Source organism: Sphingobium cupriresistens LL01 (genome assembly GCF_001046645.1).
Classification (GTDB): Bacteria; Pseudomonadota; Alphaproteobacteria; order Sphingomonadales; family Sphingomonadaceae; genus Sphingobium; species Sphingobium cupriresistens.
Window position 1 is genome coordinate 2,501 of the sequence record NZ_KQ130436.1, and the last position, 113,933, is coordinate 116,433.

The 113,933-nt window shown below is 62.4% G+C and carries 106 protein-coding genes, 1 tRNA gene, 2 rRNA genes and 1 pseudogene (1 of these 110 cut by a window edge); 57 read left to right on the forward strand and 53 right to left on the reverse strand.

The features are described 5' to 3' along the window. The 7 genes from V473_RS16650 to V473_RS16680 all read left to right on the forward strand — a co-directional run. Positions 1 to 2,690 (forward strand): 23S ribosomal RNA (locus tag V473_RS16650); it begins 131 nt to the left of the window's first position. Positions 2,691 to 2,891: 201 nt separating this feature from the next. Next, positions 2,892 to 3,006, forward strand: a 5S ribosomal RNA gene (gene rrf / locus V473_RS16655). Positions 3,007 to 3,188: 182 nt separating this feature from the next. Then, a tRNA-Met gene (locus tag V473_RS16660) sits at positions 3,189 to 3,265 on the forward strand. 488 nt (positions 3,266 to 3,753) lie between these two features. Beyond that, positions 3,754 to 4,803, forward strand: coding sequence for a bile acid:sodium symporter family protein (locus tag V473_RS16665; protein ID WP_244884456.1), 1,050 nt, complete (start codon positions 3,754 to 3,756; stop codon positions 4,801 to 4,803). Between the two features lie 161 nt (positions 4,804 to 4,964). Next, positions 4,965 to 5,591 carry an HD domain-containing protein gene (locus V473_RS16670; RefSeq protein ID WP_148648436.1) on the forward strand — a complete coding sequence of 209 codons (627 nt, stop codon included), beginning with the start codon at positions 4,965 to 4,967 and terminating at the stop codon, positions 5,589 to 5,591. Positions 5,592 to 5,748: 157 nt separating this feature from the next. Continuing rightward, on the forward strand, positions 5,749 to 6,720 hold the full coding sequence (feaR, locus tag V473_RS16675) for a transcriptional regulator FeaR (RefSeq protein WP_066607595.1): 972 nt from the start codon (positions 5,749 to 5,751) through the stop codon (positions 6,718 to 6,720). A gap of 41 nt (positions 6,721 to 6,761) precedes the next feature. Next, entirely contained in the window at positions 6,762 to 7,361 is a 600-nt protein-coding gene (locus tag V473_RS16680) for a TetR family transcriptional regulator (RefSeq protein WP_082679180.1), read from the forward strand. A 47-nt stretch (positions 7,362 to 7,408) separates the two neighbouring features. Here the strand turns inward: V473_RS16680 and V473_RS16685 are convergent, their stop codons facing one another. Continuing rightward, entirely contained in the window at positions 7,409 to 9,736 is a 2,328-nt protein-coding gene (locus tag V473_RS16685) for a TonB-dependent receptor (protein WP_066607599.1), read from the reverse strand. Between the two features lie 247 nt (positions 9,737 to 9,983). On the opposite strand from V473_RS16685, the gene V473_RS16690 reads away from it, so the two are divergent. Then, a complete protein-coding gene (locus V473_RS16690; protein WP_066607602.1) occupies positions 9,984 to 11,927 on the forward strand; it encodes an MFS transporter in 1,944 nt (647 codons plus the stop codon). Positions 11,928 to 11,938: 11 nt separating this feature from the next. Here V473_RS16690 and V473_RS16695 read toward each other — a convergent pair whose 3' ends face one another. Further along, entirely contained in the window at positions 11,939 to 12,835 is an 897-nt protein-coding gene (locus tag V473_RS16695) for an SMP-30/gluconolactonase/LRE family protein (RefSeq protein ID WP_066607606.1), read from the reverse strand. Between the two features lie 212 nt (positions 12,836 to 13,047). Between V473_RS16695 and V473_RS16700 the strand changes: the two genes are divergently transcribed. Genes V473_RS16700 through V473_RS16725 form a run of 6 tightly spaced genes read left to right on the forward strand, consistent with a single transcriptional unit; the run spans position 13,048 to position 18,074 of the window. Then, positions 13,048 to 14,097 (forward strand): aromatic ring-hydroxylating dioxygenase subunit alpha, encoded by a 1,050-nt coding sequence (locus V473_RS16700; protein WP_066607609.1) that lies wholly within the window; start codon positions 13,048 to 13,050, stop codon positions 14,095 to 14,097. Between the two features lie 11 nt (positions 14,098 to 14,108). After that, positions 14,109 to 14,603, forward strand: a complete 495-nt coding sequence (locus V473_RS16705) for an MFS transporter (protein WP_066607612.1) — start codon at positions 14,109 to 14,111, stop codon at positions 14,601 to 14,603. Further along, positions 14,604 to 15,260 carry an NAD(P)-dependent oxidoreductase gene (locus tag V473_RS16710; RefSeq protein WP_066607615.1) on the forward strand — a complete coding sequence of 219 codons (657 nt, stop codon included), beginning with the start codon at positions 14,604 to 14,606 and terminating at the stop codon, positions 15,258 to 15,260. Positions 15,261 to 15,306: 46 nt separating this feature from the next. Then, positions 15,307 to 15,618 (forward strand): EthD family reductase, encoded by a 312-nt coding sequence (locus V473_RS16715; protein ID WP_066607618.1) that lies wholly within the window; start codon positions 15,307 to 15,309, stop codon positions 15,616 to 15,618. Further along, complete coding sequence (locus V473_RS16720) at positions 15,615 to 16,451, forward strand: isocitrate lyase/PEP mutase family protein (RefSeq protein ID WP_066607621.1); 837 nt, start codon at positions 15,615 to 15,617, stop codon at positions 16,449 to 16,451. The genes V473_RS16715 and V473_RS16720 overlap by 4 nt, the downstream gene beginning before the upstream one ends. Positions 16,452 to 16,460: 9 nt before the next feature. Further along, on the forward strand, positions 16,461 to 18,074 hold the full coding sequence (locus V473_RS16725; protein ID WP_066607622.1) for a GMC family oxidoreductase: 1,614 nt from the start codon (positions 16,461 to 16,463) through the stop codon (positions 18,072 to 18,074). A 145-nt stretch (positions 18,075 to 18,219) separates the two neighbouring features. Here V473_RS16725 and V473_RS24570 read toward each other — a convergent pair. Both V473_RS24570 and V473_RS16730 read right to left on the reverse strand, forming a co-directional pair. Continuing rightward, positions 18,220 to 18,306 (reverse strand): annotated as a pseudogene (locus V473_RS24570) (hypothetical protein); the annotation flags it as partial. 159 nt (positions 18,307 to 18,465) lie between these two features. Next, complete coding sequence (locus tag V473_RS16730) at positions 18,466 to 20,805, reverse strand: TonB-dependent receptor (protein ID WP_148648437.1); 2,340 nt, start codon at positions 20,803 to 20,805, stop codon at positions 18,466 to 18,468. Between the two features lie 226 nt (positions 20,806 to 21,031). On the opposite strand from V473_RS16730, the gene V473_RS16735 reads away from it, so the two are divergent. Continuing rightward, entirely contained in the window at positions 21,032 to 21,457 is a 426-nt protein-coding gene (locus V473_RS16735) for a nuclear transport factor 2 family protein (protein ID WP_066607626.1), read from the forward strand. A gap of 46 nt (positions 21,458 to 21,503) precedes the next feature. After that, positions 21,504 to 22,331 (forward strand): SDR family NAD(P)-dependent oxidoreductase, encoded by an 828-nt coding sequence (locus V473_RS16740; RefSeq protein ID WP_066607628.1) that lies wholly within the window; start codon positions 21,504 to 21,506, stop codon positions 22,329 to 22,331. A gap of 96 nt (positions 22,332 to 22,427) precedes the next feature. On the opposite strand, the gene V473_RS16745 is transcribed toward V473_RS16740, so the two are convergent. The 6 genes from V473_RS16745 to V473_RS16770 are packed head-to-tail and all read right to left on the reverse strand — an operon-like array spanning position 22,428 to position 29,759. Further along, positions 22,428 to 23,534, reverse strand: coding sequence for a phosphotransferase (locus V473_RS16745; protein ID WP_066607629.1), 1,107 nt, complete (start codon positions 23,532 to 23,534; stop codon positions 22,428 to 22,430). A 37-nt stretch (positions 23,535 to 23,571) separates the two neighbouring features. After that, positions 23,572 to 24,339 (reverse strand): SDR family NAD(P)-dependent oxidoreductase, encoded by a 768-nt coding sequence (locus V473_RS16750; RefSeq protein WP_244884458.1) that lies wholly within the window; start codon positions 24,337 to 24,339, stop codon positions 23,572 to 23,574. Further along, positions 24,321 to 25,454: a hypothetical protein gene (locus tag V473_RS16755; protein WP_066607632.1), complete on the reverse strand. Its 1,134-nt coding sequence runs from the start codon at positions 25,452 to 25,454 to the stop codon at positions 24,321 to 24,323. The genes V473_RS16750 and V473_RS16755 overlap by 19 nt, the downstream gene beginning before the upstream one ends. Before the next feature lie 31 nt (positions 25,455 to 25,485). Beyond that, the gene (locus V473_RS16760; RefSeq protein WP_066607635.1) at positions 25,486 to 26,646 is read right to left on the reverse strand and encodes a sulfotransferase family protein; all 1,161 of its coding nucleotides are present in this window, start codon (positions 26,644 to 26,646) and stop codon (positions 25,486 to 25,488) included. Between the two features lie 3 nt (positions 26,647 to 26,649). Next, positions 26,650 to 28,140, reverse strand: a complete 1,491-nt coding sequence (locus V473_RS16765) for an aldehyde dehydrogenase family protein (RefSeq protein WP_066607638.1) — start codon at positions 28,138 to 28,140, stop codon at positions 26,650 to 26,652. Further along, the gene (locus V473_RS16770; RefSeq protein WP_066607639.1) at positions 28,137 to 29,759 is read right to left on the reverse strand and encodes a GMC family oxidoreductase; all 1,623 of its coding nucleotides are present in this window, start codon (positions 29,757 to 29,759) and stop codon (positions 28,137 to 28,139) included. Before V473_RS16770 ends, V473_RS16765 begins: the two co-directional genes overlap by 4 nt. Positions 29,760 to 29,906: 147 nt before the next feature. On the opposite strand from V473_RS16770, the gene V473_RS16775 reads away from it, so the two are divergent. The 5 genes from V473_RS16775 (at position 29,907) to V473_RS16795 (ending at position 35,224) form a co-directional block, all read left to right on the forward strand. Continuing rightward, entirely contained in the window at positions 29,907 to 30,590 is a 684-nt protein-coding gene (locus V473_RS16775) for a TetR/AcrR family transcriptional regulator (RefSeq protein WP_165363583.1), read from the forward strand. A gap of 95 nt (positions 30,591 to 30,685) precedes the next feature. Further along, on the forward strand, positions 30,686 to 31,711 hold the full coding sequence (locus V473_RS16780; RefSeq protein ID WP_066607643.1) for an LLM class flavin-dependent oxidoreductase: 1,026 nt from the start codon (positions 30,686 to 30,688) through the stop codon (positions 31,709 to 31,711). Then, a complete protein-coding gene (locus V473_RS16785; RefSeq protein WP_066607646.1) occupies positions 31,704 to 32,762 on the forward strand; it encodes a class I SAM-dependent methyltransferase in 1,059 nt (352 codons plus the stop codon). The genes V473_RS16780 and V473_RS16785 overlap by 8 nt, the downstream gene beginning before the upstream one ends. Before the next feature lie 39 nt (positions 32,763 to 32,801). After that, positions 32,802 to 34,448, forward strand: coding sequence for an FAD-dependent oxidoreductase (locus tag V473_RS16790; protein ID WP_066607650.1), 1,647 nt, complete (start codon positions 32,802 to 32,804; stop codon positions 34,446 to 34,448). Next, positions 34,445 to 35,224, forward strand: coding sequence for an SDR family NAD(P)-dependent oxidoreductase (locus V473_RS16795; RefSeq protein ID WP_066607651.1), 780 nt, complete (start codon positions 34,445 to 34,447; stop codon positions 35,222 to 35,224). Before V473_RS16790 ends, V473_RS16795 begins: the two co-directional genes overlap by 4 nt. Before the next feature lie 9 nt (positions 35,225 to 35,233). On the opposite strand, the gene V473_RS16800 is transcribed toward V473_RS16795, so the two are convergent. Genes V473_RS16800 through V473_RS24440 form a run of 4 tightly spaced genes read right to left on the reverse strand, consistent with a single transcriptional unit; the run spans position 35,234 to position 36,760 of the window. Beyond that, a complete protein-coding gene (locus tag V473_RS16800) occupies positions 35,234 to 35,479 on the reverse strand; it encodes a cytochrome C oxidase subunit IV family protein (protein WP_066607652.1) in 246 nt (81 codons plus the stop codon). Then, a complete protein-coding gene (locus tag V473_RS16805; RefSeq protein WP_066607654.1) occupies positions 35,476 to 36,063 on the reverse strand; it encodes a cytochrome c oxidase subunit 3 in 588 nt (195 codons plus the stop codon). Before V473_RS16805 ends, V473_RS16800 begins: the two co-directional genes overlap by 4 nt. Continuing rightward, a complete protein-coding gene (locus V473_RS16810; RefSeq protein WP_244884460.1) occupies positions 36,060 to 36,578 on the reverse strand; it encodes a hypothetical protein in 519 nt (172 codons plus the stop codon). The genes V473_RS16805 and V473_RS16810 overlap by 4 nt, the downstream gene beginning before the upstream one ends. A gap of 11 nt (positions 36,579 to 36,589) precedes the next feature. Then, positions 36,590 to 36,760 (reverse strand): hypothetical protein, encoded by a 171-nt coding sequence (locus V473_RS24440; protein WP_244884462.1) that lies wholly within the window; start codon positions 36,758 to 36,760, stop codon positions 36,590 to 36,592. A gap of 162 nt (positions 36,761 to 36,922) precedes the next feature. Here V473_RS24440 and V473_RS16815 point away from each other — a divergent pair, with 162 nt between their 5' ends. Genes V473_RS16815 through V473_RS16825 form a run of 3 tightly spaced genes read left to right on the forward strand, consistent with a single transcriptional unit; the run spans position 36,923 to position 39,549 of the window. Continuing rightward, positions 36,923 to 37,318, forward strand: coding sequence for a nuclear transport factor 2 family protein (locus V473_RS16815; RefSeq protein ID WP_242495985.1), 396 nt, complete (start codon positions 36,923 to 36,925; stop codon positions 37,316 to 37,318). Then, positions 37,315 to 38,682, forward strand: coding sequence for a phosphotransferase (locus tag V473_RS16820; protein WP_066607658.1), 1,368 nt, complete (start codon positions 37,315 to 37,317; stop codon positions 38,680 to 38,682). Before V473_RS16815 ends, V473_RS16820 begins: the two co-directional genes overlap by 4 nt. 39 nt (positions 38,683 to 38,721) lie before the next feature. Further along, a complete protein-coding gene (locus V473_RS16825; protein ID WP_066607662.1) occupies positions 38,722 to 39,549 on the forward strand; it encodes an SDR family NAD(P)-dependent oxidoreductase in 828 nt (275 codons plus the stop codon). Between the two features lie 5 nt (positions 39,550 to 39,554). Here V473_RS16825 and V473_RS16830 read toward each other — a convergent pair whose 3' ends face one another. From V473_RS16830 to V473_RS16850, 5 genes are all read right to left on the reverse strand, one after another. After that, positions 39,555 to 40,691, reverse strand: a complete 1,137-nt coding sequence (locus V473_RS16830; protein ID WP_066607678.1) for an epoxide hydrolase family protein — start codon at positions 40,689 to 40,691, stop codon at positions 39,555 to 39,557. Between the two features lie 18 nt (positions 40,692 to 40,709). Continuing rightward, positions 40,710 to 41,804 carry a phosphotransferase gene (locus V473_RS16835; RefSeq protein WP_066607681.1) on the reverse strand — a complete coding sequence of 365 codons (1,095 nt, stop codon included), beginning with the start codon at positions 41,802 to 41,804 and terminating at the stop codon, positions 40,710 to 40,712. Positions 41,805 to 41,815: 11 nt separating this feature from the next. Next, complete coding sequence (locus V473_RS16840) at positions 41,816 to 43,393, reverse strand: phytoene desaturase family protein (protein WP_066607684.1); 1,578 nt, start codon at positions 43,391 to 43,393, stop codon at positions 41,816 to 41,818. Positions 43,394 to 43,413: 20 nt separating this feature from the next. After that, a complete protein-coding gene (locus tag V473_RS16845; protein WP_066607700.1) occupies positions 43,414 to 44,250 on the reverse strand; it encodes an SDR family NAD(P)-dependent oxidoreductase in 837 nt (278 codons plus the stop codon). Positions 44,251 to 44,368: 118 nt separating this feature from the next. Further along, positions 44,369 to 44,821: a hypothetical protein gene (locus V473_RS16850; protein WP_242495986.1), complete on the reverse strand. Its 453-nt coding sequence runs from the start codon at positions 44,819 to 44,821 to the stop codon at positions 44,369 to 44,371. 112 nt (positions 44,822 to 44,933) lie between these two features. On the opposite strand from V473_RS16850, the gene V473_RS16855 reads away from it, so the two are divergent. From V473_RS16855 to V473_RS16865, 3 genes are read left to right on the forward strand one after another with little or no spacing between them, the layout of a single operon-like run. Continuing rightward, positions 44,934 to 45,641 carry a GntR family transcriptional regulator gene (locus V473_RS16855; RefSeq protein WP_066608669.1) on the forward strand — a complete coding sequence of 236 codons (708 nt, stop codon included), beginning with the start codon at positions 44,934 to 44,936 and terminating at the stop codon, positions 45,639 to 45,641. 17 nt (positions 45,642 to 45,658) lie between these two features. Beyond that, positions 45,659 to 46,822: an acyl-CoA dehydrogenase family protein gene (locus tag V473_RS16860; protein WP_066607703.1), complete on the forward strand. Its 1,164-nt coding sequence runs from the start codon at positions 45,659 to 45,661 to the stop codon at positions 46,820 to 46,822. Positions 46,823 to 46,875: 53 nt separating this feature from the next. Then, the gene (locus tag V473_RS16865; protein ID WP_066607706.1) at positions 46,876 to 48,099 is read left to right on the forward strand and encodes a cytochrome P450; all 1,224 of its coding nucleotides are present in this window, start codon (positions 46,876 to 46,878) and stop codon (positions 48,097 to 48,099) included. 34 nt (positions 48,100 to 48,133) lie between these two features. Here V473_RS16865 and V473_RS16870 read toward each other — a convergent pair whose 3' ends face one another. The 7 genes from V473_RS16870 to V473_RS16900 are packed head-to-tail and all read right to left on the reverse strand — an operon-like array spanning position 48,134 to position 54,630. Further along, positions 48,134 to 48,730 carry a malonic semialdehyde reductase gene (locus V473_RS16870; RefSeq protein ID WP_066607707.1) on the reverse strand — a complete coding sequence of 199 codons (597 nt, stop codon included), beginning with the start codon at positions 48,728 to 48,730 and terminating at the stop codon, positions 48,134 to 48,136. A gap of 57 nt (positions 48,731 to 48,787) precedes the next feature. Then, entirely contained in the window at positions 48,788 to 50,014 is a 1,227-nt protein-coding gene (locus V473_RS16875; RefSeq protein WP_201785543.1) for an acyl-CoA dehydrogenase family protein, read from the reverse strand. 4 nt (positions 50,015 to 50,018) lie between these two features. Beyond that, entirely contained in the window at positions 50,019 to 50,651 is a 633-nt protein-coding gene (locus tag V473_RS16880; RefSeq protein WP_066607712.1) for a TetR/AcrR family transcriptional regulator, read from the reverse strand. Next, positions 50,648 to 51,460 carry an SDR family NAD(P)-dependent oxidoreductase gene (locus V473_RS16885; protein ID WP_066607714.1) on the reverse strand — a complete coding sequence of 271 codons (813 nt, stop codon included), beginning with the start codon at positions 51,458 to 51,460 and terminating at the stop codon, positions 50,648 to 50,650. The genes V473_RS16880 and V473_RS16885 overlap by 4 nt, the downstream gene beginning before the upstream one ends. Then, positions 51,457 to 52,626: an FAD-dependent oxidoreductase gene (locus tag V473_RS16890; RefSeq protein WP_066607717.1), complete on the reverse strand. Its 1,170-nt coding sequence runs from the start codon at positions 52,624 to 52,626 to the stop codon at positions 51,457 to 51,459. The genes V473_RS16885 and V473_RS16890 overlap by 4 nt, the downstream gene beginning before the upstream one ends. Before the next feature lie 13 nt (positions 52,627 to 52,639). Continuing rightward, on the reverse strand, positions 52,640 to 53,218 hold the full coding sequence (locus V473_RS16895) for a 3-phenylpropionate/cinnamic acid dioxygenase subunit beta (protein WP_066607720.1): 579 nt from the start codon (positions 53,216 to 53,218) through the stop codon (positions 52,640 to 52,642). A 26-nt stretch (positions 53,219 to 53,244) separates the two neighbouring features. Next, the gene (locus tag V473_RS16900; RefSeq protein WP_066607723.1) at positions 53,245 to 54,630 is read right to left on the reverse strand and encodes an aromatic ring-hydroxylating dioxygenase subunit alpha; all 1,386 of its coding nucleotides are present in this window, start codon (positions 54,628 to 54,630) and stop codon (positions 53,245 to 53,247) included. Positions 54,631 to 54,719: 89 nt separating this feature from the next. Here V473_RS16900 and V473_RS16905 point away from each other — a divergent pair, with 89 nt between their 5' ends. Beyond that, positions 54,720 to 54,929, forward strand: a complete 210-nt coding sequence (locus V473_RS16905; protein ID WP_244884464.1) for a ferredoxin — start codon at positions 54,720 to 54,722, stop codon at positions 54,927 to 54,929. 134 nt (positions 54,930 to 55,063) lie between these two features. Beyond that, positions 55,064 to 56,218 carry an oxidoreductase gene (locus V473_RS16910; RefSeq protein ID WP_066607725.1) on the forward strand — a complete coding sequence of 385 codons (1,155 nt, stop codon included), beginning with the start codon at positions 55,064 to 55,066 and terminating at the stop codon, positions 56,216 to 56,218. On the opposite strand, the gene V473_RS16915 is transcribed toward V473_RS16910, so the two are convergent. The 5 genes from V473_RS16915 to V473_RS16935 all read right to left on the reverse strand — a co-directional run bounded on the left by V473_RS16915 (position 56,215) and on the right by V473_RS16935 (position 61,319). Then, positions 56,215 to 56,940 (reverse strand): SDR family oxidoreductase, encoded by a 726-nt coding sequence (locus V473_RS16915; protein WP_066607728.1) that lies wholly within the window; start codon positions 56,938 to 56,940, stop codon positions 56,215 to 56,217. The two genes, V473_RS16910 and V473_RS16915, sit on opposite strands and share 4 nt — an antisense overlap. Positions 56,941 to 56,966: 26 nt before the next feature. Beyond that, a complete protein-coding gene (locus tag V473_RS16920; protein WP_066607730.1) occupies positions 56,967 to 57,968 on the reverse strand; it encodes an NADP-dependent oxidoreductase in 1,002 nt (333 codons plus the stop codon). Further along, positions 57,961 to 58,401 (reverse strand): nuclear transport factor 2 family protein, encoded by a 441-nt coding sequence (locus V473_RS16925; RefSeq protein ID WP_066607738.1) that lies wholly within the window; start codon positions 58,399 to 58,401, stop codon positions 57,961 to 57,963. Before V473_RS16925 ends, V473_RS16920 begins: the two co-directional genes overlap by 8 nt. Before the next feature lie 85 nt (positions 58,402 to 58,486). Further along, positions 58,487 to 60,823, reverse strand: a complete 2,337-nt coding sequence (locus V473_RS16930) for a membrane-bound PQQ-dependent dehydrogenase, glucose/quinate/shikimate family (protein WP_066608672.1) — start codon at positions 60,821 to 60,823, stop codon at positions 58,487 to 58,489. 40 nt (positions 60,824 to 60,863) lie between these two features. After that, on the reverse strand, positions 60,864 to 61,319 hold the full coding sequence (locus V473_RS16935; protein WP_066607741.1) for a nuclear transport factor 2 family protein: 456 nt from the start codon (positions 61,317 to 61,319) through the stop codon (positions 60,864 to 60,866). Positions 61,320 to 61,470: 151 nt separating this feature from the next. Here V473_RS16935 and V473_RS16940 point away from each other — a divergent pair, with 151 nt between their 5' ends. Then, positions 61,471 to 61,995 (forward strand): ester cyclase, encoded by a 525-nt coding sequence (locus V473_RS16940; protein ID WP_066607744.1) that lies wholly within the window; start codon positions 61,471 to 61,473, stop codon positions 61,993 to 61,995. Between the two features lie 48 nt (positions 61,996 to 62,043). Here V473_RS16940 and V473_RS16945 read toward each other — a convergent pair whose 3' ends face one another. The 11 genes from V473_RS16945 to V473_RS16995 all read right to left on the reverse strand — a co-directional run bounded on the left by V473_RS16945 (position 62,044) and on the right by V473_RS16995 (position 70,639). Continuing rightward, complete coding sequence (locus V473_RS16945; protein WP_066607746.1) at positions 62,044 to 62,961, reverse strand: alpha/beta fold hydrolase; 918 nt, start codon at positions 62,959 to 62,961, stop codon at positions 62,044 to 62,046. Between the two features lie 15 nt (positions 62,962 to 62,976). Further along, complete coding sequence (locus tag V473_RS16950) at positions 62,977 to 63,732, reverse strand: SDR family NAD(P)-dependent oxidoreductase (RefSeq protein WP_066607749.1); 756 nt, start codon at positions 63,730 to 63,732, stop codon at positions 62,977 to 62,979. Further along, the gene (locus V473_RS16955; protein ID WP_082679183.1) at positions 63,729 to 64,568 is read right to left on the reverse strand and encodes an alpha/beta fold hydrolase; all 840 of its coding nucleotides are present in this window, start codon (positions 64,566 to 64,568) and stop codon (positions 63,729 to 63,731) included. The genes V473_RS16950 and V473_RS16955 overlap by 4 nt, the downstream gene beginning before the upstream one ends. A gap of 16 nt (positions 64,569 to 64,584) precedes the next feature. Further along, on the reverse strand, positions 64,585 to 65,139 hold the full coding sequence (locus tag V473_RS16960) for a VOC family protein (RefSeq protein WP_242495988.1): 555 nt from the start codon (positions 65,137 to 65,139) through the stop codon (positions 64,585 to 64,587). Between the two features lie 19 nt (positions 65,140 to 65,158). Continuing rightward, complete coding sequence (locus V473_RS16965) at positions 65,159 to 65,548, reverse strand: MaoC family dehydratase (protein ID WP_066607758.1); 390 nt, start codon at positions 65,546 to 65,548, stop codon at positions 65,159 to 65,161. Next, complete coding sequence (locus V473_RS16970; protein WP_066607761.1) at positions 65,545 to 66,003, reverse strand: hypothetical protein; 459 nt, start codon at positions 66,001 to 66,003, stop codon at positions 65,545 to 65,547. Before V473_RS16970 ends, V473_RS16965 begins: the two co-directional genes overlap by 4 nt. 9 nt (positions 66,004 to 66,012) lie before the next feature. Then, positions 66,013 to 67,176: an acyl-CoA dehydrogenase family protein gene (locus V473_RS16975; protein WP_066607763.1), complete on the reverse strand. Its 1,164-nt coding sequence runs from the start codon at positions 67,174 to 67,176 to the stop codon at positions 66,013 to 66,015. A gap of 82 nt (positions 67,177 to 67,258) precedes the next feature. Then, positions 67,259 to 68,035: an SDR family oxidoreductase gene (locus tag V473_RS16980; RefSeq protein ID WP_066607765.1), complete on the reverse strand. Its 777-nt coding sequence runs from the start codon at positions 68,033 to 68,035 to the stop codon at positions 67,259 to 67,261. Then, positions 68,032 to 68,772 (reverse strand): alpha/beta fold hydrolase, encoded by a 741-nt coding sequence (locus V473_RS16985; protein WP_082679184.1) that lies wholly within the window; start codon positions 68,770 to 68,772, stop codon positions 68,032 to 68,034. Before V473_RS16985 ends, V473_RS16980 begins: the two co-directional genes overlap by 4 nt. After that, positions 68,769 to 69,734 carry a VOC family protein gene (locus V473_RS16990; RefSeq protein WP_066607768.1) on the reverse strand — a complete coding sequence of 322 codons (966 nt, stop codon included), beginning with the start codon at positions 69,732 to 69,734 and terminating at the stop codon, positions 68,769 to 68,771. Before V473_RS16990 ends, V473_RS16985 begins: the two co-directional genes overlap by 4 nt. A 53-nt stretch (positions 69,735 to 69,787) precedes the next feature. Further along, a complete protein-coding gene (locus V473_RS16995) occupies positions 69,788 to 70,639 on the reverse strand; it encodes a fumarylacetoacetate hydrolase family protein (RefSeq protein ID WP_066607771.1) in 852 nt (283 codons plus the stop codon). Positions 70,640 to 70,769: 130 nt separating this feature from the next. Here V473_RS16995 and V473_RS17000 point away from each other — a divergent pair, with 130 nt between their 5' ends. Then, positions 70,770 to 71,462, forward strand: coding sequence for a GntR family transcriptional regulator (locus V473_RS17000; RefSeq protein ID WP_201785544.1), 693 nt, complete (start codon positions 70,770 to 70,772; stop codon positions 71,460 to 71,462). Between the two features lie 7 nt (positions 71,463 to 71,469). Here V473_RS17000 and V473_RS17005 read toward each other — a convergent pair whose 3' ends face one another. Both V473_RS17005 and V473_RS17010 read right to left on the reverse strand, forming a co-directional pair. Further along, entirely contained in the window at positions 71,470 to 72,252 is a 783-nt protein-coding gene (locus tag V473_RS17005) for an SDR family NAD(P)-dependent oxidoreductase (protein ID WP_066607780.1), read from the reverse strand. A gap of 26 nt (positions 72,253 to 72,278) precedes the next feature. Next, entirely contained in the window at positions 72,279 to 73,949 is a 1,671-nt protein-coding gene (locus tag V473_RS17010; RefSeq protein WP_066607782.1) for a class I adenylate-forming enzyme family protein, read from the reverse strand. 153 nt (positions 73,950 to 74,102) lie between these two features. Between V473_RS17010 and V473_RS17015 the strand changes: the two genes are divergently transcribed. From V473_RS17015 to V473_RS17035, 5 genes are read left to right on the forward strand one after another with little or no spacing between them, the layout of a single operon-like run. Next, positions 74,103 to 75,305: an acetyl-CoA C-acetyltransferase gene (locus V473_RS17015; protein ID WP_066607786.1), complete on the forward strand. Its 1,203-nt coding sequence runs from the start codon at positions 74,103 to 74,105 to the stop codon at positions 75,303 to 75,305. A 34-nt stretch (positions 75,306 to 75,339) separates the two neighbouring features. After that, positions 75,340 to 77,508 (forward strand): 3-hydroxyacyl-CoA dehydrogenase NAD-binding domain-containing protein, encoded by a 2,169-nt coding sequence (locus tag V473_RS17020; protein ID WP_201785545.1) that lies wholly within the window; start codon positions 75,340 to 75,342, stop codon positions 77,506 to 77,508. Continuing rightward, positions 77,505 to 78,662: an acyl-CoA dehydrogenase family protein gene (locus tag V473_RS17025; RefSeq protein ID WP_066607788.1), complete on the forward strand. Its 1,158-nt coding sequence runs from the start codon at positions 77,505 to 77,507 to the stop codon at positions 78,660 to 78,662. The genes V473_RS17020 and V473_RS17025 overlap by 4 nt, the downstream gene beginning before the upstream one ends. Before the next feature lie 21 nt (positions 78,663 to 78,683). Further along, positions 78,684 to 79,538, forward strand: coding sequence for a MaoC/PaaZ C-terminal domain-containing protein (locus V473_RS17030; protein ID WP_066607790.1), 855 nt, complete (start codon positions 78,684 to 78,686; stop codon positions 79,536 to 79,538). An 18-nt stretch (positions 79,539 to 79,556) separates the two neighbouring features. After that, the gene (locus V473_RS17035; protein ID WP_066607793.1) at positions 79,557 to 80,384 is read left to right on the forward strand and encodes an SDR family NAD(P)-dependent oxidoreductase; all 828 of its coding nucleotides are present in this window, start codon (positions 79,557 to 79,559) and stop codon (positions 80,382 to 80,384) included. 54 nt (positions 80,385 to 80,438) lie between these two features. Here the strand turns inward: V473_RS17035 and V473_RS17040 are convergent, their stop codons facing one another. Both V473_RS17040 and V473_RS17045 read right to left on the reverse strand, forming a co-directional pair. Beyond that, the gene (locus V473_RS17040; RefSeq protein WP_066607795.1) at positions 80,439 to 81,215 is read right to left on the reverse strand and encodes an SDR family oxidoreductase; all 777 of its coding nucleotides are present in this window, start codon (positions 81,213 to 81,215) and stop codon (positions 80,439 to 80,441) included. Continuing rightward, on the reverse strand, positions 81,212 to 82,213 hold the full coding sequence (locus V473_RS17045) for a quinone oxidoreductase family protein (RefSeq protein WP_066607798.1): 1,002 nt from the start codon (positions 82,211 to 82,213) through the stop codon (positions 81,212 to 81,214). The genes V473_RS17040 and V473_RS17045 overlap by 4 nt, the downstream gene beginning before the upstream one ends. Positions 82,214 to 82,434: 221 nt before the next feature. Here V473_RS17045 and V473_RS17050 point away from each other — a divergent pair, with 221 nt between their 5' ends. From V473_RS17050 to V473_RS17090, 9 genes are all read left to right on the forward strand, one after another. Then, a complete protein-coding gene (locus V473_RS17050) occupies positions 82,435 to 85,119 on the forward strand; it encodes a winged helix-turn-helix domain-containing protein (protein ID WP_244884466.1) in 2,685 nt (894 codons plus the stop codon). A gap of 81 nt (positions 85,120 to 85,200) precedes the next feature. Then, positions 85,201 to 86,130, forward strand: coding sequence for a 3,5-dioxohexanoate:acetyl-CoA acetone transferase (locus V473_RS17055; RefSeq protein WP_066607800.1), 930 nt, complete (start codon positions 85,201 to 85,203; stop codon positions 86,128 to 86,130). After that, positions 86,130 to 87,224 carry a CaiB/BaiF CoA transferase family protein gene (locus V473_RS17060; RefSeq protein WP_066607802.1) on the forward strand — a complete coding sequence of 365 codons (1,095 nt, stop codon included), beginning with the start codon at positions 86,130 to 86,132 and terminating at the stop codon, positions 87,222 to 87,224. The genes V473_RS17055 and V473_RS17060 overlap by 1 nt, the downstream gene beginning before the upstream one ends. 173 nt (positions 87,225 to 87,397) lie before the next feature. Continuing rightward, entirely contained in the window at positions 87,398 to 89,779 is a 2,382-nt protein-coding gene (locus V473_RS17065) for a TonB-dependent receptor (protein WP_066607804.1), read from the forward strand. A gap of 69 nt (positions 89,780 to 89,848) precedes the next feature. Continuing rightward, complete coding sequence (gene cofH, locus V473_RS17070) at positions 89,849 to 92,188, forward strand: 5-amino-6-(D-ribitylamino)uracil--L-tyrosine 4-hydroxyphenyl transferase CofH (RefSeq protein ID WP_066607807.1); 2,340 nt, start codon at positions 89,849 to 89,851, stop codon at positions 92,186 to 92,188. Next, complete coding sequence (locus V473_RS17075; RefSeq protein ID WP_066607810.1) at positions 92,185 to 93,015, forward strand: SDR family NAD(P)-dependent oxidoreductase; 831 nt, start codon at positions 92,185 to 92,187, stop codon at positions 93,013 to 93,015. Before cofH ends, V473_RS17075 begins: the two co-directional genes overlap by 4 nt. Next, the gene (gene npdG / locus V473_RS17080) at positions 93,012 to 93,668 is read left to right on the forward strand and encodes an NADPH-dependent F420 reductase (RefSeq protein ID WP_066607814.1); all 657 of its coding nucleotides are present in this window, start codon (positions 93,012 to 93,014) and stop codon (positions 93,666 to 93,668) included. The genes V473_RS17075 and npdG overlap by 4 nt, the downstream gene beginning before the upstream one ends. A gap of 82 nt (positions 93,669 to 93,750) precedes the next feature. After that, complete coding sequence (locus V473_RS17085; RefSeq protein ID WP_066607816.1) at positions 93,751 to 94,671, forward strand: TIGR03619 family F420-dependent LLM class oxidoreductase; 921 nt, start codon at positions 93,751 to 93,753, stop codon at positions 94,669 to 94,671. A 35-nt stretch (positions 94,672 to 94,706) separates the two neighbouring features. Next, entirely contained in the window at positions 94,707 to 96,374 is a 1,668-nt protein-coding gene (locus V473_RS17090; protein ID WP_066607818.1) for an FAD-dependent oxidoreductase, read from the forward strand. A 60-nt stretch (positions 96,375 to 96,434) separates the two neighbouring features. Here the strand turns inward: V473_RS17090 and V473_RS17095 are convergent, their stop codons facing one another. The 3 genes from V473_RS17095 to V473_RS24675 all read right to left on the reverse strand — a co-directional run bounded on the left by V473_RS17095 (position 96,435) and on the right by V473_RS24675 (position 99,599). Then, positions 96,435 to 97,511 (reverse strand): LLM class flavin-dependent oxidoreductase, encoded by a 1,077-nt coding sequence (locus V473_RS17095; RefSeq protein WP_066607820.1) that lies wholly within the window; start codon positions 97,509 to 97,511, stop codon positions 96,435 to 96,437. 61 nt (positions 97,512 to 97,572) lie between these two features. After that, the gene (locus V473_RS17100) at positions 97,573 to 98,646 is read right to left on the reverse strand and encodes an aromatic ring-hydroxylating oxygenase subunit alpha (RefSeq protein WP_066607822.1); all 1,074 of its coding nucleotides are present in this window, start codon (positions 98,644 to 98,646) and stop codon (positions 97,573 to 97,575) included. Between the two features lie 14 nt (positions 98,647 to 98,660). Next, entirely contained in the window at positions 98,661 to 99,599 is a 939-nt protein-coding gene (locus V473_RS24675) for a Rieske 2Fe-2S domain-containing protein (RefSeq protein ID WP_066607824.1), read from the reverse strand. 78 nt (positions 99,600 to 99,677) lie between these two features. On the opposite strand from V473_RS24675, the gene V473_RS17110 reads away from it, so the two are divergent. Then, entirely contained in the window at positions 99,678 to 100,331 is a 654-nt protein-coding gene (locus V473_RS17110) for a TetR/AcrR family transcriptional regulator (RefSeq protein ID WP_242495990.1), read from the forward strand. Positions 100,332 to 100,343: 12 nt separating this feature from the next. Here V473_RS17110 and V473_RS17115 read toward each other — a convergent pair whose 3' ends face one another. Beyond that, the gene (locus tag V473_RS17115; RefSeq protein ID WP_066607827.1) at positions 100,344 to 100,661 is read right to left on the reverse strand and encodes a 2Fe-2S iron-sulfur cluster-binding protein; all 318 of its coding nucleotides are present in this window, start codon (positions 100,659 to 100,661) and stop codon (positions 100,344 to 100,346) included. Positions 100,662 to 100,752: 91 nt separating this feature from the next. Further along, positions 100,753 to 102,045, reverse strand: coding sequence for a sulfotransferase family protein (locus V473_RS17120; RefSeq protein WP_244884467.1), 1,293 nt, complete (start codon positions 102,043 to 102,045; stop codon positions 100,753 to 100,755). A gap of 130 nt (positions 102,046 to 102,175) precedes the next feature. Here V473_RS17120 and V473_RS17125 point away from each other — a divergent pair, with 130 nt between their 5' ends. The 8 genes from V473_RS17125 to V473_RS17160 all read left to right on the forward strand — a co-directional run bounded on the left by V473_RS17125 (position 102,176) and on the right by V473_RS17160 (position 109,276). Next, positions 102,176 to 103,039, forward strand: coding sequence for a helix-turn-helix transcriptional regulator (locus V473_RS17125; protein ID WP_066607830.1), 864 nt, complete (start codon positions 102,176 to 102,178; stop codon positions 103,037 to 103,039). A gap of 158 nt (positions 103,040 to 103,197) precedes the next feature. Continuing rightward, positions 103,198 to 103,983: an SDR family NAD(P)-dependent oxidoreductase gene (locus tag V473_RS17130; RefSeq protein ID WP_066607833.1), complete on the forward strand. Its 786-nt coding sequence runs from the start codon at positions 103,198 to 103,200 to the stop codon at positions 103,981 to 103,983. A 64-nt stretch (positions 103,984 to 104,047) separates the two neighbouring features. Further along, positions 104,048 to 104,566, forward strand: coding sequence for a VOC family protein (locus V473_RS17135; protein WP_066608696.1), 519 nt, complete (start codon positions 104,048 to 104,050; stop codon positions 104,564 to 104,566). After that, positions 104,563 to 105,333, forward strand: a complete 771-nt coding sequence (locus tag V473_RS17140) for a tyrosine-protein phosphatase (protein WP_066607836.1) — start codon at positions 104,563 to 104,565, stop codon at positions 105,331 to 105,333. The genes V473_RS17135 and V473_RS17140 overlap by 4 nt, the downstream gene beginning before the upstream one ends. A gap of 1 nt (position 105,334) precedes the next feature. Then, on the forward strand, positions 105,335 to 106,528 hold the full coding sequence (locus V473_RS17145) for a DUF1214 domain-containing protein (protein ID WP_066608697.1): 1,194 nt from the start codon (positions 105,335 to 105,337) through the stop codon (positions 106,526 to 106,528). A 14-nt stretch (positions 106,529 to 106,542) separates the two neighbouring features. Then, positions 106,543 to 106,998, forward strand: coding sequence for a nuclear transport factor 2 family protein (locus V473_RS17150; protein WP_066608700.1), 456 nt, complete (start codon positions 106,543 to 106,545; stop codon positions 106,996 to 106,998). 61 nt (positions 106,999 to 107,059) lie between these two features. Then, complete coding sequence (locus V473_RS17155) at positions 107,060 to 108,142, forward strand: TIGR03857 family LLM class F420-dependent oxidoreductase (protein WP_066607839.1); 1,083 nt, start codon at positions 107,060 to 107,062, stop codon at positions 108,140 to 108,142. Between the two features lie 3 nt (positions 108,143 to 108,145). Beyond that, positions 108,146 to 109,276 (forward strand): phosphotransferase family protein, encoded by a 1,131-nt coding sequence (locus V473_RS17160; protein ID WP_066607849.1) that lies wholly within the window; start codon positions 108,146 to 108,148, stop codon positions 109,274 to 109,276. 171 nt (positions 109,277 to 109,447) lie between these two features. On the opposite strand, the gene V473_RS17165 is transcribed toward V473_RS17160, so the two are convergent. After that, complete coding sequence (locus tag V473_RS17165; RefSeq protein ID WP_066607853.1) at positions 109,448 to 109,717, reverse strand: hypothetical protein; 270 nt, start codon at positions 109,715 to 109,717, stop codon at positions 109,448 to 109,450. A 145-nt stretch (positions 109,718 to 109,862) separates the two neighbouring features. On the opposite strand from V473_RS17165, the gene V473_RS17170 reads away from it, so the two are divergent. From V473_RS17170 to V473_RS17180, 3 genes are all read left to right on the forward strand, one after another. Then, positions 109,863 to 111,179, forward strand: coding sequence for an MFS transporter (locus V473_RS17170; protein WP_129926261.1), 1,317 nt, complete (start codon positions 109,863 to 109,865; stop codon positions 111,177 to 111,179). A 127-nt stretch (positions 111,180 to 111,306) separates the two neighbouring features. Continuing rightward, complete coding sequence (locus V473_RS17175) at positions 111,307 to 112,155, forward strand: NAD(P)-dependent oxidoreductase (RefSeq protein ID WP_066607857.1); 849 nt, start codon at positions 111,307 to 111,309, stop codon at positions 112,153 to 112,155. Continuing rightward, on the forward strand, positions 112,152 to 112,547 hold the full coding sequence (locus V473_RS17180; protein WP_066607858.1) for a carboxymuconolactone decarboxylase family protein: 396 nt from the start codon (positions 112,152 to 112,154) through the stop codon (positions 112,545 to 112,547). Before V473_RS17175 ends, V473_RS17180 begins: the two co-directional genes overlap by 4 nt. A 56-nt stretch (positions 112,548 to 112,603) precedes the next feature. On the opposite strand, the gene V473_RS17185 is transcribed toward V473_RS17180, so the two are convergent. Further along, positions 112,604 to 113,893, reverse strand: coding sequence for an MFS transporter (locus tag V473_RS17185; protein WP_066607861.1), 1,290 nt, complete (start codon positions 113,891 to 113,893; stop codon positions 112,604 to 112,606). Positions 113,894 to 113,933 lie beyond the last annotated feature (40 nt).

Sequence of the window (113,933 nt, forward strand, 5' to 3'; positions counted from 1 at the left end):
TTCACCATTTAATCATTGGTTCGATCGACCTTCGGGACGGACGGATCAGCGGTTAAATGGTCGAGGTATCACTAAGCTGAATAAAATAGGCTTTGGTGAAGCGAACCCGGAGAACTGAAACATCTCAGTACCCGGAGGAAAAGACATCAACCGAGATTCCGTTAGTAGTGGCGAGCGAACGCGGACCAGGCCAGCGCCTGGGATATAATTAGCAGAACGCTCTGGAAAGTGCGGCCATAGCGGGTGACAGCCCCGTATGCGAAAATGATATTCCAGGACTTGAGTAGGGCGGAGCACGTGAAACTCTGTCTGAACATGGGGGGACCACCCTCCAAGCCTAAATACTCGTACATGACCGATAGTGAACCAGTACCGTGAGGGAAAGGTGAAAAGCACCCCGATGAGGGGAGTGAAACAGTACCTGAAACCGGATGCCTACAAGCAGTGGGAGGGTCCCAATATCTTCGGATAGGCGAGACCTGACCGCGTACCTCTTGCATAATGGGTCTGTGACTTAGTGTATCAAGCAAGCTTAAGCCGTTAGGTGTAGGCGCAGCGAAAGCGAGTCTGAATAGGGCGACCATAGTTTGATGCATTAGACCCGAAACCCGGCGATCTATGCATGACCAGGTTGAAGGTGCGGTAACACGCACTGGAGGACCGAACCGTTCAATGTTGAAAAATTGTCGGATGAGTTGTGCTTAGGGGTGAAAGGCCAATCAAGCCGGGAAATAGCTGGTTCTCCGCGAAATCTATTGAGGTAGAGCGTCGGATGATTGCCGTTGGGGGTAGAGCACTGGATGGTTGCGGGGGTCGCGAGATCTACCAACACTAACCAAACTCCGAATACCAACGAGTCTAGTCCGGCAGACAGACGGCGGGTGCTAAGGTCCGTCGTCAAAAGGGAAACAGCCCTAACCTACAGCTAAGGTCCCCAAGTCATCACTAAGTGGGAAAGCATGTGGGATTTCCAAAACAACCAGGAGGTTGGCTTAGAAGCAGCCATCCTTTAAAGAAAGCGTAACAGCTCACTGGTCTAAACAAGAGATCCTGCGGCGAAGATGTAACGGGGCTAAAGTGATGCACCGAAGCTTAGGGTTCAGTCTTTGACTGAGCGGTAGCGGAGCGTTCCGTAGGCCGTTGAAGCGGGAGGGTAACCGACCGTGGAGGTATCGGAAGTGCGAATGCAGACATGAGTAGCGATTAACAGTGTGAGATGCACTGTCGCCGAAATTCCAAGGGTTCCTGCTTAAAGCTAATCTGAGCAGGGTAAGCCGGCCCCTAAGACGAGCCCGAAGGGGGTAGTCGATGGGAACCACGTTAATATTCGTGGGCCTGGAGGTGTGTGACGGATGGCGTAAATGGTCTGGGCTTATTGGATTGCTCCAGGCTGTGAAGTTGTCCCAGGAAATAGCCCCTCCGTATAGACCGTACCCTAAACCGACACAGGTGGAATGGTAGAGTATACCAAGGCGTTTGAGAGAAGTATCCTGAAGGAACTCGGCAAATTGCCTCCGTACCTTCGGAAGAAGGAGGCCCCACATAAGCGCAAGCTCTTGTGGGGGGCACAGGCCAGGGGGTAGCGACTGTTTAGCAAAAACACAGGGCTCTGCTAAGTCGGCTTCAAGACGACGTATAGGGCCTGACGCCTGCCCGGTGCCTGAAGGTTAAGAGGAGGAGTGCAAGCTCTGAATTGAAGCCCAGGTAAACGGCGGCCGTAACTATAACGGTCCTAAGGTAGCGAAATTCCTTGTCGGGTAAGTTCCGACCTGCACGAATGGCGTAACGACTTCCCCACTGTCTCCAGGATATGCTCAGCGAAATTGAATTCTCCGTGAAGATGCGGAGTACCCGCGGTTAGACGGAAAGACCCCGTGCACCTTTACTGCAACTTCAGAGTGGCATTAGGAAAGAGCTGTGTAGCATAGGTGGGAGGCTTTGAAGCATCGACGCCAGTTGATGTGGAGCCATAGGTGAAATACCACCCTGCTGTTTTCTGATGTCTAACCTCGTACCGTTATCCGGTACAGGGACCCTCTGTGGTGGGTAGTTTGACTGGGGCGGTCGCCTCCTAAAGAGTAACGGAGGCGCGCGATGGTGGGCTCAGGACGGTTGGAAACCGTCTGTTAGAGTGCAATGGCATAAGCCCGCCTGACTGCGAGACTGACAAGTCGAGCAGAGACGAAAGTCGGTCATAGTGATCCGGTGGTCCCTCGTGGAAGGGCCATCGCTCAACGGATAAAAGGTACGCCGGGGATAACAGGCTGATGATTCCCAAGAGCTCATATCGACGGAATCGTTTGGCACCTCGATGTCGGCTCATCACATCCTGGGGCTGGAGCAGGTCCCAAGGGTTTGGCTGTTCGCCAATTAAAGTGGTACGTGAGCTGGGTTCAGAACGTCGCGAGACAGTTTGGTCCCTATCTGCCGTGGGCGTCGAAATTTGAGAGGAGTTGACCCTAGTACGAGAGGACCGGGTTGAACATACCTCTGGTGTACCAGTCGTTCCGCCAGGAGCGCAGCTGGGTAGCTATGTATGGACGGGATAACCGCTGAAAGCATCTAAGCGGGAAGCCTCCCTCAAGATAAGATTTCTCAGGACGGTCGAAGACCACGACCTTGATAGATCGGATGTGGAAGTGCGGTAACGCATGAAGCTAACCGATACTAATTGTCCTATTCGCGCTTAAACGGTTCACTTGTGAACCGCAGAGTCCCACCATCAACGACAATGCTGGTCTCCAGCGCATGTCAGCGATCGGTCGGTTGTTAAGCCAGCCCGGATATACGCTTACAAAACATACACCAAACGCGGCTGTTGCCGTGTTTGGCAAGCAAATACTCATGTGCACGGCATCGATCAAAAACCCATATATGCGCCAGCTTCATTGCTTGGTGACCATAGCGTCTGTGACCCACCCGATCCCATCCCGAACTCGGCCGTGAAACCAGTCTGCGCCGATGGTACTATTGCTCAAGCACTGGAAGAGTAGGGCGTCGCCAGGCATTGAAGCTCGCGCATATATCGGAAACAAAAACCCATTCATAACGTCTCATAAAAGGGCGACCCAAAAGGTCGCCCTTTTACCGTTGGTGACGCGGGATGAAGCAGCCCGCCGTCAGACCGCAAAAGCGGGATGACAAGCAAAAATGCTTCGCAGGCTGCAAAACGCAGCCCATGTTGGTGACGCGGGATGGAGCAGCCCGGTAGCTCGTCAGGCTCATAACCTGAAGGTCGTAGGTTCAAATCCTACTCCCGCAACCAACATAAAGCATTACCGAACGCAGCGTGCTGAGGCTTTGCGCCGCCCCCGTAAAAGCGGGGGCCATCGCACCACACAACCCCGCCCACAAAGCGGGGTTTTTTATCGCCTGCTCTTCGCGCCATCGGCAGATGGAAAGGCGGCCCATCCAGCCGCCTGACCTGCTCCCCTGAAATTCCGCCAGTTTGAGCTGGAGTCCTTCATTGAGGAGGACGGAGATGAAGCGCAGCAGGTTAGCGAGGAGCAGATCATGACGAATTGAAATAGCGGAACGGGCTGATGCCGCGCCGATTTTTGCTTTGATAGAACCAGCGACAGCAGTGCGCCGGGATCAGAAGGTCGCTGTCCCGCAGTAGCCGGTATGCCGGGGGTGAACCGTAGCGGGCGGCGGGATGGCGCGGTTTTTCTATCTGCTGGCGTGACCGGGCAAGAAAATCATCGCCAGGTCCGTAAACTAAGCTGCTCTCGCCTACTTATCTGGTCGAGTGAGATGCGCAACGCGAACCATAGAGGCAGCTCAGACATGTTTCCCATAATACGCCGTTTCTCGCCCGACCCATTTATCGTCGCTCTCCTGCTGGCCATCCTGGTTGCCACCATGGTTCCCGCACGCGGCCCATTCGCCACTATCGTGGACGCATCGTCCACCATCGCGATTGTCGCGCTATTCTTCCTGCATGGAGTCCGGCTGCCCCGCGAAGCTTTGATACAAGGTGTGACCCATTGGCGCCTTCATCTGGCGATCCTTGCCGCCACGTTCGTGCTGTTCCCCTTGCTTGGGCTGGGGATCGCGGCGGCCGTTCCTGGACTCCTGCCCCCGCCATTATGGATAGGCCTGCTTTTCCTGTGTGCTCTGCCGTCGACGGTTCAATCGTCAATCGCCTTTACCTCGATCGCAGGCGGCAATGTCGCAGGCGCTGTCGCTTCCGCCACCGCATCGAACCTGCTTGGCATCTTTGTCACGCCGATCGTCGTCGGGCTGCTGACCCAAGCGCATGGTGGCGCGATTCCGATGTCTAACAGCTGGAAGATCGCTCTCCAACTCCTCCTGCCCTTCATCCTGGGCAATCTGTGTCGCCCCTGGCTGGGCGACTGGGCCGCACGCAATAAGAAGATCATGAGTCTGTGCGATCGGGGGACCATCATTATTGCGGTCTACAGCGCCTTCTCGGCGGCGGTGATCGCCGGTCTTTGGCAGACGTTATCGTGGACGATACTGTCCAGCCTGCTTGGGATTTGCGCGCTACTGCTAGCCGTGGCGCTGTTCGTTACCCGCTATGGCAGCCGTCTGCTCGGATTTTCGCGGGAGGATGAGATCGCGATCTCCTTTTGCGGCTCGAAGAAGACGCTTGCCAGCGGCGTACCGATGGCGCGCGTGCTGTTCGCCGGGCCGGATATGGGCGCAGTCGTGTTGCCGCTGATGATTTTCCACCAGATGCAGCTGATCGTCTGCGCCGCCCTTGCCCGCCGTTATGCGCGGGCGGGACGGCAGGATCGCGCTCCGGTGGTTGCTTCGACCAGTCCGTCCTCGACGGGTTGACCGTACCGCATTCGACACTGAACAAGGATGTCCCCGTGTGTAATCTCCATGATCATGTTCCCGCAACAGCCGACAATTCGCAGGACGGCCTGCGCCGGCTCGTCCTGGCTCAGCCTATCGCGCGGTTCGGCCATGATGGCGGTCCGACGGAAAAGGAGTTGATGGCGCAGCTTGGCCCCGGCACCGTGTTCATGATGGGTGACAATCCAGAGTTGAGTACCATGCCCAAGCGCCCCACGCTGCTTGACTTCTTTCGCCACCGCTTCTCCGACATCACTTTCCGCCATTTGTTGCAAAGCGCAAAGACGGCGCTCGACGCGGGGCACGAGGAAAAGATCGTCATGGCCTGTCTGCTGCATGACATTTCCAACGGTGCGTTGATTCGCACCGATCATGGATATTGGAGCGCACAGCTGGTCGCGCCCTATGTCACGGAAGAAATCGCCTGGGCGGTGCAATATCATCAGGCGCTGCGCTATTTTGCGGACGAATCCGTCGGCTTCAAATATCCCGACTCGTATAAAAGCTATTTCGGCACAGACTACACGCCGCCCGAATATATTCAGCAAGCGCATGATGAGGCGCGCAATCACCGCTGGTATATGACGTCCAGACTGGTCACCATTTACGACACTTATGCGTTTCAAGACGGATGGGACATCGACCCGGAAGATTTCACAGACATTATTGGCCGGAATTTCCGCGAACCAGAAGACGGCCTGGGCTTCGATAATTCGCCGACGGCCCATATGTGGCGCACGATGATCTGGCCGAACAACTTTCTGTGAATTGCGTTGTTGCTGCGACGCATGGGAACTTGGCGATCGCGCGATCATTGCCAACCTACCACTGCTAGGCTATAAGGCTCCATGCTCCAGGCATTCCGGCGCATATATCCAGGTGACAGCGCTCCGCAGAGAGCGTGTTCTTGGCGAGGAGAGTGGTATGTATTTCGCAACCAGCATGGTTGAAAGACCATTTCGGCGTGAAGCCTGGTGTGAGGCAATCAACTCGCGATGCGGCCCGTTCGTCACGACGTTCAGTGCCGGGGACTTCGAAGGTTCGATCGACGCGCGCCGCATCGCCGGGATGGACTGCGCAAGACTGAGCCAGACCGCCGGCGAATCGCTGCGGGGCAGACGCGAGATCGAGTTAGGCGGCCAGTCGGACTATCTTGTCATCCTGCAATTATCTGATCGCAGTGCGCTCGAACAAAATGGCCGAGCCGCGATCATGACGCCAGGCGATATTACGATCATCGATTCGGCGCGACCCAGTCGGTTCGTTTTCGACCGCAAGAATGTGCATATTTCGCTTCATATTCCGCGGGATATTTTGGACAGTAGCGGCGTGGATTGGTCGACGCGGCTGGCGACAACCCTGCCCCGGTCATCCGCCGTTCTGGTAGGCGCTCTGTTACGATCCTCTTTCGAACAGGCCTGCGGGCACGATGCGGAGCAGGAGGCTGCCATTCGTCAGGCGCTGATCGGCCTGATCGTCGCGGGCTGGCGGAGCCAAGACGCACAGAATATGACGAACGAGGCGCCGCAAACGGCAACCCTGCTGCGGGCGATCCAGAACCATGTCGTCGGCCGGTTGCAAAGCGAACATCTGACGCCCAAGAGCATCGCGCGCGAACACCGCATTTCCGAACGTCAATTACACCGGTTGTTTCAAGGGTCTGGCCTCACCGTCTGTCGTTGGATCCGGCAGAGTCGGCTTGATCGGTGCGCAGCCGATTTTCAGGATATTGGCCAGCGAGAACGGTCGATCACTGAAATCGCGTTCACTTGGGGATTTAACGATGCCGCACATTTCAGCCGTCTTTTTCGGGCCGAATTCGGACAGACCGCATCGGAATATCGCGCTGCCGCGATGATGTCACGATCAGCGGCCGCTCTCCCTCAGGTCCACTGATCACTGCCTATTGCAGGGCTTACGCCAACAGGCCTATCAGGATGAACAGATTGCCTCGCGAAAAAAAACATATGGCGCTGACGGTCGATCGCATCGCCGACCAGGCGCTGGCGCTTCTTGACGAAGTGGGCCTGGAAGGCCTGTCGACACGAAAACTAGCAGCGGCGCTCGGTATGCAGGGTCCCTCGCTCTACCATCATTTTCAGAATAAGGCGGAATTGCTGGGTCACATGACGGCCCGCATACTGTACAGGGCGTTGGCACCGCTCGATCGGAATGTGGCGTGGGATGTCTGGCTGCGAACCCTGTCGCACGCAACGCGGGCGATGACACTGGAATATCGCGATGGCGCCATGCTCTACGCAAGCTCCAACCCCAGCGACGAAATTCGCCGAAAATTGCTTCCTGACATGGCAGAGCCGCTATTGCGCGCCGGGTTCACTCAGTTGGCGGCGGATCAGAGCATATCTTTCCTGGGAAGCTTCGTTGTCGGCTGGGCCGTAAACGAACAGAATGAAACGGTCCGTCGCCTGATGGTTTCGATGATGGAAATGGACGAGACATTCGCAGCGGGCGTGGAAACGCTGGTCCAGGGCATCGCTATCCGCAACGGCAAGTCCCTTTCGACGCCGGCGGGATAGAAACGGCCGTGCGACCTGCGCACAGCCGATTTCCAGAGGCTGTCCGATCAGAATGTGCGCTTGAGCATCACGCTCCACTCGCGCGGACGACCGACCGTTCCAGCAGCCGTGCCCGCTGGTTGGGTGAGATTGTCGAAGATATTCACGTAATAATATTTGTTGGCCAGGTTGGTCACCGCGACTGCGGCTTCCCAAGACGAATTGTCCGGTCTGAACGCGATCCTGCCGTTCATTATCGTATAATTGCTGACATGATTGGTCGCCGCATTGAGCGCGTTGGTGAAGAAGCTCGACTGGTAATTGACATCCAGCCTGGGCGTGAACGTCCCGACAGCGGAGGCGATCTCATACTGCGCACCCAGGCTGGCCTTCCATTTCGGCGTGAAGGAGTTGACCATGTCGCGGGTGATACCTGCGGCCAGTGCGCCTGCGGTCAGTGCCTTATACTTGAAGTCCAGATAGCTCACCGATCCATCTATGGCGAAACCGTCGGTCGGAACGATCGTCGTTTCCAGCTCAATTCCTTTCACATGGGCGCGACCGGCATTTTCGGGGCGGGCGGAAAGCGGGAAGCCAGCATAGGGACCAAAGGTCGTGATCTGGATCGCGCGATAATCGTTGAAAAAGGCCGACAGGTTAAGCCGCAGCCGGCGGTCCAGCAGATCGCTCTTGGCGCCGATTTCATAGGCGGTCAGCGTTTCGGGCTGGAACGGCGCGGCTTGTGCCGGGGTAAATGGCCGCGGATTGATGCCACCGCCCTTGAACCCTGTCGAAACGGTCGCGTAGGTCAACAGGTCGGGCGACCAGCGATAGTCGACGTTCAAACGATAATCCCAGCGCGAATTCGTATAGGGCGGGTTGGCGGTCACACCGTCCAGGCCGCCCACCAACGCGGCGGGACCACCGGTCACAGGGTCGACACGGCGAAACGCATAGGTCTTTTTTTCGTCGGTATAACGCACCCCTGCCGACGCATTCAGCCCGTCTGCAAGATGGAAGACACTATGCAGAAACGCCGATTTGCTGCTCGAATTGATATTGTCGCCCTGCACGAAATCGACGACCGTGATGTGCGTGTCGGCTGAGACATCGGTGCCGACATGATTGCGCCCGCCCAGAAAGCCACGACCGCGGAAATAGTAACCGCCCACCGTGTAATCGACCACGTCGCCGAAACTGCCGTTCAGTCGCAATTCCTGCGTAAAGGTCGCAAAGCGCTGGGTTGCGATGGTTAGGCTACCGCCGGCCGGCGACAGGTCGCCATCGTTGGAATATGCACCGGTGGTCTTGCGATAGGCGGTGATCGACGTCAGCTTGATGTGGGGCGAGAGTTCATAATCGATGGTGCCCGAAATGCCGTGGCTCTTGGCCAGGGACTGGGGCGGCGCCGAAAAGCCGACCGATGGCACAACATAGCTGGAATAATTGACGAACTTCTCGCCGGTGGCGAACTGCTGCTTGAACGGCGTGGCGCCTGCGATCAAGCGCGATGCGCTGGGTTCGGAATCATCCTTGCTATAATCGCCGATCACATTGATTTCGAGGCCGGGCGCTGCCAGCCAGCGCAGTGCCGCACGAATGCCCTGATAATCCTGCCCCCCTTCGGTGCCCAGGCGGCAGTCGTTGGTGGAGCGGTTGGCGGGATAGCCGGACGCCGGGTTTCGGCAGCCATAGTCATAGCGGGTGACATAGCCATCCCTATTCTTGAGCGCTCCAGAAATGCGCACGAACAAGGCGTCGGGCACGAGCGTTATGTTGGCGGCCGCGCGCAGATCGATGCGGTTGAAGCGGCCATAGACCGCTTCGACAAAGCCACCGCCTTCGCCATCGGGCTTTTTCGAATAGAGCTTGATGGCGCCACCGATCGAATTCTTGCCCGCAAGCGTGCCTTGCGGCCCGCGCAGAATCTCGACCCGACTGAGATCGAGGAGATCGAACGCCGATCCGAAGATCGTGGGATAATAGACATCGTCGATATAGACGCCGACACCCGGTTCAAGCGCGAAATTGGTGTCATATTGGCCGATGCCGCGAATGGATATGGCGGCGGCGTTGCCGAAACCCGAACTCGACTGCTGGATCGTTACATTCGGCGCAGACGCCGCAATATCGGTCACGCTGGCCTGGCCGCGCGCTTCGAGCGCACGGGCGTCGAGCGCGGTAATCGCGATCGGCGTGTCCTGTAACCGCTGGGACCGGAACAGCGCGGTGACGACGATATCATTGTCGGTCGATGAAACGTCCTGCGGCGCGGTGGCAGCCTGATCGGGCGTGGCGGGTTCGGCGATGCCCTGCGGATAGGCGGCCAGGGCCGGGCCGACTGATAGTATAAACGCCAGCGCGCTTGCACCAAGCATGAACCGATGGAATCGCATCAGATACCTCTCCTGAAAATTCCGTCCGGCTTGAGCCGGCTCTTGTATTGGAGCGGATATCTTACGATCCCTGACTGCCCTTTCGCTTGAACATCTGCGACTGCGGTTTGACTAAGGCCGACGCCCGTCGCCCAAGGCCTAGAAATTCAACACGATGGCGTTGGCGGACAAGCAACCGCCGTAAATCCCGTTCATCCTTCCTCGGTCATATTGCGCCGGTAGCGCCGTAGCGGAGAGGAAAATCAAGGTGACGCCAGTCCATGTGGATATAGGCAAGATGATCGACGACGCGCCAGTTTCGCGCTTCCAGAAATGGGTTGTCGGCTTATGCTCCCTTGCGACATTCCTGGACGGCTACGACGTCCAGGCCCTCGGCCTCGCCATACCCGGCATGGCCGATGACTATGGCGTTGCGCCAACCGCGTTCACGATGGCCCTGTCGGCATCTTTGGTCGGCATAGCGCTGGGCGCGATGATTCTGGGTCCGCTTGCCGACCGCGTCGGACGGCGGCCGATGCTGATCTGGATGATGGTGGCCATCGGCCTGTCGATGATCGGCGCGATGCTGGCGCCCGACGCTGTCGTTCTTGCGTTCTGGCGACTGCTGACCGGTCTTGGCATCGGCGGCGCGGTGCCGACAGCGGTGGCGATGACTGCCGAATATGTACCCGCGCGCCGACGCGCGGCGCTGGTGACGCTCATGATCGCCTGCATGGCGCTTGGCTCGTTCGCCGCTGGCGTCAGCGCGCCCCGGCTGGAACATATCTGGGGCTGGCGTGGCATATTTGCCGTAGGCGCCGCTCTACCGCTCGCCATGGCATTTTTGCTGTGGCGCGTCTTTCCCGAATCATTGCGATTTCTGGTGCAGCAAGGCCTGCGACCGGCGGATGTGAGGCGTCAGATCATCAGGATATCGCCCCGACACGCCGATGCGACACCGACGATCGCGGCCCCGCGCCACGCGGGGCGCGCATCGGTTGGGGCGCTATTTTCGATTCGCTATCGTCGCAGGACGATTTTGCTCTGGGTCATTTTCTGGTTCAACCTGTTCGTCGCCTATTCGCTGATCGGCTGGTTGCCGACGCTGCTGCGATCGGCCGGATGGGCGAGCGATATGGCCCAGCGGGCGACAGGCCTGCTGGCGCTTGGCGGCATCGCCGGCGGGTTGACGATCGCATGGCTGGCCGATCGCGGCTATGCGATCATGGCCCTGCTCGCCGCTTATGTCGCTGCCACGGCGCTGCTGTACATCTTTACGGCGGGATCGGGTGGCGTGACGCTGTGGCTTGTATTGATGGCCTTTGTCGGCGCGGGCATATTCGGCGCCCAGATGGCGCTGAGTTCGATCGCTGCTGCCTTTTACTATCCTCCCGAACTCTGTTCGACGGGGGTTGGATGGTACAATGGCATCAGCAGGACAGGGGCGATTATCGGCCCGATCGTGGTCGCAGCGCTTATGAAGGCTGGCTGGACGAGCGGGCCGATTTTGGGCCTGCTGACGATACCGATGATTATATGCGCGGTCGGCGTAATGCTGCTGCCTGGCGCGCTGCGCGACCGGCCAGAAACGATGGAGGCACGAATGGATGACGAAACCGGCCGGGCACTGGCCGCTGAAATCGCCGAGTTGAGGGCGCAAGTCGCACGATTGCGCGACGAATCCGACATCCGCAAGCTGCAATATCTCTATGGCTATTATGATGATTATCGCGACTGGGACAGGCTGGTCGACCTGTTCGCAGACACAGACTGCTCCGTCGAGATCGGATCTCGCGGCAAATATGTCGGCAAGGCGCAACTGTCCCGCTTCTTTCGCGAAGTGATCGGACAGAATCGCGCATCATTGAATCGGGGCGAAATCTACAATCACCTTCAATTGCAGATGATCATAACCATCGATGCTGACGGCAATCGCGCCAAAGCACGTTCGCGCGCCTTGATCCAAGGCAACCGTGGCGAGGGTTCATCGATGATCTGGGCGGAGGGCGTTTACGAGAATAGTTTCGTCAAGATCGCCGAGGAATGGAAGATCGAAACCATGTACTGGTCGCCCACTTTCTACGCTCAGGTTACGGGTATCGAATCGCTCTTCTTTGTCGGCGCGCCAGAGAGCGCGGACATTCCGCCCGATATGCCGGCGCGTCCACGCGATCCTGCACTCGGACGTAATCTCGTCAAATATCATTTTTAACCGTCGGCCCATCAGCCGACAAATCGACGTTCGGCCAAACCCCTAATCCCCAGACCGTCGATGACGAACAACGCACCCGAATGGCGATCGCTCGCAACGGGGCTTTGGGCGGCCGCCGGAATTTCACGCGCCGCCGCTTCGCCATCGATCGATGTGACGAACAGCCGATCAAGATCCGGTCCACCGAACATCACACTCGACACCAGTGGTGTAGGCATGTCGATCGTCAGCGCGATTTCGCCGTTCGGAGCATAGCGCACGACTTTCGATCCACCGCATATCGCCGTCCACAGAAAACCCTGGGCATCGACGGTCGCTCCGTCGGGTATGCCGCCCATCGGCAGCGTGTGCGCAAATATCCTGGGGTTTGACATGCGGCCGTCCGCTGTGTCGTAATCATAGGCGAAGATGTCGCCGCGCATGGAATCCGCGGCGTAGAATGTCCCTCCGTCCGGGCTCCAGCATGGTCCGTTGGTCACCACCCATTGGCGGGCCAGAGTGGCGATGGATAGATTACCCGCAACACCATACCAGGCCGCTTCCGCCTCCGTGCCGCTCGTATGCACGCTGCCCACGACGAAGCGGCCCTGCTGATCAACTTTGCCGTCGTTAAGCTGTAGCTGATCGTCATGACCGCAGACATCGGCGATCAGTTGCTGGGCCCCAGTGCTGAAATCATACAGGTAAAGCCCGCTGCTCAAGGCGACGATAGCGCCGCCCCTCTCTCGCAACGCAAAGGATCCGGTGTAGTCGGCAAACGTCCAGGATTGGCGCGTGTCCTGCTGTGGATCATAACGCCAGATCGATCGCGACAAAAGATCGGTGCCGTAAAGTGCCTGTTCCTGCACGTCCCAAACGGGGCCTTCACCCAGCTTGCAGCGAAAACTCTCTATCGTGCGGATCTCCATGAGTGGGCGTTAGCCTAGCAGTGCTAGTTGATCAATATGGCACAGGTGCGATGTCGCCAGCGGTCTAAACTTGGCGGTTTCAGGCAAGCGGAGACGGTGGCGATGTTTCATATCAAAGCCGTTGGAACTGTGAGCGATGTGAACGCGCCTCGTCCGGTTGGTCGGTCGGCGCAGCTACGGACGACCATGGTCGAGATTGGCAGGAGAGCCAGATGAACTATGTCAAAAACGCCTGGTATGTGGCGTCCTGGGCACAGGATTTGTTGCCTGAAAAGCCTTATGGCACCTTCATTCTGAATGAGCCTGTCGTCGTCTGGCGCAATGCCGATGGTGAGTTGGCCGCTATGGAGGATCGCTGCGTCCACCGGCTGGCGCCACTGTCGCTGGGCCGGTGCGAGGGCGACAAGCTGCGCTGCATGTATCACGGGCTGTTGTTCGATCGCACGGGCGCCGTGGTTGAAATTCCCGGCCAGGACCTGATCCCGGCGCAGGCGCGCGTGCGGAGTTACCCGGCGGCAGAAAAGCACAGCTGGGTCTGGATCTGGATGGGGGACCATGAAGCCGCAGACGAAGTTCTCATTCCCGGCGCCGTGGGTCTCGACCATCCCGACTATATATTGGGTCACGGTCAACTCGATTATGCGGCAGAGGCGCGCCTGATCAACGACAATCTACTGGATTTCAGCCATTTGAGCTATGTCCATGCCAACAGCTTCGGGGCGCCGGAAGCGTGGGCATATGAGCGGCCCAAAATTACCATGCTGGAGCGCGGCGTTCGCGTCGAACGCTGGATCACCGGCGAATCCGCCGTGCCCGGCGAAGCGATCGGTCAGCCGATCGAGCGTTTCGCCTCCTATGATTTCCTGGTGCCGGGTGTGCTGCTGATGACCGGCGGCAATTTCCCGCAAGGAACATCGCAATCCTTGGGCGGCGGCGCGCCCGACATGTCGAAGGCGTTGGCCGGGGTCACCTTCACCAGCCAGGCGGTCACGCCGATGACCGACAAGACGGCCCGCTATTTTTTCTCTTGGGGGCCGCACCGCGACCATGGCGACGAAGCGCTGCGCGACACGTTGATGGGTATCGCCGCCATGGCCTTTGGCGAGGACAAGGACATCATTGAAGCGCAGCAGCGCGTGATGGACGCGACGCCGGATTTTCGGATCATGCCCACGACAGCCGATCGCGGCGTCACCCTGTTCAACCGCCTTGTCGAAAAGCTGGCGCGCGACGAGCGTACGCGGCTGAGCGTGGCGTCCTGACGACGAATGCCATGCGGAACGGTATCGACACCCCCGGCCTGCGCGCGGTCGTCATGACGATCGCCTCGGCGCTTGCGGTTGCGGCTTCGCTGTTCTTCGGCCTGACCTTGGCGCGTCTTGGCGCCGTGGCGATGATCGTGTTGGCGACCGCCACCGGTGCTGTGGGCTTGCTGATCTTCGGCAGCTGGACCCATGGCTTCGCCATAGCCTGCATAGCCGGAGGACTTCTGGGCGCTTCGCTCGGCATATTCGCGCCGCTGCTTTACGCGGCCGTTATGCGGGCTGTTCCAGCCGAAGCAAGCGGCCAGGCCGTCGGCTTTCTGAACGCGGCTATTTTCATCGGCAGCTTTGTCAACCCGATCGTCCTTGGCCCTTTGCGTATGATTGCCGGCCTGTCGGGGCACATGACAGTTTTAGCCGGACTGACGGTATTGCTGGGTCTTGCGACCCTGACGTTCGTGAAAATCAGAGGTCCAAGACCCGTTCCAGCTATCATGGAGAGTTGAATGAAAATCGCATTGACCGGGGCAACCGGCTATGTTGGCGGACAGATACTGGCCGAAGCACTGTCCCGCCCCGATATAGTGGTCACGGCATTTGTTCGCGACCCGTCCAAACTGCCGACGCATGATCGTCTGCGCGCCATAGCCTGGCGCATCGATGAACCGGACGCATTCGCCACGGCATTGGCGGGCCACGACGCGCTGATCCATGCCTTTCATCCGGGCCGGGATCTGGATGAAGCCGACCATGAGAAAAATCTGAGTGGTCACCGCATGGCGATTGCCACTGCCAAGAAGGCGGGTGTTTGGCGGTTTCTGGCCGTCGGCGGCGCTGCAAGCCTCCACACGCCGGACGGTCTGGAATATATCGATTCGCCAATGTGGGATCATGGCTTTGACGAATATCTGCCTGCCATCCGCGTCACGCGCGCGCTTTATTATCTCCTCAAGCCGGAAACCGAGTTGGATTGGGTGGTCGTCGCACCGTCATCGCTCTTACGGCCATCCGCGCTGACCCGGCAGTTTCGCTATGGCAAGGACGACCTGCTGTATGACGCAGACGGCATCAGCCACATCTCGCTGGAAGATTATGCCTATGCGATGATCGAGGAAGCCGTCGATCCCAAACATCATCGCGAGCGGTTCACCGTAGGTTATTGAGCCGCGACCGACCATTTTCCGAGCTTCGCGTTTTAGGAGACGAGACATGCATCACATAGTCGCCCTTTATGGCGCACCCCAGGATCCCGATCATTTTCGGACCTACTATCTGAACACCCATTTGCCGCTAGCCGCGAAATTGCCGGCTATGGTCGATATGCATTATAGTTTTGCGGTCGATACGATCGGGCCGGGCGATATTTATTTTTGCACATGGACGGGGATATTCGCCGACGCCGCGACCGCCAGGTCGGCCATGCAATCGATCGAAGGACAGGCCCTGGCCGCCGATGTCCCCCATTATGCGTCGGGCGGCATCACCCTGCTCAGCTACACGGCGCAGGCGTTCGCCGCATGATCGCGTTCGACACATTATCGACGACAGGGCGGCCGCTGGTGCTGCCCGGCGCGCACGATGCCCTGAGCGCGCGCATGATCGAGGCCGCCGGCTTCTCCGCCTATGGCGTCGGCGGCTCAGCACTTGCCGCCGTCCAATTGGCGCTGCCGGACGCAGGGCTGCAAAGTTTTGGCGAGTATCGCGACGCCGTCGCGCGCATCATGGAAGGCTCCACTCTGCCGTTGATGGTCGATGGCGAAAACGGCTTCGGCGACGCCAAGGCGACGGTCCGCACGGTTCGCAGCTTCGAGAAACTCGGCGCTGCGGCGATTGCATTCGAGGATCTGGTCCTGCCGCCCCGGCTCGATAGATTGCCCGCCATTTCCACGCGCGAAGAAATTCAGGGCAAGCTGCGCGCCGCCCTCGCCGCACGCCAAAGCGACGCATTCCAGATCGTGGGCCGCAGCGATGCAGCCTATGCGGTCGATCTGGACGAAGCGATCTTGCGCGCGGCATCTTATCAGACACTCGGTGTCGATGCGGTGATCCTGCCCGGACTTGCCGATGCCGACGCCTATAAGCGGCTGAGGGACGCTGTCAGCATCCCCATCATGGCGGTTGTCGTGCCAGGCACGCCCTGGTTCGCGCCAACGCTCGACGAACTGGCGCAGATCGGGGTGGAGGTCGCCATATATCCTGCTGCGATCATGTGGCGCGTCGTCGTCGCCATGCAGGAAGGCCTGGCCGCCATTCGCGATTCCAATGGCGCGCCACCAGCCAATTTTGATCCCCGGATCATCGGCCAATATCTGCGCACGGCGGACTGGACGCAGGTGGACAGCAATTATGCGTAAGGGCTGGCAATGAACCCAGACTATATCGTGATCGGCGCCGGGTCGGCCGGTTCCGTCCTAGCCAATCGGCTGAGCGGCCCCGGCGGCGGTACGGTGCTGTTGCTGGAAGCCGGAGGCGCCACGCGTAGTCTGCTGTATCGCATGCCGCTGGCGGCGACCAAATTATGGTTCAACCCGAAGACGAGTTGGGGCCTTTGGAGCGAACCCGAACCGGGACTGGGCGGGCGCAAGATCCCAGTGCCCCGCGGCAAGGGTCTGGGCGGCAGTTCGGCGATCAATGGCACCATCTATAATCGCGGCAGCCCACATGATTATGATCAGTGGCGCGATCTTGGCCTGAACGACTGGGACTATGCGTCGCTGCTCCCCTATTTCCGACGCATTGAAAATCACTGGCGCGGCAAGGATGCGGTGCATGGCGCCGACGGCGAAGTGCGCATTTCTCCTGTCGGCAGCCGCAGTCCGTTCATGCCGGCCTTTCTGGAAACTGCGCGGCAGATGGGTTGGCCGGTGACCGATGACTTTTTGTGCAATGACGGGGAAGGCGTAGGCCTGTCCGATCTGAACGTCGATGCACGCGGCCGTCGCGTCAGCGCTGCGGACGCATTTCTGCGCCCGATCGCCAGCCGGGCGACGCTCACGGTTGCGACACATGCGCAGGTGCGCCGCATCATTATCGAGGACGGACGCGCCATCGGCGTCGAATATGACCATCATGGCCGGCGCAAGATCGTCCATGCAGCGCGCGAGATCATCCTCGCCGCCGGCGCGATTGCATCGCCCCAGATCCTGCTGCTGTCCGGCATCGGCCCCGCCGACGAACTAGGTGCGGTTGGCATCAAGCCGGTGCATGACCTGCCCGGCGTGGGTCGCAACTTCAATGACCAACCAGGCGGCAGTTTCGAATTCACAGTCAAGCAGCCGTTGAGCTTCACACGCAGTTTGCGCGCCGATCGTTTCGTCCTGTCTCTTGCGCAATGGGCGCTGGGCTTGGGGGGGGTGGCGGCCGGTCCTCCCATCGTCTCGATGGGGACGATCCGCACCAACAGTCTCGATCGCTCACCCGACCTGCGGCTCAACCTGGCTGCCGGAACGATGCTGTCGAAGGTCTGGTATCCCGGCATTACCAAGGCAGGTCCGCACAAGCTGATGATGAGTTTTGGTTTGGCGCATCCAGAAAGCCGCGGCAGCATAACGCTGACGTCGGCCGATCCATCCATGGCACCACGTATCTGCTTTAACCTGTTGATGGCCAAGGGTGATATGGACCGGATGAGGTCCTATTATCGGCTGCTTTCGGGGATGATTCGACAGCCCGCCTTCGCCGATATAGCGGGCGAAATTACCCGTCCTGAGGCTAATCCGGTCGATGACGATGCGCTCGACGCCTATTTGCGATCGGTGGCCGGTACGACTTCTCATCCCATGGGATCGTGCAAGATGGGCTTAGACGACGCAGCGGTTGTGGATGCGCGCTGTTGCGTACGCGGGATAAAAAACCTGCGGGTGGTGGATGCCTCCATCTTCCCGACGCAAATTGCCGGCAATCCGCATTCCGCTATCATGGCCGTTGGCGACAAGGTGTCGGATGTCATTCTCAATCGCCCTGCAATGCGTGATTGAGATGTTGTCAACCCTCCGATCGTGCGCGCCCCTGTGTCAGCAGCGGATGCAAAAGGGAGCAAGGCGGTCAAGCCCTCTACCGCTTGCGCGGCGGGTTGAGGACCAAAATCCACGCCAAAGCGGATGGTTGCGGAGACCTGATCGCCTTCGATATCCGACCGAGCCGCTCTTTGCCGCCTGAAGAAAATTGGCGCGGGACGAGATCAAGCCAAGCCAAGCGATCGCGCTCCCGCAACCAACGCATATCTCAGTCAGCGAAGCGAACGCCAAGATTCACGTTGTCCCCGCAAATGCGGGGACCCATTGGGCCACATACGACCCCGCCCACAACCGGGGTTTTTAGCGCCCAACCCTCATCGCCCTTGAAAGCGGACGGCAAACCGCTCTGAGCTCAGCTTCCGAAATGATAGCGCAGTTCGACGCCATAGGTACGCGGGGCGCCATAAAAGCCGCTCATCACCCCCAGTTGCGCCGATCCCACATTACTCGACGCATAATATTTCTTGTCGAACAGATTGCGCATGAAAAGGGCCGCATCAAAGCCAGATCCTGCAACCTGCTTCAGGTCGAACCGCGCATTGACCAGGTCATAGGCGGGCAGGACATTGTCCGACGATCGGACCTTGCTCGACCGATAATAGTCGATCGACAACGTCCCTTCGCCCACATCAGGCGAAAGCGGCAGGGTCCAGCGTGCGCCGGCCGTCACGGTCGTCTTGGCGACCAGGTTGAAGGGCACTTCTGCGATCCGCAGATAGGGCAGCAAGTCGGCCGGCGCCGTCAGCGACCGCGACTTGAGGTCGAGGAAGGTCGCGCCGACATCGAAGGACAGGGTGCGGGTCGGCGCAATCCGCCCCGACAGGTCGATGCCTGCGACGCGCGTCTTGCCCGCATTGACCAGCAACGTGCCGCCCGCCGGATCGTTGCTGGCGTTGCAGTCGCCATCGGGCGATCGCGGAGCATCGGTGCCGCCCGGCGCAGTCAGACTACAGGTCGCCTGCGTGTTCAGGCCCGACACCGGCACCTGAACGCCGCTATACCAGCCGATGAAGGGCGATGCGTTCAGCCGGATGTCGACCGCGCCCGCGCGGAAATCGGACCGGATGCCTGCTTCGATGTCCGTGACTTTTTCCGGCGCGAAGGACTGGAATTGCGTCAGTCGCCCGGCCAGCGTCGGGCCGTTGATCCCCCCCGACCGATAGCCGCGCCGGGTGACGGCATAGAGGAACAGCTCGTCATTGGCCTGCCAGTCGAAACCGATCGTCCAGGTCGGCGCTTTGGACGATGTCTTGTTGACGCTGGCGTTGCGGATGGTGGGCGTGCGCGTCTGGCAGTCGCGCGGGGTGACGGTCGGGTTGGGGGTGGTGCCGCCGCCGATGCAGGCGGTAATATCGTCCCAGGTATAGCGGAACCCCGCACTGAACCGCAGCCCCTGCACCCATGTCCCCAGATCATAGCCGATATTGCCGAACAGCGCCTTGCTGCGTTCAGCGTAGAAGCTGTAGTTGAACGGCGCATCGGTGATGCCCGGCAGGATGAAGGTGGGGATATAGGTGCCGCTGGGACCAACCGGATTGCTGGCCAGGTAAAATCCGCCGACCAGCCAGTCCAGCCTGTCGTCGAACAGCTTGCCGCGCAATTGCAATTCTTCGGTATATTGCTTGACGTCCGATCGTTGCCGGCCGCCGACCACCGTAACCGGCAGACCCGCCGGGATGGCGCCGGTGCCGTCCGAAATCAGCGTAGGCAGGCCATCGACGCTGGAAAAATAATCCACCTTGGTATGGCGATAGCCAAAGATGTTGACGACCTGGACATCGGGGCCAAGATCGATTTCCGTCCGGTTGGTCACGCCGAACCGGTTGACCCGTTCAAAGGCGTCGACGTCGGAATTGATGACTCGCGGCCCGCGCGCCATTTGCAGCGCCAGTTGTTCCCTGGCCGCCGCCAGCGTGCCGGTCGCCGACAGCGCGTTGGGACCGGGCAGAATGTTGAATAATACCGACCCGCCGCCCACGGCACGATTGCGATAATAATCGACGATCGTGCTATTGGTCAGTCCTTCGAACGGTTCGAACAGCACGGACCCGCGCAGCGCGCGCGAATTAAGGTCATCCGCATCGCCGCCGATGCCGATATTCTTGGTCCACCCGTCCCGCTTCTGATATTGGCCGGCGATCCGCACCGCCAGCTTGTCGGCCACGATCGGCAGGTTCAGCGCGCCTTCCATCAGCCGCGTGTCGTAATTGCCATATGTGCCCTGCACATAGCCTTCCCACTCGTAGGATGGCGCGGTGGGATAATAGAGGATCGCGCCGCCGGTCGTGTTCCGCCCGAACAATGTGCCCTGCGGTCCTTTCAGAATCTGCACCGATCCCAGATCATAGGTTGGTATGCTGGACCCGACCGTGGGGGATGGCACTTCCGCGAAATAGCTGATGACGGCGGCGGCGCTGTTGCCCGCCAGCGCCTTGGACTGGCCTCGAATCGAAAAGTTGGTATTTTCCCGACCGCCCGACCCCGCCAGGAATACGCCCGGCGTCTTGACCAGCAGATCCTGAGTATCGCGGATGGTCGATTGCCGCAGCGTATCGGCGCTGAAGGCCGTCACCGAAACGGGCGTGGATTGCAGGCTTTCGGCGACGCGCCGTGCGGTCACGACGATGTCATCGACACTGGCTGTACTACGCTGGGGCTTTGTCTCCGCCGAATCCTGCGCTGTGGCGATCATGGGAAAAAATGCGGCCGTCCCCAGTGCCGATCCGATCAACAGGCGCGATAACCCAAATGCGTGCATAGCAATATCCTCCCGAAAGCGTGGCGCTGCGCCATCTCTTTGCCCGCCCCATAAAATAGAAGACGATCGTCTTAATTACCTGCCGAAAGGAAGGGGGAAGCGGCTCTTTGCTGCATCACCATGGTCGCGACACGATCGAAAAAGGCAAAAGGAGAGAGGCATGGGCCTGGCGCAGGAAAAATTCGTCGCGGCATTTTGCGACGCCTGGGGCGACGGTTCGGACGAGAGCCGCCCCGATGTCGAAAAGATATTGTCGATGATGGCGCCCGACGCCGAATGGCAATTATGGGTGCCGGGCGGTCCGGTCATCAAAGGACATGAAGCGTTGCGCGCCGAAATTCATCGGCAGATGGCTATGGCGACCAACAACAAATGCAATATCGTCAATGTGCTTTCCAGCGACACGATGGTGATGCAGGAACGATCTGACACGGCCATGATCTATGGTCGGCCTTGCCCGCATCAGATGGTCGCCATCTACGAACTGGATGGCAATGGCCTGATCCAAAGGTGGCGCGAATATCTCGACATGGCCGATCTCACCCGGAAAATGGGCGTCGGCGAAGACGTCGCGGCCCACGGCTGATCGCCTCCGCCCACCTTGTCATCACATCATGAAGGAAGCTTGATCCATGGCTCGCCTGTCCAGCAAGATCGCCGTGATTACCGGCGCAGCGTCCGGTATCGGGCGCGCAACCGCGCTGCGTTTCGCGCAGGAAGGGGCCACGGTCGTGGTCGCCGACATTAATGGACAGGGCGCCGCGACGGTCGTGGCGGAGATCGAGGCGGCAGGAGGCCGCGCGCTGGCCATTACGGTCGACGCCGGGGTGGAGGCGGACCTCCAAATCATGATCGAGCAGACGGTCGACACATTCGGTCGCATCGACATATTGTACAACAACGCGATTCTGACGGCGGCTGCGGCTGAGCCTTCGGAAAATGACCTGCTGGCGTTCGATGCGTCCGTTTTCGAACATATCATGCGCGTCAATGTGCTCGGCGGGGTGCTGGCCTGCAAATATGCGATACCCCATATGCAGCGGCAAAAGGGCGGCGCGATCCTGTTTACCTCATCGACCAGTTCCCTGGGCGGCGATGTCGCCCAATTTTCCTATGGCGCGTCGAAAGCGGCAGTGAACTGGTATGTGAAGACCATCGCTACAAGCTTCGGGAAGCAGGGCATCCGGTGCAACGGCATCATCCCCGGCGTGATCCAGACGCCCTCCATGCTCGCTTGGGCCAATGAAGACATGCGCGCCGCCTTCCTGCGGCTGCACAACAGCCCGCGCCTGGGCCTGCCCGATGATATTGCCGCGCTGGCCCTGTTCCTGGCATCCGACGAAGCGGCCTATCTCAATGGCGGCCTCTATCTTGCCGATGGCGGCATCAGCGCGTCATTGCCGTTCGTGCAGCTTCAGCGCGACTTCATGTTGAAACAACCGGGTGCCGATGTCGCATGATGCGCATCAGGCGGTTGGCCATTGGCGTCACAGGCCGCAATGAAGGTTCGCCAATATGACGGCGAATCGCGGCTTCGCCTGATGAGAGGCGGTTATTCAACCTAATTGCGCTATCAGACGAGCAGAGCCATGATCTTCAAAGGCCGTGGTTAGGCGGAGATGATTGATCACGTTGATTTCCCACCCATAATTGACCACCGGCGTCGTTAACCAGCCAATATAGACGCCCCATATCAAACAGCGGCCGAACTCGGTGAAACTGTCCTCGAACGACGGCGCATCGGCGACGCCTTCGGCCGCCAGCCTGTCTAGATAGAAGCGGACCAGGTCTTTCTCATGCGCGCGGCGATCCTCCACCGACAGCGCCGTCGTCACCAGATAGCTGACATCATGCATGTGATGGCCGCGACAGGTGAGTTGCCAGTCGAGCAGGCCGCCCGATCCATCTGGCAGCAGATAGCTGTTGCCGATATGCATGTCGCCCTCGACCAGCGTCTGGGGCAGACTCTGCTGGTGCCGGTGCAGCGCCAAGGTGCCGTTGCGCAGGTCCGGGCCGGTCGTGCGCAGCCGCTGCACCATTTCGCGCTTGAACGACACGGTGTCGATTTCATGCTGGATCAGCGGCTCGGCCCCCACCATCATCAGGTCCGCAACCTTGCCCTCGACATGGCTCCCCGCCCAGGCCAGATCGCCGCCGGGCCGCAGGCGCGGGCTTTCCCAGAAGCGGGCGTGGAGCTTCGCCTGCTGCGACAGGATGGACCGCACCGTGTCCAGCGTCACCGGTGACAGGACGCTTGGAAAGGTCGCGCCGCGCAGGGTCAGGTCTTCCAGCACGATCGCAAAGTCGCTCGATTTCGCATCGAAGCCCGCGCCGAAACTGCGCGGCGTCTCCAGGTCCAGTTCGGGGCGGACGCGGTTGTAGAAATTGACTTCATTTTCGTAGAAGGGCGCCAATATCTTGTCGACGCCGCGCGCGACCTTCACGATCAGGCGGGGGGGAAGGTCCTCAGGACCGCCCGGTCCATAGCGGACATTGACGATCACGCGCCCGGCCGTGGACACGAACTGCTCGCCATAGGTCTTGGCCTCCACCATATCGACATGGGTGACGGTCACGCCGGGCACGGCCTGCGCCATCAACCAGGTCAGATAGGCGGGCGTGATGTCCGCCGCCGATGTCGGATGCGCCAGTGGGTCGGCCATGCAAAGCTATCCTTTCCTGTTTATTGTATCGATACGCCTAACCGGCCATGATCCCGCCATCGACCGCCCAGCAAGCGCCATGCACCCGGCGCGCGCGGTCAGACGCCAGGAACAATAGCGGTTCCACCACATCCTCTGGCGGGCAGGGCGGCCGCATCCCGGTGTAGCGGGCCAGCAATTTGGGATCGGCAAAGTCGGGAAACCGCATCCCCCGCGTCATTTCGGTTCGCATCGGGCCGGGGGCGAGCACGTTGATCCTGACCGGGCTGTCCATCATCTCCATCGCCAGCGAGAGCGTAAGGCCGACAAGGCCGAATTTGGACGCGGTGTAGGGGGCCAGATAGGCCTGGCCCATGAAGCCCGCGGTGGACGCCACGCTGATGATATTGCCGTGGCTTTTGACCAGATGCGGCATCGCCGCCTGCATCAGGAAGAAGGGACCGGACAGGTTGGACGCGATGGTGCGATGCCATTCGTCGGCCGTGACGTCCGACAGTTGGTGGAACATCACATCGGCGGCGATATTGCACAGCACGTCCAGCCGCCCGAACGCCGCAATGGCGGCTGCGATCGACGCGGCGCAATCATCGGCATGGCCCAGGTCGAAGGGCAGTTCCACGCTGCGGCCGCCCGCTTCCCCGATCAACCGCGTGGTTTCGTCCAGCTTGTCTGCGCTGCGCCCCAACAGGCACAGCGCCGCCCCCTCCCGCGCGAAGGCCAGGCTGGCGGCACGGCCCAATCCCGATCCTGCCCCGGTGACGAGGACGACCTTGCCGGCAAATTCCATCACCAGCGCCGCCGCCATTGCGCCCCGCGCCTACGTCGACGGAGGGCTTCGTCACGCTGCTCTGGCGTCACCACGGGCGTATCGCTGGGCAGGTGCGCGCGTATCTTGGCCGCCGGCACGATTTTCAGCAGCGGCTCCGGCCCCGAACTCGCGCCGGTCCAGCGCAGCATCAGCGACCCCTCCAGCCGCCCGGCCGGGTCCAGCCAGTTGGGCACGCCGGGATCGTCGATCGCGATCACGGCGCGAAACCGCCCGTCGCTGTCCAGAACGGCCTGGCCGCCATTCAGGCTCGACTGGTGGTTGATCCAGTCGATCGTGTTCCACAGCGGATCGTTCAGCTGCACATTCCAGTAGCGGACCTGATCGGGCATCGCGGTGTCGATAATCATCGCCTCGCCCGGTTCCAGCCGGAAGATGCCCTGATAATAATGTTGCCCGGCCACGCCGCCACGCCCGGCCCAGTCGTCATATTCTAGGCGGTTAACAAAGCCCTGCGCCCGCTGCTGCTGGCCATAGCCCAGCGCGAAACCGGCATAGCGTTCGACGAAGGCGGACAGGCGATCGAGCCGATGCACGATCTCGGCCGCAGGCATGGGTGCGCCGCCCACGGGCCGGTCGACCCTCTCGATCGCGATCCGCAAGTCCCGGCCCATGCCCCAGTCATAATAAGCGTGGCGCAGGCCGATGGTGACGGCGCGCGGATCGAGCGGAAACCAGTCGCCCGCATGACCGTCCGGCCGTTCTCCACCGACCAATATGTCGAACGCCCCGTCGGGTCCCAACGTGCAGGCGTCAAGGTCGATCATGCCGACAGACGGCCCCAATTGCTCCATCGGCCCCAGCCCACCCGCGACCAGATCGATGAACACGAACACGCCGTCGCCGCGCTGGCCCGACAGCCGGTACACCCCCCCGCCATCGATCCGCGCCGCGCCATAGATGAAGTCGGGATTGACCCCGACGGTGTTCAGGACGCTGCTGACCGATGGCACGAAATCGGGCCGGTCGGCGTCGGCAAAGGCGGTCTGGTAGCCGGTGGCCAGCGCTGCAAAGAGCAGGCGGTGCGTCTCCGCCCGCGCCTGAGGGTCTGCGGGGTCCGCCAAACTGTCCAATACGCTGTCCGCTTTGGCCATCGTCTCCAGCCAGGCGCGCCAAGCGGATGGATCAGATATAGGCACGGTATGTCTCGATATATTCGGCGAACCGGTCGCTGACCTGATCGGTGGTCAGCCCATAATCGGCCAGCGTATAGCTGCGCGGGCCGTGCTTTCCCGCCGGATTGTCGTGGAGCCAACCAAGGATGCCGGCTTTCGAGTCCGGCGTGAAATTCCAGCCGAAATGGTCGTAGGCCGCGCGGATGGTGGCGACTGGATCGGCGACAAGATCCTTGTAGCGCATGTCGTGGATCGGCAGGTCGGGATGCGCCTTTCGATAGTCCATGCTGCACTTCACCCCGTCCCACCAGAGTTGCAGAAACTCGGCCCCCAGCGCGTGCAGGTCCAGATCGTCATAGGATGGCCCGCGAATGACGCTGATCAATTGCGAGATAGAGGCGATGACGGTGGTGGGGTCGCGATGCGGCTGGATGAAGATCGCGTCGGGATAGACGCTGCGCAATGCGGGCAGCTTGTACATATGCTCCTGAATCTTGAGCACCCAATGTTTCCCCGGATGACGCCAACCCAGATGCTGGAGCCACATCTTGTGCACCTCATAGCGGAAGGTCGCGTCGATCCCCTTGAACCAGTCGTAGAAGCGGGGAAGCTTCTGGAACATGCAGGGATTGCTGCTCTGGAAGGATGTCGTCATGAACGATCCGCATTCCTGCGGTATCTTCGCGCCCAGCGGATGGGCCTTCAGCAATTCATCGGCATCCGCGCCCAGCTGCGCGCGCAGATGCGCGTCGAAGCGGGCGATGCGCGGGTCGGTGTCCGCCGTCGCGGCCTCTGGCGGGGGCGAGGGTTCGGCTACTTCCCACATCAGCGGGGTGCGGATCTGCGGGTCGCCATCCATCAACGCATGGAGGAAACTGGTGCCGCAGCGGGGCAGGCCCAGGATGAACAGTGGTTGCCTGATCTCCACATCGGCAATGTCGGGATAGCGCGCGCGATCGTCGGCGATGGCTTTCAGGCGCGACAGGTCATCGTTGACGATATGCAGGGCGCGGGCATGACCGTTAGCGTTGAGGTCGCGGTCCTCCGCCATCGACGCCAGCAACATCGTCAGGCCGGGCCTCACATTGTCGCGCAGATAGCCGGGCAGGGGATGGCGGTCCAGAAGCGTATCGGCGTCGGGGAATTCATGGGCGCTGCTGATCGTTGCCATGGCTCAGATCCCCACCGGATAGAATATCGACTTCTGGTTCTGATATTCGTGCAGCCAGTCGGGACCGTATTCGCGCCCGACGCCTGATCGCTTGTAGCCGCCGATCGGCGCATAGCTCATGCGCCCAGTGCCTCCGTTCAGCATGACGCTGCCTGACCGGATTTGCAGGGCCATTTCGTATCCCTTGGCCGCGTCCGCCGTCTCGACGCCGCCATTCAAGCCGTAGCGGCTATCATTGGCGATGCGGACCGCTTCCTCGTCACTGTCGAAGCCGATGATGCAGCCGACCGGGCCGAACACCTCTTCCTGCGCGATGGTCATGGCGTTGTCGACATCGTCGAAAATCGTGATGTCGGTGAAGAAGCCCTTGTCCAGGCCCGCAGGCCGCCCGCCGCCATGGACGATCTTTGCGCCTTCGTCGCGGCCGATGGCGATCAGATTTTCGACCTTGCTCCGCTGCGATTCGCGGATCAACGGCCCCATCGCCACGGACGGATCGATCGGATCCCCGATCTTGAAATGGCTGGCGACGGCGCAGGCGGTTTCCACGAACGCCTTGCGGATGCTGTTATGGACGACCAGGCGGGTAAGGAGCGCGCAGCCCTGACCCGCATTGACGGACAGTATGGCGACCGCCATCGCCGCCGCCCGCGCGACATCGGCATCGTGCCGCACGATCAGCGCCGACTTGCCGCCCAGTTCCAGATGCACGCGCTTCAGCGTCGGGGCGGCCTGCGCCATGATCGCCGCGCCGACGCCTTCGGACCCGGTGAAGCTGATCAGGTCGACGCGCGGGTCGCTGGTCAGCATCGTGCCGACCTTCGGCCCGCCGGTGATGACGTTCAGCACCCCCTTGGGCAGGCCGATTTCCTCGGCAATCTCGCCGAACAACAGCGCCGAAAAGGGTGTGAAAGGGGAGGGTTTCAACACCAGCGTATTGCCCGCCAGCAGCGCCGGCACGATCTTGGCCAGATTGATGAGAAAAGGGAAATTATAACCGGTGATGCCCGCGACCACGCCCACTGGCTCGCGCACCACCGTTGTCCCTCCCATCTTGCGCGGGCCATCGGGATCGAACGGGTTGGGCGTGATGTCGATCGGCAGGCGGACGCTGTCGTCGCGGGTCGAATGGTCCAGCGCGGCGAGCAGATGGTCGAGCGGGTTGGCGACCTGCATCCCGCGGGTCACGCCCTGCGCGCAGCCGACCTCCGCCACGATCAGCGCGACGATCTGCGGCCGTCGCGCGTCCAGCGCCGCGTGCATCCGGCGCAGATAGGTCGCGCGCTCCGACATCGCCATGCGCGGCCAGAGGCCATTGTCGAACGCCTCGCGCGCTGCCGCGATAGCCGCCTCCGCCTCCGCTGCATCGCCCACGGGCGCGTGGCCGATCACCGCTTCGCTCGCCGGATTGATGATGGCGTCGCGCTCTGCGCCTGCGGCAACCCATGCGCCGTCGATGTAGAGTTTGTCGATCGTTGTGAAGGGGATGGTCATGGGTGGATATCCTGTCCGGGCCGCAGGATCATCTCCGCAGCGTTAAGGGCGATCGCCATGGCTGGCGCATTGGTGTTGCCCGACACGATGGTCGGCATGATGGAGGTGTCGACCACGCGCAGGCCGGTGACGCCACGCACGCGCAACTGCGGGTCGAGTACGGCGTCCGCATCCGCGCCCATCCGGCACGTCCCGCAAATGTGGAAGGACGTGCCGCCAAGACCGATCGCATTGGCCAATATGTCCTCGTCCGTCTCTATGCCCACGGTCTTGCCCGTCTCCGCGACGATCCAGTCCTTGAGCGCGGGTTGCGTGGCCAGATCGCGGAGCCAGCGGAACAGGGCGACGAAGTGCCGCCGGTCGGTATCGGTGGCCAGGTGATTGGCGTCGATGACGGGCGGCGCATCGGGATCGGCGGAACTGATCCGCACCTGCCCCTGGCTGTCGGGCCGGAGATAATAGGCGATGACGGTCATCCCCGGATAGGGGTCCAGCGCCACCGCGCCCTTGGCATTGGTATGGAAGGAATAGAGCCCCAGGCCGATCTGCGCATCGGGCCGGTCGGGCGACGCCTGCGTCTTGATGAAGCCACCCACTTCATGCGCGGCGTGGGTCAGCGCGCCCTTCGATCCGGAGATGTAGCGCAGGACCGATCCGATGAGGCCCAGGCCAGACAGCTTCTGGTTCAGGCTGTTGCCGCGCACCTGATAGGTGAAACCCAGATAGCGATGTTCGCGCAGGTTCGCGCCGACGCCGGGCGCATCGACCACCACCGGAATGGCCATCGATTCTAGCAGGGCGCGGGGGCCGATGCCCGACAATTGCAGCAATTTTGGGCTCTGAATCGCGCCGGCCGACAGGATGATCTCGCGCCGTACCGCAACCTCATGCACGCCATGCTTGTCGCGCAGCAGGATGCCGCTGGTCCGTTGTCCATCGAACAGGATGCGCTGGACGTCGGTGCCGGTCGCCACGGTCAGGTTCGCGCGTCCCCGCACCGGTTTCAGAAAGGCGCGCGCGGCGGAAAAGCGCTTGCCGCGATAGGTGGATGTTGGCTGATAGCCCATGCCGCCCTGCGTGACGGCGGGGATGTCGTTCATGTCGTCGACCCGCTGCGTCCCGGCCTGCGCCGCCGCGTCCAGGAACGCCTCGCACAGCGGGTCGCCCGCTGGATGGACGCTGACCTTCAGCGGCCCGCCAGTGCCGCGCCATGGCTTCGCGCCCAGCGCATGATCCTCTAGCGCGACGAAGTGACGACCCATCCGGTCCCAGCCCCAGCCGGTGCAGCCTGCCGCTTCCCATGCGTCATAATCGGCGGGCGCGCCGCGCACATAAACCATGCCGTTGACCGAACTCGACCCGCCGACCGTTCGCCCCTTCAACCAGATTTCCTGCGGCCCGTTGCCGCCCGGCGATACGGCATAGTCCCAGACATGGGCATTGCCCGGCGCCAGCAATTTGCCGATGCCGCGCGGCATTGCGATCAGGGGGCTATTGTCATCGGGTCCAGCCTCGACCAGCAAGACGGTGACGGTGGGATCGGCGGACAAGCGGTTGGCAAGGACGCAGCCGGATGATCCTGCGCCGACGATGATATAGTCATAGCCATGCAGCATCATGTTGTTCCGGTTCCTCGCCATGACGTTACAGACCACAGACCCGTCCATTGCCCCACCTGTCCTGTGATAGGGGGGCGGGGGTGCGCGCTGTCATCGTCGCCATATTTCCGCTTGGCTTGGCGGGGAGGGCTTGCCATGCGTTTTGGGATGAAAGCGAGATTTGCAGATCATGGCCCCGTCGCGCAGAAATTGCTGCTGGCGGTAGAGGAAATCATTGCCGAGCGCGGCATCGAAGGGGCGTCGATACGGGAAATCCTGCGTGTCGCGAAACAGGGGAACAATTCCGCCATCTATCGCCATTTCGGGTCGAAAGACCGCCTGATCCGGGCGATCTACGACATTCGTCAGGCGGAAGTGGATGATTGCCGGATGACAAGGATGCAGCGTCTGCCCAAGTTGCCGGACGACATTCGCGGCTTGCTGGAACTGTTCCTGCTGCCCGTGCTGGACGCGTTTGCAGGGCGACAGCGCTGGATCTATTCGCAATTCATCCTGCATCTGATCCTCAACGACCCGTTCGATGAAGCCTTTGATACAAGGCATGAAGAGCCGGCGGTTCGCCTGGTGCATCAGGCGCTGCGCACGCGCTGCGCCGATATGTCGGATCAGGTATTCACCATGCGCCTTTCCGTGGCGGTGACCAATTTCCTGATGGGGGTCAGCTATGGCGATCGTGTCGCCAATCTGACCGGCGGGCGCTATCCGCAGTCCGATCAATATCTGGAGGATTTGATCGCCACCGGTTGCGCCTTGCTGATGCAGCCGCCCTTCGACGATAACGACGGGACGGCCGGGTCGGCGGCGAACCAGGGTTGCCCTTTCCAAGGATAGGCTGTGTAAAGGCGATCGTCTTCTAACTCTCTTGCCAATGCTGGCAAAAGTCAGGCCCGCGCGGTCGTGCGGCTTTGCGATTCAGGGAGAGACGGATGACGAAACGGCGCAAGCCAGTCTGGGCGCAGATCATGCCGATGCCCGGTGCGAATCTGGTCGGCATCGCTCAATCCCTCGAAGCGGCGGGCGTGGAAGGGCTGTGGGCGCCGCAGATGTTCGGTGCGCCCTTCACGACATTGGCCGCCGTGGCGCCGGCGACGCAGCGGGTCAAGCTGGGGACGGGCATCGCACTCGCCTTTGTGCGCAGTCCGCTCGAAACGGCGTGCAGCGCGATCGATCTTGACCTTGTCAGCGATGGACGGGTCGTGCTGGGTCTGGGGTCCAGCGCGCAGAGCCAGGTCGAAGGCTCCTTTGGCAGCGTCTATGGCAAGCCGCTCGCCCATATGCGGGAAATTGTCGGCATGATCCGCGCCATCGTGACCAAGGGACATAGCGGCGAACTGACGGAACTGGGCGGCGACTATCATCGGCTGGACCTGTCCCATTTCCGCCTGCTGCACCCGCCCGTGCGCGCGCACATCCCGATCATCCTGCCCGCCCTGTTTCAAAAGGCCAGCACCCAGGCCGCTGAGATCGCCGACGGGTTGCTCGGTCACCCCCTGTGGAACGATGCCTGGATTGATCGGGAAGTGATGCCCGCCATCAAGGCTGGGCTGGACCTGTCGGGCCGGGCGCGGGATGCTTTCACGCTCAATATATCGATCTTCACCGCCATTTCCGATGACCGGCGCGAGGCGACGGACGATTGTCGGGCAACGATCGCTTATTATAGTCAATCGCCCCAATATCTGCGTTATTTCCAAGAGATCGGCTTCGGGCGAGAGGCGGCGGCGATACAGGCTGCGTTCGCGCGGGGGGATTATCAGGCGATGACAGCGGCGTGCACGGACGCCATGGTGAACAGCATCGCCATCATCGGTCCGCGTGACGAGGTGCGCGATCGCGTGGCGCAACGCGCGGCGCAGGCAGACGCGATCACGCCGGTTATCCCCCATTATGGCCTGTCGCCCGAAAAATCGGCGATATATGGTCAGCGCATTGCCGACGCCTTTTATGACTGACGTCGCACACCGGCCGGTCGCGGCCATGGCGGGAGGCGGTCTTTATAATCGCCATTCCGGTTTACAACAGGCCAATCTGCAAAGCGCGCTCCCCTTGCTGGAAGCGGCAGCGCGCAGCATCGGCGCGCGGTCGCACGGGCCGGTCACCATTGTCGACTATGGCGCATCGCAAGGGCGCAATTCGATGGTGCCGATGGGGTCTGCCATCGACCTTGTGCGAGTCGGGGATGGATCGCGCGCAGTCCAGATCGTTCATACCGACCTGCCTTCCAACGATTTTGCCTCTCTGTTCGCGGTGCTGGACCATGACCCCGCCAGCTACATGGCGGGGCGGGACGGCATTTACCCCAGCGCAATAGGGCGGTCCTATTTCGATCAGATATTGCCCGCGTCCAGCGTGGATATTGGCTGGTCGTCCAACGCATTGCACTGGATGAGCCACAGTCCTGTCGCGGTGGACGATCATGGCTGGGCCATATTCAGCCAATCTGCCGAGGCGCGCGCCGCCGTTGATGCCGTTCTGGCGGACGACTGGTTGCGGTTCCTGGAGGCGCGCCGGGCCGAGTTGCGACCTGGCGGGCAGCTGATCTGCCAATTTATGGGGCGCGGTCCCGACAGTCATGGCTTTGAATGGATGGCCGGGCATTTCTGGCAATCGATCCTCTCGCTACGAGAGGAAGGGTGGCTGACCATGGCGGAAACGTGGCGGATGACAGCGCCATCGGCGGGTCGTTCCATCGAACAAGTCGCCGCACCCTTTGCGTCCAATGGATTGCCCGGACTGGTCATCGACCATCTCTCGCTGGTCGAATCGCCAGATCCCTATTGGGACGCCTATGTGAGAACGGGCGATGCGGCGCTGCTGGGGCGGCAATGGGCTGCGATGATGCGGGCGGCCAATGGCCCGAACCTGATCGCCGCCGTCGATCCGTCACGCGATGCCGCCAAACTGCTCGACCTGTTGGTTGATCGCCTTTCGGCGCGGATCGCCGCTGACCCGCAACGCAGCCAGGCGTTCAACATCCTGCTCGCGGTCCGTCGCGATGCATAGGGCCGATGCCCGATCATAGCTTCGGCGATGGGAGAGATTATGGACTGGGATTCCTCTTTCGACATAGTGTGCGTGGGGTCGGGCATCGGGGGCCTTTCCGCAGCGCTGACGGGGGCACAGTCCGGCGCGCGTGTCGTCGTGCTCGAAAAATTCGTGCAGTTGGGAGGCGTGTCGGCGCTTTCTTCCGGTCAATTATGGCTTGGCCCCAACCATCTGGCGGAAGAGGCGGGCATGACCGACAGCATGGCCGCCGCCAACGCATATCTGGGACATTTGCATCAGGGATTCGCCGTCCCCGCCCTGCGCGACGTCTATTTCGAACATAGCCGGCAGGCATTGCGCTATTTTACCGACGTCATCGGGCTGGAAATGCAGGTGGTGCGCGGCTTGCCGGACTATTATTATCCGCTGGTCGACGGTTCAGCGGCGCAAGGGCGCTATGTCGAGATAAAGCCATTCGCCGCCGATCGGCTGGGCGATCTGGCCCACGACGTTCTCGCGTCTCCCTATGGCGATGGCTATAGCTATACGACGTCAAACGAGTGGATCGACATGCAGGACGGTGGCGCGTTCATCGGCGACCGTCTGGCGCAGCATCTGGCGGCGGGCGAGCGGTGCGCTGGCGCGGGACTGGCCGCCGCTCAGGTGGTCGCGGCGGTCGAACGGGGGGTGGCACTGCACGCATCGAGCGAAGTCGTGCGGCTGGTCGTCGAAGATGGGGAAGTGCGGGGCGTCATCATGCGCGATGCTTTGGGCGACCACGCCATTCAGGCACGGCTGGGCGTCGTGCTGGCAACGGGCGGCTATGACTGGCGCGCCGATCTTGTCCGCGCGTTCGATGCCCTGCCGCAGGCTGGCAGCATGGCGCCGCCCAGCATCACTGGCGATCATTTCGCCCTCGCCGCTGCGGCTGGCGCGCTGCCTTTGCCCGCGCGCGCGCCGTCGCAAACCCCTATCTTCCTCGGTTATGCGGTGCCGGGGGAAAATATCTATGGCCAAGCTTCGACACGGATGTGGTTGCCGGGCGCACCCCACAGCATCGTCGTCAATCGCAAGGGCCAGCGTTTCGCCGACGACAGCTTCTATCCCGATCTGGCGACGCGGGTGGCGCGGTTCGACGGGCAGGAAGGCGGGCTGGCGAATTGGCCCGCCTGGATCATCTTCGATCAGGACATGCTCGACAAATATGGCCTGCTGCCGGCATGGCCCGGCCAGCCCTTGCCCGATGGCATGGCGATTTCCGCGCCGACGCTTGAGGCATTGGCCGGCAAGACCGGAATTGACCTGCCTGGCCTGTGCGCCACCGTGGAGTCTTTCAACGATTTTTGCGCAGATGGCGTCGATCATGATTTTGGCAGGGGCAAAATGCCTTGGCCCCGGATCATGACCGGCGACCCGCGCCTGCCATATCCCAACATGGCCCCGATTGCGCGCGCGCCCTTCCATGCCGTGCCGCTGATGCGGGTGACGATGGGCGTGCCGACCGCCGGATTGCCGATCGACATGGACGGGCAGGTGATCGACCCCCATGGCAAACCCATCTGCGGCCTGTATGCGGCGGGCAATGCGGCCGCGTGGCTCGACTGGGGCGGGGGATATAATAGCGGCATCGCGAACATGCGCGGGATGCTTTACGGCCATCGCGCCGCGCTGGCCATGACCAGGCAGCAGGGAGAAGAAGAGTGATCCGCTACGATTATTCAGGCAAGGTTGCGTTGGTGACGGCAGCGGCAGGGGGCATCGGTCAGGCGACGGCGACGGCCTTTGCGCAGGCAGGCGCGCATGTATTGATGGCCGACATCAATGCCGACGGCGGAGAGGCGACGGCGGCGGACTTGCGCGCGCAGGGGCATGACGTTCTGTTCCGCTGTGCCGATGCCACTGTGGAGGCTGAGGTCGCCGCGCTGGTTCGTGAAGCTGTCGATCATTTCGGCGGCCTGCATGTCGCCGCCAACATCGCGGGTGGCTCCACAATCAGCGCGACGGGGCCCGACCTGCATCTCCAGCCGCTCGACGGCTGGGACTTTACCCAGCGCCTGTCATTGAACAGTGTTTTTCTGGGCATGAAGCATCAGATCGCCCATATGATCGACCATGGCGGCGGTGCGATCGTCAACATCACCTCGCTCGCGGCCCTGCTGCATGTCGGCGCGGCGGGCGCGGCCTATGCTGCGGCGAAGGCGGGCGTGATCCGCCTGAGCAAATTTGCAGCCGTCGCCTATGCCGATCGCGGAGTGCGAGTGAACTGCATTGCGCCCGGCGTGGTGCCGACGGAGGCATATAAGACAGCCGGTGAGGACATAGCGCAGGCGATCATTGCCGATCTGGTGACGAACCAGCCGATCCGCCGCGCCATTACGCCCGAAGAACAGGCCGCCACGATCTTGTGGCTCTGTTCCGACGCGGCCGCGATGGTGACGGGGCAAGTGCTGCCGGTCGATGGCGGGTGGAGCGCGAAATAGCGCAATGTCCTAAAAGATGAGAAGGCAGGCCAGAGCCGCACCTGTGACCGCCACCCAGCCCTGGAACAGCCAGAGCAGCATCAGCGGCGCATGGCGCAATTCCATGAACTCACGGCCGACCAGCAGCACTTTGGCGAAGGCGAGGAGCAGGATCAGCGCGCCGCCGATCCTGGCGTCGCCCAACCCCATCGTTTCAAAAGACAGCAGCGTGGCGGCGACCAGCAAGGCCCAGATCAGCGTGAGACGGCGGCTCATACCAGATACAACAGTGCAAACAGGATGATCCACAGCAGATCGACGAGATGCCAGAAGGCGCCGCCGCCTTCGATCACGCCGATGCCGCCGCGTAACGCGCCCCTGTTGTCGAACCGCGACACCGCAAAGGCTAAAACGCCCAGGCCGATCAAGACGTGGACCAAATGAATGCCGGTAAACATATAGTAAAATATGGAAAAATCGTTGCTGTTGAGCGTGAAACCCTGCGCGATCTTCGCGCTATATTCGCACGCCTTGACGATAACGAAGCCGGTGCCTAGCGCCATCGCCCCCAAGAGGAGCGGACGCGCGCGGCGATCATCGCGCCGTACCGCCGCCAACGCCTGCGCGACCAGCAGGCTACTGGTTAGCAGCAGCAATGTGTTGAGCAGGCCAAGCCCTCGATCAAGCAATGCCTGCGCGCGATCGAACAGGGCCGGCTCCTGACGCCGGGCGACTGCGTAGGTCATGAAGAAAATAGCGAAGGCGACCAGATCGCCCCCGATGAAGACCCAGACGCCTTCTTCGCCCGGCACATGGCCGCGTGCGGCGCGGCGCGGCGGGTGGATTGCCTCCTCGTTCATGCCTGCGTCAAGGCGTCACGCCGGATCGCACCCAGCATCGCGACGATCATCAGGTTGAACCAGATGGCGAACACCACCGCCGGCACCCAGAAAGCCAGAACGCCATTCCACGCAAAGGGACCGACCTTGAACAGGCCGACTGCCAGGCCGGGCAGTAACAGCACCCCGGTCCACAGGTTCATATAGCCCAGCCAGCGTGGCAGCACCGGTTGCGCCCGTCGGTCGCCCAGAATGACGATGCCGGTCACGATATTCTGAACGAAAGCCGGAACGGCGGGCATCACGAACAGGAAAAAGGCGATGTCGCTCATGATCGCGATCGTCGTGTCGGGATAGTCCGGGCGGTAGGCTGCGACGGTGAAGAACAGCCCGGCCAGAAAGACGGTGACGAAGCCTGCCGCACAGATCATCAGGAAGGCTAAAGTCAGCGGCGCATGTTCGCCCTCGATCTTCTTCAGAAAGGTCGCGATCGCCGCCGCGAAGGGAAAGAATAGCGGCGAGGAAGCGGCGATCAATATCCCGCCGGTCAATATGCCGTCTGGTGCGCGCGATAGAAATCGGCCACCTGGGCGGCGGGCATGGACGGGGGCAGCGGCGGAAACATCTGCGCCAGCGGCCATATGCCCAGGAACAACAATGTTCCGGCCAGCGCGCCCATCAGGGTGCATATCTTCATCGTCAGGCTGTTGCCGCCCATGGCTTTCCTCCCCCGGCGCGTGGATTGCGCGCCCGGCGTGAAATTGCCAGCCGGGAAGCGCAGGCCACCCGCCCTCCGATAGGGTTATGCCGACCGCTGCTGCCTGCACAGAGAAGCAGAGCCGACCGCGCACCATGGATGCGGCGCTGATCGCGGGAGAGGATGATGCAGGACATCGAAGCGAACAAGGCGGTCGCCCGCCAATATATGCAGGCGGTCGAGGAAGGGGATATCGCAACGCTGGAGGCTTTGCAGCATCCCGACTGCCAGTGGTGGATATTGGGCTATGGCGACATGAGCCGTGCCGACTTTATCGCCAGCGTGACCAGCGGTTTGCTGTCGGCGCATCGACGGATGGCGCAAGTCGTGGGCATCACGGCGGAAGGGGAAAGAGTAGCGATCGAGGTGCGGGGTGAAATGCACTTTCCCGACCGGGTCTATCGCAACGAATATCATAATCTTCTGGTTATACGCGACGGGCAGATCGTGTCGGGACGTGAATATATGGATACGCGCGCAGCCGCTGAAGCCTTCGCGCCGGAAGGAACCGGACGATGAGCGGCCCTGTCCCTCTGAACGAATATGACGATGCCGCCGTCGAACGGATCACGCATTTTGTCGAAAAACTGACGGGTGGCAAAGTCGTCGGTCTGGAACGGCTGGTGCGCTGGCGTCCATCCTGGTTTGCCGATGTGGCGATCGACGGTGCGGTGGCGCGATTGCATCTGCGCGGCGACCGGGGCGGCGACGTTTCGATCTTTCCCGATCTCAAGCGGGAGGCCGATGTGATCGACATTCTTCACCAGCACGGCCTGCCCGTGCCGCAAATCCATGGTTATCTGGCTGACCCGCCCTGTATCGTCATGGAAGCCATTGCGGGCACGCGCGATTTTTCCGCGCTGGACGAAACAACCAAAAGCGCGATCGGGTGTGATTATATGCACGCGATCGCGGCGATGCACCGGCTGCCGATCGAGCCATTCGTCGCCGCTGGCCTGCATCGCCCCGAAGGCGCGGAGGCGATCGCGCTGGCGGGGCTGGACGCCTATATGCCGCATTATCAGCGAACGAAAAGCCGTCCCGAACCGCTGCTGGCCTTCGTCATCGGCTGGCTGCGCCGCAATGTGCCGCGTCATCGCACCCAGGCCAGCTTCATCCAGTTCGATTCCGGGCAATATCTGGTCGATCAGGGCGCGATGACAAAGCTGTACGACTTCGAATTTTCCATGATCGGCGATCCCTTGGTCGATATTGCCACGATGGGGATGCGCAACAGTTATGAGCCGCTGGGCGCCCCCTTGCCTGAACTGGTCCGTTATTATGAGGAAGCGACCGGGGAGCCGGTGGATCATGATGTCGTGCTGTTCCATGTGCTGCAATTTTCGCTGCTGGGAACCATGCAGTTTGCCGGCACGGTGGGCGTGCCCAAACCGGGCGATCCCCATTCGGTCTATCTGATGTTCGACCTGGCGCTGCGCCGGTCCATCCTGCTGGCGCTGTCGGCCCTTTCCGGTGTCGCACTGCCTGATCTGCCTCCGTTGGCCGAACAGCGGGGCGACAATTGCCCCTTGATGGCCAAGATCGCCGATACGCTGGCCGGGGTGCCGGTGTCTGACGAAGGCGCGCAGATGCAGAAGGCGCAGGTCGCCGAATTGATCGAATGGGCACAGCGCGCCGATGCCCATGGGGCGGACATGGTCGCGCGCAACATCGCGGATGTGTCCGCGCTGCTAGGCGAGTCCTTCGATGGCTGGGATGCGGCTGCCGCAGCGCTGGAGGGATATGCGAGCGCGGTGGAGCCGGACCAGGACGCTGCGCTCATTCGTCTGCTAGGCACGATTGAGGGGCGGCGGCTCCAGCTCTTTGGTCCCACCGCGCTGGGGGCGGCGGCGAGCCATGTGGTGTTGCCCGCGACACGCTGATTATGCGCTCTATCGGGCTGGACGGAGAGAGGGATAAGGATGAGCGACAAGATAGTGCTGGTGACGGGGGCCACGCGTGGGCTGGGTCGCGGGATCGCGCGTGGGCTTGCCGCGCGCGGACATATGGTCGCGGTCACCGGCCGTGACACCGCGCAGCTGGCCGATGTGGTGGCAGAGATCGACCGCGCAGGGGGCAGGGGGCTGGCGCTGCAATGCGACCATCGCGATGACGATGCGGTAGCGGCGGCTTTTGCGACACTGGCGGACAGGACAGGAGGGCGACTGGATCTGCTGGTCAACAATGCCGCCGCCGTTCATGCCATGGACCTGATCGCGCCGGGCGGCTTTTGGGAAAAATCGCTCAAGCTGGCGGACATGATCGATGTGGGTCTGCGGTCATCCTATGTCGCTGCCTATCATGCCGCGCCGCTGATGGTCGCGGCCGGCCGGGGGCTTATCGCGACCATATCCTTTTATGGCGCAGTGTCATATTTCCATGGACCGGCCTATGGCGCAGCGAAGGCAGGGGCCGACAAGATGACCGCTGACATGGCGATCGACCTCGCCCCCCACGGCGTGTCGGCCATATCGCTATGGCCCGGTTTCATCCTGACCGATGCGGTGCGCGCCATGCCGCCCGACATGCTGCCCGAAGACTTGCGCGCGATGCTGCCAACTTGGGAGACGCCGGAATTTTCCGGTTTGGTCCTTGATCGCTTGATGGACGATCCCGGCCTTACCGCCCTTTCGGGTAAGGCGCTGATCGGTGCGGAACTGGGCGAGCGCTATGGCGTGCGCGATACCGACGGCAAGCAACCTGTGTCCTATCGCGCGACCATGGGCGCGCCGATAGCCTTTCTGCCCTGATGCCTTCAGGTGCGGGCCTGCATCGCGCCAAAGCAGGCGCGCAATTCTGCGGCGAACAGGTCAGGCTGCTCGAACGCGGCAAAATGGCCACCGACGGGCAGCTCGTTCCAATGGACCAGATCGGGATAGCTGCGTTCCGCCCAGCGGCGCGACGGGCGGAAGATTTCCTGTGCGAAGATGCTGACGCCGACCGGCAGGTCGAGTCGCTGCGCCTTGAATGCGCCAGCGCTTTCCCAATAGAGTCTCCCCGATGACGCGGCACTGTTGGTCAGCCAGTAGAGGTTGATGATGTCCAGCATCTCGTCGCGGGACAGCGCGTCCTCTGCCGCACCTTCATTATCGGTCCACGCCTGGAACTTCTCGTAAATCCAGGCTGCCTGCCCGACCGGGGAATCGGCCAGAGCGTAACCGATCGTCTGCGGCCTTGTCCCTTGGAGCTTGGCGTAGCCGGCATCATGGTCCTGATAATATTGCATCCGCTCGACCGTCCTGGCCTCGGCGGGGGTCAGGTCGGCAAAGTCGCCAGCTTCGGGAAAGACAAGCGGCATGTTGAGGTGGATGCCCGCCAGTTCCGGGGGCGCGGCCATGGCGATGGCGGTCGTGACCGCCGCGCCCCAATCGCCGCCTTGTGCAAAGAAGCGATCATAGCCCAGCCGCCGCATCAGGGTGATCCAGGCATCGGCGATCTTTTCGACGCCCCATCCAGTCGCGGCGGGTTTGTCGGAAAAACCATAGCCGGGCAGCGAGGGGATGACGAGGTGGAAGGCGGGCGCGTCGGGCGCAGGGTTGCTGAGTGGCCCGATGACCTTCATGAATTCCAGCACCGATCCGGGCCAGCCATGAGTTAGGATCAGCGGCACGGCATCGGGACGAGGGCTGCGCACATGCAGGAAGTGGATCGACAGGCCGTCGATCTGTGTCATGAACTGGGGCAGGGCGTTGAGCGCCGCTTCGCACCGCCGCCAGTCATAGCCATTGGCCCAATAGGCGCACAGGTCGCGCATCGCGGCGATCGGCGCGCCCTGGCTCCAGTCCGTAACCGTCTCCGTCGCGGGCCAGCGCGTGTTGCTGATACGCTGGTGCAGATCGTCTAACGCATCCTGCGGCACGGCGACGGTAAAGGGCGTGATGGAATCCGACATGGCGCTTTCCCCTGATCTTTAGAAGGTGACGCCCAGCGCTTCGACCGTTCGCAGATCCTCGCCAGCGACGAAGATGCGCTCGACGATGTGCATCCCCTTCTGGCCCCACTCGTCCATATTCGCGATCCACGCCTGCATCGCATAGGGCGGCCACCGGCGATAATATTCCCACAATGTCTCATCGTCCGGCACATTTTGCGCCCCGGTTTCGACCAGGCAGCGGCGATAATGGCGCAACAGGTCGCGTTCGTTTGCGCGTCGCTCTTCGATCGTCAGCGCGCCCAGAACGAAATAGGTGAAGTCGCGGATCGGCCGCCCCTTGCGCACCAGTTGCCAGTCGAGCCATACGCGCTCGCCATCGGGGCGCAGATAGCTGTTGCCCTGATGGCTATCACCATGGACCAGGCACCATGGACCCTGTTCCTTATGCTGCGCAAAGTCAATTAGCGCGTCGAACACGGTATGCAGGCGCGACAGGTCGCCCTTGATCCAGCCGGGCAGGAATGCTTGATATTCCGGCTTTACGTGGTTCTTCTCGGCAAAACCGTACATCATGTGGAGTTGCTGCACGTCCACCGGCGTCACCATCGACACCGGCAGCCAGTCGGCTGCGTGCAGCACCGGGCTGTCCCAGAAGGCGCCATGGATTTTCGCCAGGCTGGCGACGGCGCGTGCGGCTTCCTCCACCCCCATATGGTCGGTGGAGACGCCGAAATGGCCGCCCTCGATCGACAAATCCTCCATCACGACCAGTCCCTGCCCGCTATCCTCGCGCGGATCCCACGCCTCGAAGAAGGAACGGGGCGCGGGGAAGGCGACGAGACGGCGAAAATCCTCGTAGAAGCGGGCTTCCAGCCGGCAGATGCCTTGGCTTTCGAACTGCGCCCAATTGGCTTTCAGGCAGACATTTTCTGGGATGCCCGCCGCCCTGCCGACATCGTTGAGCGTCAGCTTCACCTGATATTTGGTCGTGTGACTATTGCGTAGGAAAACCTGTTCCATATCCTCGACGACAATGCCGGGATAGCGCGACTGCATGATTTGCGTCAGCCAGTCGGCAGTCACATCGTCCAGCCGGGCGGGGATGCCGACCGGATTTGCGAGACTTGTCATGGCATCATCCCTTATTTCATTTTCTTGAGTTCGCGCAGCGCGCGGTTGGCCGCAATGCGGCCGGCAATGCCCGACACGCCGCCACCCGGATGCGCGCCCGCGCCGCCGATCAGAAATCCGGGGAAGGGCGGCTTGGGACCGCCAAAGCCGGTGGCAGGGCGATGCACGCCCGACCGCAGCGCGCCGAAATCGATATGGGTGACGCAGCCATTGGTGACGTTCAGCCGCTTTTCCCGCTCCCGCGCGGTTTCGACGAAGCGCCCTACTTCGGTGTCCAGTCCGTCATAATATTCGCCCAGATGGTTGATGATCGAGGACATGGTCTTGTCCTTGAGTGCCGGCGACCAGCCCTCGCGGGCATCCACCGCCATGCCCGGCAGATAGACATAGGCCAGCGATCCGCCCGGCGGCGCCTGCGTCGGGTCGCTGTTCGACAGCGGGCTGAGCGACATGGCGTGCCGGTCGGGAATGTCGCCGCGCCGCGCGGTGGCGAAGGATTCGCGCACTTCTTCGGGGGTGCCGATCAGGCCGACCGCCTTGTTCAGGTCCGCATCGTCATGCCGCAAATCCTGATGCTTCTTCAATGTGAGCGGTCCCGACATGGCGATATTGGCCAGGAACGGCGCGGCGTTCGAGCGATTGGCTGGCGCATGTTCGATCCGCTGCATCAATGTGCGATCGACCCCGCCCGGCGTCGTCAGGCGCATGGCGGTGCGCGGGTCGCAGGTGGCGATGACCATCTTGGCGCGGATTACCCGGCCATCCTCCAGCCGCACGCCCTTGGCCGCACCATCATCGACGATGATTTCGGCGACGGGGGCGTTAAGCTGTATCGTCGCGCCGGACGCTTCGATGCTGCGCGCCAGCGCGTCGGAAAAGGACTGGAGCGACCCGATCGGTTTGCCGGTCCCATATTTATGGGTGACGGCAAAGATCATATAGGCCGCTGCATTGCCATCATCATCGACTGGCCCGGCACCTGCCGCGATGCCCAGCAGCAGGGCGATGGTGGCGGGATGTTCGAACCGTTCGCACGCGACCTGATCGGCGGTCGCTTTCGACATGGCGACCAGTTCATCCTTCAACCGTACGTTGCGCACGGCGCTGCCGATCATCTTGGACAGGTTCTTCATGTCCGGGCGACCCGGTTCCGCCATCATCATCGGAAAACCGATGTCCATCATGACGTTCAGCGTCTCCATGAACTTTAGATAGGCCTTGCCGTCATTGCGGCTGATCCGGGCTATATCCTCGGCCGTGCGTTTGTAATCGTAGAATAAAGCGATGGAACTGCCATCGGGGTGCAGATAGGCATAGGTCGGATCGGGATCGACGGTCTTGAGGCCATATTTGGCCAGCTTGAAATCCTCGATTATGCCCGATTTGCGCGCGAATAGCAGTTCCACCGCGCAGGGCGTGACCAGATGTTCGGGCGCTTCCGGGATCATATAGCCCGAACTGGTCATCCCTCCGACCTTCGCCATGCGTTCGACCACGACGACCTTCTTGCCCTGGCGCGCCAGATAGCCTGCGGCGGCCATGCCATTATGGCCCGCTCCAATGACGACGACGTCCACCTGATCGGTCATGCTCTCTGTCCTTTGCTGCTTCAGGCAGTGGCGGCGGCGGTATAGGCCTTGCCCCATTCGGCCAGCGCGACCAGGCGCGTCTTGCGATCGGCTTGAATCTGGGGAATTTTTGCTTCGTCCGGCCCGTCCGGCACAATCACCAGCGGTTCCTTGCCCAAGCTGGCCAGCGCCAATGCGCACACGTCGGAGGGATCATAGGCGATGCTATAGTCCATCCCCAGCCCTTCGGTCGCGCGGCGCAAGGTCGGCGTGTCCATGATCGGCGCGGCGACGCCGACAATGTCGATATTCTGGCCATCCAGCTCGGCCCAGAGCGACTCGACGAAATTCAGTTCGAACGCCTTGGTGGCCGAATACATGACAAGCCAGGGCTGTCCGCCTAGGCCAGCGCCGGACGACATGATGATGACGCCGCCTTTGCCCCGCGCCAGGAAGCGATTGCCAAAGCCATGGACCGCCTCCAGCACATTGGCGGCATTCATGGTCAGCAGCCGCAGCGACCGTTCCACCGGCGCGCCAAAGAAGCTGTTGCCCGCGCCGTCCGCACCAGCGTTGGAGATATAAAGGCCAATGTCGAGATCGGCGGTCGCTTCGACCAGGCGCCCGCCCGCGCCGGCTTCGGTAAGGTCGGCCGCAATCGCCCGAAATACGATGCCATGGTCGTTGGCAAGCTGCTGGCCCAGCGCTTCGAGCGCAGGCAGACGGCGGGATACCAGCACAAGATTGATGCCCATTGCTGCTAACTGCTGCGCATAACAGGCGCCCGTTCCCTCAGACGCTCCGGCGATGATGGCCCATGGACCATAGGATGCGGCAAAGGCAGCGGAATCGAAAGCGGGCAGGTCGATTTTACGCATCGGGTATCAGTCCTCTCTTGGCGCCGGCCATTTTGCGGCCTTTCACGGCTTTGGCGGAACACTATAAGGCGAATGTCTTCGCGCGGCCTATCGTGCGGAAGGGCGGTCGCTATGCCGCTTAGGAATCCAGCGGCGTCCAGCAAGGCGTGCCCGCCTTTTCCATCGGCCCGCATTGCGACACGCGCGTCGTCCCATTGTTCGCGATCAGGATCATCCAGTCGCCCGTGTCGCCGCAACCGATCGCCCATACCGCGTTGGCGCCGATGTCGCCGCGAAACAGCGACCGATTCGTCGATGTGCAGACCTCGCCCGCATCGTGCATCAGCTTAGCAAAGGCCTGCGTGCGTCCCGCCGCGTCTCTCGCCTCTATGGCGTTGCTGTGCCTGTTGCGGCTGCTGCCGGTGCGATGCGCTTCGGCAATGGCGATCGACAGCCCCAGCGTGGCGGCGATCATTCCGGTGGGCACCAGCGTCCATAATAAGGCGCGGCGCAGATCGCTGCCGCTATGACCGCACGCGATGCAGCCTTTTCCAAAACCGTTGATCGGCGCGCGGCATTTCGGGCAATTCATGACCTTGCCCTATCGCGCACCTCTTTGTGCGGGCCCTACCAACCGACAGGCGCAAGCGCGAAGGCGCAGCATAATTCTATAGACTATGGAATCGTTTCTGAACCAGCCCGATATGCGCCCGCTTCCGGTCCCGACCGCCGCCTTCGCCAGCGCGCCATTGCGATCTCCCTCGACATTGCGGCAGGCGGTGGTTGATCGCCTGCGTGACGCCATCGTGTCTGGCGCCCTATCGCCGGGCACTTTACTGCGTGAAACCGCGCTGGCCGCCAGCCTGAACGTCAGCGCCACGCCGATCCGCGAAGCGCTTGGCACGCTGGCGTCCGAAGGGCTGGTTGAGATCGAGGCGCACCGATTGAAGCGCGTGACGCCGATCGATTTTCCCGCGACGCGCGATCTGCTGCGCGTGCAATGGGAATTGTGGAGATTGGGCTATGCCTGGGGGATGAGCAGCATCGGTGTCGAGCAAAATGCGCTGCTCGATCAGGCGATCCTTCGCTATCGCACGGCGCTCGACACCGGGGACCATGCCGGAGCGATCGCGGCAGGCCTTGATTTTCATACCATCTTTATCACAGCATCGGCGAACCGGGAATTGCTGCGCTCCACGCTCGACCGGCGCGGGTTGATCGCGCGCTTCATCCTGCTGCACGGCTTGCAAACCCTGACGACCATCGGCTTGGCCCAGCATCAGGCGATTCTGACCGCATTCAGGGCCGGCGATCATCCCGGCGTAATCGCCTGCCTTGACCATATGGCCACACGCCTGATCGCCATCGCGCAGGCGGGCTGTTCACCGTCAATCGCTCATCAGACCTTATAAAAGAAGAGACACAGGACATGGATTTCGAACTGCCAGAAGAATATCGGTCTTTTCAGGACATGGTGCGCCGCTGGGTCGACAAGGAAGTGCCGAAGGAGTGGGCGCGCGCACTGGAAAAGGACGAACATAATTATCCATTCGCTCTGTGGGATAAATTCACCCAGGCGGGATTCCATGGCATCGGCATTGCGGAAGAATATGACGGGCAGGGTGGCGATGTCGTCATGCAGATGCTGCTGGCGCGCGAACTTGCCCGCTCGCTGGGCGGTCTTGCCTGGATATGGGGCATCACCAGCTTTGCCGGGTCGAAGTCGATCGGCCTCTATGGGTCACCCGAACAAAAGGCGAAATATCTTCCGCTGATCGCGACCGGCCAGTTGAAGGCGGCGATCGCCTTTACCGAACCGGGTGGCGGCACCGACTTGCTGGGCGGAATGACTACCACCGCCGATCGGGTCGAGGGCGGCTGGAAACTGAATGGGGAAAAGATATGGTCCTCCTCCGCCCATGTCGCCGACTATCTGCTGGTGATCGCGCGGAGCGACAAGGAGACGGAAAAGAAGCATCAGGGCCTGACTCTGTTCTGGGTGCCGACCAGGACGGCAGGCGTGAAGATCACCCCGCTGGCCAAATTGGGTATGCGCTCGATGGGCAGTTGCTCGGTGCATTTCGAGGACGCCTTCGTTGCGGACGAACAGGTGCTGGGGGCGCCGCACAAGGCCTGGTACATGCTGCTGCCCACGCTCAACAATGAACGCATCATGGTCGGCGCCTTCTGCTTGGGCGTCATCGACGGGGTGCTGGAGGATGCGCTTGATTATATGAAGCAGCGCAAGGCGTTTGGCGGGATCATCGGCCGTTTCCAGAGCTTGCAACATTATGTCGCCGACATCGCGACCATGCAGAAGACCACCGAACTGATGCTGCATTTCTGTGCTGATAAGCAGGCGCGCGGCGAAAATGTCGGGGTCGAGGCCAATATGCTCAAACTCATGGCGTCGGAAAATGCCAATGCGGCCGCCGATCGTGGCATACAGATCATGGGCGGCATGGGCTATTCCGCGGAAACCGACATGCAGCGCTACTGGCGCGATAGCCGTCTGTGGCGGATCGGTCCGATCACCAATGAAATGGTCCGCAACGGCATCGCCGAAAGCCTGGGGCTGCCCCGTTCATTCTGAAAGACGCGTCAAAAGGCGTGCAGCCTCTCTGTCGACCAAGGAAAGAGACGATCATGATGTTTCCGCCCCAGCCCATTCCCGATCATGTGCCGGCCGATCTGGTCAAACCCGATTTTCCCTTCATCTTTGGCATGACGACCGATCGCGATCCGTTCGACGACATGGCGATGGCAGTGCATGACGGCCCGGATATCATCTATGCGCCGCACGCCTATCCGGGCGGAACTGCCGCCTGGGTGCCCCGGCGGATGGCGCATATGCGCGCCATCTATCTGGACACGCAACATTTCTCTTCGACGGACTTTTCGCCTTTTTCCAAACTGGTCGGCGGCAATTGGATCAATTCGCCCGCCGAACTGGACCCGCCGGCCCATGGTCCCTTCCGCCAGATGGTCAACCCCGCCTTCACGCCAAAGGCCATGGCCGCGCTGGAGGGGAAAATCCGCCAATATGCGGTCGAATATATCGACGCCTTCGCCGGCAAAGGCGAATGTGAGTTCATGGCCGATTTCGCGTTCGAATTTCCGATCAAGGTGTTCATGGACCTGATGGGCCTGCCTCATGACCGGGTGGCCGAGTTCATGGAGTGGGAAATGAACCTTCTCCACAATCACGACCTTTCGAAAATCGCCGAGGCGACCCGCAATGTGCTGGATTATCTGGGTGGTGAAATCGAAGACCGACGCGCCAATCCGCGCGACGATCTCATCAGCTTCGGGGTGCAGGGCCGGATCGGCGATCGGCCGCTGACGCAGGATGAATTGCTGGGCTTCATGTTCAACCTTTTCATTGGCGGGCTGGATACCGTATCCACCAATATGGGGCTGCATTTCCGCCATCTGGGCAGCGCGATGGACGATCAGGCCTATTTGCGCGCCAACCCGTCCGAAATCCCGCACGCGATTGATGAATTGATGCGAGCCTATGGCGCGGTGACGACCTTCCGCACCTGCATCAAGGCAACCGAGGTCGGCGGCGTGCGCTTCATGCCGGGGGAAAAGGTGGCAATGTCGACCACGCTTGCGGGCCGAGATCCGGCCGAATTCGATGCGCCTGCCGAAGTAAGGCTGGACCGCAAACCGCGCCATGTCGGCTTTGGCTTTGGCATACATACCTGTGTCGGGATGCATCTGGCGCGGCGGGAATTGCGGATCGCGATGGAGGAGTTTCTGGCCCGCATCCCGCAATTCCGCATCGCGCCGGGGCACAAGGTCGAATGTCATCTCGGTATGATCCAGCCGGTCGCGCTGCCGCTGGTCTGGACGCCTGCCGCCTGATCGCAAGGGGGCGTTCGTTTCGTGGCGGGCGCCCCTACAGGTCGAGGCAGGCGGTATTGAAATCCAGGCGTGGGTTACGCGGATGCAGTGCTTCGGGTCGGCCATAGCCGATGTTGCACAGGAAATTGGCCTGCCACCGCCCATCGGGGAAAAATTCGCCATCCACGCCCGCCGCGTCGAAGCCCGACATCGGCCCGCAATCCAGCCCCATCGCCCGCGCCGCCATGATAAGGTACGCGCCCTGCAATGTCGAAGATCGCGAAACCGTATCGGCGATCAGCGCCTCGTTCCCCTCGAACACGCTCCGCATGTCGCGTGAAGGGAACAGGGTATCATATTCCTCGTAAAATCGCGTATCGCCCGCGATGATGACTGTACAAGGCGCCTGCGCCACCTTGTCGACATTGCCTGGATTGATGTGGGGCATCAGCCGCGCCTTTGCCTGCGCCGAACGGATGAACACAAACCGCGCCGGACAACTATTGGCCGTCGTTGGCCCCCATTTCGCCAGATCATACAGCGCGCGCACCATCTCTCCGGTGACGGGACGGTCGGTCCAGCCATTATGGGTACGCGCTTGCCGAAAGAGGCGATCCAACATGTCGTCGCATGATGCGTCTGTCTGCGCCATGCAGGCTCCGTCGAAAAAAACCGGGCCGTCCGTTTGCTTGGCGGACGGCCCGAAAGATCAATAGGCGCCCGGCGGCGAAATCGGATCGGCCCCGGTGGTGGCGCGGCCATAAATTTCATAGCCAATGGTTGGAATATTCTGGATATGCCGGGTCGCCATCGACACGTCGCGCCAGTAACGATTGATCGGCTTGTCGAGCGCAAAAGCCGAGGACCCGGCCTGGAACATCAGCGATTCGCTGGCGCCATGGACCAGTTCGATCATCTGCGCGCCCGCGGCCCTGTGCTTGGCCTTCTCCGCAATCGAAAATTCTTCACCCACGCCGATCCGGTCCAGCTTGGCGGTCAGGTCGAACAGGATCAGCTTGGCCGTGTCGATCATCGCGGCGGCCTCGCCCAGGTCGCGCATATAGGCGCCCGAACTGGTGCGCGGGCCGATGATCGTGGTCAACACCGGCTTCTTGGGCGCTTCGGCGGTGACGATTTCCAGCATGGCCTCAACCGCACCGATCAACTGCGCGATGCCGGTCGTGCGGACCACCGGAACGGCGGGCAAAAGGTCGGACGGCGCACCGAAATGGCGCTTCGTCGGGTCGATCTGGCCGGTTCTCTCGGTCATCAGCGCCATTTGCGCGTCGGGAATGAAGACATCCTTGGCAATGGCGGTGTCGGACCCGGTGCCCTGCATCCCGGACACGAACCAGCTGTCCTCGATCGTCATCTGGTCCATGCGCAGATAGCACATATTGATACCAGGCACGACGGGGCCGTCATAATCTTCCAGCACCACGCCCTGCTGCGCCCAGTTCGACTGGCGCGACCCGGACATATAGGGCCATTTGCCGTTGATGATCCAGCCGCCATCGACCTTGCGCGCCTTGCCGGGCGGGTTGTATGCACCGCACACCGTTTGCGCGCCGTCAGCAAATACCGCGTCCTGCACCCCGTCGGGGGCCAGGCTGGTGATCCAGCTGGTGCCGTTGATGATCTGCATGACCCAGCTGATCGCCGGATCGCCCTTCGCGATTTCGATCTGCACACGGCAGAAATCGGTCGGCGACAGTCCCATGCCGCCCAGCCGCTGCGGTAGCAGCAGGCGAAGGAACCCTTCGTCCTTCAGCATCTTGTCGACCGCAGGGGTCGGGCTGCGACGCTTTTCGCCGGCCGGCGCCTCGCTCTGGAGGAAGCTGCGCAGGCCGCGCGCCTTTTCCACCATCGCGTCGGCGACGCTTTTGTCGGCGAAGCCAATCTTCGTGGCGGATTCAAACTTTGCCAAGGTAGCCATCAGTTCATCCTCTCTTGTGTTCGGCATGGTGACCGGCGATCTGCAACGCCCATTCGCACAATCGGTCGGGCGCGCCATTCCAGATGGCCAGCCATTCCGGCGTGGCCGGAATGATGAGCGTACTCAGTTGCAGCCGTACCAGCGTGTCGCAGAAAATATCCCGGTCGAGGCGACTGCCGGTTAACATTTCGAAATGGTCGAGCACCGGGCCGAGCGCCTGTTGCACCGCGGCCTTGTGACGGCCGAAATGACTGCGCAGAAAATTGAGATGAAAGGCCGGCTCGACCTCGAATATGCCGTCGGGCGACCGTTCGATGGTGAAGCGGCCATAGAAGCGCATGACTGCGCGGAACCGCTCTATCGGGTCGGCAATATTTTGCCCCGCCTCGACGATCCCCTTTTCGAAGCTGCTGCAAATATATTCGCTGACCGCGGCCAGCACATCCTCCTTGGACGCGAAATAGCGGTACAGCGTGCCGCGCGACACGCCGCTGCTTTCGCTGATGTCGCTCATCGACAGGCGGCGCGCACCGATACTGGCGATCGCGCGCAACGTACCGTCCATGATCTTCTGGACGCTGCCCGATTGATCGATGGCGACGATTTCGCTCCAGTCGGTGTGCGGCATCAGCTTCATGTCTGGGCTTCCATCTCTGACAGATTGTGCGGAACGCTCACATAGCCGGGCAGATGCTGTCCGCCATCTACATTGATCAGTTCGCCATTGACGAACCGCGACATTTCCGACGCCAGGAACAGCACGACCGGCCCGATGTCCAGTTCGGGGTCGCCCGCGCGCTTCAACGGATTGCTGGCGGTGGCCATGTCCAGAAAGCCCGGCACATCCTCCACCAGTTGCGCGAATACCTGTCCCATGCCGGTTGGCGCGATCGCGTTGGTGCGGATGTTGAAACGCCCCCATTCCACTGCGGCGCTGCGCGTCAGGCCCATGATCGCGCCCTTGTTCATATTATAATCGGCATGTAGCCACGCCCCGGTCTGCGCGTCGATGGAATAGAAATTGACAATCGACCCGCCGCCGCGCGCCTTCATATGCGGGAAGGCGGCGCGCATCGCCCACCAACTGCCCCAGGTGCCGATTTCCAGCGTGCGCTTGAGCATTTCATCGGTTTTCTGCTCCAGCAGGACATTGTCGGACAGCAGGGACGCGTTGTTGACCAATATGTCGATGCCGCCAAATTCGGCGACCGCACGATCGATCATCGCCTCCACATCGGCCTTGACCCCGACATCGGCGGCCATGCCGACCGCGCGCACGCCAAATTCGGTGCTGATCTCCGCCGCAACCTTTTCCGCCGCGGCCCCGTCGCGCCCGGTGATCAGGACATACGCGCCTTCGCGGGCCAGACAGCGGGATATGCCGTGGCCAAGCCCCTTTGCCCCGCCGGTGACGATCGCAACCTTATCCTGCACCAATCCCGTCACGCTGCCACTCCCGCCAATTGTTCGCTCAGGGCGCGGTCCATATCCATGCGCTCCTGGCAATATTCCTGTGTGAAGACATAACCCCGGACAGCGCCATCGCTGTCGCGAAACAGATATTTCAGGCCCATCGAGTCGTTCGCTGCTTCTTCCCAGTTACCCGCTACGCCCTGCGGCGCTGGGAGCAGCACGACCGGGCAGGCGGTCGTTTTGACCTGCACCGACAAGGGCGGAAAGCGAATGTCGGTCGGCGTGCCAAGCGCGCTGGGCGCGATCGCCCGTGCGGCGGCCATGATCGGGGTGACATAGGCAGCCAGCCCGCTAGGATATTCGGCGCAATCCCCAATCGCGAAAATGTCCGGGTCGCTGGTGCGGCCAGTCTGATCGACACGGATGCCCCGTCCCACGTCCAGCCCGGCGTCCTGCGCCAGTTGCACATTGGGGCGCAGGCCAACGGCAGACAGCACCGCTGCCGCCTCGATCTCCATGCCATCGTCCAGCTCGGCGCGGATGCCGCCATCTGTCTTGTGGATCGCCATCACCTTGCGGCCCAGATGCCACTCCACGCCCTTCTCCGACAGCGCGTCGCGAATGCTGGAGCCGACATCCGCTGGCACAAGTTGCGCCAGCGGATGTCCCAGCATGTCGACCACCACCGGACGATAGCCCGTCGCGGCCAGATCATTGGCAAATTCGGTGCCGACCAGCCCGCTGCCCATAATCAGCACCCGCGCGCCATCGGGCAACTTTTCGCGAAAATCGCGATAATGGTCGAGGCTGTTCACCGCCATCGCCCGGTGCGCGGCATCGCCCTCGATCGGCGGCCGGATTGGCTCAGCCCCCAGCGCCAGCACCAGCCGATCGTAGAAGATCGGCCCGCCGGTGGTCAGCACGGCCTTGTCCTGCCGGTCGATCGCCTCGACAACCCGGCCGGCGCGCAGGTCCAGCTTCAACTGCGTCGCCATTTTCTCCGCAGCCGTGGTGACTAGCGTATCGGCGACCTTGCCCTTGGCCAGCGCGGTGGACAAAGCGGGCTTGGAATAGAAGTGCCCGTCATCCTGCGTCACCAAGGTAAGCCGGGCGTCCGGCGCCAGTTTGCGCAACTCGCGCAGGACCCCATAGCCGGCCAAGCCGCTGCCGATCACCACGATATGCGGGGAGCCTGTCACCTGCCCAACTCCGTCAGAGGAAGATCGCGAAGTTGGACATGCCCAACGTCGATTGATCGACGATGATCTCGCGCACGGCCAGCTTGTACACGCCATCGACCAGTCGCCACACGTCCCGCCGTTCCGCCGTGATCGACTCGTTTTCCGGGTTATCGAACCGGCTGCGCTCTACATAAAGATAGCTCACAACTTCATATTCGCCCGCCGTGTCGCACTGTGCGACACGGACATTGGTAACGAAACGGCGGGTTCGCGACGGCGGATCTTCCGCCCAGGCGCTTTTCGACAGCCGCCCGGTCCGCATCAGGATCGACGCATAATTTTCGTCAAAATGCTTCATCGTCCGCACGACGTCGCGATCCTTGTTGGGACCGTTGCGGGTCAGGCGCAGCGGCGCGGTATAGACCAGATCCTGCGCCAGATAGGCGACCCAGTCGTCGAACCGGCGCTCGTCCAGCGCCGCCGCTTCATCATACAGGGTTTCGAGCAGGCGGTTATAGACCTCCGACCCCAACGGCACGCGCTGGGTGGATACCAGCCCGCGCATCACGCTGGTCTTGTCGATGGCGGCGGTCGCGTAGTTCACGGTCATGCTATGATCCTCTCGGTTCGCGTCGCTCAGGCGTCGGCCATCAGGTCGTAATAGGCCATCCACCAGGCCCATTGCGTGTCGTCCTTGGTAAAGCCGGGGTAGAGGTCACCGCCACCGACCCAGCCTTCGGGCCGTTCATGACCATGGAGCGCCTGATATTTCAACGTCACGCTCTTGCTCATATGCCCGCGCGCATTGCGCATGATCTGCGGCCAGGTATCGGCATCGTCCTGCTCGATCGTGCCGGACGTGCCGGTGGACCAGATCGCATTCTGGAGCATGTCGCGCTTCACATCTTCAGGCGCGTCCTTCTCGGCGAAGATGAAATTGACGAACTCCACCTTGTCCGGTCCCTTGGGCACATAAGTGTGGAGCGAGAGCGCACCCGACGCGCCGCCATCCATACGCGGCGCGAAAATGAAGGCGATCAGGATGTTGGGGAACATGCCGCCGACCTGGGGCGGAATGGTCGCCAACTGGTTGACCTGATCCTCGGTAAGGTTCCTGAACAGCTGGGGGATCATCTCCTTGGTGACACCCGGCGGGGTCAGCAGGTTCAGCCGCTCTTCGGTCGTCTTGCCCTCGAAGCTGATGTCGGCGAACATCTTGAACGTCTGCGCCGCTTCCAGGCAACGCAGCGTATGCCCCTGCGGCACCGAAATATCGACGCCATACATGCCCGGCGCAGTGTCGTAGATCGACTCGGCGGTGCCGCCCATGATGCCGCCTTCCATCAGCGAACGGTGCAGCGTCAGCGTATGGAAGCCGTCCGAACCGGACTGTTCGCCGGGGATCTTCCAGTTGCACGGCAGCACGAAGCGCTGCGGGGGGCCGAGCATTTCAAGGCCATTGTCGGTGCGGCAGAAAAGCTGGTCGAGATAGAATTTGGCGTCGCCCAGATAGTCCTCGAACGAGAGATCCTTGCTCCATGTCGCAAAGATCAGACCGCCATAAAGATGCACGCGCGCCTTTTTCAGGCCCAGTTCGTCCTTGCTATGCTTGTTGCCGTGCATCTGCTCCTTTTCGATCGGCGCGCCGATGAAGCTGCCGTCGGAACGGAAGGCCCAGCCATGATAGATGCAGCGATGCGCGGCGGCGTTGCCCGCCTCGGCGGTGCACACCTTCATCCCGCGATGCGGACAGACGTTGAGCATGACATGCACTTCGCCGTCGCGTGCCCGCGACACGATCACATTATCCTCGGCCATGTCGCGCATGACATAGTCGCCCGCCTTGGGAATTTCCGATTCATGGCCCAGCAACAGCCAGGTGCGCGCAAAGATGCGCTCCATTTCCAGTTCGTACAGTTCCTTGTCGTTCATCACGCGCAGCGACACTTCGTTCATGTCGCGGTTGATGAGGTCGTCGAGCGTGGTTCCATCGCCCAGAGTCAACCCGGCCTTGTGTAGCATCTTCCTCTCCTTGGAAAATCCATCGTGAGTCGCTTTATACATATTGAACTAAATCTGTTCAAGTTGTAATGTTGCGTCACAAGGAGAGGATGATGAGCCAGAAGTTGAAGATCGTAATCGATAAGGCAGCCTGCTGTGGCTATGGCGTGTGCGCCGAAATATGCCCCGACGTGTACAAGCTGGATGCGAACGGCATTGTCTATGTCGATGACGCCATTGTGCCCGAAGGCATGGAAGACCTCGCCCGCGAAGGCGCGGAAGCCTGTCCCCAAGCGGCATTGGCAGTGGTCGACGCCTGATCGGCTGCTCCTTCTTTCCGGTGCGGAAAGGCTCTGCCTGTTCCGCGCCCAACGAACCTGTCCATGGGTAGGTCCGTTGGCGTTCGCCCCTGTTGCACCCAGCGCGGAACAGGCGATCGGCAAGGGAGAGTGAAATGACGACTGGCGACAGGGACAAGCTCTTTACCCCTTTCGAAACGGCGGGCCTGCGCCTGCGCAATCGCTTCGTCATGGCTCCCATGACGCGCAATTTCGCGCCCGACGGCATACCGTCCGATGGCGTCGCATCCTATTATGCGCGCCGCGCCGCCGCCGATGTCGGGTTGATCGTGACCGAAGGCATTGGGGTCGATCATCCCGCTGCGCTGGGACGCGAATCGATGGGCGGCGGCGCTTCGCCGGTGCTGCATGGTGACGCTGCGCTGACGCGCTGGCGTGACATCGTGACGGGCGTCCATGCGGCAGGCGGTTTGATCGTGCCGCAACTCTGGCATCAGGGCGTCATCCGGGTGCCGGGCACCGGCTACCATCCGCAAGCGCCCTCGGCCCGGCCATCGGGTATCTGGGGACCGACCGACAAGGCCATGGTGCCCCCCGATTATCTGGCGGCCGTGCGTGATCCTTCGACACCGCTGACCGACAGCGAAATCGGCGACATCATTGCTGCGTTCGCCCGCAGCGCGGCCAACGCCCGCGCCGTCGGCTTCGATGGCATCGCGCTGCATGGCGCGCATGGTTATCTAATCGACAGCTTTCTGTGGGGCCATACGAACATGCGGGATGATCGCTGGGGCGGCGATGCGGCCGCCCGTGCTCTTTTTGCTGCCGAAGTCGTCCGCGCCGTCCGGGCCGCGACCGCGCCCGATTTCCCGATCATCTTTCGCTTCTCCCAATGGAAATTGCAGGATTACGACGCCCGCAGCGCCCAGACGCCCGATGAACTGGCCGCAATGCTGGCTCCCATTGCGGACGGCGGTGTCGACATTTTCGACGCCAGCACGCGCCTTTTTTCCACTCCCGCGTTCGAAGGGTCGGATATGGGTCTTGCCGGATGGATCAAGCGGCTGACCGGCAAGCCGGTCATCGCGGTCGGCGGCGTCGGCCTCAGCAAGGATCTGCAATCCTCCTTCGCCCAGCCCACGGTGATGACCGACAATCTGGCGCTGGTGGCGGACCGCATCGCGCAGGGCGAGTTCGACCTGATCGCCGTCGGTCGCGCGCTGCTCATGGACCCTTTATGGGTCCGCAAGATGCGCGACGGCGGCGCGCCCGATCCGTTCCGGTTGGAGGCATACGCCACGCTGGACTAATGCGAATCGGCGGCGGCATAGACCTGTATCCGCGCCATATTGGTGCGGTCGGGTTGCTCCGCCATATAGCGTACGGCGTCAGCGACGTCGCCCGGCTGCATCGCGGGGATGAAGCTGTCCCAGGCAGCCTGGCCGCGCGCCTTCATATCCTCGAAAATTTCGGTGCTGGTCGTTCCCGGCGCGACGATGCCGACTTTGACGCCGCTGCCAGCCAGTTCGACGCGCAGGCAATCGGTAAAAGCCTCCAGCGCGCGCTTCAGCCCGCCATAGACGCCCACGCCCGGCGCGGTTATGTTGGCCCCGATGCTGGATATGTTGATGATCTGGCCGGTCCCGGCCGCTTTCATGGAACGCGCGAACAAGGTGCTGGTCCGCACGACGGCCTCGTAATTCAGCGCGATCATCGGGCGCAACTGGTCCAGATCGAACTGTTCGACCGGCGCAGCATGAAGGATGCCGGCATTGTTCACAAGGATGTCTGCGCGCCCGAACCGCCCCATCACCTCATCATGCAGCCGCTGCGGGGCGAGCGGATCGGCCATGTCGTCGGCGAAGGGCAGCGCATCACCACCCAACTCCGCCGCCAGCGCCGCCAGCCGATCGGCCCTGCGCGCGACCAGCACTAGCGTTGCGCCCGCCGCCGACAGGGCATGGGCGGTCGCCGCACCGATGCCCGACGATGCGCCCGTCACGATCGCGACCCTGCCAGCCAGCTTGCTCATTGCTTCACTCCATTTGGTCCAGGGGTTCAGACGAGGCGGATCAGCCGCTTGCCATCATTTTCGCCGCGATACACTCCCGCCAGAGCGTCCGGGCAAGCGTCGATCCCATCCAATATCTCCTCCCGCCAAGTCAGTTGCCCCTGCGCGATCCATGCCCGCAATTGCGCGACGGCATCACCATAGCGGTCCATATGGTCAAAGATGACGAAGCCCTCCATCCGCGCTCGCTTGACCAGCAGATGCCGTTCGACGCGCGGACCTTGCGGCCAGGGGTTCCAACGGTCGATCGACGCGGTGCCGCACGCGACGACGCGCCCCCGCATGGCCAGATGCGGCAGCACGGCGTCGCTGATCGCGCCTGCGACATTATCGAAATAAATGTCGACACCCTGCGGCGCATGGCGGGCCACTGCCACGCCCACATCTTCCCCGCGATAGTCGATCGCGCTGTCATAGCCGAACTGATCGACGCAGCGGCGCACCTTGTCCGGCCCGCCGGCAATGCCGATCGTCCGGCATCCCATCAGCCGCGCAATCTGACCCACGGCCGATCCGACTGCGCCGGCCGCCGTCGATACCAGTACGGTATCGCCCGCGCGCGGCTGGCCGATCAGCGTCAGCGCCAGAAAGGCTGTGACACCGTTGATCCCCAATATGCCGAGCGACGCACGCATCTCCGGCGCATTGGTTCGCTGCACCACCTGATCGGTCCGAACACGGGCAAAATCCTGCCACCCGAACCATCCCGTCACATAATCGCCGACCTGATAGGCATCGTCACCGGACGCCACCACCTGCCCTGCGGCGAGCGCGCGCATGACCGATCCGATCGCGACCGGCGCGGCATAATTGTCGCTGTCCGCGATCCAGCCACGCATCGCCGGTTCGACCGACAGATAATGGTTGCGCACCAGAATTTCGCCCGGTCCAGGCTGATCGACCCTACTGTGCCGGATCGCGAAATGCTCCGCCTGCGCGATGCCCGCTGGACGGGCGATCAGAATCACCTGACGATTAATGTCATTCATTCAATCCCGCCTTCACCATCGTGAATTTGCGTCGCGCGATCCGCCACCCGTCCGCGGTGCGGATCAGGCAGTCGTCATAAAAGCCTGCCGCGCGATGCGTCACCCCATGTGCCTGATCGGTCAGCACCGCGTCGACATAGCTGCGTGCGACGATTTCATCGTTCCGGCTTTCCACCACGATGTTGGTGATCCGGTGCAACGTCGCGCCCATCTGCCGATGCGCGCTCTCCATATATTCGGTAATCGCGCGCGGGCCGCGCCATCGGCCGAAGCTGCCATAATCCGCCTCGCAATCCTGTGCGAAGCAGGTGCGAAACAACGGCCAGTCGCGCGTGTCGATCCCGGTCGCATAGCGTAGCAGCAAATGATGGATCGCGCGCTCATCATCCGCTGCGAGTGGCGCCCTGCGCGTCAGGCTGCCATGTGCCGCCATAGTCATCCTCCCTTATATCCTGACGGATCATAGGGAAGGGGATGCCGATCTTGCCCGTCGAACGATAGGATCGGCGCCTATCGCGTCATTTCCTGGGCAGGGCATAGGCGACCAACTGATCGCTGGACCCCGACAGCATCGCGCCATGCCCCCCCGCCGCAATCACTATGAATTGACGCCCGCTGGCACTGGACCAATAGCTGCTGGGCGACGCATTGCCACCGGCAGGCAGGCGCGCCTTCCACAGCAACTGTCCGGTCGCCGTATCGAACGCGCGAAACGCATGTTCCTGGGTCGCGCCGATGAAGGTCAGGCCACTGGCCGTCGCCACCGACCCGCCGATATTGGGCACCCCCATCGGGATGGGGACGAGCGTCGGCAGCGCCAGCGGCCCGCTGTCGCGCGAGGTGCCCAAAGTCCGGCTCCACACCATCTTGCCGGTCCTGATGTCGACAGCGTTGATCCGGCCATAGGGCGGCTGCTGACAGGGTATGGCCAATGGCGACAGGAATGGCGCGATCTGCGCTGCATAAGGAACGCCCTGCTGCGCCGCCGGGCCGCCGACATCGCCCATATGCACCGCGTTCATCGGCTTGATGCCGCGCCGGTCGGCCTCCGCGCGTGGGATCAGACGGTTATAATTGCCGACCTGGTTGTTGTTGACGATCATCAGCCCGCGCAGCTTGTCCACCGACACGCCACCCCAGTCGATCCCGCCCAGATAGCCGGGCCAGGTGATCGTGGGATGCTCCGTCGACAGGGGCGTCATGTCACCATCGAATCGCGCCTGCCGAAAACGGATGCGACAGATCGCCTGATCGATCGGGGTCAGTCCCCACATGCCCTTTTCCGTAGGACGCGGCCCGCCAAAGCTGGGCATGGTGGTCGAATAGGGCTGGGTCTTGGCGATTCGTTCACCCGCGACGGCCCCTTGGGGCACGGGGCGCTCCTCGACCGGCAGGATCGGCTTGCCCGTCGCCCGGTCCAGCAGGAAAATCTCGCCCCGCTTGGTCGGCTGGATCAGGCCGCGCACCCCACCGGGCAGATCGACCAGCGTCGGCTGCGCTGGGACGTCATAGTCCCACAGGTCGTGATGGGTGGTCTGGAAAGACCACCGGACCGCGCCGGTCGCGGCGTCTAGGGCAATGACCGAACTGGAAAAGCGGTCGTCATTGGCGGTGCGGTGTCCGCCGAAATAATCGGGCGTGGCATTGCCCGTCGGCGCATAGACCAGCCCCAGCGATTCGTCCGAACTCATCGGCGCCCAGCTGTTCGGCGTGCCAGGGGTGAAGGTCGCGCCGGGCGCGGGCAGGCCGTGATCGTCGGGACGGCCGATATCGAACGCCCAGGCGAAGTCGCCGCTGACCGCATCGAAGGCGCGGATGACGCCCGATGGCTCGCCGATCCTCTGCCCGTCGGTCACCCAACCGCCCAGCACCAGTCGTCCACGCACCAGCGCGGGGGGTGATGTGACGAAATAATAACCCTTGTCCACCGTGCCGAGGCCGGATCTCAGGTCGACTTGGCCCCCGCGTCCGAAGCCGGGACAAGGGCGCCCGGTGGCCGCGTCCAGCGCGATCAGCCGTGCGTCCAGCGTCGCGGTATATATTCGTTCGGCGCATGGGCCGTTCGCCTGCGGCACGCGATAATAAGTGACGCCGCGACAGACCAGGCCATAGACGCCCGCCAGATCGGTCTTGGGATTATGCCGCCACAATTGCCGCCCCGTCTCCGGGTCCAGCGCAATCACGTCATTATTGCCCGCACATAGATAGAGGCGGTTGCCGATCTTGAGCGGGTTGACCTGAAACGCCGTTCCCTGCTTGCCATCGCCCAGCTTCCCGGTGCGGTAGGTCCAGGCTGGTCGCAAATGGCCGACATTGGCCGGGGTGATTTGCGCCAGCGGTGAAAAGCGCGACCCGCCCCGGTCGTTGCCATAAGCGATCCAGTCGCCATCGCCGGCCTGTGCGGGGGGCGGACCCCATAATTCGCTGCGTGGCGCCGGCATCCGATCGGCCCAGAAGGCCAGCCCGACGCCGCCCGCGAGTATCAACGCCAGACCGGGCCACAACAGCCGTGCGCCCGGCAGGGGCTGCATCCTCCCGACATGCCGCCGATAGAAGGGAGTCAGCATATACAGGCCCAGTCCCATCGGCATGGCGATGCGCGGGGCTAACGCCCATCCGTCTGCTCCGACTTCCCACGTCGCCCAGCCCAGATTGGCGGCCAGATACAGCCAGAACAACAGGATCGACACAGACCGCCTGCGCCAGCCCAGCAGCGCGACGGCGACCATCACGATCCCCGACGCAAGATACCATGGCGATCCGCCCAGCAGCAGCAGGCGGCCGCCCAGCCATGCAAGCGATGCGCCCGTAATGGTCAGTGACGATAGGAATGCGATGTTGAGGAAGCGTTGCATCATGGCACCCCGGCGCAGCACAAAGGATCGATCGGTGCGATCAGGCGGGTAGTTGCGCCGCCAGCCAGTCAGGCACGTTCATCCGATAGCATTTCTGCTCATACAGGCGGCTGATCCGCCATCCGTCGGCGGTGCGGACATAATCGTGGATATACCACAGCCCGAAAACCAGCGTGTCGCTGGTGCTGCCGTCGCTGACGGTCATCGGGTTGGTGCATACCGTCTTGGTCTGCGCCCGGTCGCCCTCGATCCGATATTGGGTGGTCGATATGGCGTGCTGAAACGCCACGATCGGGGCCAGGCTTTGCGCTAGAAAGCGCTTGATGTCGGCCAGGCTGCCGACCACCCCGACCATTTCGGAATAATCGATCACCGCGTCATCGGTGAAATATCGGTCCAGCCCGTCCCAGTCGCGGCTGTCCACGGCATAGCAATAGCCAACGATCAGATCCTGTATTTCGAACCGATCCGACATCTCCTGCACGGTCATGGTCATAACCTCTCCTCCATTCTATAGAATCATGGATTGCACAGGCAGGTTGGCCGACCGCCTTTCGTTGGGTAGGTGTAGACCCTGGCTGTGGAGGGGATGAGGCGTTACCGCCGGCGTAGGTCAGCGGGCCAATTTTGCATCAAGGAGAGTTTAGATGGGTCTCGCCCCGTTCACCGAAGCCGATTTCGTCCTGTCCAAAGAAAAGCGGGCCGAAATCACCGCCGGGCTGACCGATCGCCAGGCGTTCATGGTCAATCACTGGATGGACCTGCACGAAGTCATCAACCGCGGTGACTGGGATGGCATGGACGCATTCTTCAACACCGACACCATGACCTATGACAATCCCAACCGGCCGGACCTGGGCACCTATCATGTCTGGAAAACCTCGCCGCAGGGTCTGTACACGACATTCCCGCCCAGCATCTATCGCACGCTCAAGGCGTGGGGCCGGGGTGAAGACGAAATCTGCGTCCTGTGCCACCATCATGGCAAACATACCGGCGGACCCTATATGGGCGTTCAGCCGACCGGCAACGAACTCAACGTCCTGTGGTTCTCGTGGCTGCGCTTCCGCGGTGACAAGATCGACCATATTTATTCGATCTCGGACGTGCTGACGATGCTCAAGGATCTCGAAGTGATCGAAGTGCCCCAGCCGGTCGATCCCTACAAATAAGATGGTGCACGCCCCGATCCCCTTTGGCGGATCGGGGCGGCATTGCGGTCAGTCGACGGCGCCGACATGGTCGATCCACCGGTCCAGCATCGCCCAGCTTTGCTGGCGTGTCGATGCGAAATTATGGCAATGGGCCGCATCCGCCAATGTCGTCATCGTGACATGGCGCGATCCGCGATAGCCGGCCGGTTCGCGATGGGGATCGGGACTGACGTCGATGTCGGCGAAATGCAGATACACCGGGGCGGTGATCGCCGCTGCCTCCCCCGCTACGCCGCCCGGCACGATCGCCAGCCGCCCATAGCTGTTGGGCGTGGTGGAAGCCTGCGCATCGTCCGCCGCGATGACGGCGTCAGGCACGTCGGCAGCATGGAAATAGCCGCGCATCGCGGCACGATTGGCCGCGCCATAGCCTGACCCTGCGACCCGCGCGTCCAGATCCGCGCGCACCGCGTCGCTCATGGCCAGGCCGATATTCGTGAATCCAAGGATGGCGACCTGATCGAAACTGGCCCATCTTGCCTGTTGCAGGATGGTCAGCATCCCGCCCATCGAATGACCCACCCCCGTCACCCGGCGCGCGCGCCCGGCAAATTCCGCGCCCCATTCCCCTGCGTCCATCCGTTGCAGCACTTTGCTCAACGCCAGATGATGCGCCTGCGCACCGCAGTACGGCGTCAGCCTGTCTTCGTGGAGCGGCTGGCTGCTGTCGCCCATGCCCAGCGCGTCGATCGCCAGCACCGCCTTGCCATGCGCCAGGCAGTGATCGACGAAACTATATCCCGGCCACTCCGCAATCTGCGCGTCCCAATACCATCGGCTGTAGGTGCCGCCATGCAGGCATATGCGCAAATCGAGTGGGCCGGGGCGCGCATTGTCTGGCAACGCGAGCGTTGCGGCGATCTGTATAGGCTCGCCGAAATCGACGGCGGTTTGGACGGGCAGCGACAGTGTGAACTTCGGCATGGACGTTCCTTGCGATCAGAGGCTGAAACCGCCATCGACGATCAGCGTCTGGCCAGTGATGTAGCGCGCCTTCTGCGAGGCCAGAAAGGCGACGGCCTGCGCGACATCATCGCCCGCACCAAAGTGCCGGAGCGCGATCCGCTTGCGTTGCGCCTCCCAGATGTCGGGCGTGTAAAGGCTGGTGAGGAAATCGGCGCCCAGACCGGCGTCGATGATGCCGGGCGCGACCATGTTCGCGCGGATGCCGTATCGCCCTTCCTCCTTCGCGATCGCACGACCCAGCGCCTCGATCCCTGCCTTGGGCACCGATGACAGCGCGTCTCCGGGCGGAAAACAATAGTTGGCGACCGACACCACCGATACGAAATTGCCAAAGCGTTGCGCCCGGAAATGGGGCAGGGCGGCAGCGACGACGCGGGTAAAGCCGATCAGCTCGACTTCGATTACCTGCCGCCATTGAGACTCGCCGATCTGGCTGACAAAGGGTTGGGCAATGTCGACGCCGCTGGCGAATATCACCGTCCCGATCGCGCCGAACCGGGCTTTGGTTTGAGCGACCGCATTTTGAATGCTTGCCATTTCAGCCAGGTCGCAATGGACGGCGATGGCGCGTTTCGCGCCTTCCTCCAATGTGTCGATCACAACCTGCGCCTTGTCCGCGCTGGAGCGATAGCCGATCGCCAGGCCGTCCCAATCGGACGCAAGGCAGCGACAGATCGCGCTTCCCAGCCCGCCCGTGCCGCCGACAATCAAGGCCGCGCCCCGGTTCATAGCGGCAAATGCCTGCCCAGATGGCGCAACAGCCGGTCGGCAAAGGCATCATTATGGTCGCCGGTGAACATATGGCCCACGCCATAGGCGACCTCGACCTCCAATTGCGGGGTCAGCGTCTGAAACTGGCTAATACTCTCGTCCGTTACGATCTCGCTCAGTTCGGCCCTCACAAGCACGACCGGCGCAGTCACGCGCTGCGCTGCGGCGACCAGCGCTTCACCTTCCGAGGGTGGGTGCAGAAATTCCCGTGATGTGGTGCGCGGATCCCAGTGCCAGAACAGCCGCCCGCCATCCGTCCGCATCGCCTTGGCCAGGCCGGACACGTCGGGCAGGCGCGGCTGGCCGAGGTGAAGATGCAGCGCATCGGCGGCTTCATCGAGCGACGCGAAGCCCGCCGCACTGGCATGGAAGAAACTGCGTATTTCCTCCACCCCGGCGTCATCGATATGGGGGGCAACATCGGCCAGCATGATCAGCCCCACGCGATCAGGATGGCGCGATCCGCCTACCAACGCCGATTGCCCGCCGCGCGATGCGCCAACCAGAGCGACCGGACGATCGAGCGCGAACAGGATCGCTTCGACATCCCGGCCATAGGCTTCCAGCAGATAGTCGCCATTGCTGGCCCACCCGCTGTCGCCATGGCCGCGCAGGTCGAAGCTCAGGCCATAATAGCCCGCCTGCGCGACCCGCCGCGCCGATCCTGCCCAGGACCGGCGGCTCTGACCTCCCCCGTGAAAGAAGCAGACGGGCGGCGCGGCCGGGTCGCCATAGGCGTCCGCGACCATCGCCACGCCGTCGCCCGGCAGGGTGATCCGGGTCGCGGACATCATGCCGGGCGCGTCAGGCTTATTCGGCGGCGATGGGCGGCGCGATCTCGGCGAAACATTCATGTTCGCCCGGTCCGGTATAGGCGAATTTGCCCGGCGCATGGTGCCATTTGCCATCGTTGCGGCTCTCATAGGGCGACGCCACCTCGATCAGGGCGCCGTGCGTGCTTTTAGCGCCGACCCAGCTCCATTTCTGCCAAGTCATGTCGGGGTCATTATAGGTCTGGCCACCGCCGGGCAGGTGCAGCCCTTCGGCCTTGAGCTTTTCCATCGCGCCCGGCACATCGTCGGTCGCATAGCAAAGATGATGGACATGTTCGCCGACCTTGTCGAGCCGGTCGCCCATCGGCGTGCCGGGAGCGGGCTGGATGAACTGGATTTCAGTACCGCCATCGTTGACGAAGGTCGCCCATTTCATGCCGGCATCGGCGCCGCTGGAAAATTCGTCATATTTGACGAGGCGCTTTTCCAGGCTGGCGGGGTCCAGCACGCGCAATATCTTGGTCCAGTCCACGATCGCCGTGTCCAGGTCACGCACGACCATGCACACATGGGCAAAAGGTCCGCTTGGCATATTCTTCTCCTCGAAAATTCTAGATTTCTATCGTCGCCGTGCCGGAATTGACCGTCCCGCGCCCATCTATGTCCAGCGCGAAGGCGCAGCTTATCACCTGGCCATCGATCGCTGTGACCGTGCCGGTCACGGTTGCGCGGTCGCCACCATAGACATTGTCCAGAAAGCGTGAATCCATCGCCTTGATCCGCCCGCCGGGAAAAGCGCGCATCAGCATGTTCATCATGTAAGCGACGTTCGCCGGTCCCTGGTTGATGAGCCGGTCGCCCAGCCCCTTGGCCTTGACCACCTCTGCATCCAGATGGATGGGATTGGGGTCCGCCAGGAAAATCGCCCATTTTTTCATGGCTTCGGGGCTGACGCTCTCGATCGTGAAGGGCGGCAATGTGTCTCCGACGGCATAGCTCATGCGGCAAACTCCTTGCGCGGCAGAACCCACACATTGTCGGTTTCCAGAACCTGCGTTCCGTCCAGCAGATGCAGGCGCAGACGGTATGTCAGCACATCCATCACGCCCAGCTTGCGGCTGCGCTTGCGGATCAGGCTCAATATTTCCCCCGTCACCTTGTAGCTTGCCCCGACCATCAGCGGGGCGTCGAATTGCACGCCGCTGCTGCCCATCATCGGGCCGTCATCGACGTCGAATTCGCAGGCCTCGCATACGCCCGCCACGGTCTTGCCCATCGCGACCTGCGTGGCGATATAATAATAGATCGGGTGCGCGGTGCCGTCGCTCGCCGGTTCGATGCCCGTCGAACGGCACAGTGCGGCGTTTTCCTCCGCATTGATGGTAAATACCGCGGTTCCGTCCAGCGATGTGCCGGCAGCATTGGGGGCGGGGGGCAGGGTGTCGAGATCGCTCATGGCGGTTTCCTAGTATGAGCGCGGCAGGCCGAGGCTTTCGGCGATCGAATTGCGCACCATTTCGTTGCTGATCGGGGTCATGCGCAGGATGCGATGATCCCGCCAGTAACGCTGCATGTCGGTTTCCGCCGAATAGCCCATGCCGCCCATGATCTGTATGCCAAGGTCGGCGGCCTTCACCGCATTTTCGGTCGCGACCATCTTGAGCATGTTTGCCTCGACGCCGCAATTCATGCCGTTGGACTGCATCCAGGCGACATTGTTGAGCAGCAATTCGGTGGTTTTCTGCCAGGTCGCGATGTCGGCGACATAATGCTGGAGCGCCTGAAAGCGGCCGATGATGCCGCCAAACGCCTTGCGCTGGAGCATATAGGCCACAGCGTCCTCCAACACGCCGTCGATGGCACCCAGGCATTGCGCGCCGACCATGATCCGCTCATTGTTGAGCGTCGGCAGCATCGCATACCAGGCTTTGCCCGGCTCCCCCAGAACATCCTCATCGGGGACGAACACATCCTCATAATGGACCTCGCACGATCCCATCGCGCGCATCCCCAGCTTGGGCAGAAGCGATGCGGTGATGCCCTGCGCTTTGGCATCGACGAAGAACATGGTCAGGCCATGATGTTTCTTTTCGACATCCTTGTCGGTGCGCGCCAGGACGAGCAGGCGGTCGGCGGCCTTCGCGCCGGTCGTCCACATCTTCGCGCCATTGAGCTTCCATCCGCCCTCGACCTTGTCGGCATAGGTTTTCATCGCGCCCAGCACGTCGGTGCCGCCATCTGGTTCAGTCATGGAAAGGGAGACCCGCAACTTGCCCTGCGCCATCGGCCGCAACCAGCGGTTCTTCTGTTCTTCGGTGCCGACCGAACTGATCGTCTTGGCCCCGCCAAAGGATGTCAGACCCCAAACCCAGAGCAACCCGCCCGCCGTCCGCGCAAATTCACGCGCGAAGATCATCTGCATCATGACGTCGCCGCCCAGGCCGTCATACTCCTCCGGGATGCCGATGCCGAAGAAACCCTGCTCTGCGATCTTGTCCCACAATGCGTAGGGATAATTTTCCTCGTCGGCCTCCAGCGTGCGCATCCAGTCCTTGGGTGCCTCGGCATCCACCCAGCGGCGCACGATATCGCGAAACGCCTGCTGCTCCTCGGTGAGCGAAAAATCCATTGTCTTTCCTGTTCTCTTTGCCCGGCCATTAGGCACCAGTCGGGCGCATTGAGAACCTATCGTCCTATAGGGTAAGCTGCCGTCAGATCGACAGGCCGCCTTCGACCGGGATGACCGATCCGGTTACGTAGGCGCCCGCGCGCGACGCCAGATAGATGGCGGCCCCGGCGAGATCCTCCGGCGTGCCGACGCGCCCGCGCGGGACCATGGCTTCCACCATCTTGCGCATCTCGTCCGACGCGATCACGGTCATTTCGGATTCGAAAAAGCCCGGCGCGATCACATTGGCGGTGATGTTGTCGCGCCCCAGTCTTTTGGCCAGCCCTTTGGCCATCCAGTGAATCGCGCTCTTGGACGCCTGATAGGCGTAATTTTCTTTTGGCCCGACCTTGAGCGCACCGACAGACCCGATGTTGATGAGCGATGCCGGCCGCTCCGCCGTTCCGCCCGCGCGCAACAGCGGCAGGAATTTCTGGAGTATGAAGAAGGGCGCCTTGAGGTTCAGGTCGATCACCTGGTCCCAGTCATCCTCGCCATAATCGTCGATTGGCGCGTCCGCCATGGTCCCGGCATTGTTGACGAGCATATGCAGCGCGTTTTCGCGCGCAGCCACCTGCGCCACCAGGGCGTCGATACCACCGAGCGTTGACAGGTCGGCCGTCAGGCCGATGCAGGTGCCGCCGGTCGCTTCGTTAATCGCCTGCGCGGCGGCCATGACCTTGGTTTCGGTACGGGCGCAGATATAGACTTTGGCGCCTGCCGTCGCATAACCGGTGGCGATGTGGCGACCGATGCCGCTCGATCCGCCGGTGACCAGCGCGACTCGACCCTGGACTGAAAAAAGCGCATCGATGTTCATGCTGCGCCCTTCGATGCTGTGATTTTCAGGATCAGTTCGACGGTCCCTTCGGGATCGCCCACCAGCAGCGCATGATCGCCCGGATGACTATGGATCGTCCAGCCGAGCGCTCGCGCGCGATCGTGCATCGCGGTCATGACGGTTATCGCCGCCGCGATATAATCGACTGGCTTCTCAATCGTTTCTGCGCCGACGGGAATGACGCAGGCGGTCGCCTTCATCGGCTGGTCCGACAGATTGTCGAGCAGCCATTTTTCGCGATCCGGGTCCATCAGATGGGGATGGGTCTTGGCTGCCTCGCGCTGCATGGCATCGACGCCAGAACCGATTGGTCCCTCGCCCGCGTCCAGCATGGCGTCCAGACCAGCAAGCTGATCTTCGGGAACATAGCCCATAAGCGATGCTATACGTTCGCCCGAATGCGGCACGATGGCGTCGAGGTAGATCACGCTGGCGATGCGATCGCCCATCTGCGCAATCACCCCCGGCGCGACCGTCCCGGCATAGCTGTGGGCGACCAACACGACATCGCGCAAATCCTCATAGCGCAAGACGTTGACGACATCCTGCACATGCGTGGCATTGCCGACATCCCGGCCGATCAGGTGCGACCGTTCGCCAAAGCCGGTGAAGGTCGGCGTATAAACCTTATGCCCCAGTGTTTCGAGCAGTTCACGGACATATTTCCAGGTCCAGCCGCCCATGCCGCCGCCGTGGAGTAAAACGAATGTGGTCATGACTGGTCAGCCTCCGCAACTTCTGTATTCTGGATGAATTCCGGGAACGGATCTGGTCCCCACAGGAACATGCTGTCTTCGGGCGCATGGTTGGCCGACGGCCAGTCCACATCATGCGGGATGAAGTCGATGTCGGCGGAATATTCGCTGAAACTGCCCCAAGGGTCGCGGACATAATAGAAATAATTGGCGCCCAGCACATGCTGGCCCAGACCCCAATTGGGTCCATAGCCCGCCCGCGCCATGGTCGCACCGCCCAGGCCGACTTCCATGACCGACCCTACGTCCCAGCTATTATGATGCATTCCGCGCCGATCCGACATTACGAGCGCCAGGAGATGATGGTCGCTGCCATGGACCCCATGCAGAAAGGCGACCGCCGGTTCGCTCTTGTCCGACAGGCGCAGGCCCAGCGTCTTTTCATAATAGTCGATCGCCGCATTCACGTCGGTGGTGAAAATGGCGAAATGCGACAGGCGGCGGGGATAGACTTTGGGCGCCTGGCTGTTGAGGATCGCGCCCGACTTGCCGGGTTGCGCACTGACAAAGGAAAATTGGCTCTTTTCCGCCGGTGTCGCCTTGTCCGCCGCCCGGACATTGATCGGCAGGCCGTCAAAACCGTAGAACCAGATACCATTATCTTCCGCGCCCGCCGGGGCATCGATTTGAGTCACGCCACAGCCATCGAGATGCGCGGCAAAGGCGTCGATCTCATCGGCATAGACGCCAAAACTCACATAGCGCAGTTTCCTGGTAGTGCCCCCCTGGGTGATGATGCCCCAGCGGTGCGCGTTGCCCCGAGTATAGAGTTCGATTGCGCCATCGCGGTCGCGCACGTCAAGGCCAAACAGGCTATAGAAGCGGCGTGCTTCCTCCAGGTCGGGCACGTCCAACGCAAAATGGTCGATCGAATGGACGCCCAGCACATTGGCGCGCCGTCCCACGATGCTCTTGTCGTTCATCCTGTCCTCCTTGGCTGATTGGGCGGCGACGCAATGCCGCCGCCCGCCCGTTGTCAGGCTGCCTTGATCGGGTTGACCAGCAAGCCGATTTTCTCGATCTCCACCTCGCACACATCGCCATCCTTCATGAACAGCGGGGGCTTGCGGGCAAGGCCGATGCCCGACGGCGTCCCCATCACCAGCAGGTCGCCGGCCTCCAGCGTGAAGCAGGTCGACAGCAGCGCCACCGTGTCGACTACGTCGAATACCATGTCGGATGTGTTGGCGCTTTGCACAGTTTGGCCATTGAGGCGCGTCTCGATCTTGAGGCCCGCGCCGCCCGCCGGCAGTTCGTCGGGCGTCACCAGCCACGGCCCGAATGCGCCGGTATCGTCGAAATTCTTGCCGACGGTCCATTGCGGTGTCTTTAGCTGATAGTCGCGGATCGACCCGTCATTGAACACCGAATAGGCGACGATGTGCGACAGCGCGTCGTCCTTGGCTATGTCCTTGCCGCCCTTGCCGACGACCGCGACCATTTCGGCCTCATAGTCGAGCTGGTCGGAACAGGGCGGCTTGATGATGGGGGCGCCATGGCCGATCAGGCTGCTATTGAACCGACCGAACACGGTCGGGAATTCGGGTACCTGGAAACCGCCCTCCGCGGCATGGTCCTTATAGTTCAGGCCCAGGCACAGGATCTTGGGCGCCTTGACCAGTGGCGGCAGGAACGTCAGGTCGTCGATGGCGACATCCTCGCCCCCGGTCGCGACCGCGTCACCGGCCTGGGTCAGCGCATCGCCACCCTGCGCGATCAGCGCGTCCAGATCATAGAGCGCTGCATCGCCGAACAGCACCTTGACGCCCGCCCCGGTATCGACCGCCAAACCGGTCTGCCCATTTTTCGAAACCTTAGCCAAACGCATGATTCTTGTCCTCCTGATACCCTGCCACCGTGGCGGCCGCCGCCATCCGGGTCAATATGAAATATATTCTGAGATTTAAAATATACTATCCGCATTTGCCTGTGGTTTCAAAGCTGCTATGACTGCTGCGATGATGAAGAAATTGAGCCTGACTGAGCGGGCCTATCGCCAGTTGCGGGATGATCTGCTGACGTGTCGGCTGGTGCCGGGTGACAGGATCAACATCAAGGATGTGTCCGACAATCGCGGATTCAGCCTTGGCGCGGTGCGGGAGGCTTTGTCCCGCCTGACGTCCGAAGGTTTCGTGACGCAGGATGATGCGCGCGGTTTTCGCGCGACGCCGATTTCGATCGGCGACCTGATGGATCTGGTAACGGTGCGCAGCGATATAGAAGGGCAATGTCTGCGCCGCGCCATTATGAGCGGAGGGCTGGACTGGGAGTCCGCGATCGTCAGCGCCGCCCACCGCCTGAGCAAAACGCCGACTCGCGATCCCGCCGATCCTGCCCGCCTGAACGAGGATTATGCCGACGCCCATGGCGCGTTCCACCATGCGCTGGTGGCCGCCTGCGACAGCCCCTGGCTGCTGCGGATGCGCGACTGGCTCTACGCCCAGTCGGAGCGCTATCGCTACCTCACCGTCCCGCTGGCGACCGGCGAGCGCGATCTGGTCCATGAACATCGCGATATCGTCACCGCGACGCTTGGCCGCGACGCCGATCGGGCGGTGGCGCTGCTGGGCGATCACCTGATGGCGACCGCCCGCCTGCTGGTCGATGCACAGGACGGCGCGATGCGCCTGCCGGGCGAGAAGGCGGCCTGACCCCATTCTAGTCCTGCCGCTTCTGTCCGGTTCCGCCGCCACTGGCGGGCATTAGCATGTTGCTCATTCCGCCATCGACCAATATGTCGATCCCGCTAATATGTCCCGCTTGAGGCCCGATCAGGAACAAAATGGCGTTGGCGACATCTTCGGCCATGCCCAGCTTGCCCAGCGGTATGCTCGCCTCGCGCTGGTCGCGCCGGGCCTTGTCGTCATAGCCCGCTGCCGTCATCGGCGTATAGGTCGGGCCGGGGGATACGCTGTTGCATCGGATGCCGTCCGGTCCCCATTCGATGCTCAACTGGCGGATCATCATCAGCAATGCGGCCTTGCTGCATGAATAGAAACCCAGCGCGGGCGTCGGCGCGGTCGCGGACATGGAGGCGGTGGCCACGAAGGCGCCCTTGCTGACTTTCAAATGCGGATGCGCCGCCTTGCCCAGCAGCCAGGCGGACCGGGTATTGATCGCAAAGATACGGTCGAAATCTTCGACGGGGAGGTCGACGAGCGCGCCACCCATGATGATTCCGGCATTGCTGACGACCGCGTCGATCCCGCCCATATGCGCAAGCGCTGCCGCCACGATCCGGTCGCCGCAATCCAGCTGCGCCAGGTCGACCACGCACGTCGCAGCCGCCGGGCCGATCGCATCGGCGACGATCTGAAGGTTGGCCGCATCCCGATCGACCAGCAACATCCGATGCTCGCCCGCAATCGCGCCGCCATCGGCCAGCAGTTGCGCGCAGGCGCGCCCTATGCCGCTGGCCGCGCCTGTGATGATGACCCGCATATATGCTCTCCCAATTCTTTTTTCTGTCAGTCGTTCAGGCCCAGTTCGTCCATCAACGCCGCGCGCAGCTTGAACTTTTGAATCTTTGACGCCGACATAGGCCATTCGTCGACGAACCGGATGTGGCGCGGCACCTTGAACGATGCCAGGCGCGCCTTGGTGTAGGCGATCAGTTCGTCCGGCTCCACCGACACGTCGCCATCGCACTCGATATAGGCCGCCGGTATCTCGGCCAGCCGATCGTCGGGCAGGCCGACGACCTGCGCCAGCCGGACGGCGGGATGGCTGGCCAGGACGGCCTCCACTTCCGCTGCTGCGACATTCTCACCGCCGACCTTTAGCATATCCTTGAAACGTCCATGGAACATCACATGGCCTTCCGCGTCGATCGATCCGATGTCGGCGCTATGATACCATCCGTCCGGGTCGATCGCTTCGGCGGTTTTTTCCGGGTCGCGATAATAGCCGTCGAACAGATTATAGCCGCGGATCAATATTTCGCCCCGCTCGTCCACGCCGCGTTCCACGCCGGTGTCGGGATCGATGATTTTCATCTCGATCCCGGCCAGCGGATAGCCCAGCTTTCTGAAGCCCATTTCAGGGTCCATCGCCGGGCCGCCAGTCGTCACGATCCCCGTCGCTTCGGTCATGCCCATGGTGCCGACTTGCAGCATGTTGGGCGCCTTGTCTCGATAGGCCCGGCCGACCCGGTCCGGCATGAAGGCAAAGCAGCTATTTTGCAGGCGGACGGACGACATATCCGTCTTGTCCCAATCGGGGTGCGCGATCATCGCCTGATGGAAGGTGACGAAGGGCAAAAACATCATCGTCACCCGTTCCGCCTCGATCTGGCGCAGGCTTTCCCCGGCGTCGAAATGGGGCTGGCCGATGAAGGTGCCGCCTACATCCATCGCGCCCAACATGCACAGCATCGCGGCGATGTGAAACAGCGGCAGCGGCGACCAGGCGCGTTCGTCGGGCTGGAAGCCCCAGCGATAGCGGGCAAGATTATTCGCCTCGCGCGTCACCGCCTCATGGCTGAGCAGGCACCCCTTGGGATTGGCCGACGTCCCGGACGTATAGAGGATCATCGCGGTGTCGCGGACACGCACCGTCAAACGTGCGTCATGTATGTCCATCTCGCTGACGCCATCTGCCGCTGCATCGAACATGGCTTGGTCGATGAAACCGGGGGCGGAGCGTCCGCCAAGCATGATGATCTGTCGAAGCAGGGGCGTTTCCGCCAGCGTCAGCGCGGCAGGATCGACCGCCGATGACAGGTCGGGAAAGGCCTCTGTCAGGCGCGCGCCGAAATCCACATGCTCGCTGATCAGATCATTAGTCACGATTGCACGCAAATCGGCATTTTGCGCCACATAAGCCATTTCCGGCGCCTTGTAGCGGGCATTCATCAACACCGACACCGCGCCGCACATGGCGTTGGCGAACAGCGTTTCGACAAATTCGATGCTGGACGGCAATAATATGCCGACATGGTCGCCCCGCCCGATGCCCAGCGCTTTCAACCCACGCGCGCGCCGTAGGACGCTCGCCACCAGATCGTCATAGCTTTTGCGTTCGCCTGGAAAGACCAGTGCGTCCTTGCCGCGACCCTTGTCCCACCCTGCCAGTAGCAGATCGCCCAGCGTCGTCGCCGTTATGCGAATTGCGGCGCTGTCCTCGCCCTTGATGCCCACGAAAGCCCGCTCCTAAATTTCAGCCGATCCTGTCTTGGCATCAGATTGCAGCGCCCGCGCGCCCATGCGCCTTTCGTTGGATAGGTGCGGACAGGGCGGCCCGCGCCAAGAGCGGACACAGCAAAGTATCGGATCACGGGTCGGGAATTTACGATGGAAGCCTACATCTACGATCATGTTCGCACGCCGCGCGGCAAGGGCCGCCCGGACGGCGCGCTGCACGAAATCACGTCGGTCGAAATGGCCGCGCAATTGCTCAAGGCGCTCCAGACCCGCAACGATCTGGACACCGCGTTGCTGGACGATGTCATCATCGGCATGGCCCAGCCGGTCGGCGAGCAGGGCGGCGTTCTGGCCCGCGCGGCCGTATTGCAGGCCGGCTATGCTCAAACCGTCGCCGGACAGCAGATCCATCGTTTTTGCGCCACCGGGCTGGACGCTGTCAGCCTGATCGCGGCGCAGGTTCATGCCGGGATGATCGACGCGGGAATCGGCGGCGGCGTAGAATCGATGAGTCGCACGGTGATGGGTTATGATTCGGGCGCATGGACATCCGATCCCGCGGTTGCTTACGGCAATTATTACGCGCCGCAGGGGATCGGTGCGGACATTATAGCCACACTGGACGGCTATACCCGCGAAGATGTCGATCGCTTCGCGGTCGAAAGCCAGCGCAAGGCTGCCCATGCGTGGGATCAGGGCTATTTCAAACGCTCTATCGTCCCGGTAACGGATGTTTTAGGCGAGGTTGTCCTCGACCGTGACGAGCATATGCGTCCGGGCACCACGGTCGAAAGCCTGGCCAAGCTCAAGCCGGCGTTCGAAGGGTTCGGCAAGGCCGGGTTCGAAGCCGTGGCGAAGGCGAAATATCCGCAGATCGAAGAGCTGAGCTATGTCCATCATGGCGGCAACAGTTCGGGCATAGTCGACGGGTCGGGTCTGGTGCTCGTGGGATCCAGGGCATTTGGGGAAAAGGCCGGATTGAAGCCGCGCGGCCGCATCCGCTCCTATGCCAATATCGGGTCTGAACCCACGATCATGCTGACAGCGCCGACCGCCGTGTCGCGCAAGGCCTTGAAGGTCGGCGGCATGACTGAAAAGGACATCGACCTGTGGGAGCTGAACGAAGCCTTCGCCAGCGTCGTCATGCACTTCCAGCGCAACCTCGACATTCCCGATGACAAGATCAACGTGAATGGCGGCGCGATCGCCATGGGCCATCCGCTCGGCGCGACCGGGGCGATGATCCTGGGCACCGTGCTCGACGAACTGGAGCGGCGCGATGCGTCAACCGGCCTTATAACGCTGTGCGCCGCCAACGGCCTGGGCACGGCCGCCATTATCGAGCGCGTCTGAACGCGCCCTTGCGAACCATGAAGCGGGACATTCCATGAAGACCATGCAACTGCAAAAGGCCGATGACGGCTTCGCGATCCTGACCCTCGACGCCGAAGGATCGATGAACGTCGTCAACGATGCTTTCATCGCCGACATGGAAGCGGCGACCCGGCAGATAGCCGAAGACGACAGCATCAAGGGCGTCATCCTGACATCGGCCAAGGCCAGCTTCATGGCGGGCGCCGACCTCAAGCAACTGGTCAACGGCTTCGGTACGCTGACGCCCAGCCAAGCCTACGCCTTTTCCAAGCGCGCGACCGACATGCACCGCGCGATCGAACAATCGGGCAAGCCCTGGGTTGCGGCTATCAACGGGCTGGCGCTCGGCGGCGGGTTCGAACTCGCGCTCGCCTGCCATCGGCGCATCCTGGCGGACGATGCCAAGGCACTGGTCGGCCTGCCCGAAGTCAATGTGGGCCTGCTCCCTGGATCGGGCGGCACGGTGCGGCTGGGTCTGATCGCGGGCATGAAAACCGCGCTCGACCTGCTGCTTTCCGGCCGTTCGGTCGGCCCTGCCGATGCGCTCAAGCTCAAGATCGTCGATGAGGTCGTGCCTGCCGCCACGCTGATCGACGCGGGCAAGGCCTGGCTGGCTACTGGTCCCGATCCGGTCAAGCCGTGGGACGTCAAGGGGTGGACCCCGCCGCAGAAGAAAGGGCTGACCGTCCCGGAAGACTCCGCCGCCTATATGATGGCGGCTGGCGGCCTAGCGAAGGTCGGCTATAATCAGCCGGCGCCGCTCGCCATCCTCAACTGCGTGTTCCAGGGGCTGCAACTGCCTTTCGACAAGGCGCTGACCGTCGAGGGCAAATATTTCGCCAGGCTGCTGACCGATCCTGTCGCGCGCAACATCATCCGCACGACCTTCATTTCCAAGCAGGCCGCCGAAAAGGGCGCGCGCCGTCCCGAAGGCTTTGAGAAATTCGCGGCCAAGAAGGTCGGCGTGCTGGGCGCGGGCATGATGGGCGCGGGCATCGCCTATGTCTCCGCCAATGCGGGTATAGAGGTCGTGCTGATCGACCGCGACACCGCGACCGCGCAAAAGGGCAAGGACTACTCCGCCAAGGTGCTGGGCAAGTCGGTGCAGAAGGGCCAGATAGCGCAGGATAAGGCCGACGCCATCCTGGCCCGTATTACCCCGACCGACGACTTCGCGCTCCTCGACGGCTGCGACCTGGTGATCGAAGCGGTGTTCGAGGACACTGCGATCAAAGCCGAAACCACGCGCAAGGCCGAAGCGGTGTTGCCCGAAGCGGCCATCTTCGCGTCGAACACGTCCACCCTGCCGATTTCCCAACTGGCACAGGCCTCCAAACGTCCCGACCAGTTTATCGGCCTGCACTTCTTCTCGCCGGTCGAGCGGATGGGACTGGTCGAGGTCATCATGGGTAAGCAAACCAGCAAGGCGACGCTGGCCAAGGGCCTCGATTACATCGCCCAGTTGCGCAAGACACCGATTGTCGTCAACGACAGCCGCGGCTTCTACACCAGCCGCGTGTTCCAGATGCTGATCCACGAAGGCGCTGCGATGCTGGCCGAAGGCGTACCGCCTGCGGTGATCGAGAATGCGGCCAAGGCAGTGGGGATGCCAGTCGGGCCGCTCGCTCTATTGGATGAACTGACGCTCGATCTGCCGCTCAAGATCGTCGATCAGGCGATCGCGGAAGAGGGCGACGCCTACACGCCGCCCGCCGGCGTTGCCGTCATGCGACGGATGAAGGATGAAATTGGCCGCTCCGGTCGCAAGACGGGCGGAGCGTTTTACGACTATCCCGAAGGCGGCAAGAAACATCTGTGGACAGGATTGGCCGATCATTTCCCTACCAAAGCTGGCTGGGACATTGAGGAACTGAAACAGCGCTATCTCTATGCCCAGGCGATGGAAACCGCCCGCTGCCTGGAAGAAAATGTGCTGGAAACGCCGCAGGATGCCGACCTTGGCGCCATTTATGGCTGGGGCTTCCCGGCATGGACCGGCGGCACGATCAGCTATATCGACACGATCGGCATCGCAAAATTCGTGCAGGAATCCGACCGCCTGGCCCAGCTTTACGGTCCGCGTTTCCTGCCGTCCGCCTGGTTGCGCGACAAGGCGGCCAGGGGCGAAGATTTCTACACCGCCGCCACCGAAACCACGGTCAAGGAGCCGGTTCCGGCATGAAACGCCTGATCTTCGAAGCGGAGCATGAACAGTTCCGCGACAGTGTCGTCAAATTCATGGGCGCAGAAGTCGGCGCCCATGCCGAGCGGTTCCGCGAACAGGGTATCGTTGATCGCGAACTTTATCTCAAGGCCGGGGCGCAGGGTTTGCTCTGCACCTGGGCGGACGAAAAATATGGCGGCGCGGGGATAGACGATTTTCGCTTCGAACAGATCATCATCGAAGAAAATATGCGCCATGGCGATGTAGGCTTCTACATCAACCTGCATAATGATCTGGTTGCGCCCTATATCGCCAAGCTGGGAACGGAGGAACAGAAGGATCGCTGGATGCCCGGCATCGTCAGCGGGGAAAAAATCCTGGCCGTCGCGATGACCGAACCTTCGACCGGCAGCGACCTGGCCGGGATGCGCACCAGCGCCACCGATCAGGGCGACCATTGGCTGCTCAATGGCGCGAAAACCTATATTTCCAACGGGATATTGGGTGATTTGGTTATCGTCGCCGCGCGCACCGATCCCAACAGCCGCCACGGTCTTGGCCTGTTCGTGGTCGAACGCGGCATGGAAGGGTTCGAACGCGGGCGCAAACTCGCTAAGATGGGTCTGAAAGCCCAGGATACCGCTGAACTCTTCTTCAACGACGTGAAGGTGCCCAAGGCCAATGTGCTGGGCGATCCGACGCAGGGCTTCAAATATCTGGCCCGTTTCCTGGCGCAAGAGCGGTTGGTCGCCGCGATCGGCTTCATGGCGACGGCGCAGACCGCGTTCGACATCACGCTAGATTATGTGAAGGAGCGCAAGGCGTTCGGCAAACCGATCGGCGCGTTCCAGAACAGCCGGTTCAAGATGGCGTCGATGCGGGCCGAACTGGACGCGCTTCAAACCTATGTCGATCAATGCGTCCTGCTGCTCAACGCCGGCGAATTGACGGCGGAGGATGCGTCGGCGGCCAAGCTGTTGACCAGCGAACTGGAAGGCCGGGTGATGGACGAGTGCGTACAATTGCACGGTGGCGCGGGCTATATGGAAGAATATCGCATCAGCCGCATGTATACCGACGCCCGGATCAGCCGTATCTTCGCCGGCACCAGCGAAATCATGCGTGAAATTATCGGGCGCGGGCTGGGTCTGGACGAGCGCAAGCTGTCCTGAGCCATTGCCGGGAGAGTGCCGATGTTGAACCTTGATCGTTTGCGGGGCTTTGCTGTCCCGGCGGCGGAAGATATTTGCGATCCGCGCAGCGCCATCCTTTACGCGCTGGGCGTGGGTGCCGGGCTGGGTGCGATCGACGAGCAGCATCTGCTGTTCGAGCGTGACCTTGAAGTGCTGCCGACGATGGCGCTGGTGCTGGGGACACCGGGTTTCTGGCCGATGGCGGGCGAACTGGGCTGGGACTGGCCGCGCATCCTGCACGGGGAGCAGAGTTTGCGGCTGCTGCGTCCGTTGGAACTGGGCCAGTTGGTGCATGGCCGGATAGAGATTGGCGATGTCGCCGACAAAGGACCGGGCAAGGCTGCGCTGGTGCGCGCCAAGCGGACCCTGATGACCCCGACCGATCTGGTGATCGCGGAGATGGAGGAAATCTGGGTGCTGCGCGGCGCGGGCGGCTTTGGCGGTCCGCGCGATTTGCCGGGCCAAATGGCGACGACGATGCCCGACGAACCGGCCCATGCCTTGCTCGATCTGCCGACCGCGATCAATCAGGCGCTGCTCTATCGCCTGACCGGGGATCGCAATCCGCTGCATGTCGATGCAGGGACGGCGGCATCGGCAGGGTTTGATCGACCCGTTTTGCATGGGCTGGCGACGATGGGGCTGGTCAGCCGGGCGCTGGTTCACTTGTGCTGCGGCGGCCAAGCGGCGCTGCTGACCGGGATGAGTGCACGTTTCACCGCACCTGTCTGGCCGGGGGAAACGGTGCGGACCGAAATCTGGCGCGATGGCGATAACATATTGTTTCGGGCAAGCATCTCCGACCGCAGCGTCGTGGTAATGGATGGCGGACGTGCGTGCGTCGCCGGATTTTGAAGAAGAACGGGAAGCAAAGTGAAAATATTGGACGGTAAGATCGCGCTGGTTTCCGGCTCCGGTCGGGGTATCGGCAAGGCGATCGCGCTCAAGCTGGCGGGCAATGGTGCGCATGTCGTAGTCAACGACCTGGACAATGATGTCGCACAGGCGACTGCGGCGGAGATCGAGGCGCTGGGTGTGCGTGCCGTGGTGTGCGTGGGTGATGTGACGGCGGCGGATTTCGGCGAAAAATTTGTGGCCGCCGCGGTCGATGCCTTCGGCACGATCGACATCATCGTTAACAATGCCGGTTACGCCTGGGACTCGGTGCTGCAAAAGACCAGCGACGAACAATGGATGGCGATGCTGGACGTGCATCTGAGCGCCCCGTTCCGCATCCTGCGCGCCGCGCAACCGGTTATCGCCACTGCGGCCAAGGCGGAAATTGCCGAACATGGCCGTGCGCAGCGTCGCACGGTCGTCAATATCTCATCGGTCGCGGGGCTGGGGGGCAATGCCGGGCAGGCAGGCTATGCCGCGGGGAAGGCCGGGATCGTCGGCCTGACCAAGACCGTGATGAAGGAATGGGGGCGCTATAATGTCACGGTCAACGCCGTTGCTTTCGGCGCGATCATGACGCGGATGACCGCAGGGGAGGCCGGCAGTTCGACCATCAATGTCAAGGGCAAGGACATCAAGGCCGGGGTCAGCGACGAAATTCTCGAAGCGATGGAAAAAGGTATTCCGCTGGGCCGTGCCGGAACGCCGGAGGAAGCGGCGGGCGCTGTCTATCTGCTGTGCCTGCCGGAAGCCGATTATATCACCGGCCAGGTGATCGTTGCGGGTGGCGGCTGGCAATTATAGGGAGGAAGGGGGCGGCGAACCGGCATCGCGACCGCCCCTCTCGTTCTTTTCAATTCAGCCGCAACCGACCACGCCGCCATCCACGGGAATTTGCGCGCCCGTCACATAGCCGCCTGCCCGCGAACACAGAAATATGACGATACCGGCGATGTCGTCCGGCTTGCCCAGGCGACGCAGCGGGATATGGGCTAGAAGCCCCGGATCGACATTGTCGTCGTCGCGCATATGCGCCGTCATCTTCGTGGGGAAAAAGCCTGGAATGACTGCATTTACGGTAATGTTGCGCGCGGCCAAATCCCCGGCCAGGTCGCGCGTCATCATATGAACGGCGGCCTTGCTGGCGGCGTAGCTATAGGCGTTCAAGCGCTCCGTCTTCATGCCCGCGACCGAACCGATGTTGATGATCCGTGCAGGATCGTCGGCAGTCGCACTGGCGCCCAATTCGGGCAGCAATTCACGCACCATGGTGAAAGGCGTCTGTACATTGACGGCCATCACGCCTGGCCATGCCTTGTCGGGGAAATTGTCTATATCGCCGCCCCAGGTCTTGCCCGCATTATTGACGAGGATGTGGCACGCGCCCATCGCATTGCGATAGCGCGCCACCAGATCGACCGCCGCCTCCGGCGTAGACAGATCGGCAGGCAGGGGGATGCACCTTCCCAGTACCGACATTTCGCTGGCCGCGGCCTCACAAATATCGGCTTTGCGCGATGTGATCGCCACGGTTGCGCCCGCGCGCAGAAGCCCCTCGGCGATCATGCGGCCAAGCCCTTGCGCACCGCCGGTGACGAGCGCCTGCTTGCCTGCAAGACTGAACAGGTCGCTCACATCGTCACCACGACTTTGCCGAATTTATGCGCGTCGCGCAGGTGGAGCAGCGCTTCCTTGGCCTGCGCCAAAGGATAGGACGCCTCGATCACCGGCTTGATCTTATGTTCATCCGCAAAGGCCAGCATGTCCTGGAAATCCTGCGGATCGCCGACCTGGCTGCCGACGATGCTGGCGCTTTTCAGGAATATGTCGGTCGCGTTGAACTTGATCTCGTTCCCTGCCGTCGAACCATAGATGACGATGCGCGCGCCTGGATTGATGGCGCGGACATAGTTCGAAAAGCTGGGCGAAGGTGCGCCGTCCAGCACTACGTCGATGCCGCCGGTCAGCTTGCCGACTTGTTTGCGCCAGTCGGGATCGGTGTAGAGCAGGCCGCCCTTGGCCCCCATGGCGATGGCGCGGTCTATAACATCCTGACTTTCGCCCGTGACATAGACATTGGCGCCCTTGGCGACCGCGAAGGCAAGACCGAACGTGGCGACGCCGCCGCCCACGCCGCTGATGAGCAGCGTTTCGCCCGCCTGCAACCGCCCCTTGAACATCAGCGCCCGCCACGAGGTGAGCGCCGTCAACGGCATGGCGCCCGCTTCCTCGAAGCTCATGAATGCAGGCTTTGGCGCCAGATTTTCGACCGGCACGCAGATATATTCGGCAATGGTGCCAGCAAAGGGCATCCCCAGCAGGCCGAAATCGGCGGCGGGCGCGTGGCGGTTGGAACCCCAATTGCGCGCAGGATAGAGGACGACCTCGTCGCCTTCGCTGACGCCCGAAACGCTCTCTCCGATCATGTCCACGACACCTGCGCCGTCGCAACCCAGCGTGACGGGCACGGTCATGCCGGGATATTGGCCATGGGTTATGAACAATTCGCGGTGGTTGACCGACGCGGCCTTTATCGCGACGCGGACCTCGCCTGGCCCTGGCACCGGCGTTTCGACGTCCGCCACCACGACGGAATCGGGTCCGTCGATCTTTTCGAGATACAGGGCCTTCATGGTCAACCTTTCCTGATGTGCCGGCCCGGCGGTTCGGGTCGCCTGCCTTTTTCATGGACGGCGCGTGTGCGACGCAGCCTTGAGGTTTCCCCAGGACAATATCTGGCGCGAATGATGACCTATCTGAGGATAGGAAAAGGGGATTGCATTTAGGATTTCACAGGTCAGAATATATTTAGAACGATAAAACGAATCGTGCCACGCAGCACGAACAGGAGAGAATGATGGCTGTGGTCCCAACGATCGTCCTGCCGCCCCGGATAACGCCGACGCTGATCGAGCGTCCGGCGCTGGCCGCCCTGACCGAAAAGGTCGCCCAAGCGCGTCTGACCATGGTGTCCGCCCCCGCTGGCAGCGGCAAGACGACGGCGATGCTTTACTGGGCGGAAAGGCTGCGGGCGCAAGGTCGGCCCGTGCTGTGGCTGGCGGCGCGGGCCGGCATCGGCAACAAGACATCCTTCCTGCTGGCGCTCAAGGCCGCGGGGAATGCTCTGCGTCTCGACTGGCCCGACGTTGCCGGGGATGCCGATGACGCGGTCTGGCTCAGGACGTTATCGACGGTCGTGGAACCCAGGCCCGTCATCATCATCGACGACGCCCAATTGCTCGACGAACAGACCATCGCCTTCATCGCGCAACTGTCGTCAAGCGCGCGCGACGGGCTGACGATGATCGTGGCGGCGCGCGGCGTCGTCGGCCTGCCGCTGGCGCGGATGCGGGCGCTCGGCTTTCTGGTCGAAGTGGGCAACAGCGATCTGTCCTTCACCTTGGCTGAAGCTACCCAATTGGTGACTAAGAGCATCGGCGCGCCGATCGATTCGCGCGATTTGCAGGACATCGTGCGAGATACGCAGGGATGGGTGTCGGGCGTCGTCATCGCGTGCGACCTCTACCGGCGCGGGATGCAGGGCGGCGGCAATCTGCGGCTGACCGGCCTGCGCCCGGAGTTTGCGGAATATTTCCACGAGGAAGTCCTGGGCCTTCAGCCGGACCATGTGCGACGCTTTCTGGTCGACACGTCGATCCTCGACGAACTGACCCCTTCGGCCTGCGCAGCGGTCACCGGAGACGAAGACGCGCGCGTGATGCTGGATCATGTCTTTCGTCAGGGACTGTTTCTCAACGCCATCGATCAGGAACATGGCCGCTACGCCTATCATCGCCTTTTCCGCGAAATGGTGCTGGGTCGCCTGATGGACCGTGCGCCCGCCCGCGCCACGATGACGCACTGCCGCGCGAGCAACCATTTCGCGGAGACCGGCGACATCGTAACGGCGATCGAACATGCGCGCTTGAGCGGGGACCAGGGCTTCCTGGCCGCGCAACTGGATCGGCTGGCCGAACGGCTGACCTATTCGGGCTATCTCTACCGGATTGACGAACTGAGCGCGGATCTGCCCTGGAGTGTGCTGGCGCAGCATCCCTATTTGTTGTTGGCATTGGCGTGGCGACGGATACGGCAATTATCCTTCGCCGCTGCCGACCGGCTGATTGCCACGGCGCGCTCGATCCATGATGCGCGCAGTCAGGGCGATGCGATGTCCGCCCATGAAAGCGAACAGCTTGACCTGATGATCCGACATCGGCTCGTGATGCTGGCCGCGGCGCGCGACGACATGGTCAATGTGGAGGCGGAGGCCGAGCCGCTGCTGGCCGAAATGGCCGAAAGCCATGCCTATCTGAGCTGTACATTGTTGGCGCAGCTGATGTCGGCGCGCCGCGAACTCTATCATTTTCAGGACATGCTCAAACTGGAGGCGGAAACCCGGCGCGCCTTGTCCCGTCCGGGATCGGACTTTGCTTCGATCGCGCTCAAGGCATCGGTCGCCCCGACATTGATGGCCCAGGGCAAGACCCAACTGGCGCATCGTTTTTTGGACGAGGCATTGACGCTGGCCAGGGAGATACACGGCGAAGGATCGGGCCTTGCCGCCTTGCCCGCGCTGCCGATGGCGGAACTTCTCTATGATGCTGGCGATATGGACAGTGCGACCGATCTGGTCGAACGCCATCTGCCGGTCGTGCGGCAATGGGGCTTTGCGGACCAGATGGCGTCGGGCTATATCGTCAACGCCCGTCTGCGCGCGGCGCGTGGCGATCTGCCCGGCGCGCTCACGACGCTCAACGACGCGCATCTGGTCGCGATCGAATGTGGGCTGGACCGGATGCGGGCGTTCATCGTGGCCGAAGAAGTCCGTTTGCTCATCAAGGCGGGGCAGATCGAGGAAGCAGAGCAGCATTTCGCGGCGGGCGATCCGCAACTGGATGGCGAACCGGTCCCCACGCTGCACCCCACCCGTCGCAACGAGAGTATCGCGATCGCCTGGCTGCGGATCGAAATGCAGCGGCATCGGCTTGGCCGGGCGCGCAAGGTCGCGCATCGCTGGCTGGAATTCGTCAAGCGGGCAGGCGCTGTGCGATCGGCGGTCACGTTCGAACTGCTGCTGGCTGAAATCGCCGTGTTGCAGGGCAATCGGTCCGAAGCGCGTCGGGCGGTTCGCACCGCTGTGGAAATGGCCGAACCGGCGGGCTGGGTCCGCACCTTCATCGACGAAGGCGAAGTGATCGCGTCGCTACTGACCGAAGCCTATGCGCAGGGACCGGAACTGGAAACCCCGGCTGACCGTTTCGCCGTGCGATTGGTGTCGATGATGCGCAGTGGTCCGCAGATCGAAACGGATGAGGATGACCAGGATGATTTCGGCCTGACCGGCCGCCTCGCCAATCGCGAAGTTGACATATTGACCATGGTCAGCGGCGGTTTGCGCAACCGCGAAATCGGGGACCGGCTGGGACTGACCGAAGGCACGGTCAAATGGTATATGCAGCAGATATATGACAAGTTGGGCGTGCGGCGGCGGCCGCAGGCGGTGCTGCGCGCGCGCCAGTTGGGTATCCTGCCCTGATCGCTTGTCCTGCGCCTATCGAAGGATAGATTGCGCGCCTCAGGGCGCCTGCCATCGCGCTGCTGCGTGAAAGGAACCATCATGGCCAAACGTAAAGTCATCATCAGCTGCGCCATCACCGGCGCAATCCATACGCCGTCCATGTCGCCCTATCTGCCGGTGACGGCGCAGGAAATCGCGGAATCGGCCGTCGGCGCGGCGGAGGCCGGGGCGGCGATCATCCACCTACACGCCCGCAATCCCGTCGACGGGCGCCCCGACCAGAATCCCGACCTGTTCGCGCCCTTCCTTCAGATTATCAAGCAGCGCAGCGATGCGGTGCTCAACCTGACGACCGGCGGCCATCCGTCCATGAGCGTGCAGGAACGCATCCGCCCGGCCCAGACATTCGCCCCCGAAGTCGCCAGCCTGAATATGGGGACGATGGGCTTTGGCCTGTTTCCTATGCTGGACCGGTTCAAGGATTTCAAGCATGACTGGGAAGCTGCCGCGCTCGAAGCGTCGCGGGATCTGGTTTTCAAAAATACCTATGCGGACATCGAGCATCTGCTGGCGACGCTGTCGCCGCTCGGCACGCGGTTCGAATTTGAATGTTACGACACCAGCCATCTCTATAACCTTAAATATTTCCTCGATCGCGGACTGGTGAAGGCGCCGTTGTTCATCCAGACCTGCTTTGGCATATTGGGTGGCATCGGCAGCCATCCCGACGACATCATGCACATGAAGCGCACGGCCGACCGGCTGTTTGGCGATCAATATCAATGGTCGGTGCTGGGCGCAGGCGCGCGCCAGATGAGCATCGTCGCAATGGCCGCGTCGATGGGCGGCAATGTGCGCGTGGGGCTGGAAGATTCGCTATGGGGCGGTCCCGGTCGCCTGGCCCGGACCAATGCGGAACAGGTCGCGACCGCGCGGCAGATCATCGAAGGCATGGGGCTGGAAATCGCTACCCCGGACGAGGCGCGCGCCATTCTCGACCTCAAGGGTGCGGATCGGACCAGCATCTGATGACGCAGCCATCCGGACCTCTTGCGGGTATCCGTATCGTCGAAATCGACGCGATCGGCCCGGTTCCGCTGGCGGCGATGCTGCTGGCGGACATGGGGGCGCAAATCGTGCGCGTGGCGCGCCCGCCATCGGCGGGCGTAGGCGATTGGGAGGATGTCGGCGGCGACATTCTGCATCGCAGCCGCACCGTCACCTATCTGGACCTGAAACGGGAGGATGACCGCGCACGATTGCTCGACCTGATCGCGTGCGCTGATGGATTGATCGAAGGCTATCGGCCCGGCGTCATGGAACGGCTTGGCGTGGGTCCCGACATTTGCCTGGCGCGCAATCCCCGGCTGGTGTTTGGCCGTATGACCGGATGGGGCCAATCTGGTCCGATGGCGATGCGGGCGGGGCATGACATCAATTATCTGTCGATCACCGGCGCGCTGCACGCGATGGGCGCGCAAGGGGCGCCGCCGCTTGTGCCGCTTAATCTGGTGGGCGACTATGGCGGCGGAGCGATGTTCCTGATTTTCGGCCTGCTCAGCGCCCTGTTATCGGCGCAAAGGACCGGGCAGGGGCAGGTGGTCGATGCTTGCATAACGGACGGTGTGGCGTCGTTGATGAGCCTTTTTTACGCATGGCAGTCCAAGGGGCTTTGGACGGACGCACCGGCTTCGAACCTGCTGGATGGCGCGGCGCCTTTCTATCGCTGCTATGCCTGCGCGGATGGGCGGCATGTCGCGGTCGGTTGTCTGGAACCCAAATTCTTCGCCCAGATGGTTGAGGGTCTTGGTCTTGGCCATCGGCGGTACGACCAGAATGACCGGGCGGGCTGGCCCGCGATGCAAGCCGATTTCGAAGCCGCCTTCGCCACGCGGCCGCGCGACGCATGGGCCGCACATTTTGCGGACCGCGATGCCTGCGTCACCCCGGTTCTGGCGATGGGCGAAGCGCCGGAACATCCGCACAATCGGGCGCGCGGCACTTTTGTCCAACGCGGAGGAAGCGCCCAGCCGGCGCCTGCGCCACGGCTTGATCGCACGTCGGGCGCGATCGCCGAACCGGCGGTCGCGGACATTGCCGACCTTGTCCGCCGCTGGGCCTGAGCGATCTGTGACGGCTGCGCCATAAATACAACGATAGACAGATTTGTTTGTAACTGTGCAATGATTCCTGCCGAAAGGTAGGTGGAGAAAAACGGCCGCAAAGGCCTCTATGCTCCGTCGGGACGATGCCTGCGCAAAGAACAGGTGGTCCCAATGATCCTGGGAGAGAGAGAATGAAATTCGGCTTTTTTAAACTGGCCCTTTTGTCGACCGTAGCACCGATGGCGACTCCGATTTGGGCGCAGGATGCCGCTGGCGTTGCGCCGCAGGCCGAAAGCGCAAGCGGCGGCGACATCGTCGTGACTGCGCGTCGTCGCGAAGAACGGTTACAGGACGTGTCGGTTTCCATCGCTGCCTTTTCCACCGAAGCGCTGGAACGCAGCACGGTCCAGACGGTCAGCGACATCAAGACGATCGCGCCGGGCTTCACCTTCTCGTCCGAAGGGGGCAAGGACAATGTGGCGCTGACGCTGCGCGGCATCGGCCAGTTGCCGCTGGGTGAAGTGACGCCGGGCGTGGTCATCTATCTCAACGATACGCCGCTGCCGTCCGTCGGCTCCAACGTGCCGACCTATGACATCGGCAGCATACAGGTGCTCAAAGGTCCGCAGGGGACGCTGTTTGGCCGCAACACGCTGGGCGGCGCGGTGGTGATCGGCAGCCAGAAGCCGACCTATGAATTTGAAGGCTATGTCGAGGGCACTTACGGCAGTTTCGACTATCGCGAAGTGGAAGCCGCGATCAACATTCCGATCATTGCGGACAAGGTCGCCTTTCGCGCGGCCGGCCAGATCCGGCGACAGGATCCGCGGACGATCGCGTTCGACGGTGGGCCGGGCTTCGACAATATCAAGCAGGACGCCTTCCGCCTTTCGCTGCTGCTGGAGCCGGTTGAGGGGTTGAAAAGCACGACCGTCTACGAATATTTCAAAAGCGATGAACTGGCCGGCGGGTTATATCTGCTGCGTCAGAATTTTCTGCTGGCCGCCTTTGGTCTGGGCGTGCTCGATCCGCAGGCGCAGGCGGCGCTCCAGACGCAGCGCGCCAATCGCCGGGGTTCGTTCGACGGCGGTATCAATGGCGGGCGGGCATTCCGCAAGACCACGTCGATCACCAACGACACCTCGTTCAGCTTCGGCGATCTGACTCTGCGCAATATCTTTGGTTTCCGCAAGAATTTCAGCGACCAGCTCATCAACACCGGCGCATTGCCGAACCTGTCGATCCCGACCGGATTGCCCGCGCCGTTCCCGGCGGCGGTCCCCTTTACTTTGTTCAACGCCGCATCCGTGCTGGATCGTCAATATCTGACCAACGAAACGCAATTGCTGGGCGATTTCGGATCGTTCAACTTCATTACCGGCATATTCTATAATGACGACAGGTCCGCCGGGCCGACCGGATCGCAATTTACCGCCTTTTCGGTGGGGGGCGTGCCTGCCCCGGCAGTTAGCGCCCATGTCCGTAACAAGAATTGGGCGGTCTACGGTCAGATCGGCTACGAAATCACCGACAAGCTCAAGTTGAACCTTGGCGCGCGCTACAGCTGGGACAAGGTGTCGGCTTGTGGCGGCACAATCGGTACCAGCTATGTAGACGAAGATACCTGTCTTGCGACTGCGAATCTGGGTCTGGCCGACGGCGTCGGCACCGTATCCAACAAGGGTAAGGAGCCAAGCTGGACCATTGGCCTGGACTATAAGGCGACGCCCGACTGGTTGCTCTATATTTCATCGCGCCGGGGGTATCGCGGCGTGAATATCAACACGCCCTTGTTCGAAACGCCTTTCACGACCGGCGGGACCGACGCTGCCTGCGCGGCTACGGGCGGGATATGCCCTGATCTGCGCCCGTTTCAGAAGACCGACGAAGAAACGATCACGGACATCGAAGTTGGCTCGAAATATGACTATCATATCGGGTCGGCGCGGGGTCGGTTGAACCTGGCCGCCTATTACAGCAAATATAAGAATGCGCTGCAATTCCTCAACACCCAGACGATCGTACCCAATGGTACGCCGGATTCGCCGACCAACGGTTCGCTGGCGGCGAATGTCGCCGATCTGCGGATTTGGGGTGTGGAATTGGAAGCGTCGATCAGTCCCAGCCGCAACCTGACCGTCGCATTCAATGCCGCCTATACTAACGTGAAGGTCGAAAAGGTCGATGTTCCCGCCGGCCTGCCGGCTGCGGTTACCGTGGGCGAGGCTCAGATCAACACCTATTCGCCGACCTTTTCCGGCACCGCCAGCGTCAGCTGGATCCTGCCCGTCAGGCCAGCCGATGGCGACCTCGCCTTCAATGCCGATCTGTTCATGACCGACGATTTCGGTGGTCAGAACGGTGAAAAGCTGCCCGGATACAAGCTGGCCAACGCCCGGCTCGACTGGCGCGGTATCGGTGGAACGGGCCTGGACTTGGGTGTATTCGTCAAAAATCTCTTCAAAGAGGAATATTTCTCCGCGTCGAGTGTGCTACTCGCCTCTTTCCCGCTCAGCTCGGTCTATGCCGGGGAACCGCGGACCTGGGGCGTCAGCGCGAAATATCGGTTCTGAATATGGGCGGCGGAGTGGACAGGCTCTACTCCGCCGCCGCGATGGGGTAGCATAAGCGCGGAGTAGGATGTGACTTTGGACGATCTTCATCGCTGGGAAGCAGGCGCTGGTGACATCAGCGCCCTTCTGCTTGCTACTAGTCTGGACGCGATGATGACGACCGCACAGGCATTGACGGTGGAGGGGCATGGCGCGCGCGTCACCTATTCGCGCAAAGTGTTCATCCCGCTGACCAAGTTATGCCGCGACGTCTGCCATTATTGCACTTTTGCTACCACCCCCGCGCAGGCGGGAGACGCTTATCTCAACCGTGAGCAAGTATTGGCGATCGCGCGCGCCGGTGTCGCGGCGGGATGCCGGGAAGCCTTGTTTACATTGGGCGACCGACCCGAAGACCGCTACGGGGCTGCGCGCGAGGCGCTTGCCAGGCTGGGCCACGCTTCGACCTTGTCCTATCTCGCCGAAATGGCCGAACTGGTCCTGAAAGAGACCGGCCTGCTGCCCCACCTCAACCCCGGCCTGATGGATGCGGCCGATTATGCCCTGCTGCGGCCTCATGCCGCATCCATGGGCATCATGCTGGAAAGCAGCGCCGATCGGTTGTGCGCGCGCGGTGGGCCGCATTTCGGCTCGCCCGACAAGGAGCCCGCGCGTCGCCTGGCCACGATCGCCGAGGCGGGCCGCGCCAAAGTGCCTTTCACGACCGGGCTGTTGATCGGCATCGGCGATACCCGCGACGAACAGGTCGAAGCGCTCGTCGCCATCCGCGATCTACATCGCCAATATGGCCATATTCAGGAAGTCATCATCCAGAATTTCCGAGCCAAGCCCGGCACGCGGATGGCCGATCATACCGAACCGGCGCTCGACGACCATCTGTGGGCGATCGCCGCCGCGCGGCTGATCCTGGGGCCGGAGATGACGATCCAGGCGCCGCCCAACCTGCACGACCAGGTCGATCTCGCCCCTCTGATCCGGGCCGGAGTGAATGACTGGGGTGGGGTGTCGCCCGTGACGCCCGACCATGTGAACCCCGAAGCGCCTTGGCCGCATCTGGAGACATTGGCGCAGGCTACCCGCGCCGCTGGCCGCACGCTGGCCCAGCGGCTCGCCATCGGGCCACGCTATGCGCTGGCGGCACGGGATTGGGCCGCCCCCGCGGTCGCGACCAACATCCTGCGCGCTATCGACGGACGTGGCCTGCCCAAGCCCGACGATTGGGCGGCCGGACATGGCGACGCCGCGCCTGCGCTGACCGGAGGCGATGCCGGCCAAGCGTCGGTATCGGTGCAGGCGATCCTGCGCGACGCCGAAGCGGGTATGCGCCTGAGCGAGCGCAACATCGTAACCCTGTTCGATGCGGAGGGCCATGACCTTGCCGCCATCGTCGCCCAAGCCGACCGGCTGCGGCAGGAGAGCGTTGGCGAGACGCTGACCTATGCCGTCAACCGCAACATCAACTATACCAATATCTGCCTCTACAAATGCGGCTTTTGCGCCTTTTCCAAGGGCAGTACGAAGGCGATGCGCGGTCCCGCCTACCGGCTCGACTATGCCGAGGTCGGGCGGCGCGCGGCGGAAGCCTGGAATCGCGGCGCGACCGAAGTCTGCCTGCAAGGCGGCATCCATCCCGACTATGACGGCAACACCTATCTGGCGGTGCTAAAGGCCGTGCGCGACGCCGCGCCCGATATCCATATTCACGCCTTCTCTCCGCTGGAAGTCACCCATGGCGCGCAGACGCTGGGCCTGCCGCTGGAGGATTATCTGGCGCGGTTGAAGGCGGCGGGCCTCTCCACGCTGCCCGGCACCGCGGCCGAAATACTCGACCCCGAAATCCGCGCCCTGATCTGCCCGGACAAGGTCAGCGCGGACGAGTGGATCGAGGTGATGCGCGTCGCCCATGGCATCGGCCTGCGCAGCACCGCGACGATCATGTTCGGCCATGTCGAGGGCTATCGCCACTGGGCGCGCCACCTGCTGCGCATCCGCGCCTTGCAGGAACAGACCGGCGGCTTTACCGAATTCGTGCCCTTGCCGTTCGTCCATATGGAAGCGCCGATCTGGCGCAAAGGGCTGGCCCGGTCGGGACCAAGTTATCGCGAGGCGGTGCTGATGCATGCCATCGCCCGCATCGTGCTGCACCCGCTGATCCCCAATATCCAGGTGTCCTGGGTCAAGATGGGACCGGAGGGTGCGGCGGCGATCCTGAATGCGGGCGCGAATGACATGGGCGGCACGCTGATGGATGAATCGATCACCCGCGCGGCGGGCGGCGTCAACGGCCAGGAATTTGGCCCGGCGGAAATGCGCGCGCTGGCCGCTTCGGTCGGCCGCCCGGTGCGTCAGCGCACCACCCTTTACGAGCCGGTATTGCCCCGGCAAACCCACATCACGGAGTCTCTATGACCGATCTGTCGCACCCCCTGAAGGACAAGGTGGCGATCATCACCGGCGGCGGCAGCGGCATCGGCCGCGCCACTGCGCTGATGATGGCGCAACGCGGCGCGAAGGTCGCGATCACCGGCCGCACCGAAGCGCGGCTCGCCCATGTCGTAGAGGAAATCACGGCGGCCGGCGGGCAGGCGCTGGCCGTCGCCATGGACGTGATGGAGGAAGCCTCGATCGCGGCGGGCATAACCAGGGTGGTCGACCATTTCGGCGGTCTCCATATCCTGCACAGCAACGCCGCCCAGACCGGCCTGATGCACGAAGACGCGCTGATCGCGGACATGGACGTCGCTTTCTGGGACCGCACCTTCGCCACCAACCTGCGCGGGTCGATGCTATGCGCCAAGCACGCCATTCCCCATCTGCTTTCGGCAGGCGGCGGGTCGATCGTTTTCACAGGCTCCGGCAAGGGGCTGGCGGGCGACCTCGACTATCCCGCTTATGGCACGACCAAGGCCGGGATGCTGGGCCTCTCCAAATATATCGCCACCCAATACGGCAAGCAGGGCATCCGCTCCAACGTGGTCGTGGTCGGGCTGGTGATGACGGAAGCGCTGGATGACAATATGCCGCTGGAGGCCCAGAAGCTGATGACCGAACATAATCTGGTCGATTATCTGGGTCGCCCCGAAGATATCGCCGAAGTCGTCGCCTTCCTCGCGTCCGATCAGGCGCGCTATGTCACCGGCGCGTCGATCGTCGCCGATGGCGGCTTCACATCCCATTCGGCGGTCTATGCGGACATGATGCGCTTCGCCGCGATGCAGACGGGGAAACCGGCATGAGCCTTCCTGCTATCGCCGTAGTCGGCGGCACCGGCAATCTGGGCGCGGCGATCGCCTGGCGCCTCGCCCACGCGGGCTATCCCGTCGTCATCGGGTCGCGCAGCGCCGACGGCGCGCAAAAGGCGGCCGCAGAGCTTGGCCACGGCCTTTCGGGCGCGACCAATATCGAGGCGGCGGCGGGGGCGGACATCGTCATCGTCACCGTGCCCTTTGCCGCGCAGGACGCGACGTTGCGCGACATCGCGCCCCATGTCGCGGGCAAGATCGTCGTGGACACCACGGTCCCGCTGGTCCCGCCCAAGGTGATGCGCGTGCAGCTTCCCGCCGAAGGCTCCGCTGCGCTGCGGGCGCAGGCAGCGCTGGGCGAGGGCGTGACGCTTGTGTCGGCCTTCCACAATGTCGCCGCGCACAAGCTGGCCAAGGATGTCGATGTCGGCTGCGACGTGCTGGTGTTCGGCGATGACAAGGCGGCGCGTGGTCAGGTCGTGGCGCTGGCCGATGCGATGGGCCTGCGCGGCCTGCATGGCGGCGCGCTGTGCAATGCCGCCGCGGCCGAAGCGCTGACGTCCATCCTCATCTTTCTCAACAAGACCTACAAGGTAGATGGCGCTGGCATCCGCATCACCGGCGACCTGATCCCGCCCGCCGATTGACCGCCCCCTTCCGGGCGGAAGGTGCGAGGGTGGCGCCGGGTGCGCCATTCTGTCCGGCATAAGTGACCAAGGGGATAGAGGAATGAAGCTCAACATCGGTGTGCCCAATTCGATGCACGTCGCGGCGATGACGCAACCATGGGAACATGCGCTGACCGGCGATGACATAGGCCATGTGCTCAAGATCGCGGATGATCTGGGTTTTCACAAATGCATGTTGGGCGAGCATTTCATCATCCCGCAGGAACATGTCGCGCTGTCGGGCGACCATTATGTCCATGGCACCGTTGCGCTGGCTTTCCTTGCCGGGCGCACCGCGAAAATGCGGGTCAGTTCGTCCGTCTCCATTCTGCCGCTGCAAAGCCCCATCGTGCAGGCTAAGGCCTGGTCCACGCTCGACTGGCTGAGCGGCGGCCGCGCCACCGCGCTGTTCGGGGTCGGCTGGCTGAAGGAGGAATTCGACATGCTGGGCGTCGATTTCCACAATCGCGGGCGCATGGCGGACGAATATGTCGCCGCGATCATCGAGTTGTGGACGTCCGACACGCCGACCTTCGAGGGCGAATTTGTTTCTTTCAAGAATGTCGGCTTCGCGCCCAAGCCGGTGCAGCAGCCGCGCCTGCCGATTTGGTTTGGCGGCGACGCGGAACCGGTCTTGAAGCGTGTCGCGAAATTCGGCGACGGCTGGTCGCCTTTCCGCACCCCGCCCGAAAAATTCCCCCAATGCCTCGACCTCATCCGCACCCAGCCGACCTATGATGGCCGCCCGATCGACCTGTTCTTCGCGCTCGAAATGCTCAATGTCGGCGCCCATCACGAAATCATGGACGATCCCCGCGCGCCCGGCACCCGTAATGCGCAGAAGATCATCGACCAGATCGGCTGGCTGAAGGATCTGGGCGTGAACGAAACGATCGTGCCGCTGCCACCGGGCATGACGGGCCTCACCGAATATATCGAACGGCTGCACTGGGTGGCCGAAGAGATCATGCCCAAGGTGTGAGCATTGCCCACCCGCATACTGAATCGGAGTAGATCATGACCCAATATGATGTGGTCGTCGTCGGATCGGGCGCGGCGGGCCTGACGGCGGCGCTGCGGGCCGCTGCGGCGGGCCTGTCGGTGCTGGTGCTGGAAAAGGCCGCGCATTTCGGTGGCACGACCGCCATATCGGGGGGCGGCATCTGGGTGCCGGGCAGCCCGCAGGCGCAGGCCGCCGGCGTCGATGACAGCGCGGCGGTTGCCCGCCAATATGTGCTCGACGTCATCGGGCCGAGCGCCGACCCGGCGCTGATCGACGCCTATCTGGATACGGCACCGGCCATGGTCGCTTGGCTGGAACGCAACAGCGCGGTCCGCTTCCTCCTTTCCCCGCCCAGCAGCGACTGGTATCCCGACATCGCAGGGGCCGCCGACCAGGGCCGTCTCCTCTCGCCCCAGGAATATGACGGCAAGTTGCTCGGCGCGCATTTCGCCGACCTGCGCCCCGCGCGTGAGGAATTCAACGCGCCCGGCGGCTTCATGATCGACCTGTTCGACCTGCCCTATCTGGCGACGATGCCATCACCCAAATCCCTGTTTCACTTCGGCAAGCTGGCGGCGAAATTCGGCGCGGACAAACTGCGCCGCTACCCGCGCGGCACCCGGCTGACGATGGGCAATGCGCTCGTCGCGCGGCTGCTGCGCTCGGCGCTCGACGCGGGCATCACCCTGCGCAAGGACGCGGCGGTCGATCGCCTGCTGGTCAGTGATGGCCGCGTGACCGGCGTGCGCGTGGGTGGCGAAGAGATCGCGGCCAGGGTCGGCGTGCTGCTGGCAGCAGGCGGCTTTTCCGCCAGCGAACAATTGCGCAAAGCCTATATTCCGTTTGCGGAGCAGCATGTCTCGATCCTGCCCTATGAAAATACCGGCGACGGCATGAATATGGGCCTGGAGGCTGGCGCGTCGCTGGACGGCGACAACCTCGTCAACGCGGTCTGGGCGGTCGTATCGACCATGACCCGGTCAGACGGCTATGTCGCCCGCTACGCCCATCTGATCGACATGTCGAAACCCGGCTGCATCGCCGTCAACGCGAAGGGCGAGCGCTTTGGCAACGAAGCCTCGGTCCATTTCGTAGAGGCGATGCACGCCACCGGCACGGTGCCAGCCCACATCATCGGCGACGCGCATTTCGTCAAAACCTATGGCATGGGGATGGTGCTGCCGGGTGGTGGCGGCCTCAAAAAGCTGATCGCGACAGGCTATGTGATCGAGGCACCCACTTTGCGCGAACTGGCCGACAAGATCGGTGTCGATGGCGACGGCCTGCTTTCGACCGTGGCCAAGATGAACCGCTATGCCGAAACAGGCAAAGACCCCGATTTCGGCAAGGGCGACACCCAGATTGACATCGAAATCGGCGATCCGAAGCACAAACCCAATCCGTGCCTAGGCCGTGTCGAGAAGGCGCCCTTCTATGCGATCAAGATCCATCCCGGTGATGGATCGACGACGGTAGGCTTGAAGATCGACGCGCATTGCCGGGTGATTGGCACCGGTGGCGCGCCGGTTGCGGGCCTTTATGCCGCAGGCCTCGACGCCAATTCGATCTGGCGGGGCAAGTCGCCCGCCCATGGCTGCAATGTCGGTCCGGCCATGGTCACCGGCTATATCGCCGGGCAGGCGATGGCCGCATTCGGGGCCGAGGCGCTGGTTCCCGCCTGACCGGCACAAGGCAAGGCCCGCGCTATCGGTAATAGCGCGGGCCTGTTACTTATCCGCCTCTCAAACTGGTTCGGCGACTGCTCCGGCCCGCGCTTTTGCCGTGGCGACCAGCGCGTACAGACCCGCATTATATTGCGTCATCTGCTCCATCGTCAGATCGCGATAAGGCGTCATCGGACAGAGCGAATCCACAACGTCCCAGAAAGGTTCGATCTTTTCCAGCACCTCGTCCACCGGGCCGCAGGTCACGAACGCTTCGACCATCTCGTCCGGGACATTGCCAACCACATTGGCGATGTCGCCATGTTCGCCCAGGCTGAGTTGGCAGGCGCGGGCTTGGTCGCCAAAGCCAATCGCCTCAAAGAACGGCTCATATTCCTTGTAGCCCGAATAGGCCGCGACCGTCGCGCGGCTGTCGTCAATCGCCTTCTGCTTGTCGTCGTTGACCGCGATCCATGGCCAGGCGTTAATTTCTATGTCGCTGCGCGCGCGCCCGTGTTGCGCCAGGGTCGCTTCGATAAAGGGCAGCTTGCTGCGGGTATAGGCCGCCGACCACAGCGCATGGACCATCAGCCCGTCGCCGACCTCCAGCGCCAGCGCCGTCATCTTGTCCTGCAAGGCGGCGATCCAAATCGGAATGTCGGTGCGAACAGGTGGCGCGGTGACCATCATTTCGGCGAAATCCGCAGTGAAATATTCGCCCGCGATCGGATCGAGTCCCTTATGCGCGTTCGCGATGACATAGCGGATCACCTTGACGCTTTCACGCAGATGGGTGAGCAATTTGCGTTCGGGCTCGCCATACATGCCCGTGACGCAGCTTTTGATGCTGGAACCAAGACCAAGGACGAAGCGCCCTTCCGAAATCCGGTCGACATCCATTGCCGCATAGGCGGTTTCGACCGGACTGCGTGTGCCTGCGATCGCGACGCCGGTGCCGACCTTCAGACGGCTGGTCGTTGCAGCCGTGGCCGCCATCGGCACGAAGGGAGGGCCGTAAATCTGGAGCGAAAAACAGCCTTCGAAACCGACCTGCTCCATCTGTTGACCGATCCCGGCCATCATCGGCGCGGGCAGGGTCGGCATAACGCCCCACCAGCGGCGCTCGCCGCCGACGGCATTGACCGGATATGTCATCTCTGTTCCTGAAAAAAGCGGGGCGGACCAGAGGGTCCGCCCTTCAGGGGGGAGGGGGGTATCAGAACTGGAACAGTTCCTTACGCAGGCCGATGATTTCGCTGCAATCGTCGCTCACATTGTCCCGATAGGCAAAATCGCCCTTCGCCTGCCGCTCGGCCAGTTCCATCATCGCCATGCGATAGCGCTGCCCGGCCTGGTCGAACTTGCTGTGCAGATCCTTGCGGTCGGTGTGGCGCATATAGCGGGGACTTTGCGGGGAGGTCATATAGCTGTCCTGCCGCGACACCTTATACCCGGCCTTGGGCATGACATGGCGGAACATCCGCCCGGCGTTGCTGGTGTTCATCACCATCTCCATCCGGGTGCGATCGCGCGTTTCGGGGGTGCAAGGATGGAACAGCGGCACATCGTCGCCGGGGCTGAACCGGCCATAGGCGATCGCGCAATGCGAACGCAGATAGATTCGGATCACCTGCCGCACATTCTGGGTCGGCTGCTTGATACCGCTAAAGAATTTCATCACCGGCGCGACCGATTTGTTGACGCAGGTGCGCACCATAGTGACGGTTTCGCTATCATAATAGGTTTCCACCGTCTCGCTGTCCGACCGTTCATCGCCCACCACGTCGGCGTGCAGGAAATCGGCATGGGTCAGGTCGATCAGATTTTCCAGGCTGATCGGCGCGGAGCTTTCGAAGCGGACCGTCGCCGTCATGTGGCGGGGCAGTCCACCCTGGGGCGGCAGGAAGGGCAGGCTGGGCAAATGGCGCGGATCGGCGGCCAGCGGATTGCCCAACCACACCCACACAACGCCATAATGTTCCATGACCGGGTAGCGGCCGCGCGCATCGGTATGCGCGCTCTTGTCGCGCGCGATCCGTTCATTGGGGTGAAATTCGCTGGCGACTGCAACGCCATTGTCGCGCCACAGGAAAATGGGGTGCGAATAGATGGCGCGGCGGACCGGCTTGCCGCTCACGGAATAGTCATGTGCGACCGGAAACCAGCTGTCGAGCATTACGATATTGTGCGGCACCCAACGATTGACGACATTCATCGCAATCGGGCTGCCCCCGGTTGAGGCTGGGGCATTGTCGTCTGGCGAGACGGGGCGGTCGGCGACTTCCAACATCTTCAAATCCTCCTTCAGGCGGCCTGGGTCTGGTCTTGGGCGCTATGCGGGGCGTCGAGCATGGTGGCGCGCAAATCTTCGCCATGCAGCGATACGGTCGGCTTGGTGGTCCGCAGTTTCAACCCGTCGATGGTGGCAAGGACCGACAGGGGGTTGATACCGCGCAAGATCGCGCCGCGGACGCCCGGATGGCGCACCCCCATTTCCGCCCGCCAGCGAACGGCGGTCACGCCGCGCGCCGACGGAACCGGCGACAGCACCGCATGGAGCAGATCATTAAACTGATCGTCGCGCAGCGTCAGTTGCGTCTCGCCGGTCGATGGATGCGTGCGGGTCAGAAGCGTCAGCGGAAATTCGGCGACGAAATGCGAAGGCCAGTGCAGCGGATTCCACTGGCAATTGCGCTCCATCACCAACATTCCGCCTTCTTCATGCAGTTCGGCCATCAGATAAGGGCTGAATCGCACGCCGCGAATGGCGATGACCAGCGCAGGGTCGTCATACAGGGCGTTCAGATATTCCTGATGGCTGCAACTGACGTTGACGGTGCCGACATAGGTATATTTGGGATCGGCGCTCAACGGCGCTTCGGCCTTGGGATTGAGGCATACGCGCACGAAACCCGCTTGTTCGCTGACGCCGAAGGCATTGGCCTTGTAGATCGGCGGAAATTTCTGCTGATCCTTCATATTGGGGATTTCTTTCAACCGCCCCGTTTCGCCGTCATAGCTCCAGCCATGATAGCCGCACTGGATCAGCCCATTGTCGCGGACACAGCCCAGCGAAAGCGGCGCGCGGCGATGGGGGCAACGGTCCTCCAGCGCGCGGGCGATCCCCTGATTGTCGCGCCACAGCACGACCGGCTGGTCGCCAATATCGACCGACAGCGGCTTTTTGGAAGTCACTTCCTCCGACCGTGCGACGGCCCACCAAAGATCAGTAGCGAGACTCATAGCGGTATTTCCTTCTCCTGCGATTAAATTGACGTATGACAATTTATATGTCAACGTCTTTTCACTATGGATCAGCAGATGCTCGATCGACCCCAGCGCGCCCGCGGCCGCCCCGCACTCAACGCTATTCAGGCTGTGGACGAAGACCGGCTGCTCGGCCTGGCCTTCGCTACCTTCGCCGAACGCGGTTATGAGGGGACGACGCTGCGCGACCTGTCGAAACGGCTGGGCGTCAGCCACAATCTGCTCAACGTCCGTTTCGGGCGAAAGGAGGATCTGTGGGTGCGCGCGGTCGACTGGCGCATGGCGCAGGCGTCCCCTTTCGTCGAAGCGGCCTTCGACGAGCCGGCCGATCCCGAAGTCAGGCTGCGCCATCTGATCCAGCGCTTTTGTCTGTGGGCGACCAGCAACGGAGACATTGTGTCGCTTACCAATGTCGAAGGGTGCCGGTCGACCTGGCGACTCGACCATATCGTTGAACGCTTCGTGCTGCCGTTCCAGCGCCGCCTGGACGACCTGCTGGACGCAGTGAAGCGGCAACGGCCTGTGCATGACCTGTCTACCGCGGCGCTCATGGCGCTGCTGGTGCAGGGGGTAGGCTATTATTTCTGTGCGGTGCCGATGCAGCAGCGGATCGGTGCGGGGCGGGAAGTGGATGCCATCCACGCCACCGCGCAAGCCGAACGACTGGCAGGATTTCTTCTCGCCGCGCTGCTTCCGCCCATTCGCTGACCCGCGTTGCGGTCAATCTTCGGGTGCGATGGTGACGGTCATGCCCGACAGCGCTTGAGACATCATCAGCTGACAGGACAGGCGGGATTGTTCGGTGCGGTGGGACGAACCGTCGAGCAGGTCACTTTCATCTTCCGTTACCGGCGGCAACGTCGCGGCGACGGCCGGATCGACATAGACATGGCAGGTAGCGCAGGAGCAGCATCCGCCGCACAGCGCCAGCAATTCGTCGAAGCCCGCATCGCGGATCGCTTCCATCACCGACACATCCGCAGGCGCGTCGATCGTCTTGCAGGTGCCGTCGCGGGTAATGACGTTGAGTTCGGGCATGATGGTCCTCGGCTGGAAATCGGAAGGGATAGGCGCTCCTAATGCGGCCCGCCCCTCGCCCTGCCTGCCGAAAGACAGGGCGCGAGCGACGCTATCTCACTTCGACCTGCACTGGAAAACGATCGAAATAGAAGGCGAAGGGGCGCCGCAATTCGTCCCCGGTGACGTGGAAATCCCGCTCCAGGTCGTAGACGATCTTGCCCTTCGTCTGCTCGCCATGTTCGGCCAGATAGACATGCAGGTCGGCCAGCGCCTCGTCGGTCAGGGGAATGTCGGCGATGCGGTAAATCTCTTTCAGGATCGGATCGGGATTTTTGATCCAGTCGTGGAAATAGACGTCGATCGTCTGATCGGGCGGCAATATGTCGCGATCGCGCACGCAGGCGTGCAGCAATTTTTCGTAACGGTCCGGCCAGTACCCCAGCGGCTCCCGTATATCGATCGACTTTCGGAACATGCGGGCGGCATAGCTGTACATGGTCAGTTGCGAGCGGATCGAGCCGACAGGATCGCGATGGGTGATGACGAACGTCGCGTCCGGGAAAGTCTTATGGAGCGCGGGCAACTGCTCCATATGCTGCGGGCATTTGATGACCCAGCGGTTCGGCCCGTTCAGAAATGTCAGCACCTGAAGCGATTTTTTCAGATAGGCATAGGTGCCCGACTGGTCGTGGCTCAGATAATAATCGCGCCAGCGTGGCACCATCGCCAGCCATTCGATCAGGTAGGACGAAAAATCCGGTCCCTGAAGTTCGATATCCTCGCTGATATGGTCGGGCGAAAATTCGTGCATGATCGCCATGTAGGGCAATATGCTCTCCATCATCCGCCATCCCTGTTCGGCCTTGGTCCAGCGGGGATTGGCGTCGCCCGGCGTCGGCTGCTCGTCGGGCGCGGGCACCGGCGCGATCGCCTCCCACCAGGGCAGGGAGCGGAAGCGGCGATCGGCCGACAGCAGCCCCAGCAGATGCGTGGTCCCCGACCGGGGCAGGCCCGCCACGATGATCGGCCGTTCGATCTGTATGTCCAGTATTTCCGGATGACGCCTGACCATATCCTCGATCCGCAGCCGGGTCGCGGCGAAACGGATCATCATCTGGAACAGATTGGCGCGGGCGACCGCTGACGCATTGACGTCCTCCTCGATCGCCTGGCACCAGACGGCCAGCCTTTCGCGAAAATCGTCCGCGCCGAAATCGGACAGGCCGGTCTGGGCCTGTGCCGCGTCCAGGATGATCGCGGGCTGAAAGACGATCTGGTCCGCTGCCGCCTGCGCCCCGGCGATCACCTGTTTCTGGATGTCGGTCAGCACCGGATGATGCAGGTCGGTAATGTCTATGATATTGCGGCGCGCGGCCGCTTCCTGCGCGGGACTGCCCATCATGCTCTCCTGTCTTGATGCGCCATCTAATCGCGGCCACCCTGTCTTCGGCAAGGTGCGCGGCCATCGCCGCTGCGCCAATTGCTGCGTCATCGCGCCACAGGGCCGCCAAAGAGCCAAGCGGAGAGGATGGATGGACGCTGTTTCCCAAGTCTATGACCTGCCGGTCACGCCCGCCATGGACTGCACGGTCAAGGGGCGGATCGCGCTGCCCGGCGTGGTGATGGAATTGCATCATTATCGTTTTCGCGGGGCGCAGGGGGGGGTCTTCTCCTCGCCGCGCAGCTTCCTCGATCTGGCGCTGTCGCCAAGGCCGGGGCAGCCCTGCGGCGGCTATCATGGCCCGACCAGCGCACTGGGCGACATCATCTTCATTCCGGCGGGAAATCCGTTACACACCGCATGGGGGGAGGGGGAGCAGATGTCGATCTGTTGCGGTTTCGACGGGACGGCGTTCGATGGCGATGCGCTGCATTTGTCGGACGACGCCTTGCAGGCGTCGCTCAATGTGCGCAGCCCCGTGGTCCGCGACGCGCTGCGGCGCATTGCCGGAGAGATTGCTGAACCGGGCTTTTGCAGCGAGATGTTGACCCAGGCGATCTGGATGCAGGCGTCGATCGACCTGCAACGCTATCTGCGTCAGTCGGCAGAGGATGGCGGGACGCAGGGCGGCCTGTCGCGAGGGCAGATCAGGCGGATCGCCGATCGCATCGAACAGCCGGGCAAGGCGCCTGCCGTTGCGGAGCTGGCGGCGGAATGTGGCCTTTCGACCCGGCATTTCTTTCGCCAGTTCCGCGCCGCCACCGGGCAGACGCTGACCCGATATGTGACAGATCGCAAGATCGAACGGGCGAGGCAGTTGCTGCGGCAGGACAGCGCCGCGATCAAGGTGGTCGCGTGGGAATGTGGGTTCGACAGCGCGGCGGCCTTTTCCGCAGCCTTCCGCAAGGCGACCGGCCTGACGCCCCGGCAGTTCCGCGAATCTATGCTGCACTGACGTTCGGGTAATTTGGCGCCAGGGTGTTGGGGACCAGGGCAGTTTGGCGATGGCATTGGCGCAACCGCGCAAGTCCGCCCCCTTGTCGTCGCTCGCCTTCGCCCGCACTGTCGCGCCAAAGCGTCGCCCTGTGACGAGCGGCCAGCAGGAGAAGCGCAATGCCGGAAAATCTGTTCGACCTGACGGGAAAGGTGGCGCTGGTCACCGGCGCCAATTCGGGACTGGGTTTCGGCTATGCCCGTGGGCTGGCGCGCGCGGGCAGCGACATCATCCTGTGGGGGCGGCGCGCCGACAGGAATGAAGAAGCGGCACAGGCGCTGCGTCAATATGGGGTCAGGGTATTTGCCGACAGTGTGGACGTGGCCAGCGAGCCGGCGATCGTCGCCGGTTTCGCCCGCGCGCTCGACGCGATGGGCCGGGTTGACACGCTGGTCGCCAATGCCGGAATTGCCAGTCAGGTCGCCTTTACCGACATGGACGTTGCGACATACCGCAAGCTGATCGACGTCAATCTGGACGGCGCGGTATTCACCCTGCGCGAAGGCGCGCGGCACATGAAGGCGCGGGCTGAGGCGGGCGATCCGGGCGGATCGCTCATCATCTGCGGCAGCGGGTCGATCTTTCAGGGCGTGCCGACGATGGCCCATTATGGCATCGCCAAAGGCGCGCTCAATTCGCTGGCCAAGGCGCTGGCCGCCGAACTGGGGCCGATTGGTGTGCGTTGCAACGTCATCGCGCCCGGCTTTATCGAAACCGACATGACCTTCGCCGACCCCGCCGTCGGCCAGATGCTCGCCGACATGGTTGCGGCAAAGGCTCCATTGGGCCGCGCAGGGAAACCCGCCGACCTGGAGGGGGCGGTCGTCTATCTCGCCAGCGACATGGCGTCCTATCATACCGGGGACACGCTGGTCGTGGATGGCGGCAAGCTGTTCGCCAACTGATCGTCCGGCAGGTGCCCGGCGGGTCGCGATGCGGCTGATCCGGCACGCCCCACAGGAGAAGCGCATGTTTGCCCGGCCCAACAGTCACCATTCCCAGATCGCCTATGTCACCAACGATATGGAGGCCGCGATGGCGCGGCTGGCGGCCGAATATGGGACGCCCGGCTTTTTCGAAATGTCGAACATCCAGCCGGGCGAAGACCCGGCCGGCAAGCCGGTGCTCAAGATCGCGCTGGCCGTGGTCGGCGGGGTGGAAATCGAACTGATCGAGCCGGTCGGCGATACCGCGCCCTTGTTCAGCGACGTGCTGCCCGACCGGGAGGGACTGGCCATCTGCTTCCACCATATCGCCAGCCGGATCGAGGGGCCGATGGCGCATTGGGACGCGCATGTCGCCTCGCTGGACCTTGCGGCGCATCCGGTGGTGTTCGAAGGGGCGGTGGGTGACATGCTGCGCTTCATCTATACTGACGAGCGCGCGACGTTGGGCCATTATGTCGAGCATGTGTGGATGTCGCCCGACCTGCTGGCGCAGATGGGGGCTATCGTGCCTGCCTATCCGGCGGTGGAGAACGCGGCATGACGATCGCGCTGTCCCGCCTCAACTTTCGCGACATCGGCGGATTGCCGACGATCCATGGCGGACAGGTGCGACCCGGCATCCTGTTCCGGTCCGAAGGTCCGGCCAGTTTCGTCGCCGAACATCATGCCGAGCTGGCCGAACTGGGCGTTCGCGCGGTGGCGGACCTGCGGTCGGAAATGGAGCGGGACAAGGCGCCGCACGACTGGTGTGGGGCCGATTGCCGCATCCTAGACCTCGACATGAACACCGACCTGCGCGCGCAGGGGGAGGAAATGTGGATGACGCTGGGGCGTGATCCGACGCAGGCGCGGGCCATTGCGGTCATGACCCATAATTACGGCCTGATGCCGCAGGCGTTCCTGCCCCATGTCGCGCCGATGGTCGATGCGTTGCTGGCGGGCGATACGCCGATGCTGGTCCATTGCACCGCGGGCAAGGACCGCACCGGGGTGGTGATCGCGCTGATTCTGGACCTGCTGGGCGTGCCGCGCGACGTCATTGGCGCCGACTATGCCCGGTCCGACGTGTTCGGCCAGAATCTTGTCATGTCGGGCCATTTGAAGCGGGATCTGCAAAAGACTTTCGGCTTCGTCCCCCCCGACGCAATGGTCGCTGTGCTGATCGGTGTTCATGCCGACTTCCTGAACCGCGCGCTGGACGTGGTGGGGACGCAATGGGGCGGGATCGACGACTATTTCCAGGCGGCGGGGGTGGATGCGGCGCGACGCGACGCGCTGCGGCAGCTTCTTGTTATGGGCGGAGAATGACATGACGGACATGGCGATTTACGAATGGGAGCAGTTGCTCGATCAGTTGCGCCCGCTGGGCCAGCAGATGCGCGACCGGATTCCGCCGCGGCTGCATGACGATGCGCAGGTGATGCAGGAAGCGATGCGACTGTTGCTGGCGGGCGTGCTGCGCACCGCCAATGACGCGATCATGCACGATCGCAGCCATCCGATGTTCGTGCCCGAACTCAATATCTGCCAGAATATCTTTCAGCCCAATGCCGACACCATCTACAAGGCGGCGCTGATCGAGAAGGGCGGCACCTATCGCATCCGGGGCGACCGGGGCACAACGCGGATGATGATTCTGGCCCAGCTTGGCCCCGACACGCTGCGCACCGGGCAGCATCATCCCGCGCAGGACGCCAATGATTTCGACGATCTAACGATCGGCCCGGATGGCGAATTCGATGTGATCCTCTCGCCCGCCCGGCCCGATGGCTACAGCGGCGACTGGTGGGAACTGAAACCGGACACCGAAAAGTTGATGGTGCGGATCGTCGGGTGCGACTGGGGCGTGGAGCGGGAGCCGCGTTTCGGCATCGTCCGGCTGGACGCGGAACGCGCCGCCAAGGGGCGGCCGACGCTGGCGCAACTGGCCCATCGCTTTGCCGAGATACCGACAACGGCGGCGGTTTGTGCGCTGGCCTTCCCCGACAAGGTGCAGAAACTGCGTGACGAAGGGTTGATCAACACGCTCAAGGTCGTGGATTTTTCGCAGATGACGGGGCTGGCCCGCCAGTCCTATTATGAGGGCGCCTATGATCTGGCCGAGGATGAGGCGCTGATTACCGAAGTGCGGATTCCGGCCGATGTCGCTTACTGGTCGCTGATCCTGACCAACGAACTTTATGAGACGACCGACTGGTATCACAACCAGTCGAGCCTGAACGATGCGCAGGCGGTGGTCGATGGTGACGGCATCTTCCGCGCGGTCATTTCCGCGCGCGATCCGGGCGTTCACAACTGGCTGGATACCGCAGGCTATGCCAGCGGCGCGGTGCAGGGACGCTGGTTCAACAGCGGCGCGCGCCCGACGCCGACGATGCGCAAGGTGAAGCTGGCCGAGGTGCGTGAGCATCTGCCCGCCGACACCATGTTGGTGACGCCACAGGCGCGCGACGCCGCGATCCGCGAACGGACATTGCGCGCGCAGATGCGCGTCATCTGGTGAGGGAGGAGGCGATCATGAGCGACGCACTGGCCATGCTGCTGGATTATGAGGCGATCCGTCAGGTGAAGGCGCGCTATTGCCGCCTGCTCGATACGAAGGATTGGGATGGCTTCATAGCCCTGTTCACGCCGGACGCGGTGATGGACGTGCAGGAGGATACCGGCCATCCCCCAATCAGCGGCCATGCCGCGATCCTGGAACAGGTGCGTTCCGCCGTCATCGACGCGCAGAGCGCGCATCAGGTCCACTCGTCCGAAATCGCCCTGCACGGCGACAGTGCCGAAGTTGTCACCGCGATGCAGGACCGGGTGGTATGGGCGCCGGGCACATGCCCGATCCCCGGCGGCGAGTCGATCACTGGCTTTGGCCATTATACCGAACGCTATGTGCGCGTCGACGGCGTGTGGAAGATCGCCTTCCTCAAGCTGACCCGCCTCTATGTCGAAGTGCATCCCGCGCCTGTCCTTTGACAGGTTGCGCCGCCTGTGCTGCGCGGCAATCCTGCCCGCCATGGATTTGAGAGGACAGGATATGACGGCAGCAATGGAACCCGGCGCGCAGGCGTTGTTCGACAAGTTCGGCACCTATATCCTGCCCGGACGGGTCAGCGATCCGCGCCGGGGGATAGAGGAAGCGCAGGAGGCCGAGCGGATCGGCCTGGGCTGCGTATGGATTTCCGAACGCTATGCGCTGAAGGAACCCGCCGTGCTGGCAGGCGCAGTGTCGCAGGCGACGTCGAAGATCCGCATCACCGGCACCATGTATGCCACGATGCGTCACCCGCTGGTCACCGCCAGCGTCGCGGACCTGATGCAGGCGATGAGCGGGGACCGATTCCGCCTGATGTTCGCGCGCGCCGTCCCGGCCTATATGAAGATGCTGGGATCGCCGCCGATCACGATGGAGCGGCTGGCCGACCTTATTTCCATCTGCCGTCGCCTGTGGGCGGGGGAGAAGGTGGATTATGACGGCATATTGGGAAAATTCCCCGCGATCAGCCTGACCGATCGCCATGGCGGCACGCCGCCGCCGATCATCTTTACCGCTATCGGTCCCAAGAGCCTGGAATTTGCCGGCGAACATTGCGACGGGGTGCTGTTGCACCCCTTCGTATCGGCGCAGGGGGTGAAGAACAGCGTCAAGATCGTGCGCGACGCTGCGGAAAAGGCGGGGCGCGATCCGATGGCGGTGCGCATCTACCACAATATCATCGTCGCGCCCGACCTGCCCAAGGATGAGGAGGAGGCGGTCGTCGGTGGCCGCGCCATCACCTATTTCGAACTGCCCGGTTTCGGCGACCTGATCGTGGACATCAACGGTTGGGACAAGGGCGTGCTGGAGCAGATCCGCGCCCATCCCAAGATCGCCAGCCTGAACGGCAAGCCCGCCGATCAGGCCTATACGCGGCAGGAACTGGTCGATGTCAGCAAGCTGATCCCGCAGCAATGGCTGGACGAGGGCGCGGCGGTCGGCACGGCGGCGCAGTGCGCCGATCAGTTGATGGCCTATCTGGACGCTGGCGCGGACGAGATATTGCTGCATGGATCATCGCCCAAGGACATGGGTCTGCTGACCAGCGAACTGAAGCGCGCGCTGGCGGCGAAGGGGCTGTAAGTCATGGAGTTTCTGACGCCGGAGCGCATCACCACCCAGTTGCAGGGCTGGCTGGCCAATGAAAAACCCGACTGGCGCGACATTGTCGTCCGCCCGCTGAACGTCACGCTGGGGGCAGGATTTTCCGCCGATATCTTCTTTGTCGATGTCGATTATGTCGACTCCGCCGGCACACAGAACCAGACGCTGGTGGTGCGTCGGCAGCCGATGGACCTGGAGGTGGTGTTCGGCAGCAGCCTGGCGTTGCAGGGCAAGATGATGGCCGCGCTCTATGCGCGGGGCGACCTGCCCGTGCCGCCGTGGATCGGCATGTATCTGGAGTCCGACATTCTTGGCCTGCCCTTCCTGGTGATGGGCAAGGTCGAGGGAGAGTGCGCCAGGCAGAAGCCCAATTATAATCTGGACGGCTGGCTGGTGGAGATGACGCCGGACCAGCGCCGCGCCAGCTTTACCAACGCCATTTCCGCCTTTGCCAGCATGGCGACGATCGACTGGCGCGACGGGTTCGATTTTCTGGCGCAGCCCGAAAATGGCCAGCCGGGGCTGGACCAATATGTCGGCGCGCTGGAGGCGTGGCACAGGGCGGCGGGCCGGGGCCGGTCCATGCCGATCGTGGATGCGGCGATGGCCTATGTGCGGGCGAACATGCCCGACGATGCGGGAGTCAATGTGCTGTGGGGCGATCCCACGCCGTCGAATGTGATGTTCGCGCCGGACGGCAGCGTCAATGCGCTGATCGACTGGGAACTGGCCGCGCTTGGCCCGGCGGAGCTGGATCTGGCCTGGTGGCTTTATTTCGACGACCTGTTCGGGCGGCGTTTCGGCGTCACCCGGCTGGAGGGGTTGCCGAGCCGGGACGAGACGGTCGCGATCTGGGAAGCGGCGTCCGGGCAGAAGGCCCGGCATCTGGATTATTATGATATTGTGGCTGCGTTGCGCATGGCGCTGGTTGCGGTGGGCGCGTTCGACCGGCAGGTCGGGATCGGCAACATTCCGGCGACCAACAAGTCGCTGAACGACAATTTCATGACGCAATATCTGGCGGAAAAACTGGGCCTGCCGGTGCCGCAATTCGGCCCGGATTTTGTGGCGTTCATGAAGAATCTGACGCCGGTGGAGGAGGATGCGGCCTGATCGGGCGGGCGCCATTAGTAGACAGCAAGATGGACAGTCATGGCGACAAAGGCGTGATTTAATTAGCAGGCTAACGATTAAATGAACAAGTTTTGTTTATGTGTCGATGCCAGGCAAAAGGGCGGCGGGGGAAGCATCCCCCGCCGCCCTTTGCGCAACCGTCGAGCGGGATCAGAATTTCTTGAGGTCGGCGTTCGACAGGCTGGTCGTCACGCCCTTTTCCCCGGTGCTGAGCGTCGCGGCGGGGATGGTGATGAACTTGCCGCGATAGATGACGCGGACAGCGGCAAGCGCGCCATCGTCGGCGGTCACAACCTTGTCGACCTTGCCGATCTTGGTCCCTTCGGCGGAAAAAATCGCTGCGTTGCGATCGACAGCGGGCGCCTGCGCCAGCGCGGGCGTAGCCATGGCGAGGGCGGCGAGCGTGATTATCATCTTCATGTCCAATATCCTCTTGTCGATTCTATCAACCTGTTGGCGCAGGCCGGAGACAGTTTCAAGAGAAAACCAATACACATAGGAAAGATTCTGTTCTATCTGTACTGATACAGGATAAGGCCCGATGATGGCCAAAGCAGGGGCGAGGATGAAAATGACGGGTTTTGGCGCACGCGACCGCTGGTTTCTGCTGTTGCTGGGCGCGATCTATATGTTCAATTTCATCGATCGCACCATCATTGCGGTGGTGGGGGAAGCGATCCGTCACGACCTGCAACTGAGCGACCTGCAACTGGGCTTGCTGGGCGGGCTGGCTTTCTCCTTCTTCTATGCGATTCTGGGCATCCCGCTGGCGCGGCTGGCCGAACGCTACAGCCGGGTGCGGATCATCGCGGCGGTGACGCTGCTATGGTCATTCATGACGGCGCTGACGGGCATGGCGGGCAGCTATATCCAGTTGCTATTGTGCCGGATGGGGGTGGGCGTGGGGGAAGCAGGTTTCACCCCGGCGCTGGTGTCGATGATTTCCGACCGATTCGACGCCGGGCGGCGCGCAGTCGTCTTTTCGCTGATCGCGCTGGGCGTGCCGCTGGGCGGGGCGATCGCGGCGATCGGCGGCGGCGCGATCGCGCAGCATTTCGGCTGGCGCATGGCATTGGTGGCGGTCGGTGCGCCGGGCCTGTTGCTGGCGGCGCTGCTGTTCCTGACCATCCCGGAACCTGCCCGTACCGACGCGGGCGACCGGGCGGACACACCGCCCTTCGGCGCGGTGCTGCGGCGTCTGGGCCGGTCGCCCGCTTTCCTGCATCTGACCTTTGGCAGTGGTTTCGTCGGCATGGTCGGTTTTGGCACAAACCTGTTCCTGATCCCGCTGCTGGTGCGGCGATACGACCTGCCATTGGCGCAGGCGGGGATGATATTCGCCCTGTCGTTCAGCCTGGCGACGATGGTGGGACAGGTGAGCGGCGGCTATCTGATCGGCCATCTGATTCGCCGCGACATGCGCTGGGGCGGGTGGGCGCCCGCGATTGCGGTGGGAATCGCGTTGCCGCTCTACCTGCTGGCGATACAGCAGTCCGACTGGCGCTGGCTGATCGGTTTCCTGTTCGTCGCGACCGCGCTGCTTTATGCGTTCATCCCCGCGATCATGACAATAACGCAGTCGCTGGTGGAACCACGGATGCGCGCGTCGGCCGCCGCGCTGCACAGTTTCGGGCAGACGGTCGCCGGACTGGGGCTGGGGTCTGTGATTTTGGGTTATCTGAGCGACCGGCTGGCCGTCTTTCTCTATGCCGGCGACTATGCCGCCGATTGCCGGACGGGGCAGCCCGCGCCCGCCTGCCTGAGCGCGGCGGCGGATGGGTTGCAGTTGAGTATGCAGTTGGCCGCGTTCGTGCTGTTGCTGGCGGTGGGCCATTATCTGCTGGCGGCGCGGCGGTTGCCACGGGCGGCAAATGCGTCGTGATTGGCGGCAAAGCTGTCGATGTTCGGCCACCGCGTTCGGTGCGGGATGACGCCGGGGCCATGGCTGTGTCAGGCTGTCGCCATCACGACCACAGTATCGCTAACAAGCGACGGAAAGGATGTTGAGGATGAAGAATGCAGGCGTAATCGGATTGGGACAGATTGGGGCGGGCGTCGCCATCTGCCTGGCGCGCAGCGGCCAGTTGGCGGCGGTCTATGACGTGCGGGCCGATGCGTCCGACACGCTGGACGGCGTGCCCGCGGTGGTGGCCAGCCCGGCGGAACTGGCGCGGCAGGCCGATGTCGTCATCATCGCGGTGGTCAATGCCAAGCAGACGGTGGATGTCCTGTCCGGTCCCGACGGCGTGCTGGCGCAGGCGCGGCCGGGGATGAGCATCGTGCTGGTCGCGACCGTTTCGATCGAGGATCTGAACGCGATTCGCGCGCTGACCGACGCGGCGGGCGTCGACCTGGTCGATTGCGGCGTAACCGGCGGTCCCAAGTCGCGCGAAAACGGCCTGGTCTGCCTGGTCGGCGGTACGGACGAGAGCGTCGCGCGGGTGCGCCCCGTGCTGGACGGCTTTGCCAAGCTGGTCGCGCATATGGGCGGACCGGGCGCGGGCATGGCGGCCAAGATCGCGCGCAACGTCATCGTGTTCGGCGGGCTGCGCGCGGGTTATGAAGCCGCGATCCTGTGCCGCAATGCGGGCGTGGACGTGCGCCAGTTGAGCGAGGTGATCGACGCCAGTTCCGACAGCGTGGGCGGGCCGTTGATGCTGGCGGTGCGCGACGATCCGGCGTCGAGCGAACAGGAAGCGGCGATCCGCGAATATACCCGCGCGCTGATGATAAAGGATCTGGACGCGGCGATCGACCTGGCGCGCAGCTATGGCATCACCTTGCCGCTGATCGAATTGACGCGCCGCACCGACCAGGCGGTCGTGGGCATGGCCGATGTGATGGGAGAGAAGGCATGAAGGTCGACGAAGCACAGTGGCAGAAGGGTCTGGAGGTTTTCGACAAGGTCTATGGACCGGGCACGTCGGCAATGACGCTGCCGTTTCGCGATTCCGCCTTCAACCAGGAAATCGTGGGCAACCAGTTCGCGAATTTATGGGCCAGCGACATATTGTCGATGCGCGAAAAGCGGTTGCTGGTACTGGGCGCCACGGCGATGCTGGGGCGGGCCGATCTGGTCGAAATCCAGATGAACGGCGCGCTTATCAATGGCGAATTTACCGATGAGGAACTGGACTTCATGCCGCTGTTCATCCTCTTCTACGCCGGGGCGGGTAATACGACCACGGTGTTCCGCGGGATAGAGGCGGCCAAGGCGCGGCGCGCGGAGCGTGAAGCGGCGGGCGAATAAGCCAGCGGCCATGACAGAAAAAGGGGCGGCCCGGTCGGACACGACCGGGCCGTTTTTCATGCGCCGGGCGCTGGCGACCGGCGGATGGCGCGCGACGCCATCAGCAGCATCAGGCCACCGGCGAAGGTGAACAGCATGGCGGTGCCGATGCCCCAGGCGACGCCTTCATTGCCGCCGACATAATCGCTGACCGCGCCGATCAGATAGGTGCCAGCGCCCACGCCGATCAGGTTGGCGCCCAGTTGCACCACAGATACGGCCAGCCCGCGCAGGCGCGGCCCGGCAATCGTGACGATGACGGCATAGATGGGACCATTATAGGAGGCGCTGAGGAAGCCGCAGGCCATCATCAGGACCAGCATGGGTTGCAAGTCCTGGACCAGCATGGTGGCGATGCCGGTGACGGCGGTCAGCAGCGGGATGAACGCGCCGAACAGGGCGGTGCGCGCCGGATCGAACCCGCCGCGCCGCCGGTTGATTGCGTCGATCACCCAACCCGCGAGGAACCCGCCCAGCGACCCCAGCCCGCCATAGGCGATGGCGATCAGTGTGCCTGCCCGCGCGATCGGCATGTCATGGACCCGGATGAGGAAGGTGGTGAGCCATGTGCTCATGCCGTAAATGCCCGCCGCGATCAGGACGATCGCGCCGATGCAGTAGAGCAGACCCGGCCGCGCGGCGAGCAGGCCGATGCGCTGCATCAGGCCGGCGGGATCGTCGCGTTGCGCCGGGGTGGGCGCATCGAGCGCGCCGCGCCTGGGTTCGCGCACGGTCAGCAGCAGGATGGGGGCGAGCAGCAGCCCCGGCACGCCCGCCGCGACGAAGGCCCAGCGCCAGCCGACGTTCTGGACGATCGCCCCGCCCACGACGAAGGCGATGGCCAGGCCGATGCCCGAACTCAGATACCAGATGCCGATGGCGGTGGCGCGCCGGTCTTCCCCGAAATAGTCGCTGAGCAGCGACATGCCGGTGGGCGACCCGCCCGCTTCTGCGGTGCCGACGGCGGCGCGGCCGATGACCAGCGTCCAGAAGCCGGTCGCCAGCCCGCACAGCGCGGTCGCCCCGCTCCACAACGTCAGCGCCGCGGCCATCAGGTTGCGCCGGTTCCACCTGTCCACGGCCATGCCGAAGGGCAAAGCGGCAAGCGCGAAGAAGATGCCATAGGCAAAGCCCGCCAGGATACCCAATTGCCCGTCGGTCAGCGCAAATTCACGCCCGACCGGGGCCAGCACCAGCCCGATGATGGCGCGGTCGATGCCATGGCAGGTTTGCGCCAGGGTCAATATGCCCAGCACATACCAGGGATAGCGGCCCATGGCGGTCGGCTTTTCCATCCGCGCCTTCATGCCGCGCACCGTCGTTGGATAGGGGGGATGTGCATGGCGG

What these genes read in the sequence shown, in the direction of transcription:
- V473_RS17135 (WP_066608696.1), top strand. Translation starts at nt 104,048, where the DNA reads ATGTTTGCCCGGCCCAACAGTCACCATTCCCAGATCGCCTATGTCACC.
- V473_RS16665 (WP_244884456.1), top strand. Translation starts at nt 3,754, where the DNA reads ATGCGCAACGCGAACCATAGAGGCAGCTCAGACATGTTTCCCATAATA.
- V473_RS17015 (WP_066607786.1), top strand. Translation starts at nt 74,103, where the DNA reads ATGGAAGCCTACATCTACGATCATGTTCGCACGCCGCGCGGCAAGGGC.
- V473_RS16925 (WP_066607738.1), bottom strand. Translation starts at nt 58,401, where the DNA reads ATGGCGGCACATGGCAGCCTGACGCGCAGGGCGCCACTCGCAGCGGAT.
- V473_RS17110 (WP_242495990.1), top strand. Translation starts at nt 99,678, where the DNA reads ATGCTCGATCGACCCCAGCGCGCCCGCGGCCGCCCCGCACTCAACGCT.
- V473_RS16705 (WP_066607612.1), top strand. Translation starts at nt 14,109, where the DNA reads ATGCGGAACGGTATCGACACCCCCGGCCTGCGCGCGGTCGTCATGACG.
- V473_RS17065 (WP_066607804.1), top strand. Translation starts at nt 87,398, where the DNA reads ATGAAATTCGGCTTTTTTAAACTGGCCCTTTTGTCGACCGTAGCACCG.
- V473_RS16855 (WP_066608669.1), top strand. Translation starts at nt 44,934, where the DNA reads ATGCGCCCGCTTCCGGTCCCGACCGCCGCCTTCGCCAGCGCGCCATTG.
- V473_RS16700 (WP_066607609.1), top strand. Translation starts at nt 13,048, where the DNA reads ATGAACTATGTCAAAAACGCCTGGTATGTGGCGTCCTGGGCACAGGAT.
- V473_RS17130 (WP_066607833.1), top strand. Translation starts at nt 103,198, where the DNA reads ATGCCGGAAAATCTGTTCGACCTGACGGGAAAGGTGGCGCTGGTCACC.
- V473_RS16960 (WP_242495988.1), bottom strand. Translation starts at nt 65,139, where the DNA reads ATGCCAAGCGGACCTTTTGCCCATGTGTGCATGGTCGTGCGTGACCTG.
- V473_RS16695 (WP_066607606.1), bottom strand. Translation starts at nt 12,835, where the DNA reads ATGGAGATCCGCACGATAGAGAGTTTTCGCTGCAAGCTGGGTGAAGGC.
- V473_RS16720 (WP_066607621.1), top strand. Translation starts at nt 15,615, where the DNA reads ATGATCGCGTTCGACACATTATCGACGACAGGGCGGCCGCTGGTGCTG.
- V473_RS17090 (WP_066607818.1), top strand. Translation starts at nt 94,707, where the DNA reads ATGACCCAATATGATGTGGTCGTCGTCGGATCGGGCGCGGCGGGCCTG.
- V473_RS17005 (WP_066607780.1), bottom strand. Translation starts at nt 72,252, where the DNA reads ATGCGGGTCATCATCACAGGCGCGGCCAGCGGCATAGGGCGCGCCTGC.
- V473_RS17060 (WP_066607802.1), top strand. Translation starts at nt 86,130, where the DNA reads ATGACGCAGCCATCCGGACCTCTTGCGGGTATCCGTATCGTCGAAATC.
- V473_RS16785 (WP_066607646.1), top strand. Translation starts at nt 31,704, where the DNA reads ATGACTGACGTCGCACACCGGCCGGTCGCGGCCATGGCGGGAGGCGGT.
- V473_RS16905 (WP_244884464.1), top strand. Translation starts at nt 54,720, where the DNA reads ATGATGAGCCAGAAGTTGAAGATCGTAATCGATAAGGCAGCCTGCTGT.
- V473_RS16870 (WP_066607707.1), bottom strand. Translation starts at nt 48,730, where the DNA reads ATGGCGCAGACAGACGCATCATGCGACGACATGTTGGATCGCCTCTTT.
- V473_RS16805 (WP_066607654.1), bottom strand. Translation starts at nt 36,063, where the DNA reads ATGAACGAGGAGGCAATCCACCCGCCGCGCCGCGCCGCACGCGGCCAT.
- V473_RS16910 (WP_066607725.1), top strand. Translation starts at nt 55,064, where the DNA reads ATGACGACTGGCGACAGGGACAAGCTCTTTACCCCTTTCGAAACGGCG.
- V473_RS17075 (WP_066607810.1), top strand. Translation starts at nt 92,185, where the DNA reads ATGACCGATCTGTCGCACCCCCTGAAGGACAAGGTGGCGATCATCACC.
- V473_RS16760 (WP_066607635.1), bottom strand. Translation starts at nt 26,646, where the DNA reads ATGGCAACGATCAGCAGCGCCCATGAATTCCCCGACGCCGATACGCTT.
- V473_RS16830 (WP_066607678.1), bottom strand. Translation starts at nt 40,691, where the DNA reads ATGTCGGATTCCATCACGCCCTTTACCGTCGCCGTGCCGCAGGATGCG.
- V473_RS16825 (WP_066607662.1), top strand. Translation starts at nt 38,722, where the DNA reads ATGAGCGACAAGATAGTGCTGGTGACGGGGGCCACGCGTGGGCTGGGT.
- V473_RS16985 (WP_082679184.1), bottom strand. Translation starts at nt 68,772, where the DNA reads ATGACCACATTCGTTTTACTCCACGGCGGCGGCATGGGCGGCTGGACC.
- V473_RS16945 (WP_066607746.1), bottom strand. Translation starts at nt 62,961, where the DNA reads ATGCCGAAGTTCACACTGTCGCTGCCCGTCCAAACCGCCGTCGATTTC.
- V473_RS17125 (WP_066607830.1), top strand. Translation starts at nt 102,176, where the DNA reads ATGGACGCTGTTTCCCAAGTCTATGACCTGCCGGTCACGCCCGCCATG.
- V473_RS16935 (WP_066607741.1), bottom strand. Translation starts at nt 61,319, where the DNA reads ATGACCATGACCGTGCAGGAGATGTCGGATCGGTTCGAAATACAGGAT.
- V473_RS16860 (WP_066607703.1), top strand. Translation starts at nt 45,659, where the DNA reads ATGGATTTCGAACTGCCAGAAGAATATCGGTCTTTTCAGGACATGGTG.
- V473_RS16800 (WP_066607652.1), bottom strand. Translation starts at nt 35,479, where the DNA reads ATGAGCCGCCGTCTCACGCTGATCTGGGCCTTGCTGGTCGCCGCCACG.
- V473_RS24675 (WP_066607824.1), bottom strand. Translation starts at nt 99,599, where the DNA reads ATGAGTCTCGCTACTGATCTTTGGTGGGCCGTCGCACGGTCGGAGGAA.
- V473_RS17025 (WP_066607788.1), top strand. Translation starts at nt 77,505, where the DNA reads ATGAAACGCCTGATCTTCGAAGCGGAGCATGAACAGTTCCGCGACAGT.
- V473_RS17030 (WP_066607790.1), top strand. Translation starts at nt 78,684, where the DNA reads ATGTTGAACCTTGATCGTTTGCGGGGCTTTGCTGTCCCGGCGGCGGAA.
- V473_RS16980 (WP_066607765.1), bottom strand. Translation starts at nt 68,035, where the DNA reads ATGAACATCGATGCGCTTTTTTCAGTCCAGGGTCGAGTCGCGCTGGTC.
- V473_RS17165 (WP_066607853.1), bottom strand. Translation starts at nt 109,717, where the DNA reads ATGAAGATGATAATCACGCTCGCCGCCCTCGCCATGGCTACGCCCGCG.
- V473_RS16900 (WP_066607723.1), bottom strand. Translation starts at nt 54,630, where the DNA reads ATGCTACACAAGGCCGGGTTGACTCTGGGCGATGGAACCACGCTCGAC.
- V473_RS16735 (WP_066607626.1), top strand. Translation starts at nt 21,032, where the DNA reads ATGGGCCTGGCGCAGGAAAAATTCGTCGCGGCATTTTGCGACGCCTGG.
- V473_RS16840 (WP_066607684.1), bottom strand. Translation starts at nt 43,393, where the DNA reads ATGACCGATCAGGTGGACGTCGTCGTCATTGGAGCGGGCCATAATGGC.
- V473_RS16765 (WP_066607638.1), bottom strand. Translation starts at nt 28,140, where the DNA reads ATGACCATCCCCTTCACAACGATCGACAAACTCTACATCGACGGCGCA.
- V473_RS16965 (WP_066607758.1), bottom strand. Translation starts at nt 65,548, where the DNA reads ATGAGCTATGCCGTCGGAGACACATTGCCGCCCTTCACGATCGAGAGC.
- V473_RS16745 (WP_066607629.1), bottom strand. Translation starts at nt 23,534, where the DNA reads ATGGCCGACCCACTGGCGCATCCGACATCGGCGGCGGACATCACGCCC.
- V473_RS17170 (WP_129926261.1), top strand. Translation starts at nt 109,863, where the DNA reads ATGAAAATGACGGGTTTTGGCGCACGCGACCGCTGGTTTCTGCTGTTG.
- V473_RS16915 (WP_066607728.1), bottom strand. Translation starts at nt 56,940, where the DNA reads ATGAGCAAGCTGGCTGGCAGGGTCGCGATCGTGACGGGCGCATCGTCG.
- V473_RS17000 (WP_201785544.1), top strand. Translation starts at nt 70,770, where the DNA reads ATGATGAAGAAATTGAGCCTGACTGAGCGGGCCTATCGCCAGTTGCGG.
- V473_RS16680 (WP_082679180.1), top strand. Translation starts at nt 6,762, where the DNA reads ATGAACAGATTGCCTCGCGAAAAAAAACATATGGCGCTGACGGTCGAT.
- V473_RS16790 (WP_066607650.1), top strand. Translation starts at nt 32,802, where the DNA reads ATGGACTGGGATTCCTCTTTCGACATAGTGTGCGTGGGGTCGGGCATC.
- V473_RS17100 (WP_066607822.1), bottom strand. Translation starts at nt 98,646, where the DNA reads ATGTTGGAAGTCGCCGACCGCCCCGTCTCGCCAGACGACAATGCCCCA.
- feaR (WP_066607595.1), top strand. Translation starts at nt 5,749, where the DNA reads ATGTATTTCGCAACCAGCATGGTTGAAAGACCATTTCGGCGTGAAGCC.
- V473_RS16770 (WP_066607639.1), bottom strand. Translation starts at nt 29,759, where the DNA reads ATGATGCTGCATGGCTATGACTATATCATCGTCGGCGCAGGATCATCC.
- V473_RS16940 (WP_066607744.1), top strand. Translation starts at nt 61,471, where the DNA reads ATGGGTCTCGCCCCGTTCACCGAAGCCGATTTCGTCCTGTCCAAAGAA.
- V473_RS16950 (WP_066607749.1), bottom strand. Translation starts at nt 63,732, where the DNA reads ATGAACCGGGGCGCGGCCTTGATTGTCGGCGGCACGGGCGGGCTGGGA.
- V473_RS17045 (WP_066607798.1), bottom strand. Translation starts at nt 82,213, where the DNA reads ATGAAGGCCCTGTATCTCGAAAAGATCGACGGACCCGATTCCGTCGTG.
- V473_RS16990 (WP_066607768.1), bottom strand. Translation starts at nt 69,734, where the DNA reads ATGAACGACAAGAGCATCGTGGGACGGCGCGCCAATGTGCTGGGCGTC.
- V473_RS17050 (WP_244884466.1), top strand. Translation starts at nt 82,435, where the DNA reads ATGATGGCTGTGGTCCCAACGATCGTCCTGCCGCCCCGGATAACGCCG.
- V473_RS16920 (WP_066607730.1), bottom strand. Translation starts at nt 57,968, where the DNA reads ATGAATGACATTAATCGTCAGGTGATTCTGATCGCCCGTCCAGCGGGC.
- V473_RS16715 (WP_066607618.1), top strand. Translation starts at nt 15,307, where the DNA reads ATGCATCACATAGTCGCCCTTTATGGCGCACCCCAGGATCCCGATCAT.
- V473_RS16780 (WP_066607643.1), top strand. Translation starts at nt 30,686, where the DNA reads ATGACGAAACGGCGCAAGCCAGTCTGGGCGCAGATCATGCCGATGCCC.
- V473_RS24440 (WP_244884462.1), bottom strand. Translation starts at nt 36,760, where the DNA reads ATGGGCGGCAACAGCCTGACGATGAAGATATGCACCCTGATGGGCGCG.
- V473_RS16880 (WP_066607712.1), bottom strand. Translation starts at nt 50,651, where the DNA reads ATGAAGCTGATGCCGCACACCGACTGGAGCGAAATCGTCGCCATCGAT.
- V473_RS16955 (WP_082679183.1), bottom strand. Translation starts at nt 64,568, where the DNA reads ATGATGTCCGCGACCCGGATCACCCTGCCGGGCGACGGCGTGGCGATG.
- V473_RS17160 (WP_066607849.1), top strand. Translation starts at nt 108,146, where the DNA reads ATGGAGTTTCTGACGCCGGAGCGCATCACCACCCAGTTGCAGGGCTGG.
- V473_RS16865 (WP_066607706.1), top strand. Translation starts at nt 46,876, where the DNA reads ATGATGTTTCCGCCCCAGCCCATTCCCGATCATGTGCCGGCCGATCTG.
- V473_RS17185 (WP_066607861.1), bottom strand. Translation starts at nt 113,893, where the DNA reads ATGAAGGCGCGGATGGAAAAGCCGACCGCCATGGGCCGCTATCCCTGG.
- V473_RS17145 (WP_066608697.1), top strand. Translation starts at nt 105,335, where the DNA reads ATGACGGACATGGCGATTTACGAATGGGAGCAGTTGCTCGATCAGTTG.
- V473_RS17175 (WP_066607857.1), top strand. Translation starts at nt 111,307, where the DNA reads ATGAAGAATGCAGGCGTAATCGGATTGGGACAGATTGGGGCGGGCGTC.
- V473_RS16750 (WP_244884458.1), bottom strand. Translation starts at nt 24,339, where the DNA reads ATGGCGGCGGCGCTGGTGATGGAATTTGCCGGCAAGGTCGTCCTCGTC.
- V473_RS17020 (WP_201785545.1), top strand. Translation starts at nt 75,340, where the DNA reads ATGAAGACCATGCAACTGCAAAAGGCCGATGACGGCTTCGCGATCCTG.
- V473_RS16725 (WP_066607622.1), top strand. Translation starts at nt 16,461, where the DNA reads ATGAACCCAGACTATATCGTGATCGGCGCCGGGTCGGCCGGTTCCGTC.
- V473_RS16875 (WP_201785543.1), bottom strand. Translation starts at nt 50,014, where the DNA reads ATGGCTACCTTGGCAAAGTTTGAATCCGCCACGAAGATTGGCTTCGCC.
- V473_RS16845 (WP_066607700.1), bottom strand. Translation starts at nt 44,250, where the DNA reads ATGCGTAAAATCGACCTGCCCGCTTTCGATTCCGCTGCCTTTGCCGCA.
- V473_RS16970 (WP_066607761.1), bottom strand. Translation starts at nt 66,003, where the DNA reads ATGAGCGATCTCGACACCCTGCCCCCCGCCCCCAATGCTGCCGGCACA.
- V473_RS16850 (WP_242495986.1), bottom strand. Translation starts at nt 44,821, where the DNA reads ATGAATTGCCCGAAATGCCGCGCGCCGATCAACGGTTTTGGAAAAGGC.
- V473_RS17055 (WP_066607800.1), top strand. Translation starts at nt 85,201, where the DNA reads ATGGCCAAACGTAAAGTCATCATCAGCTGCGCCATCACCGGCGCAATC.
- V473_RS16995 (WP_066607771.1), bottom strand. Translation starts at nt 70,639, where the DNA reads ATGCGTTTGGCTAAGGTTTCGAAAAATGGGCAGACCGGTTTGGCGGTC.
- V473_RS16755 (WP_066607632.1), bottom strand. Translation starts at nt 25,454, where the DNA reads ATGGCCAAAGCGGACAGCGTATTGGACAGTTTGGCGGACCCCGCAGAC.
- V473_RS16730 (WP_148648437.1), bottom strand. Translation starts at nt 20,805, where the DNA reads ATGATCGCCACAGCGCAGGATTCGGCGGAGACAAAGCCCCAGCGTAGT.
- V473_RS16740 (WP_066607628.1), top strand. Translation starts at nt 21,504, where the DNA reads ATGGCTCGCCTGTCCAGCAAGATCGCCGTGATTACCGGCGCAGCGTCC.
- V473_RS16685 (WP_066607599.1), bottom strand. Translation starts at nt 9,736, where the DNA reads ATGCGATTCCATCGGTTCATGCTTGGTGCAAGCGCGCTGGCGTTTATA.
- V473_RS17180 (WP_066607858.1), top strand. Translation starts at nt 112,152, where the DNA reads ATGAAGGTCGACGAAGCACAGTGGCAGAAGGGTCTGGAGGTTTTCGAC.
- V473_RS17085 (WP_066607816.1), top strand. Translation starts at nt 93,751, where the DNA reads ATGAAGCTCAACATCGGTGTGCCCAATTCGATGCACGTCGCGGCGATG.
- V473_RS16670 (WP_148648436.1), top strand. Translation starts at nt 4,965, where the DNA reads ATGGCGCAGCTTGGCCCCGGCACCGTGTTCATGATGGGTGACAATCCA.
- V473_RS17140 (WP_066607836.1), top strand. Translation starts at nt 104,563, where the DNA reads ATGACGATCGCGCTGTCCCGCCTCAACTTTCGCGACATCGGCGGATTG.
- V473_RS17155 (WP_066607839.1), top strand. Translation starts at nt 107,060, where the DNA reads ATGACGGCAGCAATGGAACCCGGCGCGCAGGCGTTGTTCGACAAGTTC.
- V473_RS16775 (WP_165363583.1), top strand. Translation starts at nt 29,907, where the DNA reads ATGAAAGCGAGATTTGCAGATCATGGCCCCGTCGCGCAGAAATTGCTG.
- V473_RS16815 (WP_242495985.1), top strand. Translation starts at nt 36,923, where the DNA reads ATGATGCAGGACATCGAAGCGAACAAGGCGGTCGCCCGCCAATATATG.
- V473_RS16710 (WP_066607615.1), top strand. Translation starts at nt 14,604, where the DNA reads ATGAAAATCGCATTGACCGGGGCAACCGGCTATGTTGGCGGACAGATA.
- V473_RS17150 (WP_066608700.1), top strand. Translation starts at nt 106,543, where the DNA reads ATGAGCGACGCACTGGCCATGCTGCTGGATTATGAGGCGATCCGTCAG.
- V473_RS16820 (WP_066607658.1), top strand. Translation starts at nt 37,315, where the DNA reads ATGAGCGGCCCTGTCCCTCTGAACGAATATGACGATGCCGCCGTCGAA.
- V473_RS16930 (WP_066608672.1), bottom strand. Translation starts at nt 60,823, where the DNA reads ATGCAACGCTTCCTCAACATCGCATTCCTATCGTCACTGACCATTACG.
- V473_RS16895 (WP_066607720.1), bottom strand. Translation starts at nt 53,218, where the DNA reads ATGACCGTGAACTACGCGACCGCCGCCATCGACAAGACCAGCGTGATG.
- V473_RS17115 (WP_066607827.1), bottom strand. Translation starts at nt 100,661, where the DNA reads ATGCCCGAACTCAACGTCATTACCCGCGACGGCACCTGCAAGACGATC.
- npdG (WP_066607814.1), top strand. Translation starts at nt 93,012, where the DNA reads ATGAGCCTTCCTGCTATCGCCGTAGTCGGCGGCACCGGCAATCTGGGC.
- V473_RS16835 (WP_066607681.1), bottom strand. Translation starts at nt 41,804, where the DNA reads ATGACAAGTCTCGCAAATCCGGTCGGCATCCCCGCCCGGCTGGACGAT.
- V473_RS17120 (WP_244884467.1), bottom strand. Translation starts at nt 102,045, where the DNA reads ATGATGGGCAGTCCCGCGCAGGAAGCGGCCGCGCGCCGCAATATCATA.
- V473_RS17095 (WP_066607820.1), bottom strand. Translation starts at nt 97,511, where the DNA reads ATGACATATCCGGTCAATGCCGTCGGCGGCGAGCGCCGCTGGTGGGGC.
- V473_RS16975 (WP_066607763.1), bottom strand. Translation starts at nt 67,176, where the DNA reads ATGGATTTTTCGCTCACCGAGGAGCAGCAGGCGTTTCGCGATATCGTG.